Origin of the sequence: Micromonospora sp. NPDC047527 (genome assembly GCF_040643015.1) — a bacterium.
In the GTDB taxonomy this organism is placed as follows: Bacteria; Actinomycetota; Actinomycetes; order Mycobacteriales; family Micromonosporaceae; genus Micromonospora.
Window position 1 is genome coordinate 1,688,907 of the sequence record NZ_JBEYTK010000001.1, and the last position, 115,343, is coordinate 1,804,249.

Annotated in this window: 93 protein-coding genes and 2 pseudogenes (2 of these 95 cut by a window edge); 41 read left to right on the forward strand and 54 right to left on the reverse strand. The window is 71.7% G+C overall.

The window, feature by feature from the left end; genetic code table 11:
* The 4 genes from ABZ808_RS07510 to ABZ808_RS07525 all read right to left on the reverse strand — a co-directional run.
* On the reverse strand, positions 1–3,426 hold the 5' portion of the coding sequence (locus tag ABZ808_RS07510) for a GH92 family glycosyl hydrolase (RefSeq protein WP_357002235.1). The gene continues 2,199 nt to the left of window position 1, outside the view; 3,426 of the gene's 5,625 nt are visible here — the first part of the coding sequence; the start codon lies at positions 3,424–3,426; the stop codon falls past the left edge of the window.
* A 237-nt stretch (positions 3,427–3,663) separates the two neighbouring features.
* Positions 3,664–5,124: a GTP-binding protein gene (locus tag ABZ808_RS07515; protein ID WP_357002237.1), complete on the reverse strand. Its 1,461-nt coding sequence runs from the start codon at positions 5,122–5,124 to the stop codon at positions 3,664–3,666.
* Positions 5,121–6,971 carry a dynamin family protein gene (locus tag ABZ808_RS07520; protein ID WP_357002239.1) on the reverse strand — a complete coding sequence of 617 codons (1,851 nt, stop codon included), beginning with the start codon at positions 6,969–6,971 and terminating at the stop codon, positions 5,121–5,123. Before ABZ808_RS07520 ends, ABZ808_RS07515 begins: the two co-directional genes overlap by 4 nt.
* A gap of 97 nt (positions 6,972–7,068) precedes the next feature.
* Entirely contained in the window at positions 7,069–7,956 is an 888-nt protein-coding gene (locus tag ABZ808_RS07525; RefSeq protein ID WP_357002241.1) for an IniB N-terminal domain-containing protein, read from the reverse strand.
* Between the two features lie 298 nt (positions 7,957–8,254).
* Here ABZ808_RS07525 and ABZ808_RS07530 point away from each other — a divergent pair, with 298 nt between their 5' ends.
* The 9 genes from ABZ808_RS07530 to ABZ808_RS07570 all read left to right on the forward strand — a co-directional run bounded on the left by ABZ808_RS07530 (position 8,255) and on the right by ABZ808_RS07570 (position 18,256).
* Entirely contained in the window at positions 8,255–9,514 is a 1,260-nt protein-coding gene (locus ABZ808_RS07530) for an Hsp70 family protein (protein WP_357002243.1), read from the forward strand.
* A gap of 5 nt (positions 9,515–9,519) precedes the next feature.
* Positions 9,520–12,090, forward strand: a complete 2,571-nt coding sequence (locus ABZ808_RS07535; RefSeq protein WP_357002245.1) for a LuxR C-terminal-related transcriptional regulator — start codon at positions 9,520–9,522, stop codon at positions 12,088–12,090.
* A 43-nt stretch (positions 12,091–12,133) separates the two neighbouring features.
* Positions 12,134–14,209 carry a nitrate- and nitrite sensing domain-containing protein gene (locus ABZ808_RS07540; RefSeq protein ID WP_357002247.1) on the forward strand — a complete coding sequence of 692 codons (2,076 nt, stop codon included), beginning with the start codon at positions 12,134–12,136 and terminating at the stop codon, positions 14,207–14,209.
* A complete protein-coding gene (locus tag ABZ808_RS07545) occupies positions 14,206–14,655 on the forward strand; it encodes a roadblock/LC7 domain-containing protein (RefSeq protein ID WP_357002249.1) in 450 nt (149 codons plus the stop codon). The genes ABZ808_RS07540 and ABZ808_RS07545 overlap by 4 nt, the downstream gene beginning before the upstream one ends.
* The gene (locus ABZ808_RS07550) at positions 14,633–15,013 is read left to right on the forward strand and encodes a DUF742 domain-containing protein (protein WP_357002251.1); all 381 of its coding nucleotides are present in this window, start codon (positions 14,633–14,635) and stop codon (positions 15,011–15,013) included. The genes ABZ808_RS07545 and ABZ808_RS07550 overlap by 23 nt, the downstream gene beginning before the upstream one ends.
* Before the next feature lie 99 nt (positions 15,014–15,112).
* Entirely contained in the window at positions 15,113–15,814 is a 702-nt protein-coding gene (locus ABZ808_RS07555) for a cellulose binding domain-containing protein (RefSeq protein ID WP_357002253.1), read from the forward strand.
* A gap of 100 nt (positions 15,815–15,914) precedes the next feature.
* Positions 15,915–16,295: a YccF domain-containing protein gene (locus ABZ808_RS07560; protein WP_357002255.1), complete on the forward strand. Its 381-nt coding sequence runs from the start codon at positions 15,915–15,917 to the stop codon at positions 16,293–16,295.
* 179 nt (positions 16,296–16,474) lie between these two features.
* Positions 16,475–17,272, forward strand: a complete 798-nt coding sequence (locus ABZ808_RS07565) for an SAM-dependent methyltransferase (RefSeq protein ID WP_357002257.1) — start codon at positions 16,475–16,477, stop codon at positions 17,270–17,272.
* A 57-nt stretch (positions 17,273–17,329) separates the two neighbouring features.
* A complete protein-coding gene (locus ABZ808_RS07570; RefSeq protein ID WP_357002259.1) occupies positions 17,330–18,256 on the forward strand; it encodes an acetamidase/formamidase family protein in 927 nt (308 codons plus the stop codon).
* A 46-nt stretch (positions 18,257–18,302) separates the two neighbouring features.
* On the opposite strand, the gene pdxY is transcribed toward ABZ808_RS07570, so the two are convergent.
* The 8 genes from pdxY to ABZ808_RS07610 form a co-directional block, all read right to left on the reverse strand.
* Positions 18,303–19,154, reverse strand: coding sequence for a pyridoxal kinase PdxY (gene pdxY / locus ABZ808_RS07575; protein WP_357002261.1), 852 nt, complete (start codon positions 19,152–19,154; stop codon positions 18,303–18,305).
* Positions 19,155–19,246: 92 nt separating this feature from the next.
* Positions 19,247–21,097 (reverse strand): ABC transporter ATP-binding protein, encoded by a 1,851-nt coding sequence (locus ABZ808_RS07580; RefSeq protein WP_357002263.1) that lies wholly within the window; start codon positions 21,095–21,097, stop codon positions 19,247–19,249.
* 14 nt (positions 21,098–21,111) lie between these two features.
* Complete coding sequence (locus ABZ808_RS07585; protein ID WP_357002265.1) at positions 21,112–22,818, reverse strand: ABC transporter ATP-binding protein; 1,707 nt, start codon at positions 22,816–22,818, stop codon at positions 21,112–21,114.
* A 4-nt stretch (positions 22,819–22,822) separates the two neighbouring features.
* Positions 22,823–23,671 (reverse strand): ABC transporter ATP-binding protein, encoded by an 849-nt coding sequence (locus tag ABZ808_RS07590; RefSeq protein WP_357002267.1) that lies wholly within the window; start codon positions 23,669–23,671, stop codon positions 22,823–22,825.
* Complete coding sequence (locus ABZ808_RS07595; protein WP_357002269.1) at positions 23,668–24,702, reverse strand: iron chelate uptake ABC transporter family permease subunit; 1,035 nt, start codon at positions 24,700–24,702, stop codon at positions 23,668–23,670. The genes ABZ808_RS07590 and ABZ808_RS07595 overlap by 4 nt, the downstream gene beginning before the upstream one ends.
* A complete protein-coding gene (locus ABZ808_RS07600; protein ID WP_357002271.1) occupies positions 24,699–25,742 on the reverse strand; it encodes an iron ABC transporter permease in 1,044 nt (347 codons plus the stop codon). Before ABZ808_RS07600 ends, ABZ808_RS07595 begins: the two co-directional genes overlap by 4 nt.
* Positions 25,739–26,767: an iron-siderophore ABC transporter substrate-binding protein gene (locus ABZ808_RS07605; protein WP_357002273.1), complete on the reverse strand. Its 1,029-nt coding sequence runs from the start codon at positions 26,765–26,767 to the stop codon at positions 25,739–25,741. Before ABZ808_RS07605 ends, ABZ808_RS07600 begins: the two co-directional genes overlap by 4 nt.
* A gap of 206 nt (positions 26,768–26,973) precedes the next feature.
* Positions 26,974–27,756, reverse strand: a complete 783-nt coding sequence (locus tag ABZ808_RS07610; RefSeq protein ID WP_357002275.1) for a serine protease — start codon at positions 27,754–27,756, stop codon at positions 26,974–26,976.
* A 263-nt stretch (positions 27,757–28,019) separates the two neighbouring features.
* Between ABZ808_RS07610 and ABZ808_RS07615 the strand changes: the two genes are divergently transcribed.
* Entirely contained in the window at positions 28,020–29,000 is a 981-nt protein-coding gene (locus tag ABZ808_RS07615) for an ATP-binding cassette domain-containing protein (RefSeq protein ID WP_357002277.1), read from the forward strand.
* A complete protein-coding gene (locus ABZ808_RS07620; RefSeq protein WP_357002279.1) occupies positions 28,997–29,824 on the forward strand; it encodes an ABC transporter permease in 828 nt (275 codons plus the stop codon). The genes ABZ808_RS07615 and ABZ808_RS07620 overlap by 4 nt, the downstream gene beginning before the upstream one ends.
* Before the next feature lie 2 nt (positions 29,825–29,826).
* Here the strand turns inward: ABZ808_RS07620 and ABZ808_RS07625 are convergent, their stop codons facing one another.
* Positions 29,827–33,009 (reverse strand): BTAD domain-containing putative transcriptional regulator, encoded by a 3,183-nt coding sequence (locus tag ABZ808_RS07625; protein ID WP_357002281.1) that lies wholly within the window; start codon positions 33,007–33,009, stop codon positions 29,827–29,829.
* A gap of 106 nt (positions 33,010–33,115) precedes the next feature.
* Here ABZ808_RS07625 and ABZ808_RS07630 point away from each other — a divergent pair, with 106 nt between their 5' ends.
* The 3 genes from ABZ808_RS07630 (at position 33,116) to ABZ808_RS07640 (ending at position 36,166) form a co-directional block, all read left to right on the forward strand.
* On the forward strand, positions 33,116–34,015 hold the full coding sequence (locus ABZ808_RS07630) for a siderophore-interacting protein (protein WP_357002818.1): 900 nt from the start codon (positions 33,116–33,118) through the stop codon (positions 34,013–34,015).
* A gap of 183 nt (positions 34,016–34,198) precedes the next feature.
* Positions 34,199–35,653: an SDR family NAD(P)-dependent oxidoreductase gene (locus ABZ808_RS07635; RefSeq protein WP_357002283.1), complete on the forward strand. Its 1,455-nt coding sequence runs from the start codon at positions 34,199–34,201 to the stop codon at positions 35,651–35,653.
* Positions 35,654–35,689: 36 nt separating this feature from the next.
* Positions 35,690–36,166, forward strand: a complete 477-nt coding sequence (locus tag ABZ808_RS07640; protein WP_357002286.1) for a heme-degrading domain-containing protein — start codon at positions 35,690–35,692, stop codon at positions 36,164–36,166.
* A gap of 7 nt (positions 36,167–36,173) precedes the next feature.
* On the opposite strand, the gene ABZ808_RS07645 is transcribed toward ABZ808_RS07640, so the two are convergent.
* Complete coding sequence (locus ABZ808_RS07645) at positions 36,174–37,550, reverse strand: FAD-dependent oxidoreductase (protein ID WP_357002288.1); 1,377 nt, start codon at positions 37,548–37,550, stop codon at positions 36,174–36,176.
* A 231-nt stretch (positions 37,551–37,781) separates the two neighbouring features.
* Between ABZ808_RS07645 and ABZ808_RS07650 the strand changes: the two genes are divergently transcribed.
* From ABZ808_RS07650 to ABZ808_RS07660, 3 genes are all read left to right on the forward strand, one after another.
* The gene (locus tag ABZ808_RS07650; protein WP_357002290.1) at positions 37,782–39,167 is read left to right on the forward strand and encodes a serine hydrolase domain-containing protein; all 1,386 of its coding nucleotides are present in this window, start codon (positions 37,782–37,784) and stop codon (positions 39,165–39,167) included.
* A 142-nt stretch (positions 39,168–39,309) separates the two neighbouring features.
* Positions 39,310–40,638 carry an alpha/beta hydrolase gene (locus ABZ808_RS07655; protein ID WP_357002292.1) on the forward strand — a complete coding sequence of 443 codons (1,329 nt, stop codon included), beginning with the start codon at positions 39,310–39,312 and terminating at the stop codon, positions 40,636–40,638.
* 542 nt (positions 40,639–41,180) lie between these two features.
* A complete protein-coding gene (locus tag ABZ808_RS07660; protein WP_357002296.1) occupies positions 41,181–43,772 on the forward strand; it encodes a nuclear transport factor 2 family protein in 2,592 nt (863 codons plus the stop codon).
* Positions 43,773–43,846: 74 nt separating this feature from the next.
* Here the strand turns inward: ABZ808_RS07660 and ABZ808_RS07665 are convergent, their stop codons facing one another.
* From ABZ808_RS07665 to ABZ808_RS07695, 7 genes are read right to left on the reverse strand one after another with little or no spacing between them, the layout of a single operon-like run.
* Positions 43,847–45,274, reverse strand: coding sequence for an NAD-dependent succinate-semialdehyde dehydrogenase (locus ABZ808_RS07665; protein ID WP_357002299.1), 1,428 nt, complete (start codon positions 45,272–45,274; stop codon positions 43,847–43,849).
* Positions 45,271–46,509 (reverse strand): iron-containing alcohol dehydrogenase, encoded by a 1,239-nt coding sequence (locus tag ABZ808_RS07670; RefSeq protein WP_357002301.1) that lies wholly within the window; start codon positions 46,507–46,509, stop codon positions 45,271–45,273. The genes ABZ808_RS07665 and ABZ808_RS07670 overlap by 4 nt, the downstream gene beginning before the upstream one ends.
* Entirely contained in the window at positions 46,502–47,275 is a 774-nt protein-coding gene (locus tag ABZ808_RS07675) for an SDR family NAD(P)-dependent oxidoreductase (protein WP_357002303.1), read from the reverse strand. The genes ABZ808_RS07670 and ABZ808_RS07675 overlap by 8 nt, the downstream gene beginning before the upstream one ends.
* Positions 47,272–48,075, reverse strand: a complete 804-nt coding sequence (locus ABZ808_RS07680; protein ID WP_357002305.1) for an aldolase/citrate lyase family protein — start codon at positions 48,073–48,075, stop codon at positions 47,272–47,274. The genes ABZ808_RS07675 and ABZ808_RS07680 overlap by 4 nt, the downstream gene beginning before the upstream one ends.
* Entirely contained in the window at positions 48,072–48,983 is a 912-nt protein-coding gene (locus ABZ808_RS07685; protein ID WP_357002307.1) for a hypothetical protein, read from the reverse strand. The genes ABZ808_RS07680 and ABZ808_RS07685 overlap by 4 nt, the downstream gene beginning before the upstream one ends.
* Positions 48,980–49,921 carry a 3-keto-5-aminohexanoate cleavage protein gene (locus ABZ808_RS07690; protein ID WP_357002309.1) on the reverse strand — a complete coding sequence of 314 codons (942 nt, stop codon included), beginning with the start codon at positions 49,919–49,921 and terminating at the stop codon, positions 48,980–48,982. Before ABZ808_RS07690 ends, ABZ808_RS07685 begins: the two co-directional genes overlap by 4 nt.
* On the reverse strand, positions 49,921–50,835 hold the full coding sequence (locus tag ABZ808_RS07695) for a DUF6282 family protein (RefSeq protein ID WP_357002311.1): 915 nt from the start codon (positions 50,833–50,835) through the stop codon (positions 49,921–49,923). Before ABZ808_RS07695 ends, ABZ808_RS07690 begins: the two co-directional genes overlap by 1 nt.
* 239 nt (positions 50,836–51,074) lie before the next feature.
* On the opposite strand from ABZ808_RS07695, the gene ABZ808_RS07700 reads away from it, so the two are divergent.
* The 7 genes from ABZ808_RS07700 (at position 51,075) to ABZ808_RS07730 (ending at position 57,811) form a co-directional block, all read left to right on the forward strand.
* Positions 51,075–51,860 carry a helix-turn-helix domain-containing protein gene (locus ABZ808_RS07700; protein ID WP_357002313.1) on the forward strand — a complete coding sequence of 262 codons (786 nt, stop codon included), beginning with the start codon at positions 51,075–51,077 and terminating at the stop codon, positions 51,858–51,860.
* Between the two features lie 51 nt (positions 51,861–51,911).
* A complete protein-coding gene (locus ABZ808_RS07705) occupies positions 51,912–52,778 on the forward strand; it encodes an ABC transporter permease (protein WP_357002315.1) in 867 nt (288 codons plus the stop codon).
* Complete coding sequence (locus tag ABZ808_RS07710) at positions 52,775–53,644, forward strand: ABC transporter permease (RefSeq protein ID WP_357002317.1); 870 nt, start codon at positions 52,775–52,777, stop codon at positions 53,642–53,644. The genes ABZ808_RS07705 and ABZ808_RS07710 overlap by 4 nt, the downstream gene beginning before the upstream one ends.
* 8 nt (positions 53,645–53,652) lie before the next feature.
* Entirely contained in the window at positions 53,653–54,789 is a 1,137-nt protein-coding gene (locus ABZ808_RS07715) for an ABC transporter ATP-binding protein (RefSeq protein WP_357002319.1), read from the forward strand.
* A gap of 160 nt (positions 54,790–54,949) precedes the next feature.
* A complete protein-coding gene (locus ABZ808_RS07720; protein ID WP_357002321.1) occupies positions 54,950–56,020 on the forward strand; it encodes an extracellular solute-binding protein in 1,071 nt (356 codons plus the stop codon).
* 62 nt (positions 56,021–56,082) lie between these two features.
* Positions 56,083–56,847 carry a helix-turn-helix domain-containing protein gene (locus ABZ808_RS07725; protein WP_357002323.1) on the forward strand — a complete coding sequence of 255 codons (765 nt, stop codon included), beginning with the start codon at positions 56,083–56,085 and terminating at the stop codon, positions 56,845–56,847.
* Complete coding sequence (locus ABZ808_RS07730; RefSeq protein ID WP_357002325.1) at positions 56,834–57,811, forward strand: cyclase family protein; 978 nt, start codon at positions 56,834–56,836, stop codon at positions 57,809–57,811. Before ABZ808_RS07725 ends, ABZ808_RS07730 begins: the two co-directional genes overlap by 14 nt.
* A gap of 43 nt (positions 57,812–57,854) precedes the next feature.
* Here ABZ808_RS07730 and ABZ808_RS07735 read toward each other — a convergent pair whose 3' ends face one another.
* The 9 genes from ABZ808_RS07735 to ABZ808_RS07775 form a co-directional block, all read right to left on the reverse strand.
* Positions 57,855–58,295, reverse strand: a complete 441-nt coding sequence (locus ABZ808_RS07735; RefSeq protein WP_357002327.1) for a DUF4395 domain-containing protein — start codon at positions 58,293–58,295, stop codon at positions 57,855–57,857.
* A gap of 180 nt (positions 58,296–58,475) precedes the next feature.
* A complete protein-coding gene (locus tag ABZ808_RS07740; protein ID WP_357002328.1) occupies positions 58,476–58,940 on the reverse strand; it encodes a thioredoxin family protein in 465 nt (154 codons plus the stop codon).
* Between the two features lie 264 nt (positions 58,941–59,204).
* Complete coding sequence (locus tag ABZ808_RS07745; RefSeq protein WP_357002330.1) at positions 59,205–60,182, reverse strand: hypothetical protein; 978 nt, start codon at positions 60,180–60,182, stop codon at positions 59,205–59,207.
* A gap of 32 nt (positions 60,183–60,214) precedes the next feature.
* Entirely contained in the window at positions 60,215–61,741 is a 1,527-nt protein-coding gene (locus tag ABZ808_RS07750; protein ID WP_357002332.1) for a plastocyanin/azurin family copper-binding protein, read from the reverse strand.
* An 8-nt stretch (positions 61,742–61,749) separates the two neighbouring features.
* On the reverse strand, positions 61,750–65,685 hold the full coding sequence (locus ABZ808_RS07755) for a ThuA domain-containing protein (protein WP_357002334.1): 3,936 nt from the start codon (positions 65,683–65,685) through the stop codon (positions 61,750–61,752).
* A 24-nt stretch (positions 65,686–65,709) separates the two neighbouring features.
* The gene (locus ABZ808_RS07760) at positions 65,710–66,714 is read right to left on the reverse strand and encodes a multicopper oxidase domain-containing protein (RefSeq protein ID WP_357002336.1); all 1,005 of its coding nucleotides are present in this window, start codon (positions 66,712–66,714) and stop codon (positions 65,710–65,712) included.
* 514 nt (positions 66,715–67,228) lie between these two features.
* Complete coding sequence (locus ABZ808_RS07765; RefSeq protein WP_357002820.1) at positions 67,229–68,068, reverse strand: amino acid ABC transporter ATP-binding protein; 840 nt, start codon at positions 68,066–68,068, stop codon at positions 67,229–67,231.
* A 5-nt stretch (positions 68,069–68,073) separates the two neighbouring features.
* A complete protein-coding gene (locus ABZ808_RS07770) occupies positions 68,074–68,868 on the reverse strand; it encodes an amino acid ABC transporter permease (protein WP_357002338.1) in 795 nt (264 codons plus the stop codon).
* Between the two features lie 76 nt (positions 68,869–68,944).
* Positions 68,945–69,763, reverse strand: coding sequence for a basic amino acid ABC transporter substrate-binding protein (locus tag ABZ808_RS07775; protein WP_357002340.1), 819 nt, complete (start codon positions 69,761–69,763; stop codon positions 68,945–68,947).
* Positions 69,764–70,097: 334 nt separating this feature from the next.
* On the opposite strand from ABZ808_RS07775, the pseudogene ABZ808_RS07780 reads away from it, so the two are divergent.
* Positions 70,098–70,502, forward strand: a pseudogene (locus ABZ808_RS07780) (helix-turn-helix transcriptional regulator); the annotation flags it as partial.
* 107 nt (positions 70,503–70,609) lie between these two features.
* On the opposite strand, the gene ABZ808_RS07785 reads toward ABZ808_RS07780, so the two are convergent.
* From ABZ808_RS07785 to ABZ808_RS07800, 4 genes are read right to left on the reverse strand one after another with little or no spacing between them, the layout of a single operon-like run.
* Positions 70,610–71,512, reverse strand: coding sequence for a hypothetical protein (locus ABZ808_RS07785; RefSeq protein ID WP_357002342.1), 903 nt, complete (start codon positions 71,510–71,512; stop codon positions 70,610–70,612).
* 39 nt (positions 71,513–71,551) lie between these two features.
* On the reverse strand, positions 71,552–72,454 hold the full coding sequence (locus tag ABZ808_RS07790) for a pyridoxal-phosphate dependent enzyme (RefSeq protein WP_357002344.1): 903 nt from the start codon (positions 72,452–72,454) through the stop codon (positions 71,552–71,554).
* A 47-nt stretch (positions 72,455–72,501) separates the two neighbouring features.
* Positions 72,502–73,164 (reverse strand): response regulator transcription factor, encoded by a 663-nt coding sequence (locus ABZ808_RS07795; RefSeq protein ID WP_357002346.1) that lies wholly within the window; start codon positions 73,162–73,164, stop codon positions 72,502–72,504.
* Positions 73,161–74,279: a histidine kinase gene (locus ABZ808_RS07800; protein ID WP_357002348.1), complete on the reverse strand. Its 1,119-nt coding sequence runs from the start codon at positions 74,277–74,279 to the stop codon at positions 73,161–73,163. The genes ABZ808_RS07795 and ABZ808_RS07800 overlap by 4 nt, the downstream gene beginning before the upstream one ends.
* A 214-nt stretch (positions 74,280–74,493) precedes the next feature.
* Here ABZ808_RS07800 and ABZ808_RS07805 point away from each other — a divergent pair, with 214 nt between their 5' ends.
* Positions 74,494–74,937 (forward strand): DUF6223 family protein, encoded by a 444-nt coding sequence (locus ABZ808_RS07805; protein ID WP_357002350.1) that lies wholly within the window; start codon positions 74,494–74,496, stop codon positions 74,935–74,937.
* 21 nt (positions 74,938–74,958) lie between these two features.
* Here the strand turns inward: ABZ808_RS07805 and ABZ808_RS07810 are convergent, their stop codons facing one another.
* Positions 74,959–75,258, reverse strand: coding sequence for a MerR family transcriptional regulator (locus ABZ808_RS07810; RefSeq protein WP_357002353.1), 300 nt, complete (start codon positions 75,256–75,258; stop codon positions 74,959–74,961).
* Positions 75,259–75,928: 670 nt separating this feature from the next.
* Between ABZ808_RS07810 and ABZ808_RS07815 the strand changes: the two genes are divergently transcribed.
* Entirely contained in the window at positions 75,929–77,176 is a 1,248-nt protein-coding gene (locus ABZ808_RS07815) for a sensor domain-containing protein (protein WP_357002355.1), read from the forward strand.
* Positions 77,164–77,307: pseudogene (locus ABZ808_RS07820) on the forward strand (DNA-binding response regulator); the annotation flags it as partial. The gene ABZ808_RS07815 and the pseudogene ABZ808_RS07820, both read left to right, overlap by 13 nt.
* Positions 77,308–77,393: 86 nt before the next feature.
* Here ABZ808_RS07820 and ABZ808_RS07825 read toward each other — a convergent pair.
* The 6 genes from ABZ808_RS07825 to ABZ808_RS07850 form a co-directional block, all read right to left on the reverse strand.
* Positions 77,394–78,194, reverse strand: a complete 801-nt coding sequence (locus ABZ808_RS07825) for an ATP-binding cassette domain-containing protein (protein ID WP_357002357.1) — start codon at positions 78,192–78,194, stop codon at positions 77,394–77,396.
* Positions 78,191–79,435, reverse strand: a complete 1,245-nt coding sequence (locus ABZ808_RS07830) for an alanine racemase (RefSeq protein ID WP_357002359.1) — start codon at positions 79,433–79,435, stop codon at positions 78,191–78,193. The genes ABZ808_RS07825 and ABZ808_RS07830 overlap by 4 nt, the downstream gene beginning before the upstream one ends.
* A gap of 19 nt (positions 79,436–79,454) precedes the next feature.
* A complete protein-coding gene (locus tag ABZ808_RS07835; RefSeq protein WP_357002361.1) occupies positions 79,455–80,435 on the reverse strand; it encodes an ABC transporter permease in 981 nt (326 codons plus the stop codon).
* Positions 80,436–81,440 (reverse strand): ROK family protein, encoded by a 1,005-nt coding sequence (locus ABZ808_RS07840; protein WP_357002363.1) that lies wholly within the window; start codon positions 81,438–81,440, stop codon positions 80,436–80,438. It abuts the gene before it with no gap.
* Complete coding sequence (locus ABZ808_RS07845) at positions 81,440–82,432, reverse strand: aryldialkylphosphatase (protein ID WP_357002365.1); 993 nt, start codon at positions 82,430–82,432, stop codon at positions 81,440–81,442. Before ABZ808_RS07845 ends, ABZ808_RS07840 begins: the two co-directional genes overlap by 1 nt.
* A gap of 104 nt (positions 82,433–82,536) precedes the next feature.
* Positions 82,537–83,655: a substrate-binding domain-containing protein gene (locus tag ABZ808_RS07850; protein WP_357002368.1), complete on the reverse strand. Its 1,119-nt coding sequence runs from the start codon at positions 83,653–83,655 to the stop codon at positions 82,537–82,539.
* 431 nt (positions 83,656–84,086) lie between these two features.
* Here ABZ808_RS07850 and ABZ808_RS07855 point away from each other — a divergent pair, with 431 nt between their 5' ends.
* Positions 84,087–85,241 (forward strand): ROK family transcriptional regulator, encoded by a 1,155-nt coding sequence (locus ABZ808_RS07855; protein WP_357002822.1) that lies wholly within the window; start codon positions 84,087–84,089, stop codon positions 85,239–85,241.
* Between the two features lie 80 nt (positions 85,242–85,321).
* Here the strand turns inward: ABZ808_RS07855 and ABZ808_RS07860 are convergent, their stop codons facing one another.
* Positions 85,322–87,148 carry an alpha/beta hydrolase-fold protein gene (locus ABZ808_RS07860; protein WP_357002371.1) on the reverse strand — a complete coding sequence of 609 codons (1,827 nt, stop codon included), beginning with the start codon at positions 87,146–87,148 and terminating at the stop codon, positions 85,322–85,324.
* A 353-nt stretch (positions 87,149–87,501) separates the two neighbouring features.
* On the opposite strand from ABZ808_RS07860, the gene ABZ808_RS07865 reads away from it, so the two are divergent.
* The gene (locus tag ABZ808_RS07865) at positions 87,502–89,013 is read left to right on the forward strand and encodes a PLP-dependent aminotransferase family protein (RefSeq protein WP_357002374.1); all 1,512 of its coding nucleotides are present in this window, start codon (positions 87,502–87,504) and stop codon (positions 89,011–89,013) included.
* Positions 89,014–89,104: 91 nt separating this feature from the next.
* On the opposite strand, the gene ABZ808_RS07870 is transcribed toward ABZ808_RS07865, so the two are convergent.
* From ABZ808_RS07870 to ABZ808_RS07915, 10 genes are all read right to left on the reverse strand, one after another.
* Positions 89,105–89,929 (reverse strand): phenylalanine--tRNA ligase beta subunit-related protein, encoded by an 825-nt coding sequence (locus ABZ808_RS07870; protein WP_357002376.1) that lies wholly within the window; start codon positions 89,927–89,929, stop codon positions 89,105–89,107.
* A gap of 141 nt (positions 89,930–90,070) precedes the next feature.
* The gene (locus tag ABZ808_RS07875; RefSeq protein WP_357002378.1) at positions 90,071–90,787 is read right to left on the reverse strand and encodes a tyrosine-protein phosphatase; all 717 of its coding nucleotides are present in this window, start codon (positions 90,785–90,787) and stop codon (positions 90,071–90,073) included.
* Positions 90,784–91,860, reverse strand: a complete 1,077-nt coding sequence (locus ABZ808_RS07880) for an acyl-CoA dehydrogenase family protein (RefSeq protein ID WP_357002380.1) — start codon at positions 91,858–91,860, stop codon at positions 90,784–90,786. The genes ABZ808_RS07875 and ABZ808_RS07880 overlap by 4 nt, the downstream gene beginning before the upstream one ends.
* Positions 91,857–92,456 carry a nitroreductase family protein gene (locus ABZ808_RS07885; RefSeq protein WP_357002382.1) on the reverse strand — a complete coding sequence of 200 codons (600 nt, stop codon included), beginning with the start codon at positions 92,454–92,456 and terminating at the stop codon, positions 91,857–91,859. The genes ABZ808_RS07880 and ABZ808_RS07885 overlap by 4 nt, the downstream gene beginning before the upstream one ends.
* Positions 92,457–92,459: 3 nt before the next feature.
* A complete protein-coding gene (locus tag ABZ808_RS07890; protein ID WP_357002385.1) occupies positions 92,460–93,218 on the reverse strand; it encodes an ABC transporter ATP-binding protein in 759 nt (252 codons plus the stop codon).
* Entirely contained in the window at positions 93,215–94,219 is a 1,005-nt protein-coding gene (locus ABZ808_RS07895) for an ABC transporter ATP-binding protein (RefSeq protein WP_357002387.1), read from the reverse strand. Before ABZ808_RS07895 ends, ABZ808_RS07890 begins: the two co-directional genes overlap by 4 nt.
* Positions 94,216–95,751 carry an ABC transporter substrate-binding protein gene (locus ABZ808_RS07900; RefSeq protein ID WP_357002389.1) on the reverse strand — a complete coding sequence of 512 codons (1,536 nt, stop codon included), beginning with the start codon at positions 95,749–95,751 and terminating at the stop codon, positions 94,216–94,218. Before ABZ808_RS07900 ends, ABZ808_RS07895 begins: the two co-directional genes overlap by 4 nt.
* 54 nt (positions 95,752–95,805) lie before the next feature.
* Entirely contained in the window at positions 95,806–96,693 is an 888-nt protein-coding gene (locus ABZ808_RS07905) for an ABC transporter permease (protein ID WP_357002391.1), read from the reverse strand.
* Positions 96,690–97,883 (reverse strand): CoA transferase, encoded by a 1,194-nt coding sequence (locus ABZ808_RS07910; RefSeq protein WP_357002393.1) that lies wholly within the window; start codon positions 97,881–97,883, stop codon positions 96,690–96,692. Before ABZ808_RS07910 ends, ABZ808_RS07905 begins: the two co-directional genes overlap by 4 nt.
* The gene (locus ABZ808_RS07915) at positions 97,880–98,821 is read right to left on the reverse strand and encodes an ABC transporter permease (RefSeq protein WP_357002395.1); all 942 of its coding nucleotides are present in this window, start codon (positions 98,819–98,821) and stop codon (positions 97,880–97,882) included. Before ABZ808_RS07915 ends, ABZ808_RS07910 begins: the two co-directional genes overlap by 4 nt.
* A 204-nt stretch (positions 98,822–99,025) precedes the next feature.
* On the opposite strand from ABZ808_RS07915, the gene ABZ808_RS07920 reads away from it, so the two are divergent.
* Positions 99,026–99,673: a TetR/AcrR family transcriptional regulator gene (locus ABZ808_RS07920; protein WP_357002397.1), complete on the forward strand. Its 648-nt coding sequence runs from the start codon at positions 99,026–99,028 to the stop codon at positions 99,671–99,673.
* 1 nt (position 99,674) lies between these two features.
* On the opposite strand, the gene ABZ808_RS07925 is transcribed toward ABZ808_RS07920, so the two are convergent.
* Positions 99,675–102,440, reverse strand: coding sequence for an AMP-binding protein (locus ABZ808_RS07925; protein ID WP_357002399.1), 2,766 nt, complete (start codon positions 102,438–102,440; stop codon positions 99,675–99,677).
* A 4-nt stretch (positions 102,441–102,444) separates the two neighbouring features.
* Complete coding sequence (locus ABZ808_RS07930; RefSeq protein WP_357002401.1) at positions 102,445–103,608, reverse strand: acetyl-CoA C-acyltransferase; 1,164 nt, start codon at positions 103,606–103,608, stop codon at positions 102,445–102,447.
* A gap of 179 nt (positions 103,609–103,787) precedes the next feature.
* Between ABZ808_RS07930 and ABZ808_RS07935 the strand changes: the two genes are divergently transcribed.
* The 10 genes from ABZ808_RS07935 to ABZ808_RS07980 form a co-directional block, all read left to right on the forward strand.
* Complete coding sequence (locus ABZ808_RS07935) at positions 103,788–104,999, forward strand: acyl-CoA dehydrogenase family protein (protein ID WP_357002403.1); 1,212 nt, start codon at positions 103,788–103,790, stop codon at positions 104,997–104,999.
* 16 nt (positions 105,000–105,015) lie between these two features.
* Positions 105,016–108,294 carry a carboxyl transferase domain-containing protein gene (locus ABZ808_RS07940; RefSeq protein WP_357002405.1) on the forward strand — a complete coding sequence of 1,093 codons (3,279 nt, stop codon included), beginning with the start codon at positions 105,016–105,018 and terminating at the stop codon, positions 108,292–108,294.
* Between the two features lie 29 nt (positions 108,295–108,323).
* Positions 108,324–109,298: an NADPH:quinone oxidoreductase family protein gene (locus ABZ808_RS07945; RefSeq protein WP_357002408.1), complete on the forward strand. Its 975-nt coding sequence runs from the start codon at positions 108,324–108,326 to the stop codon at positions 109,296–109,298.
* A 10-nt stretch (positions 109,299–109,308) separates the two neighbouring features.
* Positions 109,309–110,097 (forward strand): SDR family oxidoreductase, encoded by a 789-nt coding sequence (locus tag ABZ808_RS07950; RefSeq protein ID WP_357002410.1) that lies wholly within the window; start codon positions 109,309–109,311, stop codon positions 110,095–110,097.
* Entirely contained in the window at positions 110,090–110,845 is a 756-nt protein-coding gene (locus ABZ808_RS07955; protein WP_357002412.1) for an SDR family oxidoreductase, read from the forward strand. The genes ABZ808_RS07950 and ABZ808_RS07955 overlap by 8 nt, the downstream gene beginning before the upstream one ends.
* Positions 110,842–111,294 carry a MaoC family dehydratase gene (locus ABZ808_RS07960; RefSeq protein WP_357002414.1) on the forward strand — a complete coding sequence of 151 codons (453 nt, stop codon included), beginning with the start codon at positions 110,842–110,844 and terminating at the stop codon, positions 111,292–111,294. Before ABZ808_RS07955 ends, ABZ808_RS07960 begins: the two co-directional genes overlap by 4 nt.
* Positions 111,295–111,344: 50 nt before the next feature.
* Positions 111,345–112,112, forward strand: a complete 768-nt coding sequence (locus ABZ808_RS07965) for an SDR family oxidoreductase (protein WP_357002416.1) — start codon at positions 111,345–111,347, stop codon at positions 112,110–112,112.
* Position 112,113: 1 nt separating this feature from the next.
* On the forward strand, positions 112,114–113,139 hold the full coding sequence (locus ABZ808_RS07970; RefSeq protein WP_357002418.1) for a phosphotransferase family protein: 1,026 nt from the start codon (positions 112,114–112,116) through the stop codon (positions 113,137–113,139).
* Between the two features lie 107 nt (positions 113,140–113,246).
* Positions 113,247–115,238 carry an acyl-CoA dehydrogenase gene (locus ABZ808_RS07975; protein ID WP_357002420.1) on the forward strand — a complete coding sequence of 664 codons (1,992 nt, stop codon included), beginning with the start codon at positions 113,247–113,249 and terminating at the stop codon, positions 115,236–115,238.
* Between the two features lie 86 nt (positions 115,239–115,324).
* On the forward strand, positions 115,325–115,343 hold the start of the coding sequence (locus ABZ808_RS07980) for a hypothetical protein (protein WP_357002422.1). The gene runs 446 nt beyond the window's last position; only the first 19 of its 465 coding nucleotides appear in the window; it begins with the start codon at positions 115,325–115,327; its stop codon lies off the right edge, out of view.

Consider the following 115,343-nt stretch of genomic DNA (forward strand, 5'->3'; position numbering starts at 1 on the left):
CGACGGCGGGGCGTCGTTCTTGCCGCTGCCCCACGACGACGGGTTGGCGCCCATCTGGAAGTCGATCGTGCCGCCCTTGGCGAGCGCGGTCACGTCCAGCGACAGCCCGCGTTGCTTCTTGCCGTTGACCTTCACGTCCTGCACGTAGACGTTGCGGGTGCTGTTGTTCGGCGCGTTGACCACGATGTCGCCGCTGGTGCGACGAACCGTCATCTTGGTGAACTGCGGCGAGCCGATGGTCCACTGGGTCGACCCGGCCTGCAGCGGGTAGATGCCCAGCGAGCTGAGGACGTACCACGCCGACATCTCGCCGTTGTCCTCGTCACCCAGGTATCCCTGGCCGATCTCGCTGCCCACGTAGAGGCGCCGCAGGATCTCGCGTACCGCCGACTGGGTCTTGGCCGGCGCGCCCGCGAAGTTGTACATGTACGGGATGTGGTGCGACGGCTGGTTGTTCATGCCGAGCTGACCCATCCGCACCGCCCGCGCCTCGACCATCTCGTGGATGATGCCGCCGTACCCACCGGGGCGGTCGGCGTTCTCCGGGGTGGCGAAGAACTCGTCGAGCTTGTCCCGCAGCGCCTTCTGACCGCCGTACAGGTTGGCCAGGCCCTGCCCGTCCTGCTGCGCGGTGAACGCGAAGTTCCACCCGTTGGTCTCGGTGTAGACGCCACCCCAGTCCAGCGGGTCACCGGCGAGGAAGTTGCCGGAGTCGTCGCGGCCCTGGAAGAGCTTGGTCTTCGGGTCGAACAGGTGCACGTAGTTGCGGGCACGCTCCAGGAAGTAGCGCGACTCCTCCTTGAGCCGGTCACGCTGCGACTTCGGCGTGGCCGGGTCCTTGGCGAGAGCTGCGGCCATGTTGCCGATGCCGTAGTCGTTGATGAACCCCTCCAGCGCCCACGACACCGACTCATGGGTGGAGGTCGGGGTGTAGCCGAGGAACAGGGAGGTCTCGATGCCCTTGCGGCCGACCGCGCTGCGTCCGGACGCGACGGTCGCGTCCTTGACCGCCGCGTCGTAGGCCGCCAGCGGGTCGGGCAGCTTGACCCCGCTGAGGTACGCCTGCGCCAGCGCCACGTTCGCGCTGGTGCCGGTCATCAGGTCGGCGTAGCCGGGGGACGACCAGCGGGCGATCCAGCCGCCGTCGCGGTAGTGCTGGACGAACCCGTCGGAGATCTTCGCGGCGACGTCCGGGTACAGCAGCGCGTAGGCGGGCCACACGGTGCGGTAGGTGTCCCAGAAGCCGTTGTTGACGTAGATCTGCCCGTCGACGATCTTCGCGCCGGTCCGGGTGGCGGTCGACGTGCCGGTCGGCGCCGACACCGGGCTCGCGTACTGCCAGCGCGGCTTGGCGGCGGTGCCGGTGTTCTCCGACTGCGAGTTCGGGTAGAGGTTGAGCCGGTACAGATTGGAGTACATGGTCACGAGCTGCGACTCGGTGGCGCCGCGCAGTTCAACCCGGCCGAGCCGGTCCTTCCACGCGGCGGTGGCGGCGGCGCGGATCTGGTCGAAGCTCCGGCCGGTCGCCTCCAGGTCGAGGTTGCGGCGGGCCTGGTCGACGGAGAGGAACGACGTCGCGAGACGCATCGTCACCTGGCGGTTCGCCGCGACGTCGAAGGTCGCCGAGGTCGCCGACGACGCCGTGGGCGCGCGGTCGAAGGCGCCGGACACGAACATGCGGCTGCGTCCGGCCGACAGGCCACTTCCGTTGTCGACCCAGCCGGTGAACGTGCCGTCCGTACCGATGGTGAAGGTGCCGTTGTGGAAGACGAGGCTTCCGGTCGTCGGCCCGGACGGGAAGGTGAACCGCATGATGCCGGCGTGGTCGGTGGGCGACATCTCCGCGACCAGGCCGTTCTCCAGCGCGACCCGGTAGAGGTCGGGCTGTGCGGTCTCGTCGGCGTGCCGGAAGGCGAGCGCCCGGCTGGCGGGTGCCCCGGTCAGCGGACCGTCGCCGGCCACCGGCATGACCGACATTTGGTTGCGGTCACCCATCCACGGGCTGGGCTCGTGGGAGATCGCGAGGCCCTGCAACGTGGGCAGGTTCGCCGCGTTGTTGGTCCGGTGGTAGTGGTACTCCCACGAGTCGGACGTCGCGTCGGTCACCGGCGTGAAGAAGTTGAAGCCGTTCGGCACGGCGGTGATCGGCAGGTTGTTGCCGCGCGAGAAACCGCTCGTCGAGTTGGTGCCCCGGCGGGTGTCGACGTAGTTGGTCAGCCGGGAGCCGTCGATCGGCGCCGGCGCGGCCGTCACCTCGATGTCGTCGAGCCAACCGGTGAACCGGGTGTCCCCGGTGGCCTGCGGGTTGTCGTAGGCGAGCAGGATGCGGTCGATGGTCTTGCCCCGGGCGACCGCGCCGATGTCGGCCCGCACCGCGTTCCACTGGTCGGCGAAGAGCGCCTTCGAGGTGCCCTGGCCGGCGGCCGTCAGCGGGTTGCCGTGCTGGTCGACGATCGCGCGACCACTCAGGTAACTGCCGTCAGTGAAGTGCAGGTCGAGGGCCGCGAAGGTGGACGGGTACTGGGCGTCCGAGCCGGTGAACTCGGGGAAGATCTTGTAGGACAGGCGGGTGTTCGGACCGACCGGGATGGCGACGTCGAACAGCTTGTTTGTCGCGTACGAGCGGCCGTCGTCCTCGGCGCCGCCCGCGTACCGCAGGGCGGCGAGCCCGGTGAAGCCGACGCCCGGCTTCGTGGTGTACCCGCCGGCCGGGCCGGTGCCCACGACGCTGACCATGGGCGGGGCCGGCGGCCGGACGTCCGAGCCGTCGCTGATGTCCCAGCCGGCGAGCTGCACGATGGTGGCGCCGGAGTTCGCGGAGATGGCCAGCCGGTAGTACGCGTAGGCGGTCGTGTTCGCGACGGCGTACGTCTTCGTGGCGAACCGCTTGGCGAAGCTCTGCCCCGCCTGCCGGTCGAGGTCGGTCCAGGTGTTGCCGTCGGTGGACCCCTGGAGGGTGAAGTCCCGGGGGTCGCGGGTCGGCTCGTCGTCGGCCGAGGTCAGCGCGTACCGCTTGACGACCGTCGGCTTGCTGAGCTGGTACGTCACCGAGCCGATCCGCGCGAACGCCAGCCACTTGGTCGCGGGGTCGCCGTCGGTGAGCTTCACGGCGGTCTCGTTCGGAGGGTTCTCGGCGCTCGCGGTCACCGCCGCGACCTGGCCGAGCAGGCTGCCGGGCAGCATCCGGCGGTTCGATCCGGTCAGGTTCGACTGGATCGGCTTGCCCTTCGCGTCGACCTCGACGGTGGTCGCGGCGGGCTGCGGGTCGGCCGACTCGAACGACGAACTGAAGGCGCCGGGCGGCGCGGCGCCGGGTGCGGCGCTGGCCAGGGGCGCGGCGACGACCAGCCCCACCGGCAGTAGGGCGACGGTTGTCGCCGCGACCAGCCGGAGGGACACGGTGCGCGCACGGGGGAGATACGGCATGGGGGCGGGGCCTTTCGACTCGAACTGGTCGAGCAGGTCGTACGTCTGGGTTGAGGGACTGTCGAGGGTGGTCGGTCCCGGCCTGACATCGTTGTCATCGGGCTCGACGACAAGCGACAGCAGGACCAGCGGATGGTGGCAGATGTTTCCGGCAGACCCTTGCCGTGTCAATGGGTTGACCGGAAGGAAACTTAACGAACCCGCCCCTTGTGGATGTCAGCGCCGCGTCCCGGCGCCTCACCGGCCGCCCGCGGCCAACTCGGCGAGCATCCCCTCGCAACTGCGGACGACCACCTCCGCGCCACGACGCTGGGCCAGCGGGAGCCCCGGGTCCTGGGCCCGGTCCCGCCACCGCCACTGCGCGTCGGAGGCGACCTCCCAGAGCCGCCGCACGGTCGCCTCGTGCTCCACACCGAGCCGGGCCGCCAGGCCAACCCCGTCGCCGCCGATCAGCCGTCGCGCCTCGGCGGCCAACTCGGCGTCGAACCCGAGGCGGCTGTTGCGCAGCGCCACCAGCAGGCGCAACTCCCGGAACTCGTGCGCGCCCGCCAGGATCTGCTCGATCGCGCCCACCAAGTCGTCGGCGCCCCGGACGGGCTCCGCCCGCAGCAGGGCCTCCACGGCGGACAGCGCGGAGCGCGCCTTGAGCGCGTCGCGCCGGTCGATGAAACAGCGGGTCACCGACTCGCGCAGCTCGGTGAGCCCACTGCGCCGGATCAGCTCGGCGGACAACGCCACCCGACTGTCGAACCCGCCACGGACCAGCGTCGTCGCCAGCCGGATCCCGAAGAGCCCGAACCGGTCCAGCAGCGCGGCACGCACCTCGGAGTCCAGGCGTACCGGAAGGCCGCCACCGACGAAGCGATCGGCGGAGAGCAGGTGGGCCTCCAGCTCCGCGCGGGGCACCCCGGCCAGCGTCGCGAGCGCGGCGAAGTCCGACTCGCTGAGCAGCCGGCCCGCCAGGCCGACCGATCCGCTGCACGCCACCACGGTCACGGCCACGGCACCCACCCGAGGATCACGCTGGTGCCGTCGGGCCAGTTGGCGGGCCGTGAGCAGCCCGTCGATCCGGCCACCGCCGACCTCGTCCGCCCGGGACAGCACCATGATCACATTCACCGGTGCGGCCTGCCCGACGGCACCGTCGCGGCCGGACTCCAGCACCCGCAGATCGCTGTCGCGGCCGTCGCGGGTCAGAAACAACACGGCGTCGGAATCCCGCAGGACCCGGTCCATCACCGGCACACGGCCCTGCTCGCCGGCACCGCTGAGCGCCGGGGTGTCGATAAGCGTGACCTGCCGCAGCGCCCGCGTCGGCCACCGCACCACGATGTCCCGCACCTCCCCGGCCCGCCAGCCGAGATCCACCCGCATCCCGGTCGCCGACTTGACCACCGCCAACTCCTGTGGAGGCTGGCCCGCCGGGTAGGCGGTGGCACCCGGGTGCGCGCCGTCCTCGTACCAGGTGACGATGCCGTCGGCGCCCTCGACCGGCGCGACCTCCTCCCCCATCAACGCGTTCAGCACCGTCGACTTGCCGGCCCGCCAGGGGCCAGCCACCGCGATGCGCAGGGGCTGCTCCAACCGCGCCACCTGGTGCCGCAACTGGTCGACGGCCCGAGGGTTGTGCTGGTACAGGTCGATGGCCTGGTGCAACAACCCCCACGCCGCCTCGTCCAGCCGCACGCCGACGGTCATGCCCGGGGCTCCAGCAACGCCGGGGTACGGGCGCCGGTCAGCTGTTGCGCCTGCTCGTGCAGCGCGGCAAGGCGGGTCATCCTCAGCCGGATCTCCCGTTGCCGCTGCTCCCGCAGGGCGGCATCGGTGTCGGCCTCCTGCTTCGCGCTGCGGAACGACTGGACGATCGCCTCCTGCAACTCCTCGGTCAGCCCCGTGAAGTGGTCCCGCAGCATCCGCTGCACCTGTCGGGCGGCATCCCGGCAGTCTCTGATCATCCGGACGAAGAAGTCGTCGACATGCCGCTGGATGGCCGTCTTGACGGTCGCCTGCCGACGGCGGAGCAGCTGCTTGCTCTCGTCGCGGATGCTCTTGCCGCCGAAGAGCGCGCCGATACCCACCGAGACCGGATTGATCATCGGCATTCCGGCCAGCGTGGTCGCCAGACCGAACATCAGCATGCCGCCGTAGGAGCCCTTCATGCCGGTGAGCAGCTTCTGGCCGGTGGTGAACCGGTCGATCCTCGGACGTTCCAGCTCCGGCAGCCGGTCGCCGAGATCGTCCGGCATGGTCATCGACCAGGGCGGCAGCACGTCGTAGCCGTACCGGGTGAAGTTGGCGGCCACCCGGCGGGCGACCCAGTCGCACCGCTGGATCAGCCACTCGTGGTTCGCCTCCGCAGCCTCGGTGAGGCTGCGCTCCAGCCAGTCCTGGAACGCGTCCCAGGCCACCAGCGGGTCGGACGCGTCGAACGCCTCGTCCACCGTGCGCAGGATCTGCCGGGTCCGGTCACGCAGGTCGTACTCGATGTCCGAGAGCAGGTCGGCCATCTCGTCGGTGAGGGTGTTCTGCCAGCGGGTGGTACAGCGACGCAGCTCGTCGACCTCGCGCTGCGCCGCGTGCAGCCGGGAGATCGGCCCGGACTGCTCCTCGGCCTCGTACGTCGCCAACTCGGCGCGCAGCGGCGCGGCCAACTGCTCCACCACCGTCCGGGCCACCGCCTGCACCGACGCCCGAGCCAACTGGTCGGCCTTGCCGGCCAGGTCCCGCCGCAGACGGGCGATCAGCGCCGGGAAGCCGGACTCGGCGTTCAGCGCCCGATCGTCGGCCGTGGCCGCGCGCAGCCGCAGCGTCGCCGAGACCGGGATCAGCGGCGCCGGCACACCCGCGTCGGCGAGGTGCTGCCGGTTGCGCTCGGCGACCGTACGCCAGCCCGCCACGAGGTCGGTCTTGCTCTGCACCACGACCACGTTCGGTTGCGACCGCATGACGTGCAGCAGCACGTTCAACTCGGCGACCGAGAGTTCGCGGGTCGAGTCGGAGACCAGCAGCACGGTGTCCGCGCGGGAGGCGGCGGCCACCTCCACGCCACCGCCGACCGTCGCGACCTCGTCGGTGCCGGGAGTGTCCACCAGCACCAGTCCGGCACCGAGCAGCGCGCGGGGCACACCCACCTCGACGTACGCCGGCCCGCCCCCCGGTCGACGACCGACCGTGCCGGACACGCCGGCCGCGACCTGGTCGAGCGGCAAGGGGGTCCGCTCGACCAGAGTCGCTGCGGTGTCGGCGGGCCGGCCCGGGGTCGGCGGCGGCGCCTGGACGACGGCGGCGGTCGCCGCCTCGGCGTGCCGCACCACGGTCGGCAGGACGGTGGTGCGACCGTCACCGACCGGGCAGGCCGGCGCGTTGATGATCGCGTTGACGAGCTGGCTCTTGCCCTGGTTCGGCTCGCCGAGGACGAGCACGCGCAGCGTCGGGTCGAGCAGTTGGGCCCGCTTCTGCCGCACCGTCTGGAGCAGGTCACCGCGATCGTGTGCGGCGCACGTCCGGGCGATCTCGTCCAGCACGTCCAACCAGATCCCCGCCATCACCGCACCAAGTGTGCGGATTTCGGCTCAATTATCAAGAGGGACCGGCCGGACCGCCCGAGGCGGGCCGGCCTCCCCCTCCCGCCGGGCGTCCCCGTCAGAGCAGACCGCCGGTGATGCCGCCCAGCAGCCCGTGGTCCGACGAGGCGGGCCCCCCGTCGTGCGCGTCGCCGGTCACCCCATGGGTGAGCCCACCGGTCACGTCACCGACCGTGCCGGTCACACCGGGGACGAGACCGTCCACCTGGTGCGTGACACCGCCCACCACCGACGGAACGTCCAGCGGCGGGACCACGCCGCTGCCGTGACCCAGGCCCAACCCGCCCAGCGTGTCGTCCACGCCGAGGGAGCCGACGAGGCCGCCGACCTGACCGTGTGCTCCGGAGAGGACACCGCCGGTCAGGTCGCCGCCGAGCAGGCTCGGATCGGTGCCGCCGAGCAGACCGGTCGGGTCGCCGACGGTGCCGGTGACGTCACCGAGCAGCGGGTCCGCGATGCCGTCCACCGGCTGCACCACGTCGGCGTCGAGGGTGTGCGCCACGTCGGCCACACCGGTGAGGTCGGTGTCGAGGCCGCTCGGTCCGACACCCAGGCCGATGCCCGGCAGCACGCTCACGCCGGCGGCCACGGTCGACGGGTCGGCGGCGAGCGCGCCCAGCACGCCGGCCTTGACGTCCACCCCGGTGGGCGAGCTGGTGAGGCTGATCTGCTGCGCCACGCTCTGCAGCTGACCGACCACGTCCGTGGTGTCGGTCACCAGTGGGTCGAAGCCGAGCTGCCCGACGGACGGGGCCAGCGGCGCGAGGCCCTGCCCCGGGGCGTAGTCGACGACGAGCGGGACCACGTCCTGCACGTCGGCGGCGGTGATGTCCGTGAGCCCGGCGGCGTGCAGCGCACCCTCCGGGTCGAGGTCGAAGGCCGACCGCGCGTCCGGGTTGGTCAGCAGGTCGAGCACGAAGTCGTGGAGGGTCTGGTGCGAGTCCATGTGCCGGTTTCTCCTCGGATTGGCATCGGCGACCGTCGTTCGTCGACAGTGACGCTAGGGCCGGGTTCACCCCCGGACATCGGGGCTCGACCCGCATCCGAACCCGCCACGCTAGGGTGTTCGCCGCCTCGTACGTTAGGGGGATTGGGGGAAACCGTCCCGGTCAGATTAGGGTCCCGACCAGGGAGCGATCTCTGGTACGAACGTAGGAGCCCGCGGGGTTCGCCGGGGGTGGGGCGCCGGGCAGCGCCGACGCCATCGCCACCGGCCGGACAGCTCACGGGGAGAGACGAGACGGATGCCGTACGTCCTGGGGATAGACATCGGAAGCACCAACACGGCTGCCGCCGTCGCACGACGCCACGGCGGCACCTGGACGCGCCCGGAGGCTGTCCCCCTCAACGGCGGCTCCCCTCTCGTGCCGTCGGTGCTGCACCTGGCGGCCGACGGCGCGCTGCACATCGGCGGGCCGGCCACCGACGACGGCAGCCGCACCACCCGGGACTTCGTCCGCCGCATCGGCGACGACGTGCCCCTGCTGCTCGGCGGCGAGGCGTGCGCGCCACAGACCCTCACGGCGGAGCTGGCCGCCTGGGTGGTGGAGCAGGTGCACGCCCAGGAGGGCTGCCCGGCTCAGGCGATCGTCCTCAGCCACCCGGCGGGCTGGCGCCCGTACCGGCGGGAGTTGCTGCACCGCGCGCTCGTCGACCTCGGCCTGCGCACCGTGACGCTGCTGCCCCGCACGGTCACGGTGGCCGAGAGCCACGCGGCCCGTGGGTTCGCCGGCGCCACCGCCGCCGTCTACGCGCTGGGCGGCGCCAGTTTCGAAGCGGCCCTGGTACGCCGCACCCCACGGGGCACCTTCGAGAGCTTCGGCACCTCGCAGGGTCTCGACCCGGTTGGCGGCGCCGACTTCGACGAACTGCTGGCCGGCCACGTACGGACCGTGCTGTCCCGCGAGCTGGCCGCCACCGCGCGCCGGGACCGCGACGCCGCCCTGCGCGGGCTGCTCGACGAGTGCGAGCGGGTCAAACGGGCGCTGACCGTCGATCTGGCCGCCGACGTGGTGCTGACCCTGCCCACCGGCCCGGCGCGGGTGCCAGTCACCCGGGCCCGGTTCGAGGCCATGATCCGACCGACCGTGCAGGCCACTGTCGACCTCCTGCTCCGCACCGTGCACGGCGCCGGCCGGGCGTCGACACGGCTCGACGGCGTCCTGCTGACCGGCGGTTCCGCCCGCATCCCGCTGGTCACCGAGCTGATCACGGCGGCCCTTCCGGTCCCCGTCGAGGTGGAGCCCGACGCCCAACTGACCGCCGCCACCGGGGCGGCGATGGCCGCCTGCCAGGTGGTGTCACCGCGCCCCCGCCCGCCGGCCAGGCTCGCCGACCCGGTGCCGGCCACCGGCCGGGCCACCCTCCCGGCGCCACGCCGCCCCCGACACGACACCGCCGTCCCGGGCGACCCGCCACCCCGCCCCCCGGTCCGGATCCTCCCCCTGGACCTGCCGAAGGCGTCCCGCCTGGCACTGACGCTCAGCCGGGGACGCGAAGGATGACCACAATGATCATGAATGACATCGGCGCGTCCACGCTGGTGCTGGGCCGAGGGCCGAAGGCCCTGCTGGACCGGGTCACCGAGGACCCGACCGGCCCGCTGACCGTCGGTCTGTCCGGTCCCGCCGGCCACGGCAAGACCGCACTGCTCACGGAGTTGGCGCGGACTTACCAGAGGGCCGGCGTGACCGTCCGGACGGGCGCCCCGGACCCGGGTGAACCGATCGACCCGGCCACGCTGCTGCTGGTGGACGACGCGCACCTGCTCGACGACGACCGGCTCGCGGCGCTGCTGCGACTGGCCGCCACCCGCGACCACCGGCTGGTGGTCGCCCACCGCCCGTGGCCCCGGTCGGCGGCCCTCACGGAGCTGGCCGACGCGCTCCGGCGCGACGGTCAGGCCGTGCTGCTCACCCCGTTCACCCGGGAGCAGACCGCCGCCCACCTCGCCACGGCGCCCGAGCTGGCCCGGCGCGCCGACCTGGTCGACTTCGTACACGCGCAGACCGGTGGCGTGCCCCGCGACGTCGAACGGCTCGCCCGCGGCCTGCGCGCGGCCCCGACGGACGCCCCGACCGAGGCACCCCGGTCCGTCATCGTCGAGTTCCTACCGGACCTGGAGGCCCAGCCCGCCGACATCCGCCGCCTGCTCCTCGCGCTCGCGGCGGGCGTGCCGCTGCCGGTGAGCCTGCTCGGCGCGCTGCTGGATCGGGAGCCGGAGGCGGTCGACGAGCTGATCGCCACGACCAGGGCGGCCGGGTTGATCGGCGCCGACGGCCGACTCGCGCCGATCGTCCGCCGGGCCGTCACCGCGCTCAGCCCCGCCACGGATCGCAACGCGGTGTGGCGCCGCCTCGGCGAGTTGCAGCTCGCGCGGGGCGGCGCGGTGCTGCCGCTGGTCCGCTCACTGCTCGGGCTGGGCATGGCCGGCGACTGTCCACCCTCGACCCTCGCCGCCGCCGCACAGGAGGCGCTGGCCGACGAGCCGGCCCTCGCCGCCGACCTGTTCGCCTCCGCCACCGTGGCCGGGCACCCCGCGAGCGCCCGACAGGCCCTCGCCACCGCGCTCGCCGGCAACCTCGACGACGCGCTACGCCTGGCGGACCGGCTGCTGGCCACGGCCGACCCGAGCGACCGCGCCGGGGCCGCTGCGGTGGCCGCGAGCGCCCTGGCGCACCGCGGCCAGGTCGGGCGCAGTGTGGAGCTGTTCACGTGGTCGGGCAGCGCCTCGGCGGTGGCGTTCGCCACCGTCGGCAAACTCGCCACCGGCGACCTGACCGCCGTCGCCGCGCCGCCGGTGGACGACCCGAGCGGCGCGCCACCCACCCTGCACGCCAGCGCCGCTCGACTGATGGCCGAGGGGGTACGGGAGAGCGTCGTCGGCACACCGACCGCCGCGCTCTCCGCGCTCGTACAGGCCGCCGCGCTGCTGGAGCCGGACGGGCGGGCGGCGCTGCTGCCGGACAGCCCCGCCGCGCTGGCCGCGCTGACCGCTGTGCACTGCGGCGAGTTGGACATCGCCGAGCGGGTGCTGCACCGGGCCCAGGCGGCCGGTGTCGGTGGCCCGCTGCTGGCGCGCCGGCACCGGCTGTTGCAGGCGTGGATCCTGATGGTCCGGGGCCAGACGCTCGCGGCGGCCGAACGCCTCGCCTCGGTGACCGCCGACGGACGACCGCTGGAGTCGCGGGACCTGCTCTTCGCCGCCGCGCTGCGGATGGGCATCGGCCGACGCACCAGCGACCTCGGCGCGCTCAAGCGCGGGTGGGGGCAGGCGCTGGAGGCGGTGGTTCGGCATCCCGTCGACCTGTTCACGCTGCTGCCGCTGGGCGAACTCGCCATCGCCGGCGCACGCCTCGGTGACCTGGCCCGGTTGGAGCCGTACCTGCGGGAGGGCTGGGCGCTGCTCGGCCGGCTCGACACCCCGGCACTGTGGAGCGTCCCGCTGCACTGGAGCGGGCTGCACGGCGCGATCCTGACCGACGAGCCGACGGCCGCCGACGACCACGTGGCCGCCCTGCTGGCCGTCGCAAACCACAGCCGTTACGCCGCCGTCGTCGCCGCGGCCGCCGAGAGTTGGGTCGAGGTGCTCCGGGGCGTCGTCGACCCGGTCCGGGTGCAGGCCGCCGCCCGGGGGCTGCACGACACCGGGCTGTGCTGGGACGGTGCCCGCCTCGCCGGGCAGGCCGCCATCCGCACCGCCGACCGGCGGGCGATGACCACCCTGCTGGAATGCGCCCGGGTGCTCCAGGGCCGGCCGCCCGGCGTCACCGGAGGGCCGCGACCGACACCCGGCGAGAGCACCACGCAGGTCGCCGACGCCATCGCCGGCCCCGCCCAGCAGGGGCTCAGCGACCGCGAGTACGAGGTGGCCGAGCTGGTGCTGGCCGGGCTGACCTACCGGGAGATCGGTGCTCGGCTCTTCATCTCGGCGAAGACCGTGGAGCATCACGTGGCCCGCATGCGCAACCGACTGAACTGCGCCAACCGGGCGGAGCTGCTCGCCCTGCTGCGAACCGTCGTCGCCGACCGGGCCAGCAACGCGGCCGGGCAGCCGTGGCCGCAGCGGTCGGCCCGATGAGCCGGCGGCACGACGGATGGCGGCTGACGGCGCGGAGCCGACCGTGACGCGACCCGAGGAGCGGCATCTGCGCGCGAGGCTTGTCGCGGTGGCGGCCGTGCTGGTCACCCTGTGGTCGTACGCGGCCTATCTGACCTGCCAGGACGCGGCCGACCTGCTGCGGGTGCGAGCCCTGGCCGACACCCTCGGCCAGCCCATCGACCGGCTGATCCTGGGCCTGCAGACCGAGCGCCGGTTGACCGTCGACACGATCGCCGGGGCCGCGCCCACGGCGACCGGGCTGGGTGGGGCACGCGAGGTCACCGACCGGGCGGCGGCCGACGTCCGCGCGTTCACGGCGGGCAGCGACCTGCGCCTGCTCAGCGCGGGAGCGGTCCGCGACCGGGCCGACGAGCTGGTCCGGCGGCTGAACGGCCTCGGCACCGTCCGGTCCCAGGTGGACGGCGACCGGCTCGACAGCGCCGGGGCGGTCGACCGGTACGACCAACTCGTCGACGCCGCCTTCGACGTGTACGGCCCGGAGTGGGGCGCGTACGAGAGCAGGCTGGCCGCCGACACCCGCGCGGTGATCGCGCTGGCCCGCGCCCGCGAGGTGCTCGCCCGGGAGGACACGCTGGTCAGCGCCGCCCTGGCCGGCGAGCGAATCACGGCCGAGCAGCGGCGGCGGCTGGTCGACGTGGTCACCATCGGCCGGTACACGCGGGCCGCGGCGGTGACCGGACTGCCCGCCGACGGCCGGGCGGCGCACCAGCGGCTCCTGGCCGGCCCCGCGTTCACGGGCGTGCTCGCCGTGGAGGACGCGCTGCTCGGGACGGACCGGGCCGACGCCCTGCGCGGCGTCAGCGCGGCGGACTGGCGGGCGGACGCGGACGCGGCCCTCGGCGCGCTGCACGCCCTGGTGACCACGACCGCCCGCGACAGTGTCGAGCGGGCCACGCCGGGCGCCGCGGTGCTCGTCGCGCGTACCGGCGCCGTGGTGGGGCTCGGGCTGATCGCCATCCTGGTGGTCCTGCTCGGCTGGGCCGGCGCCGTGCGCCGGCTGACCGACGCGCCGGCCCGCTCCGGCGCCGGCCAACCGGCCCGCGCGGACGCCCGGCAACCGGACGGCCCGGTCGCCGAGCAGCCGGCCCGCGTGGACGCCCGGCAACCGGCCGGCCCGGACGCCGGCCAACCGGCTCGCGTGGACGCCGACCTCGACCGGTGGGGGCCGCCGGGCGACGTGGCGTCGGCCGGCGCGGCCGTCACCCCGACGGTCGGCGAACCGGACCGGGACCGCGCCGGCCGGGAATTGCTCCTGCGGGTCACCCGACGCAACCAGGCCCTGCTCCGCGAGCAGCTCGACCTGCTGGACGGGATGCAACGGCGGGAGCGCCCCGACGACGAGACCGACGAGCTGTTCCGGCTCGACCACCTCGCCACCCGGATCCGCCGCAACGTGGAGAAGGTGATCGCGCTGGCCGGCGCGACGCCGGCACGTCGCTGGCGGCGTCCGGTGCCCCTGCTCGACGTCGCGCGCGGCGCGGTCGCCGAGGTGCCGGACTACCACCGGGTCCTGGTCGCGCCGCACTGGCCGTGGTCGCTCGCCGGCCCGGCCGTCACCGATGTCGTGCACCTGCTGGCCGAGCTGATCGAGAACGCCCTGGTCGTCTCGCCGACGGGCACGACCGTCCGCGTCGCCGGTGAGCACCGGCCGCAGGGCTGCGCGGTGATTATCGTCGATGACGGCCCGGGCCTCGACGCGGCAGCGATGACCGAGGCGAACCACCTGCTCGACAACCCGCCGCCGGACGGCCCGCCCGCCGGCGCGGCCGGGCTCTACACGGTCGCCCTGCTGGCCGCCCGCTGCGGCGCCCAGGTCGCGCTGCGGCCCAGCCAGCGCGGCGGGACGGCGGCGATCGTGCTCCTGCCACCGGAGCTGGTCACGGTGACCGGCGACGGGTCGGGCACGCCCGCTCCCGGTCCCGCGTCCCCGCCCGGCCGGAGTCGGTCCGGAGCGCCCGAGGCGGGCGGTCACGGCGGGTTGCCGATGCGGATCCGCCAACCCGGGCCCGAACCCGGCATCGCCGGCCCCGACACCGTAGAACTGCCGGTCGCGAGAGCAACGAGGAGACATCGATGACGCATGCAGTGGTGACCGGAGACAGCCTGACCGGCGCGCTGGACCGGCTGGTCGACCGGGTACGCGGCGCGGAGTTCGCTGTGGTGCTCTCCCCGGACGGGCTTCCGCTCGGCAGTTCCCGGCAGGTGGAGGCGAAGCTGGCCGAACAACTCTCGGGCGTGGTCGCCGGTCTGCTGGCGTTGGGGTCGGCCGCCACCCGGACGTGTGACGCGGGCGGGCTGCGTCAGATCGTGGTGCAGATGTCGCGGGCGTTCCTGTTCGTCGCCACCATCGGAAACGGGACGATCCTCACCGTCCGGATCGCCGGCGACGAGGTTGAGGTGGGCGACATGGCGTACGAGGTGGCGCTCTTCGTGGGGCAGGCCGAACGGCACCTGCCGGTCAGTCTGGAACCGGCCTCCTCGGCGATGAGCGGGGACACGGGTGCACACCGCCGACTCGGCTGACGAGGCGTGGTACGACGACGACGCCGGCCCGGTGGCCCGTCCGTACACGATGACCGGTGGGCGTACCGCACCCGAGCGCGGCCGGTTCGACCTGATCTCGCTGGTCGTCGCCCGGCGGGCGGTCACACCGCGCACACCGCTCTTCCCCGAACAGGCGCGGATCGTGCAACTGTGCCACGATCCAGTGTCGGTGGCCGAGGTCGGCGCCGAGTTGGACCTGCCCCTGGGGACGGTCCGGGTCCTCCTCGGTGACCTGCTCGCGGCAGGGCTGATCGAGACGCACGAACCGCCGGCGCTGTCGGAGCTGCCGTCGCAGGAACTGCTCGAGTCGATACTCGTCGGGCTGCGCGCCCTGTGACCGGTCGGGTGCCACCCGCGAGGTCGCGGGCGGGTGTCCGGTGACGAAGTGAAGGGGAGACAGGCAGTGCCGGCAACACCGCCCCAGCCACGGCGAACTGTGGCGATCATTCTGCTGGACCGGATCGTGGCCGTCGCCGCGGCCGTACGGCGGGTGTTCACCGGTCGTGGTGACGTCTCGCGGGCGACCTGGGTTGCCCTGATCGCGGCGGTCGGGGTGCTTGTCGCGACGGCGGTCTCCGTCATCGGCGTGCTGCGGACGCCGGAGGGGTTGGCTCCGGTGACGCTCAACCCGCCCCCGTCGGCCGATCAGGTGGGCACGCCGGCGGCCGGTACGCCCCGAGGGCAGGCGCAGCCGGCGGCGACCAGCCCGACGCCGTCGGCGCCGTCGACGGTCACGACGGCGCCGCCACCGGTCGAGCCGCCGTCCAGCGCGCCCGCGTCGAGCGCCTCGACGGCCCCGCCGACGCCGTCCGCCCTCGCCGCCGATTTCGCCATCGAGGACAACGCCCTGCTCAGCTATGGCGCCGCCGTGACGGTCCGCAATCCGGGCCCGGTGCCGTCGGCGCGGTGGACGCTGGCCATCACGCTGCCCCGGGAGTCGCTGCGGGTCAGCTCGGTCGAGGGCGCGCAGGTCACCCACGATGGTCCGGTGTGGACGTTCGTGCCGGACGGCGACACCGGCCAGGTGCCCGGCGGCGCGTCGGTGCGCGTGACGTTCCGGGTGAACGGCTCGACGGTCGGCGCCGCTCCCACGGCGTGCACGATCGACGGGGTCGCGTGCGGCGGGCTACCGGGCTGATCCAGCGCGGTACACCGGGCGTTCCGACGGCAGCTGCGGAGTCCCCGCCATCGGCCCGGGTGGCGGGGCTCCGGTTGCGAGCATCGCTCATGATTGGGGGGTGATTCGCTTCGTGCTCAACGTGCTCTGGCTCATCTTCGGTGGTGGCATCGTGCTGGCGTTCGGCTACGGCCTCGCCGCGCTGATCTGCTTCGTCCTCGTCGTCACCATCCCCTTCGGCGTCGCGTCGCTGCGCCTGGCCGTCTACTCGCTGTGGCCCTTCGGCCGCACCCTGGTGCCCAAGCCGGGCGCCGGCGTCGGCTCCGGGCTGGCGAACGTCCTGTGGGTGGTCCTGGCGGGCTGGTGGCTCGCCCTTTCCCACGTCCTCGCCGGCATCGCCCTCTGCGTCACGATCATCGGCATCCCGTTCGGCATCGCCAACTTCAAGCTCGTCCCGGCCGCCTTCTGGCCGCTGGGACGCGAGGTGGTCGACGCACCCTGACCGCCCGCGCCGCCACTGAGCGCCACCGCGTGACCGCGGCGCGCGGCATCGACGGACGCCACTTCCACACGGGCGGCCCGGCGTCCAGGAACGCCGTCGATAGTGGACAATCCGTGGTGCGGTCCCCGATCCGCCGCGGTGGTGACCGCCACCGATGCCCCACTCGATAGGAGCCTGGCATGGCCGGCCCGGATGCCGAACTCACCGCGAAGCTTCAGCCCGACGTGCCGCACGCGGCGCGGATCTGGAACTACTGGATGGGTGGCAAGGACAACTTCCAGTCGGACCGGGCGGCCGGCGACGCCGTGGCCGAGGTCTACCCGGAGATCGTCGTGATGGCGCAGCAGTCCCGCGGGTTCCTGGTGCGGGTCGTGCGCCACCTGGCCGCCGAGGCGGGCATCCGGCAGTTCCTGGACATCGGCACCGGCCTGCCCACCATGCAGAACACCCACGCGGTCGCCCAGGGCATCGCGCCCGAGTCGCGGATCGTCTACGTGGACAACGACCCGATGGTTCTCGTGCACGCCCGGGCACTGCTGGCCAGCACGACGTCGCAGGGCGTCACCACGTACGTACCCGCCGACTACCACGACCCGGAGAAGATCCTCGCCGAGGCCGCGCAGACGCTCGACTTCGACCAGCCGATCGCCGTGATGTACATGGGCGTGCTCGGCTACGAGCCGGATCTGGACGTGGTGCGCTCGATCATCGGGCGGACGATGGACGCGACCGCCTCCGGCAGCCACCTGGTCTTCTGGGACGGCACGAACACCAGCCCGGCGGTGGTCGCCGGCGCGCAGCGGCTGGCCGACAACGGCGGCGTCCCGTACATCCTGCGCAGCCCGGAGGATCTCGCCAGCTGCTTCGCGGGGCTGACGATGGTGGATCCCGGTCTGGTGCCGATCCCGTTGTGGCGTCCGGACGACGCCGACGCGAAGGGGATCGACGCCTACGGCGCGGTGGCCCGCAAGCCCTGACCGACGCCGACCCCCGGCGTCCTGTCGCATCCGAGCCACGGCACGTAGCCTGCTCGGATGCGGCACACCCTCACCCCCGGTGACGAAACCCTGCACGGTCACTTCCGCGCGGACGCCACGCCGGTGCTCACCGTCGACCCCGGCGACACCGTCACCTATCGCACCCTGGACTGCTGGTGGTCGGCCGGCCCGTACCCCGGCGGGCACAACCGGGACCGACCCCGGGTCCCGCAGCGCCAGCCTGACCACGGGCACGCGCTGATCGGCCCGGTCGCGGTCCGCGGCGCTCGCGCCGGTCAGACCCTTGAGGTACGCCTCGACGCGATCGTTCCCGGCGCCTGGGGAACGACGGTGGCCGGTGGTTGGCAGAGCGGCTTCAACCAGCGCTACGGCGTCGAGGAGGAGGGTGTGGTGCACGCCTGGGAGCTGGACCCGGCGTCGATGACCGGCCGCAACCAGTACGGCCACACGGTGGCGCTGCGCCCGTTCATGGGGGTACTCGGGATGCCGCCGGCCGAGCCGGGACGCCACTCGACGGTCCCGCCCCGAGCCTGCGGCGGCAACCTGGACTGCAAGGACCTGACCGCCGGCAGCACGCTGCTGCTGCCGATCCCGGTCGACGGTGCGCTGTTCTCGGTCGGGGACGGGCACGCCGCGCAGGGCGACGGGGAGGTCGGCGGCACGGCGATCGAGTGCCCGATGGACGAGGTGACGCTGACCCTCGACGTACGCGACGACTTTCCGGTGACCGGCCCGGTGGCCCGCACCGCGGACGCCTGGCTGACCCTCGGCGTCGGCGCGTCCCTCGACGACGCCACGTTCATGGCCCTCGACTCGATGCTGACCCTGATGCAGCGGCTGCACGGCCTCAGTCGCCCGGAGGCCGTGGCGCTGGCCAGCGTCCTGGTCGACGTACGGGTGACGCAGATCGTCAACGAAACCGTCGGCGCGCACGCGGTGCTGCGCCACGACGCCCTACGCTGACCGGCGCGGCGGGGTGGCCGGGACCAGGGCCGGAAGCGGGGTTTGGTCAGCGGAGTTGGCGGGCGGTGAACCGGGTCGGCGGCACGGCGATCGCCTCCTGCGCGGCGACCAGCTGGATCTCCCGGGTGCCCGCCGCGAGGGTCGCCTCAAGGACGGCGAAGATGGAGGCGATGGTGTGCTCCAGCGCCGTCGCGGGTGAACCGGTCGTCCACAGGTGCGCGAGGTACAGCGCCGCGGTGACATCGCCCCCGCCGTTCGGGTTGATCGGCAGCAGCGGGGTGGTCACCGCCCAGGCACCCTCGTCCGAGACGGCCACCACCTCCAGGGAGCCCTCCGGCACCTCGTCGTGCAGGACGCTGGTGACCAGGACGTGCCGGGGCCCGGTCGCGCGGACGACGTCGACCGCCTCCAGCACCTGCGCCAGCGAGTTCGTCGTGCGACCGGCCAGGAAGTCCAGCTCGAAGTGGTTCGGTGTGATGATGTCGGCGCGCGGCACGACGGTGTCGCGCAGGTACTCCGGGATGCCCGGCCGGACGAACATGCCGCGCCCGGCGTCGCCCATCACCGGGTCGCAGCAGTAGACCGCCTTCGGGTTGGCGGCCTTGACCCGGTCCACCGCCGCCAGGATCACCGCGCCCATCGCCGGGTCACCCTGGTAGCCCGACAGGACGGCGTCGGCGCTGCCGAGGACCTCCCGGTCCGCGATGCCGGCGATCACGTCGGCCACGTCCTCCGGTGCCAGCATCGGCCCGCGCCACGCGCCGTACCCGGTGTGGTTGGAGAAGTGGACTGTGAGGACCGGCCACACCTCGTGCCCGAGCCGTTGCAGGGGGAAGACGGCCGCCGAGTTGCCGACGTGACCGTAGGCGACCGACGACTGGATGGACAGGATCTTCACCGGCCCATCATGGCGGTTCCCGCCGGTGCCGCACGTCCGGCCCGCCGAATCTGTCGGATGACCCACTCCGGGCCGCTGGGCCCGACACCGGCCTACACGTCACTGGGGGCGTCGTGCTGGACGTACTCCTGGCTCTGGCGTTCCTTCGGGACCACGAGATCGGGCGTGCTCCAGGACCGCCACAGCTGGCTGTACCCTCCCCCGGCCTGCAGCAACTCGTCATGGGTGCCCTGCTCGGCGACGCGTCCGTGCTCCAGCACGACGACGCGGTCCGCGGTTGCCGCCTGGCTGAGGCGATGGGCGACGATCAGGGTGGTACGGCCCTCGGTGGCCGCCACGGCGGCACGGTCGAGGTCCCGCGCGCCCGCGCTGCCGGCCTCCGCGGTGGCCTCGTCGAGGATCGCGACGGAGGGGTCGGCGAGGACGAGGCGGGCGAGGGCGAGTTGCTGGGCCTGGGCGGCGGTGAGGTGCCGACCGCCCTCCCCCACGCCGGTGTCGAGGCCGTCCGGCAGGGTACGCAGCCAGGAGGTGGCGCCGACGAGGTCGAGCGCGGAGGTCATCTCGGCGTCGGTGGCGTCCGGGTCGGCGAGGCGCAGGTCGTCACGCAGCGGCCCGGCGAAGACGTGCACCTCCTGGCTGATCAGGGCGATCTCCCGGCGGACGCGGTGCTCACCCAGATGCGCCAGGGGCACGCCGCGCAGGCGTACCGAGCCGTCGGCGGGCGCGATGATGCCGGCGGTGATGCCGGCGAGCGTGCTCTTGCCCGCTCCGCTCGCTCCGACGAGGGCGACGCGTTCGCCGGGCGCGAGTCGCAGGGCGATGTCCCGCAGCACGACGGGTCCGTCGTCATAGTGGTGCCCGGCGATGATCACCTCCAGCGCCGCGGGCTCGGTCTCGGCCGCCACCTCGGACGCCTCGGACCGGGCGGGCTCGGAGCCGTCGGAGGCGGCGGGCAGTGACGTGACGCCGACGAGCCGGGCGAGGCTCGCCCCGGCCTGCAACACGGAGTCCGACTGGAGCAACAGCAGGCCGATCGGGTTGAACAGGCGGTGGAAGTAGAGCGCGGCGGTGGTGGCGGCACCCACCGTGGACAGGCCGTCGCGCACCAGCAGGAAGCCGACGAGCAGCACGGCGGCGAGCCCCACGAACTCCGACCGGTTGATCCGCAGCCCGAATCGCGTGTGCAGGTTGAAGATCTCCAGCGACAGGTCGCGGGCGGTGGCGGAGCGGTCGGCGATGCGGGCGACGTGGGCGTCCTCCATCCGGTACGCGCGCACGGTCGCCGCGCCGCGAAGCGCCCCGGCCATGGCCTGTGCCCGCTCGCCGGTCGCCACCCGCTCACGCGCGTAGTACGGCACCGACCGCTTCAGGTACCAGCGCAGCGCCACCGCGTACGCCGGGGCCGCGGCCAGCCCGGCGAGGCCGAGCCGCCAGTCGAGGACGAACAGCCCCGCCGCGGTCAGCACGATGGACAGCAGCGCGCCGAGAAAGGCCGGGCCGCTGGTGGTGATCACGTTCGTCACCACTGCCACGTCGTCGCCGGCCCGTGCGATCAGGTCCCCGGTGCCGGCCCGTTCCAGGGTGGCCGATGGCAGGTGCAGGGCGCGGTCGAGGACCCGCTCCCGCAGCCGCGCGAGCACGGTCTCGCCGAGGCGGGCGGCGACGGCGGCCCCGGCGGCGGTGAGCAGGCCGGCGAGCACCGCGGCGCCCGCGATCACACCCGCCCAGGCCACGATCCGTGCCGTGCCGGAACCGGCGATGACGTCGTCGACGAGCCGGCCGAGCACCCAGGGGGCGACGAGCCCGGTCGCGGACGCGGCGACCAGCAGCGTGACGGCGATGGCGCTGAGCCCGGGCAGCCGGGCGAACTCGGCGCGCAGAGCGGCCCAGGTCTGCCCGGAGGTGGCCGTCGGCAGCAGTCGCCGGGATTGCGTGTCGGTCATGGTCGGCTCGTCGGTCACCGCAGGACCTCCTCCCGGTAGCGGGCGTCGCTGGCCAGCAACTGCTCGTGCGGGCCCTCGGCGATGACCCGCCCACCGTCGATCACGGCCACCCGGTGGGTGACCCGCAGCAGGGCCGGACTGTTGGTGATCAGCAGCGTGCCCCGGCCGGCCGCCGTCCGGGCGCCGGCGAGCCCCTCGGCGAGCAGCACCTCGGTCACCGCGTCGACCGCCGTGGTGGGGTTGTGCAGCACCAGCACCGGCGGGTCGGCGACGAGCGCCCGGGCGAGCCCGATCCGCTGTCGTTGCCCGCCGGACAGGTTCGCCCCCCGCTCGGTGAGCACGCGGTCGATGCCGTGCGGGTGCGCGGCCAGCACGTCCTGCGCCGCCGCGGCCCGCACGGCGGCGTGCAGGACGGTCTCGTCGACGCTGGCGCCGGCGGCGAGGTTGGCGCGCAGTGTCCCCTCGAACAACGCCACGTCGTGCTGCTCGACCAGGACCGTGCCGCGTACGGCGTCGATGTCCAACTCCTCGGCGGGCACGCCGTCGACGTACACCGTGCCCTGGTACTCCTCGCGGGACACCCGGCCGGACAGCAACGCGACGAGCGCCTCGGCCTCGCTCGGGTCGTAGGCGAGCACGCCGAGGACCTCACCCGCGTTGACCTGCACGCAGACGCCGTCGAGCCCGGCGTACCCGACCTTGTCGAGGGTGAGCCGTGCCGGGCTCGGCGCGGGCTGCCCGGCGGTGCCCGGCCGGATCACCGGCGCGGCGCCGAGGATCCGGGCGACCCGTCCCGCCGACGCGCGTGCCATGGCGAACAACTGCACGCAGTAGCCGAGTGTCTGCACGGGTTCGGCGACGAACTGGGCCAACCCGACGACGGCGACCAGCTCACCGATGGTGAGCCGGCCCTGCAACGCGAGCCAGCCGGCGACGCCGGCGACCGCCGCGAGGAAGAGACCGTTGACCATGGTGGTGAGGCCGAGGTGCAGGCCCTTGGTGGTGGCCGCCCGCAGGGTGACGTCGAGGGCGTGGCGGCTGGACGCCGCGTACTGGCCGGCGGCGTGGTGCTGCGCGCCGATGCCGCGCAGCACCCGTAGACCGGTGACGAGGTCGACGGCGAGCGCGGTCGTCGCGGCGAGAGCCTCCTGCTGGGACGCGCTGCGCCGGGTGAGCAGCGGCGCCATCCGCTGCAGGACGACGACCACCAGGGGTACGCCGATGAGCACCCCGAGCCCGAGCGGAACGTCGACGACGAGCAGCGCGACAGCGGAGACGACGAGGGCGGTCACCGCCGCGGCGGAGAGCCCCGCGACCCGCACCACGAGCGCCGACAACTCGGCGTCGGAGGCGGTGACGGCCAGCAGGTCGCCGTCGCGCATGCCGGATCGGTGTCCGCGCGGGTCCAGGGCGCTCCGGGCGATCTCGACGCGGACGGCGTGCGCCTCCCTTTCCACGGCGGCGTAGGTCAGGCGGGCGCCGGATCGGTAGGCGTAGGCGAGAACGGTGAACAGCACGGCGAGACCGGCGAGCGAGAGCAGCAGCGCGGGCACGTCCCCGGTGGCGACCGCGCGGTCGATGATCACGCCGATGGCGACCGGGACGAGAGCCTCGGTGGCCTGGTGGGTGCAGAGCAGCGCGGTGCCGGCCAGCACCCGGCCGCGCTGACGGCGCAGGGCGCGGCGCAGCACCACACCACCGCCGTTGTCGTCGCCCGCCATGACGTCAGGACCCGGCGGACGGGGAGAGCGCGTCCGCCGACCGGTCGGCGGACGGGATGACGTGGTGGCGGCCGATCGGCAGCATGAGCGGCTTCTCCGACGTCGGATCGATGATGACCTGGCTTTCGAGACCGAACACGGCGCGGACGCACTCCTGAGTCAGGACCCGCGTCGGCTCTCCCGCGGCGTGCAGCTTACCGGCGGCCAGCGCGATGAGGTGATCCGCGTACCGGGCGGCGAGGTTGAGATCGTGCAGCACCATGACGATCGTCGTGCCGCGGGTCAGGTTGAGGTCGGTGAGCAGGTCAAGCACCTCGACCTGATGGCTGACGTCGAGGAACGTCGTCGGCTCGTCGAGCAGCAGCAGGTCCGTCTGCTGGGCCAGGGCCATGGCGATCCAGACCCGCTGCCGCTGGCCGCCGGAGAGCTCGTCGACCGAGCGGTCGGCGAGGTCCGCGGTCTGTGTCGCGTCCAGGGCCGCCGCCACGGCGGCGTCGTCCTGTTTGCTCCAGCGCGAGAGCACGCGCTGGTGCGGGTTGCGCCCGCGTCCGACCAGGTCGGCCACGGTGATCCCCTCGGGCGCCGTGGGTGACTGGGGAAGCAGGCCGAGGGTACGGGCCAACTGCTTGGCCGGCAGCCGGTGCACCTCCTTGCCGTCGAGCAGGACGTGGCCGGCGCGCGGCGCGAGAAGGCGCGACATCGACCGCAGCAGCGTCGACTTGCCGCACGCGTTGGCGCCGACGATCGCCGTGATCTTCCCCGGTGGCACGACGAGGTCGAGCGAGGAGATGACGACACGATCCTTGTAGCCGAGCATGAGACTCTCGACCGCGAGCGTATGAGTGGTGGTCACAGCGAGCCTCCCGCGCGGTTCGTCCGGATGAGCAGGTAGATGAGGTACGGGGCGCCGAGCACACCGGTGACGACACCCACCGGATAGCGCGTGTCGAAGGCGAACTGGCCGACGAAGTCCGCGACCAGCACCAGCAGAGCGCCGACCAGTGCGGACGGCACCAGCAACGACCCGGCCGGACCGATGAGCCGGGCGGCGATCGGCCCGGACAGGAAGGCCACGAAGGCGATCGGCCCGGTCGCCGCCGTGGCGAAGGCGATCAGGCCGACGGCCGCGACGATGACCAGGATCCGGGTGCGTTCGAGGCGGACCCCGAGCGCCGCCGCCGTGTCGTCACCCAGCTGCATCGTGGACAGGTTGCGGGCCTGGCTCAGCAGCACCGGCGCCAGGACGGCCACGGCGAGGGCCACCGGAGCGGCCTGCTTCCAGGTCGCGCCGTTGAGGCTGCCGGTGAGCCAGCGCAGGGCCTCCTGCAGGTCCCACTCGGCGGCCTGGGTCAGGACGTACGCGGTGAGGCTGTCGAGCATGGCGGCCATGCCGATGCCGATGAGGACGAGGCGGGTGCCGGCGACACCGTCCTTGAACGACAGCACGTAGATGACCAGCGCCACCGCCAGCCCGAGCACGATCGCGAAGGCGGACACCCCCGCCTCGCCGAGATTCAGCACCACGATCGCGAAGGCGGCCGCGGCGCTCGCGCCGGAGCTGATGCCGATCATGTCGGGGCTGGCGAGCGGGTTGCGCAGCATCGTCTGGAAGGTGACGCCGCCGAGCCCGAAGCAGGCGCCGGCCAGGATCGCGAGGACCGCCCTCGGCAGGCGGAGCGTGCCCACCGTGAAGGAGGCCCCGGGGACGTCCTCGCCGGCGATCACCGCCAGGACGTCGGCCGGCGGGTAGAAGGTGCGCCCCGCCATCAGCGAGCCGGCGAACGCCGCGACGACGAGCACGGCGAGGATGGCGAGGACGCCACGCCGTCGACGCGTACGGCGGACCCGGCCCTGGGTGACGGCCTGGAGAGTCGCAGTGCTCACAGCTCGCGCACCTTCTGCCGCCGGACGATGTAGATGAAGAACGGGGCGCCGATCAGCGCCGTCACGATGCCCACGTCGATCTCGGCCGGGCGGGCCACCACCCGGCCGACGACGTCCGCGGCGGTCAGCAGCGACGCGCCCAGCAGCGCGGAGAACGGCAGCAGCCACCGGTGGTCGAGCCCGATGAGCAGGCGGCACACGTGCGGCACGACGAGGCCGACGAAGCCGATGGGTCCGGCGACCGCCGTGGCGGCGCCACAGAGCAGCACCGAACCGGCGCCCGCGACGCCGCGCACCACGGCGACCCGCTCGCCGAGCCCTGCCGCGAGGTCGTCGCCGAGGGCGAGCGAGTTCAGGGCCCGGCCCGACAGGAGGCAGACCACGAGACCCACGGCCAGAAACGGCAGGGCATGCCGGATGCTGTCGTAGGTGGCGCCGCCGACCCCGCCGATCTGCCACGAGCGGAAGTTGCCGGCGACGTCGTTGCGGGGCAGCACGAAGGCGCTGATCAACGAGGCCAGCGCGGCGGAGGTGGCGGCGCCCGCGAGCGCGAGTTTGAGCGGCGTCGCGCCACCGCGGCCGAGGGAGCCGACGGCGTACACGAAGACCGCCGCGAGAGCGGCACCGAGGATCGCCACCCACAGGTAGCTGGTCGGCGCGGAGAGGCCGAACATGACCATTCCGGTGACCACGGCGAGCGACGCCCCCATGTTCACGCCCAGGATTCCGGGATCAGCCAGCGGGTTGCGGGTCACGCCCTGCATCACCGCGCCGGCAAGGCCGAGCGCCGCGCCGACGAGCACGGCGAGCAGGGTGCGCGGGATCCGTTTGGTGACGGCGGCCTGCTCCATGGTGTCGTCCGCGCCCTGGAACGCGGCGAGGATGTCGGACAGGCCGACGCTGCGGGAACCCAGCGCGACCGACGCCGCCATCAGCGCCAGCAGCACCGCGACGGCGACGAGAAACCACAGCAGGCGTACCCGTGCCGGACGCCGCACCACGGCGGCGTCCGGCACGGCACGCGTGTCCAGCGTGGTCATGACACCTGATCGGCAGCCTTGGCGAGCATCGCGACGTAGTCGTCGAGCACGAACGGGATGGCCAGCGGGGTCGGGTTCGCGGCGGTGCCGAGCGGGGTGGCGCCGGAGAGCATGACCACCGAGCCGCGCTTGATCGCGGGGATCTTCGACAGCAGCGGGTCGGCCTGCGCGGCGGCGAGGAGCTTGTCGTCACCGTAGGCGACGATGACGTCCACGTCGTTGAAGACCTGGATCTGCTCGGCGCTCTGGGTCAGGCTGAACTTGTCGGTGCCGGCGGAGAGCGTGGCGATGCTGGCCGGCACCTTCAGCCCGAGGTCGGCGAAGAACTGGGCCCGGGTGTCGTGCGTCGTGTAGAAACCGATCTTGCTCAGGTCGGTCGGGTCGATGTGCGTCATGAACATCGCCGACTTCCCGGCCAACTGCGGGTGCTTCGCGGCGGCGTCGGTCATCTGCTTCTCGAAGTCGGCGATCAGCGCGTCGCCCTCCTTGGCGAGGCCGAGCGCCTGGCTCTCCAGCTTGATGGTGTCGCGCCACGCCGTGGCCCAGGGCGCCTCGGGGTAGGCGACGACCGGGGCGATCTTGCTGAGGGTGTCGTAATCCTGTGCCGTCAGGCCCGAGTACGCGGCGAGGATGACGTCCGGCCGGGTGTCCGCGACGGCCTCGAAGTTGATGCCGTCGTTCTCGTCGAACAGCACCGGCGGGGTCCCGCCGAGGGTCTTGAGCTTCTCGGCGACCCACGGCAGGATGCCGTCGCCGTCGTCGTCGCCGAAGTTGGCCTTCGCCATGCCCACCGGGACGATGCCGAGGGCGAGCGGCACCTCGTGGTTGGCCCAGGCCACGGTCGCGACCCGCTTCGGCTGCTCCTTGATCGTCGTGGTGCCGAGCGCGTGCTTGATCGTGACCGGGAACGTGGCGGAACCGCTGGCGGCGGAGGCGTCCTCCGGCTCGGTCGAGTCGCCACAGGCGGCCAGCGCCAAGGTCGCGGCCAGGGCGACGAACCCGGCCAGGAAACGGTGTGAGCGCATGCCTCTAAACTCCATCGTTTGGTTAGGGGAGGCTAACCTAACATAACGATGTGAGTCGTTCTCGCAACCCGGGGTCACCGGCCGATTTTGCCGGAAGAGCCGGCAAGCAGGGCACGCGCCGGCGGGCGGCCCGGACAGTCGTCCGGGCCGCCCGTGGGACCAGCGTCGAGGGGGCCGCTGACCCGTCGATCAGGTCACTGTCGCGGTCAGCCGCCGAGGCTCGCCGCGGCGGAGGCGATCGACGAGGCGAAGTAGCTCACCTGCGTGTAGACGCCCGGGTAGTTGGGTCGGGCGCAGCCGTTGCCCCAACTGACGATGCCGACCTGGATCCAGGCGTTGGCGGCGTCGCGGCGGAACATCGGGCCACCGGAGTCTCCCTGGCAGGTGTCCACCCCGCCGCTGGCATAGCCGGCGCAGATCTCCTGGGCGGCGATGACCTGACCGCGGTAGTAGGAGTTGCAGGTGGAGTCGCTGACGAACGGGACGGTCGCCTTGAGCAGGTACCGCTGCTGCGCGCCGCCCTCCCGCGCGGCGCCCCAGCCGGCGACGGTGAAGGTGCCGCTGTCGTACGCGGTGGTGGTGGCGATCTTCAGCGTGCTCAGCCCGGTGACGGGCGTGGCGAGCCGGATCAGCGCCCAGTCCCGGCCGTTGCCGTTGTAGCCGGGCGCCCGGTAGACGTAGTTCGACCGGACCGTGATCCGACTGGACGACTGGAGGTCGACCGTGCCGAGCGTCGCGGTGATGCTGGTGTTGGTGCCGGTGGCGCCCACGCAGTGTGCGGCGGTGAGCACCAACTGAGGGCTGTACAGGGCGCCGCCGCAGCCCATCGAGAGTCGCACCATGAACGGGAACTCGCCCTGGGCGGCGCGGCTGCCGCCGACGACGTTCGGCGTGATCGGGCTGTCGGCCGCGGCCGGGGCGGCGAGGGTGAGGCTGGCCGCGGCCAGCGCGGCGGCCAACAGGCCGGTGAGGGTACGCCAGCGAACCATGATTCCTCCGCATCAGGACATTCGAGATAGCGGTCATCATATTGAGGTTCATGGATCTTCTGCGTCATCTTCTCTTGGTCGTACCCCGGCGTTATGGCCGCCCCGGGCATCGCGGTCGGGTCGGCCACGACGGCCATCCCGCCGGCTGCCGGGGGCCACCTGAGATCGCCGCGACCCGGGTTCCCGGCGGTGTCGGTGTCGGTGTCAGGCCGTGTCGGTGGCGTGTCGGCGGGGTGTCAGGCGACCCGCGCACGCTGTGCGGCATGACAGTTGACCTGGTGATCGAGGCCGAGGGCCTCGTCAAGACCTTCGGGAAGACGAGGGCGCTACAGGGCGTGAACCTCGCCGTCCCCCGCGGCACGGTGCTGGGGGTGCTCGGCCCCAACGGCGCCGGCAAGACCACCGCCGTCCGCATTCTCTCCACGCTCCTGACCCCGGACGCCGGAACCGCCCGGATCGGCGGCTTCGACGTGGTCCGCGACGCCGAGCGGGTCCGGCAGAGCATCGGCCTCACCGGCCAGTACGCCTCGGTCGACGAGGACCTGACCGGGCGGCAGAACCTGGAGTTGTTCGGCACGTTGCTGGAGTTGGGGCGCACCGGCGCCCGACGGCGGGCCGCCGAACTGCTCGACTGGTTCGACCTGACCGACGCCGCGAACCGGCAGGCCAAGACGTACTCCGGTGGTATGCGGCGGCGGCTGGACCTGGCCGCCAGCCTGGTCGGCTCCCCCGACGTGATCTTCCTGGACGAGCCGACGACCGGCCTCGACCCGGCCAAGCGCGAGGACATGTGGGGCGTGGTCCGGTCGCTGGTGTCGAACGGCTCGACCGTGCTGCTCACCACGCAGTACCTGGAGGAGGCCGACGCGCTCGCCGACGCGATCACGGTGATCGACCACGGGCGGGTCATCGCGCACAACACACCAGAGGGGCTCAAGCGGGTGGTGGGCGGCCAGACGCTGGAGGTCCGGCCGAGCGACCCCGCGCAGCTGCCCCGGATCGCGGCGATCCTGTCCGAGGTCGGCTCCGGCGCGCAGGCCGACGAGATCCGCAAGGGCGTCCTGGCGGTGCCGGTCACCGACGACGCGGCCCTGACCGAGAGCGTCGCGCGATTCGCCACCGCCGGCATCGCGGTCACCGAACTCTCCCTGCACCTGCCGAGCCTCGACGAGGTGTTCCTCACCCTCACCGGGCGTACGGCATCCGACGACGACACCACCAACCGCACGGAGGTCGCGGCATGAGCACCCTTGTCGACACCGCACCCACGGCAGGGCCGGCGTTCTCGGCGGCCGTGCCGCGACCACGCCCGTTCCGGCTCCTCCGGCACTCCCTTGCGCTGACCAAGCGGAGCCTCATCAAGACCTGGCGTACGCCCGAGGCGCTCGTCGACGTCACGGTGCAGCCGGTGCTGTTCCTGCTCATCTTCGTCTACATCTTCGGCGGCGCGGTCGCCGGCTCCACCCACGACTACCTGCAGTTCCTGCTGCCCGGCATCCTGGCGCAGACCATCGCCACCGGCGCCATCGCGATCGGCGTCAACCTCAACACCGACATCGCCAAGGGCGTCTTCGACCGGTTCCGGTCGCTGCCGATCCCCCGCTCCGCGCCGTTGGTGGGCGCGGTCCTGGGCGACGTCGTCCGGTACGTGATCGTCACGGTCTCGACCCTCGGAATCGGCTACCTGATGGGCTTCCGGATCGACACCGACGTGTTCCGGGCGGTCGCCGGGTGTCTGCTCGCGGTGCTGTTCGCGCTCTGCCTGAGCTGGCTGCCGGTCTACGTGTCGATGAAGGTACGCACCCCGGGCGCCGTGCAGGGCCTGATGTTCGCCCTGATCATGCCGTTGAGCTTCGCGTCCAACGTGTTCGTCGACGCCGACACCCTGCCGGGCTGGATGCGGGCGTTCGTCGACGTCAACCCGATGACCCACCTGGTGGCGTCGGTACGCGGCCTGTTCCTCGGCACCCCGCTCGGCTCGCACGTGTGGTGGACGCTCGCCTGGTGCGCCGCCTTCGTGGCGATGTTCATGCCGCTGGCGCTGCGGGCGTACCGCAGGAAGATCTGACCTCAGGCGAGCAGGTCGCCCATCAGCTCGCGGATCCGGCCGGTGGCCACGGCCACCGGCCGCTCCCGCCACACGGCCAGCAACGGCTCACGCTGCTCCTCGTCCCCGAGGGTGGCGATGAGCCGTTCGCCGTACCCGGGTGGGAAGAACGACTCGACGTGGCTGCCGATCCGCGTGGCGAGCGCGGCCAGTTCGCGGGCGACGCCCACGTCACCCCGGTACGCCGCGAGTTCGGCGCCGCCCAGCGCCCACGCCCCGAACACCGGCAGGTCGCGCGAGGCCAGCGCGTCGTCGCGGGCGAGCGCCAGCAGGGCGACCGCCCGGGAGTCGACGTCACCGGCCGACTCCGGTCGCACCTCGGCGATCCGCAGGTGCAGACCGGCCAACCCGACCCGGAGCATGACACGCGGCTGCGGCGGCGGCCCGACCCACTCGGCGAGTGTCCGGTTCACCTCGTCGGCGTGCGCGAGCGCCTCGTCGTAGCGGGCCTGCTGCCAGGCGAGATGCGCCAGGCCGAGACGCGCCTGCGCGATGTCGCCCTGCTCGGCCTGGCCCGATGTCGCGGTCTCGCGCAACCGCCGCGTCGCCTCCGGATCCCCGCCGAGGGCAAGGTGCATGTCCAGCCGCACCCGGATCGACCGCGCGTCCTGCGTGGCGCCGACGAGTTCCATGTGCCGGACGCTGCGCGCCAGCCATTCGGCCGACCGGGCCTCCCCGGCCGGGATCAGGAACTGCCCGACGGCCCCGGCCGCCATCGCCATACCCCAGTGGTCACCGACGGCCTCGAAGCGGAGGTACGCCTGCTCGGCGTCGACCATCGACGCCTGCGGCATGCCGCCGTTCTCCCGTACCGCCGCGCGGGCGAACAGGCCGAGCCCCTGCACGTACGGGTCCGAGTGCGCGACCAACTGGGTCGCGCTCGTCAGGCTCTTGTCCAGATCGGACTCGTCGAAGCCGGGCAACGCCGTCGCGAGCGCGGTCAGCCGGGACGACATCTCGGGGGACCGCTCGGCCAGGAGTCGCCGCAGGGCCCGGCGGCTCAACCCGGCGAGGCGCAGCTCGCCACTGATGCCGGCGTTCAGGCCGATCACGAGGCACATCCAGGCGAGGCGGTCGGCGTCGGGCAGTGGTCGGCCTGCGACCCGGCCCGACTGGATCGCCGAGTGCCGCCGCCGCTGCGGATCGTCGACGTGCAGCAGACCCCGCGCCCACCCGACGACCTCAAGGTGCAGGCCGCGCACCGTCCAGAGGTGCAGCAACGCGGTCGCGACGTCGACCGCCGCCGGCTCGTCGTCGTGCCCGAGCGCCCAGCGCAGGCCCGCCATCAGGTTGTCCTGCTCGGTGGCGCAGCCGTCGAGCGCCTCGACCTGGCCGGGGCCGATGAACCGCTCGCCGAGGGCGACGGCCCGCTCCCGGGCCCAGTCGACCAGGCCGACCATGGCCCGGTCCCGCTCGCCGGCCGCGTCGAGGCGGGCTTCGCCGTACTCGCGGACCGTTTCGAGCATCCGGTAGCGGGGCGGGCTCTCGCCCTCGACCAGGGTCAGCAGGGACTGTTCGACGAGCGTCGCCAGGCCGCGTCGGACGTCGGCGCTCTGTGCGACGGCGGCGGCGAGGTCCGCGGTGAACGGCGCGGGGATGACCGCGAGCCGCTGGAGCAGCGCCTGGTCGTCGGGGGCGAGCAGTTCGCGGCTCCAGTCGACCATCGCCCACAGGCTGGCGTGGCGTTCGGGCAGGCCCCGCAGGGCGTCGTCGAGCAGCGCGAACCGGTCGGTCAGCCCCGCGAGCACATCGTCGATCGGCATGTGGCGCAGTCGCGCGGCGGCCAGTTCGAGCGCCAGCGGCAGGTTGTCGAGCCGATGGCACAGCGCGAGCGCCCGCTCGGTGTCCCAGGTCGGCACGGCGCCGCCGGCCCGCGCCCGGGACTCGATCAGCCCGAGCGCGTCGGCGTCGGGCAGGACGGACAGTCGGTGGACCGTCTCGCCAGCCAGGCCCAGCGGGGCCCGGCTCGTCGCGAGCACCGCGACCTCCGGCGAGGTGACGGCCAGCAGATCCGCGACGACGGTGGCCGCCGCACCGAGGACGTGCTCGCAGTTGTCCAGCACGATCAGCCCGTCGACGTCCGGCGCCAGTGCGCGCAGCCGCTCCTGCGGGCTGAGCACCCGCCGTTCGAGGCCCAGGGTGCCGCCGCCGGTGGTCGAGGTGTCCGCGCCACCGAGCACGGCGAGCACCGTGGGCAGCACCTCGTGGGGCGAGCGGAGGCCGGCGAGTTCGACCACCCGTACCGGCTGCCCGGCCGCCGCCGCGCGCCGTGCCACCTCGGCGGCGAGCCGGGTCTTGCCGGCGCCGCCGGTCGCCACCACCGTCACCAGGGCCGCCTCGGTGAGGGCGGCGCGCACGGCCTCGACGTCCCGCTCCCGACCGACGAGGGCGGTCACCGGGCGCCGCCACGCGGCGGGCAGGGTGACCCGTGCCGGCTGCCGGTGCGGCGTCGCGGCAGCCGGCGCGGTGAGTTCGCCGCGCAGCAACTCCAGGTGAACCTGTGCGATCACCGGTGACGGGTCGGTGCCGTACCGGTCGGCCAGATCGTCGCGGAGCCGCTCGACCACCTCCAGCGCCTCGGCCTCGCGCCCCTGTGCGGCGAGCACCCGCACGAGCAGGGCGGCGGACGGCTCGTGCGGGGGCGTACGCGCGACGAGCCGACGCAGGTCGACCTCGTCGAACGGCCCCGCGCCGGCGAGTGCCGTCTGGGCGCGCAGCGCGGCGATGTCCGCGAACAGGTGTGCGTCCTCGGCGCTGACGAGTTCGGGCACCTCGGGGAAGAGGGCGCGGGCCTCGTCGGCAAAGGCGCGGGCGGCGCGGACGTCACCGCCCCGCAGCGCGGCATGCGCCTGGTCGGCGAGCGTTCGCGCCCGCACCGCGTCGACGGTGACCTCCTCGGCGGGCAGCCGGTAGCCGCCCGGCACCGCGAGCACGGGCAGCCCGAGGCGGCGTACTCGGGACACGAGCGCCTGGACCGCGCCGGTGGCGTCGTCGGGTGGCGTGCCGTCCCAGACGGCCTCCACGAGCAGGCTGCTGGAGACCGCCCGGCCCCGCGCGTCGACGAGCGCGCGGACCACCGCCGCGAGCCGTTCACCCCGGACCGGCCGGCCGTCGACCGCGAGCGCGCCGAGGATCGTGATCTGCACGGACACAGCATCCCTCACCCGTTCGAGGGGCGGGGCGGGGCCAGGTCAGGGAAGGGCTTGACAGTTCATCATCAAGTTAGGTTAGCCTCTCCTCATGCCAGGCACTCTGACCCAGACCCTGCCCGTTGCGCCGTGGCGCGCGTTTGCCGTCACCGTGCGCGCGGTACGCCGGCTCAGCCCGTCCTTCACCCGGGTGACCTTCACCGGGGCGGACCTCGACCGCTTCGCCGACAACGGTAACGACCAGCGAATCAAGCTGGTGCTGCCGCTGCCCGGCCAGCGTGGGGTGCACCTGCCGCAGGGGCCGGACTGGTACGCGGACTGGCGAGCCCTACCCGAGCACCAGCGCAACCCCATACGCACCTACACCGTGCGGGCGGTCCGGTCGCACCTGGCCGAAGTCGACGTCGACCTGGTGCTGCACGGCGACAGCGGGCCGGCGACGCGCTGGGCCCGACGGGTGAGCGTCGGTGACGAGATCGCCCTCGTCGGGCCGAACGCCGGCTACGACGGTGACCACGGCGGCGTCGAGTTCCGGCCGGCGGGGACGGGATGCCTGCTGCTGGCCGGCGACGAGACGGCCGTGCCGGCGATCAGCGCCATCTGCGAGCGGCTCGCGCCCCACACCCGGGGCGTCGTCCTGCTGGAGGTGCCGGACGCCGACGACGTGCTGCCACTGACGACTCCGCCCCGCGTCGAGGTCCGCTGGCTGCCCCGGGGTGCGGGTGGGCACGGCAGCCGACTGGTGCCCGCCGTCGCCGCCGCGGCGGAGGAACTGCTGGCCGTCGGCACGGCCGGGACCGCCCAGCCGGTCGTGGACGTGGACGTGGACACCGAGATCCTGTGGGAGGTGCCCACCGAGGTGCCGACGACGCCGCTGTACGCGTGGTTGGCCGGAGAGGCCGGGGTCATCCGTGCCCTGCGCCGGCACCTGGTCGCCGAGCGGGGTGTGGACCGGCGGGCGGTGGCCTTCATGGGCTACTGGCGACTCGGCCGCGCCGCCTGAGGCCGCCGCTCGTATCCGCAACCGCCCTGCCGGATGTTTCGGCATCGCCCCCCGGCCGCGTGCTCTCCGGGCGGTAGCGGAGCGCCGGGTGCGTCCGACGGCGGGTGGTGCGTACAGTTTCGGGTCGGTAGTTGGGGTGGGGCCGGCTGACCCGGCACCGGAAACGGGACGAGACACAGACGCATGACGGCGGACACACAACCGGAAAACGGTCAGCACGCGATCGACCGAAGCCGACTGGAGACCTGTCTCAGCGTCTTTGCGGCGTTGGAGGCGCTGCCTCCGGATCACCCCGACGTGGTGCGGGTGCAGCGGGCCACCGCCCGGCTCTACAAGGTGATCAAGCAGCGGCGACGTGAGGAGCGGCGCGACGCCATCCTGGCCGCCGACCGGGCCGTGACCGAGGCCACCGCCACCGGCGCCCCCGGCCGGATCGACGACGAGACCCAGGGCATCCCGCTGGCCTCGCCCACCTCCGGCACCACGGCGGGCGTCCTGCACAACCCGCGCGGCTGCTACGTCTGCAAGCAGCGCTACCGCGAGGTGGACGCCTTCTACCACCAGCTCTGCCCGTCCTGTGCCGCGCTCAACCGAGAGCGCCGGGACGCCCGCACCGACCTGACCGGCCGCCGCGCGCTGCTCACCGGCGGCCGGGCGAAGATCGGCATGTACATCGCGCTGCGGCTGCTGCGCGACGGCGCGCACACGACGGTGACCACGCGGTTCCCGCACGACGCGGTCCGCCGGTTCGCGGCGATGCCGGACAGCGCGGACTGGCTGCACCGCCTGCGGATCGTCGGGATCGACCTGCGCGACCCCGCTCAGGTGATCGCCCTGGCCGACTCGGTCAGCGAGCAGGGCCCCCTCGACATCCTGATCAACAACGCGGCGCAGACGGTCCGCCGCTCACCCGGGGCGTACGCGCAGCTCGTCGCCGCCGAGGCCGCGGCCCTGCCGGACGGTCCCCTGCCGGAGCTGATCACGTTCGCCAAGCCGGCCGGTGGTCCGGCCGGGAGCCTGACCGTAGGCCCGGAGTCGACCGCGCTCAGCCCGCACGCGCTCACCGCGTTGGCGTTGACCAGTGGCTCCGCCTCACCGGAGCGGATCGCGGCGTCCACCGCCATCGACGCCGGCGGCCTGGTGCCGGACCTCGACTCGGTCAACAGCTGGGTGCAGCGGGTGGACGAGGTCGACCCGGTCGAGCTGCTCGAGGTGCAGTTGTGCAACGTGACCGCGCCGTTCGTGCTGGTCAGCCGCTTGCGGCCGGCGATGGCCGCGGCGACGGCCCGCCGCAAGTACATCGTCAACGTCTCGGCGATGGAGGGCCAGTTCGGGCGCGGTTACAAGGGCCCTGGGCACCCGCACACCAACATGGCCAAGGCGGCGCTGAACATGCTGACCCGCACCAGCGCCGAGGAGATGCTGACCGACGGCATCCTGATGACCAGCGTCGACACCGGCTGGATCACCGACGAGCGGCCCCACCCGACCAAGATGCGGCTGGCTGACGAGGGGTTCCACGCCCCGCTGGACCTGGTCGACGGCGCGGCCCGGGTGTACGACCCGATCGTGCGCGGCGAGCAGGGCGAGGACCTGTACGGCTGCTTCCTGAAGGACTACGCGCCCTGCGCCTGGTGACCGACGTCCCCACCCATACGACGAGGAGAAGACCACATGGCATCTGACCAGGACCCGTGGCCGACGCTGGACGAGCTGCTGCGCGAGGAGTCGGAGCTGGAGCTCGCGGGCCTGTCCGAGACCGACGCGTACGAGCTGGGTATGCGTGCCGTCGCCGCCGCGAGTGAGCAGCGGCTGCCGGTAGCGGTCGGTGTGTGGCGTGCCGGGCGTCAGCTGTTCCACTGCGGCCTGCCCGGCTCGACCCAGGACAACGACGCGTGGCTGCGCCGCAAGGGACGCGTGGTGATGCGGTTCGAGCACTCGTCGCTGTACATGGCCCGGCTGTGCCGGGACCGGGACGTGACGCTGACGCAGAAGTACGGCCTGCCGGCCGCCCGGTACGCCGCGGCCGGGGGCGCGGTGCCGTTGCGGGTGCGGGGAACCGGCGTCGTCGGCTGGATGGGGATCTCCGGGCTCCCGCAACTGGACGACCACCGCTTCGTCGTCGACATCCTCCGCGAGACCCCGCGCTAGCCGACGGTCAGCGCGCACGCCGGTTCGCGCGGACCGCGCCCAGGATCACCCCCGGGGTGACCAGCGAGAACGGGTGCTCCTGCATGGAGACGACCCCGTTGAACCGACGCGCGATGGCCACGTCCGTGATGGTCGCCTCGATGATCTGCCGGCTGGCCCAGCTGGAGATCCGGTATCCGCGCGGGTAGGGCCCGTCGACGTGCGGCAGCGCCAGGTCGGCGGAAGTCGACGTCGACCAGGCGGCGTCGACCACGACCTTCTGCAGGTCGAGAAAGCGGCGGGCGGGCACGGTCAGGTCCGGGTTCGCCCGCAGGTACGTCGACAGGCAGGCGGCGTGCAGGGCCGCCGCCGTCATTCCCTGCCCGTAGACCGGGTTGAACGAGGCGACGGCGTCACCGACGCTGACGAGCCGCGCCGGAAACCTCCGCAGCGCGTGGAAGTCCCGCCGCCGGCTGTCGGCGTGACGGTAGGTCTGCACGTCGCCGAGCATCTCGTTGGCGGTGATCTCGCCGAACTCCGGCGGGAACTGCTCCCGCAGCCGGCGGACGAAGTCCTGGGCGGTGCCTCCCGGTCGGTCGTCGCCGTAACCGGCCATCATGGCCATCCACCGACCATCCTCGATGGCGAAGAACGCGGCGCCGGCCACGTCCGTCATCGTCTGCGGGGTGTGCAGCGCCAGGACGACCTTCGACGCGGGATTCTCCTCGGTACGGCGGAACAGGGCGGTCGCGTAGTTGAGGTGCACGGGCATCCGCCGCGTGACGGGCCGTTCCCAGCCGGCCCGCTCCAGCCAGTCGGAGAGCCGGCTCGACCGCCCCATGGCGTCCACCACCAGGTCACCACACTCGACGCCGGGCACCCCGTCGACCTCGCAACGGATGCCGGTGACCGCGTCGCCGTCGAAGACCAGGCCCGTGGCACGGGCGGTGACCGTCTTGACGTTGGGCAGTCGAAGAACCTGCTGACGGATCAGCCCCTCCAACAGGGGCCGGCTGCCCGCCAGGCTGTCGGCGTCGTCCGGGACGAGCACCTTCAGGCGGCCGTCGAGGTAGCTCCGCCGGGAGGCGGGGGGCGCCTCGACCGCGCCCTGGGCCACCGCCCGCGCACGGAACCCGGGAAACAGGCGTTCGAACTGGAAGAGACCGCCGGGCAGCAGCGCGTGCAGCTGCGTCCCCTGCGGCACGCCGGGCCGCGCGCCGCTCACCTGCGGGTCGTCCCGGTCCACGATGACCACGCTCTCCGCGTGGTCGGACAGGACCCGGGCGGCCAGCAGGCCGGCGACACTGCCGCCGAGCACCACCGCCTTACCCAGGACCGGAGATGGCTGGTCGGGCGGTCGCACGGCGTTCAGCGCGGCAAAGACCCGAACCGGGGAGAGGGACATCTTGCTCTCCAAGGGGTACGTGGTGTGCCCTCCCCGTGTCTGCCAGCGAACGGTGCGTGGACAGGCCGGTGGACGGTCGTTCGGCGTGAAGCCCGTCGATCGTCGCACAACCGCCGAAGGCCCACTGACCGTGTCCACAAGGCGACATCCGGCGAGCCGATCGGGCGCGTGCGGTCGACGCTCGGGCACGTCGATTGGATTGCGCCCGGTCCAACTGTCACGATCTCCGGCATGCCCGTCGCTCGTCGTACTCTGCTCGGGGTCGGCCTGGCCGCCGCGACCTCCGCCCTCGCCGGCTGCGGCGACAACGGCGCGCCAGCCCCCGGTTCGGCCGATCCCAGCGACGCGGTGACCTCGACCGACGCCGCCGGGAACAGGGTGGGGTTCGGCTCGCGCGGAAACACGACGCCGCCGTCCGGCTCACCGAGCGCCACCGCGTCCCCGAGCGGTGGTGCCGCGCCAGCCGGCCAGGCCCGGTACGCGCAGGACGTGACCGCGCTGCTCCGCAAGCACCTGCCCGCCACACCGCAGACCGTCCAGCACAAGGGCTTCCCCGGTGCCGTCGCTGTCGTCCTGGTCGACGGGAAGACGACGGTGCACACCGCCGTCGGGGAGGCGCTGCGCTACGGGGCGGGCCCGAAGCTGCTCGCGGCGGGCCAACGCGTCGCGATGCGCCCCGACTCCATCTTCGACCTCGCCTCGGTCACGAAGGTGTACACGGCCATCCTGCTGCTCCAGCAGGTCGACAAGGGGCGTGTCGACCTGACCGCCCCGGTCCGCGACTACCTGCCCGCCTTCACCGGTGCGGGCAAGGACCGGATCACCGTCGAGATGCTGCTCACCCACACCAGCGGCCTCCCCGTCGGCGCGAAGGTCACCGGCCTTCCCGACAACGCGGCACGGTGGAACGCCGTGCTCGGCACGGGGCTGGTCTCCGGCGCCGTGCCCGGGGACACGTTCCGCTATTCCAGCGTCGGGCTCATGGTCGCCGGCAAGATCGTCGAGAAGGTCACCGGTCAGCGGCTCGACCAGGCGCTCAAGAGCAACCTCACCGGCCCGCTCGGCCTGCGCGACACCGGCTTCAACCCCAGTACCTGGCTGTCGAGCAGCGCGAAGGCCAGTCGCCTCGTCGCCACCGACGCCCGCTCGTCCCGGGGGCTGCTCCGGGGCACCGTCCACGACGACGTCGCCAACCACCTCGGCGGCGTCGCCGGTCACGCGGGCATCTTCGCCACCGCCACCGACCTCGCGGCCATCGGTCAGATGCTCCTCAACGGGGGCACTCACCAGGGCAGACGGATCCTCGCCGCGGCGACCGTGCGGCGGATGCTCACCAACCTCAACGCCGGCAAACCGGCCGTCGACCCCGAACGGCCCAACCGCACCGCCGCGCACGGCCTCGGGGTCGTCCTCAACCAGAGCTGGTTCATGGGCAGGCTCGCCTCCACCCGGACCTTCGGCCATACCGGCTTCGCCGGCCCGTCGCTCCTGGTCGACCCCCACCGCAAACTCGTCCTCGCCCTGCTCACCAACCGCGCGCACCCCAACTGGAGCTGGGCGAACCCCGATCCGGTCCGCGCCGCCGTCGGCGACCTGCTCGCCAAAGAGGTCAACTAACCACAGCGCCAGTGCACCATCGATCCGCACCGGCCCCCGGATTTCGGCAGGACGGGCCGGAAGCTGTGGACCGCCACGCCTCACCCTGACACGATGCTTGCGCTAGTAGTGCAAATACTTCGTCGCTCAAGGTGGAGGATCGATGCACACGTCTCGCCGGAGACTGCTCTCCCTGACGGCCGGGGTCGCCCTCGCGGTCGGCCTGTCCGTCGCACCCGTGCCACGCCCCGCCGAAGCCGCCGCCCCACCGGCGTACCGGCCGGTGATCTTCGTACACGGCAGCGCCGGGTCGGCCTCGCAGTTCCAGTCCCAGGCCAGGCGTCTCGCCAGCAACGGCTACCCGATCGACATCATCGAGGCCCACGAGTACGACTCACCGAACATCGCGACGATCCTGCCCCAGGTGTACGCGGGGCTCGACGCGAGGATCTCCCGCCTGCTGGCGGCGACCGGCGCGGATCGGGTCGATCTGCTCGCGCACTCCCTGGGCACCTTCGTCATGCAGGGCTATCTCACCAGCTCACCGACGCGCGCAGCCCGGGTCGCGCACTACGTCAACCTGGACGGGCGCACCGCGACCTCCCCGCCGGGCGGCGTGCCGACCCTCGCCATCTGGGGTGAGGGCGATCCGGCCCGCGCCATCGTGGGCGCGACAAACGTGCACCTGCCGGACCAGTCCCACACCCAGACCGTGTCGTCGCCGGAGTCGTTCGGCGAGATCTTCCGATTCCTCCAGGGCCGCGCGCCGCACACGACGCGGATCGTGCCGCAGATCCTCGGCACCGCCCGGGTCTCCGGCCGCGCGGTCCTCTTCCCGAGCAACGTCGGCGTCACCGACGCGACCCTTGAGGTCTACCCGGTCAGCCACCTGACCGGTGGTCGGCTCTCGTCCCGGCCCGCGCATCGGGTGCCGCTGGCGGGCGACGGCTCGTTCGGCCCCTTCCCGGTGCTCGCCACGGCCCGCTACGAGTTCGCGATCGTGCGCTCCGGCGCCCCGACGCACCACTTCTACTTCCAGCCGTTCCTCCGCTCGGACTCGTTCGTACGCCTGGCGACGAGCGTGCCGGGGGAAGGCCTCGGCGCGCTGGTCGACACCAGTGACCGACACACGGCGCTGACCATCCAACGCCAGAAGGAGTGGTGGGGCGACCAGGGCGATGCCGGCGACAACCTCTGGATCAACGGCCGGGATGTCCTGAACCCGGCGAACGCGCCGCGCGCCAAGAGGACGATCGCCATCTTCGCGTTCGACGACGGCAGCGACGGCGTGACCGACCTGACCGCACCGTTGCCGGAGTTCTTCAGCCAGACCTTCATCACCGGCATGGACCTGTTCATCCCTGCGGCGCCGGCACACCTCGGCGTCGTACGTGTCACCGTCGGTCAACGCGGTGGCGGGTACGACGTGGTCAACGTGCCCAACTGGCGGTCGAGCGCCCACCGCGTGACGGTAAACGTCGACGACTTCTGACCGCCCGCCGAGCGGCCCGGCCACCTGACCTCGTGACGGTGGCCGGGCCGTCGCGCGTTGAGGGTTGATCCTGGCCGGCACCCTCGTGCGGCCTGCGACACCAGCTGGTCGGCATCCGCGCGGGCGTGTCCCCATGTCGACGCCGGAGTGTTCCGTTCTGCCGGCGAGACCGGCGGGGCCGGCGGCGCTGTTCGGGCGCGCACAACACCGCCCACGCCCTTCTCGACGTCGGCCGGCCCAGCCGCCGGTTCACGCTCGCCCGAACGCGATGACCGCGCTCCGGACATCGATCATCGCCGAGCGGTCGGCGGCCAGCCGTTTCGCCACCCGATCCGCCTGAACAGCCCTCCACGATGGCCGAACCGCCGAAAGTGCGGCATCGCGCGCCCTGAATGTTCGTCCATTGAAATGCGTCTAGCGCATGGCGAACATTTCGGCTAGGTTTCGCGACATCGCCTCCCCGCCGAGGACGGCGATGTGAATGTGCCCGACACCCTCACCCGAGGGGTCCGCGAACCGACGGCAACGGATTGGGTGTGAGCATGAGACGTGTGACCGGTTTGGCTACGGCGCTACTCCTGATAGCCGGTGTGGGCATCAACCCACCGGCAGCATTGGCACAACCCGCACGCACGGCCACGAACGCGGCCGTGTCGACGACGACGATCAACACGTTGGCCCGAGATGTCCAACGGGTCGAGTCCCTGCGCGAGGTCAAGGACGTCCAGCGCACCTACACCCACCTGGCCCAGTTCGGGCGGTGGGCCGAGATGTCCCAACTCTTCGCCACCGATGGCACGTTGCAGTGGGGCGACCAGACCACCGCCGGACGCGACGCGATCGCGGCGTGGCTCGAGGCCGACGCCGGTGCCATGAACGGCATCCGGCCAGGCTCGCTGCACACCGTGGTCATCGACCAGCCACTGGTGAACCTCTCGGCCGACGGCACCACCGCCAAGGGCCGCTGGTCGGGCCTGCGCTTCCTGGGTGACGGCCAGGGCGAGGCGCGGATCGAGGGCGGCATCTACGAGAACGAGTACGTCCTCAAGGACGGCCGCTGGCAGATCGAGCTTCTTCGCTACTACCCGCAGTACGCCGGCGCGTACGCCACCGGCTGGCGAAACGTCGGTGGGGCCCTGCCGATCGTTCCCTACCACTTCACCCCCGACCAGGCCGGCGTACCCATTCCGCCGCCCTCGGGCGCCGCTCCGGCCACGACGGCGACCGCCGCCGAGCTGGCGGCCAGGATCAGCCGACTCAACGACGAGGACGCGGTCCGCAACCTCCAACACTCCTACGGCTACTACGTCGACCGCCGCATGTGGTCCGACGTGGTCGATCTCTTCGCCCCGAACGGCAAGGTCCAGATCGACGGCGTGGGCGTCTACAACGGCAGCGCCGGCGTTCGCCAGGCGATGGAGCGGATGGGGCCGGAGAACCTCTCCCAGGGCATCCTCAACGAGCGACCGCTGTTCGACACGATCGTCGAGGTCAACCCCAACGGGCAGGAGGCCATCGCCCGCGGCATCGAGTTCGCCATGGTGGGCGATGCCAACACCCGCGCGGCCTCGTGGGAGTTCTCCGTCTTCCGCAACTCGTTCGTCAAGGACGGCGGGCTGTGGAAGCTCAAGGACATGACGATCACTCCCCTGATCGTCGCCACCTACGCCGAGGGTTGGGGCAATGGCGGCGTCGCCGCGCCAGCCACCGTCGTACCGGCGTTCCTCGACGTCGCCGGGCGTAGCGCGAAGCCGGCGGGTACCGCGGCGTCGAACACCGACCTCGTCGACCTCAAGCGTCGGCTCGACCGGTCGCAGGCGTTCGACGGCGCCGAGAACGTCTCGATGGCCTACACCGCCTACCTCGACGATCTGCGGATCGTGGAGATGTCGCAGATCCACGCGGCGAACGGCCACAAGCTCTCGCCGTTCGCGGGGTACTTCAGCGGGCCCGAGCGCATCGCGCAGGCTGGGCTCACCGTCTACGGGAGCAACCCGTCGACGATGCGGAACAGTCTGTCCATGCACTGGCGTCCGCAGCCGGTGGTCATCGTGTCGGAGGACGGCCGGTCGGCGAGCCTGCGTGCGCGGCTGCTCCAGCCCCGCACGTCGATCAACAACCCGGGCACCTTCAACGGCGCCATGTACAACGACGAGTTCGTGCTGGAGAACGGCATCTGGCGGGTGTGGAGCCTGACCATCGACGAGTTCTACTGGCAGTCGGTCAACTGGGCCGGCGGCTGGGCGGCCGCGAACCCGCGCAACCCCGCCCTGGCGGACCCGGCGCCGAGCACTCTGGTGACCAGGTACCGGCCGGATGTCCTGCTCAGCGAGATGGGCGTACGCGGGGAAGGGTTCCAGGGCGGCACCGGCAAGTTCATCACCTGGCCGGCGATCGTGCCCATGTGGTTCCACTACCGCAACCCGGTGAGTGGGCGGCAGCCGGCGCACTACTGGCCCGACTGCGCTCCGTGTGAGGTCCGGCCCGACTGGCGGATGACGGCGCACGGCTACCAGAAGCCGCCGACCGGGCCGCAGATCGACGGATGGGACCTGGACGCGCCGGCGCTCAACAAGGTCGCGCCCAGCGTCAGCGGCTCCGCCCTGTGGGGGCAGCGCCTCACCGCCTCCCCGGGCACCTGGAACGTCAGCGGGCTGTCGTTCGCCTACCAGTGGCTGCGCGACGGCGAGCCGATCAGCGGCGCGAGCACGGCCACCTACACCGTGCAGCACGCCGACATCGGGCACGAGGTGCGGGTGCGGGTCACCGCGACCGCCAATGGACGTCCAGCGGCGACCGCCACGAGCGGCCCGGTGAACTCCGCCTACCCGGCGTGGGACTCCCGAACGATCTACACCGGCGGTGAGTACGTCACCCACGGCGGCGCCGTGCACGTGGCGCAGTGGTGGACGCAGAACCAGGCGCCGGGAGCCTCACCGTGGGGCTCGTGGATGCAGGTCGGCGCTCCGGCGACATGCGCGACAGGCACCCACCTGAGCTGGACCACGTCGTGGGTCTACACCGGTGGCGAGACCGTCGCCCACGGCGGCAAGCTCTGGAAGGCCCAGTGGTGGACGCGCAACCAACTGCCCGGCACCCCGAACGGGCCGTGGCAGCAGGTCGGCACCTGCTGATCTGATCCCGTCAAGACGAAACCGCACCGGGTTGGCCGAAGCTCCAGCCAACCCGGTGCGGTTTCGCACTGTTGTCACGCGGTCAGTGCGATGTACTTCTCCTCAAGGAACTCCAGGATCCCCTCGGAGCCGCCCTCCCGGCCGAGGCCACTCTGCTTGACTCCCCCGAACGGGGCAGCCGGATCGCTGACGACGCCCCGGTTGACCGCCACCATTCCGGCTTCGAGACGGCGGGCGACGGCGACGGCCTCCCGCTCCTCGCCGAAGACGTACGCCATGAGGCCGTAGACGGTGTCGTTCGCCATCCGGACGGCCTCGTCGACGTCGTCGAAGCGGACCACTGCGGTCACCGGCCCGAAGATCTCCGTGGCGGTGATCGTCGAGCCGTGGGTGACGTCGGTGAGCAACGTCGCGTCGTAGAACGCGCCGTCGGGCGACGACTGGCCACCGCGCACCAGCGTCGCCCCCTGCGACACGGCGGTCCGCACGAGGGCCGCGACCTTGTCCCGCTCGTGCACAGAGACCAGAGCGCCGAGGTCGTTGCGGCGGTCGAGCCCACGCCCCACCGAGATGGTGGCGAGCGCGGCGTCCATCCGCGCCACGAACTCGTCGTGTACGGAGCTGTGCACGTAGAAGCGATTGGCCGCGGTACAGGCCGAGCCGCCGTTGCGCATCTTCGCCAGCAGGGCACCCGCGACAGTCGACTCCAGATCGGCGCCGGGCAGCACGATGACCGGCGCGTTCCCGCCGAGCTCCATCGAGGCGCTCACCACACTGTCGGCGCAGGCGTGCAGCAGTTCGCGGCCGACCTCGGTCGAGCCGGTGAACGACAGCTTCCGGACCTCGGGGCGGTCGATCATCCGCTTCACGAGTGGGCCGGTCGGGACCGGGGTGACCAGGTTGACGACGCCGCGTGGCACCCCGGCCCGGCGCAGAACCTCGACGATGTACGCCGCGGTCAGGGGTGTCTCCCGAGCGGGCTTGAGAATCGTGGTGCAGCCCGCAGCCAGGGCGGGGCCGAGCTTGCGGGTGGCCATCGCGGCGGGAAAGTTCCACGGGGTGATGAGCAGCGAGACACCGATCGGCTGCCGGTCCACGATGATCCGCTTGTCGCCGCCGGGCGAGAGCCGGTAGTCGCCCGGCACCCGCACGGCCTCCTCCGCGAACCAGCGGAAGAACTCCTTCGCGTAGTTGGCCTCCCCGATCGCGTCCGCCCAGGACTTGCCGTTCTCGCGCACCATCAGCTCGGCGAAGACGTCGACCTCGGCGGTGAGGATCTCGTAGGCGGCGCGGAGCAGCTCGCCCCGCTCGCGCGGAGCGGTCGCCGCCCAGGCGTCCTGCGCGGCGGCCGCCGCGTCGACGGCGTCCATGCAGTCCTGTTCGGAGGCGACCGCGAAGCGGGCGATCGTCGACAGGTCGGCGGGGTCGATGACGTCGAAACGCTCACCGCCCGAGCCGGCCCGCCACTGCCCGTCGATGAACAGGTCCGTGTGCAGGGTCATTGGACACTCCGATCCGCCAGGGCTCCCGCGTGGGCTCGTTCGAGGATGTCGAGCAGCAGGTCGCGCGACGGCGCGACCGGGGATATCGCGATCAGGCGTGTCGACCCCAGCGCCAGGTCGACGAGGCCCGGCAGGTGCGCACGCTCGACGCCGATCTCGGCGAGGCTGGCGGGTACGCCGATCTCGCGGTTGATCCGCGCGATTCGGGCGATGGTCCGCTCGGCCGAGGCCGCGCCGGACGGGATCCCCTCGATCGCGGCGCCCAGCGTCGCGATCCGCTCGGCGACGTCCGCCTCGGCGCGCAGCGCGTCGAGGACGTACGGGAGCATCAGGCCCGTGCCGAGGCCGTGGGGGGTCTTGGTGAGCGCGCCGATCGGATACTGCAGGGCGTGACACAGGTGGGTGCCGGTCGAGCCGAAGGCGATCCCCCCGAGGAGCGCGCCCATGGCGACCTCCTGGCGCGCCCGCCGATCGGTGGGTTCCCGCACCGCGATCGGCAGCCACGGGCCGAGGTGCCCCGCGGCCCGCAGCGCGATGGCCTCGGTGAGGGCGTTGCGACCGGTGAACACCGGCAGTTGGGCGGACCAGTCGAGGTCGAAGGGCCGCGCCGTGTACGACTCGACCGCGTGCACGAGCGCGTCGATGCCGGAGTACGCGGTCACCGTCGCGGGCGTCCCGATGGTGAACTCCGGGTCGACGATGGCCGCGACCGGCACCAGGAAGGGGCTGGAGATGCCCACCTTGAGCTCTCTGGTCGGGTCCGAGACGACCGCGACGGGTGTCACCTCCGAGCCGGTCCCGGCGGTCGTCGGCACCGCCACGACCGGGACCACCGGGCCGGGCACGAGGTTCTCGCCGTAGTACCGGCTGAGCGGGCCGTCGTGGGCGCAGAGCAGCGCGATCAGCTTGGCCGCGTCGAGCGCGCTGCCCCCGCCGATCGCCAGGATGACGTCCGCGCCGTACGCCCGGGCCGTCGCGCCGGCGGCGTCCAGGGTGTCGACGGGCAACTCCGGTGTGATGTCGGAGTAGACGCGCACGTCGAGCCCGGCCGCGGTCAGGGCGCCGATCGTCTCGTCGAAGAACGGGGTCCGCACGAGGAAGGGATCGACGACGGCGAGCACCCGCCGGCCGTGCACGCCGACGGTCTCCGGCAGTTGGGTCCGGGCTCCGTACCCGAAGTGCACCCGCGGCGGGAGCCGGAGGGTCCCGACGACGTCTGTTCCCGGGTCAGGCACTGAAACCGCCGTCGACGGGCAGCACGACGCCGCTGAGGTGACTGGCCCGGTCGCTGAGCAGGAACGCGGCCGTGACGCCGACCTCGGTGCCTGTTCCCACCTTGCGCAGCGGTGTCGCGGCGACCCGCGCCTCCACACCACCGGGGATGGCCAACCGGGTCTTCGCGAGCATGGGAGTCTCGGTGGGGCCGGGCGCGATCACGTTCACCCTGATGCCGAGCGGACCGAAGTCGTGCGCGGCGGTGCGGGTCAGACCGATGACGGCGTGCTTGGTGGCCTGGTAGCCGCCCATGCCGGAGCTGCCGCGCAGGCCGCCGATGCTGCTGACGTTGACGATCGAACCCGCGCCCTGTCGCCGCATCACCCGCACCTCCTCGCGGATGCACAGCCACGTGCCCTTCACGTTGACCGCCAGGATCCGGTCGAAGTCCGACTCGGAGACCTCGTCCAGGCGGCCGGACTGCGTCATCGCCGCGTTGTTGAAGGCGCCGTCGAGCCGGCCGAAGCGCTCGACCGTGGCGTCGACGAACCGGGCCACGTCCCGCGCGTCCGACACGTCGCCTGTCGCGTACGCGACGTCGTGCCCCGCCGAGGTGAGCTCGGCGGCGATCACGGCCAGCGGTTCCTCGGTGCGCGCCACGAGCATCAGCGCCGCGCCATCGGCCGCCAGGACACGCGCGGTGTCGGCGCCGATCCCCGCGCTCGCGCCGACCACGAGGACGACCTTGCCGCTCAGCGGCGGTCGGATCGTTGGTGCGTCAGTCATGGACCCTCCAATTCGTATGTCACGGTCCTGGCCGCGTCGACGGCTGCCTTCGCGGCGGCGCCGAACAAACTCGCGTCGTTACTCAAGGCCGTGAACCGGAAACCCGCGTCCACGGCCGCACGGACGGACTCCACAGTGGCTCCGCCCGCGTTGCCCACCGGAACTCCCGCCACGCGCCCGTGCGCGACAGCCACCGCGATCAGGGCGGCGATGTCCGGGTCGGACTCCGTCTTGCCCTCGCTCACCGAGAGATCCGCGGCGCCGACGAGCAGCGCGTCGACACCCTCGACCGCGGCGATCGCACCGGCGTTGCGGACACCGACGGCGCTCTCGATCTGCGCGATGAGCACGACCTCCTGCTGGCCGTACCGGAGGTAGTCCGCACGGGAGCGGGCACCCCACGCGCCGGCCCGGCTCGTCGAGCCGACCCCCCGCGACCCGAGCGGCGGGAAGCGTACGAGCGACACAGCCGCTCGGGCCTGCTCGACCGTGTCGACGTGCGGCATCATGATTCCCTCGGCGCCGGCGTCGAGCATTCGCTGCACGACACCCGCGTCGGCCGCCGGCACCCGGACGAGGGGTGCGACACCCAGATAGAGCGCGGTGCCGATGAGCTGGTACGCCGACTCCAGGGTGATCGGCGAGTGTTCCAGGTCGATGATGGCGAAGTCGAAGCCGGCCAGCGCGACCAACTCCATGATCTCCATCGCCGGGATCTTGACCCAGGTGCCGAGGGCTGGCGCGTGGACGTCGGCGAGGGCCTCCCGGAATCGGCTCGACTGCCCCGACAGACCGGTCACTTCATCGGGTAGTCGTCGGCGTTCAACACCCACCCGGAGGCCGAGAAGTCCTCACGCGGCGGGGAGAAGATGTCGATGAGCTGCTGGTGCGGGCCGATCCCCTGGGTCGTGTGCACCGTCGGCGGCGGGATGACGCAGATCGACGGGGTGGCGATCTGGCGGCTCTCGTCGGGCCGCCAGCGCGTCGAGTCGGGACCCCACGGGTAGCGGATGTGGTGCATGAAGCTGCCCTTGACCGCGAGCGAGACCTGCTCGAAATCGTCGTGGTGGTGCGGCGACAACTTGTGGACGTCGCGGGGCTTCGGCTCCTCGGCGAGGAAGTTGACCATGAGGTTGGTGGTGCGGAAGATCCGCCCGAACCGGCCCTCGGCGATCGGCGTGTCCGCCAACCGGTAGACGCGCAGCGCGAACCCGCCGACCGGGTCGGGCCACGGCTGAAGTGGGGTCACCCGCTCGTCGGGTTCGGCGTAGGCCGCCGCGTTGATTGCGCTCGCGCTCAGGTCCTCCGCGCGGGTGGAGAACAGCCGGATGAGGATGCCGTCGCCGTCGACACGGATCTCGCTGTCGCCCGGCGGCACGACCACGAACGCCTCCTCGGAGACGGATGCCGTGCTGCCGGCGGCGGACACCGTGACGGGAGCGCTGGACGAGTACATGAGGACGGCGTACTCGTCCGGTTGCGCGGTGCGGACGAACACGTCGCCCGCCCTGGCCTCGGTGTAGGCGATCACCACGTTGGCGGCGCGGGCGATCCAGGTTCTGCTTCCGTTCGGCCCGACCATGGACGGGGCGAACGTGAGGAACTCGATCCACTGCGCGGGCCGGATGGGCGTGGAGACGTCCACCGCCCGGGTGGGGGCCGAGGTCGTCAGTCGCGACCGGATGTCGTCTGCGGCGTACGTACTCATGTGCGTGCGCTCCCTTCGGAGGTCTCGATGCCGCGCAGCGCGAGCATGGCGCGGGCATCGGCTGGCGTGGCGATCTCCTTGCCGAGATCCTCGATCACGTCGCGGATCTTGCGGACCTGCTGCGCGTTGCTCTCCGCGAGCCGTCCCTTGCCGATCCAGAGGCTGTCCTCAAGACCCACCCGCACGTGCCCGCCGAGCCAGGCGCTGTGCGTGCCGAACTGCATCTGGTCGCGCCCCGCGGCGAACGCGGAGAACGAGTAGTCGTCGCCGAACAGCTTGTCGGCGATACGCACCATGTGTTCGAGGTTCTCGTGGTCGGCGCCGATGCCCCCCAGGATGCCGAAGACACCCTGGATCAGCAGCGGCGGCGTCGCCAGGCCCCGGTCGACGAAGTGGGCGAGCGAGTACAGGTGACCGATGTCGTAGCACTCGTACTCGAACCGGGTTCCGTTGGCGCCGAGCGTGCGCAGCGTGTGCTCGATGCGGTCGAACGAGTTGATGAACGGCTGGGAGTAGGTGTTCAGCACGTAGGGCTTCTCCCACGTGTACCTCCACTCGGTCACCCTGTCGGCGATCCCGGAGTACACGAAGTTCATCGATCCCATGTTCATCGAGGCGAGTTCGGGGCGGAACCGGACGGCCGCCGCGAGCCGCTGCTCCATCGTCATCGCCGACGAACCGCCGGTGGTGATGTTGATGACGGCGTCGGTGCGCTCGGTGATGCGCGGAATGATCTGCTCGAAGATCTCGGGTTCGAAGGCAGGTCGTCCGTCCGGATGCCGAGCGTGGATGTGGACGATGGCCGAGCCGGCCTCCACCGCCTCGACGGCGGCCTGCGCCACGTCCGCCGCGGACAGCGGCAGGTAGGGGCTCTGCGAGGGTACGTTGACCGAGCCTGTCACCGCCGTCGTGATGATGACCTTCTCAGCCGTACGCATCAGTTGGTCTCCTCGAGACCGAGCAGGTAGGCGGTGTTGCGGCAGATCATCTGGCGGATGGCGTCGGCGGAGATGCCGTGGTCGAGCAACTGCTGGACGATCAGGATGTAGGCGTCCACCGGCAGCGGGTTGCCCTGCTGGCCGAGGTCCGAGTCGAGCACCGTGCGCTCCGGGCCGATCTTGTTGATCCAGTCGACGAGTCGCTGGATCGGCCAGCGGGGAGCGGGCACCTGCGGGTGGTACATCGAGAGTTCGTGCTCGACGAACGCGCCGTAGCCGAGCATCGCCTCGATGTCGGGTTCGGAGACGTCGACGATGAAGTCGGGGTGGTGCAGCAGGATGCGCTTGACCCCGTTCGCGCTGGCCGTCTTGAAGTAGGCCTTCATCGACTCGCCGTCGAGGTGGCCCCCGGTCAGCAGGATGCCGGCGTCGGCGACCAGGCGGGTGACGAGGTCCGCCTCCTCCGACACGTCACCGGCGGCGTTGAAGATCGACACCTCCGACTCGTAGAGGTTGCCGGTGGCGCTCGGGAAACCGTCGTCGTGGCTGTGGGCGCGGATGTGCTGGCCCGCCGACACGGTCGGCCCCCACACACAGCGGCCACCCATGTTGATCGCCACCGCCACCGCCGAGGGGTTGACGCCACCGACCTCGGAGTTGAGCGCGACTCCGCCGTACATGGGGGTGGGTGCGCTCGCCAGTGGCGTTCGCATGGCGAGCAGATCCATCACGGTGTTGTGGTGGTGGGACTTGCACAGAATGGCGCGCATGTTGATCCGGGCCGCGTCGTAGGACGCCTCCACGTGGTCGAACCGCCGGGGGAAGGGGCTCGGGCCGGAGTGGCAGTGGAGGTCGACGGCGCCGTCCAGCACCTTCAGTAGCGCGGGCGTCGGCGTGAGCGTCTCCTCGGACATCCGAGTACCTCCTTGGGTCGGTGGTGCGTGTTCGGAATGCGTAATGAAAGTTCAATATACGGATCACGTTCATGTGTGTCCACAGCGTCAAGCGCCTGCGGAGGCTCGGCGGCAGCCGTTTGGTGTTCACAATACGAAGCCGAGGGTTGCCCTATGAACTTTCGGCTGCTCTACTTGCACGACACAGACCGGACACATGCACGACACGGGCCCGAAGTGGCTCTCGGAGGCGGTGTGAGATGAGAGGTGAGCGGCACGGACATCGCGCACGCCGCGCCGGCAGTCAGGGTGCCGCGGCCGCTCCAGCGCGGGCAGCCACAATCCAGTCGATCGATCGCGCCGCCAGCGTGCTCGCGCTCCTCGACCAGGACACGTCCAGCCTCACGCCAGCGCTCGTGGCGGATCGGCTCGGCCTGAACCGGACGACCGCACACCGGTATCTGCAGTCGTTGCAGAGCGCCGGCTTCCTCAGCGCCTCATTCGGGCCGGGACCGCTGCTCGACCAACTCTCCGCGCTGGTGTCGGTACGCCAGCAGATCCTCACCCTCGCGCCAGCGGTCATGCGTCAGCTCTCGGAAGCGACGGGACTCACCACGGTACTGAGCTTCCTGGGCCGCTCGGGGGCGGTGGTGACCCTCGTCGAGGAGGCCAACCAGGGCACCATCCTGCTCACCGTGCGCATCGGCACGGTGCTCGAACACCGGGCGGCGCAGACCCGTGTCCTGCTGGCGTTCCAGTCCGATCCGGCCGCGGTGGCCCGCGCACACGAGCGGCTCACCCCGGCGGAGGCCGCCGTGGAGCAGCACGCGCTGGTCGGCGTACGGCGACACCGAATCGCCTGGGCGGATCTGGATCGCGAGGGTTTCGCATCGGTCGCGGTGCCGATCTTCGCCACCCGCAACGTCCAGGCCGCCATGGCGCTGCTCGGCACGACCGCGATGCTGCGCCCCGCGGACCAGTCGAACGAGCGCGTTCACGCGCTCGAACAGGCGGCGCAGACCCTGGGCTCGCTGGTCGCGAGCTGACCCATGCATGACAGGCGAGCCCGACATGACGGGCGGAAGGCGGATGTGAAGATGCCAGGTACCGCGAAACGGCGCACCCCGAGCCCTCAGTGGCTCCTGCTGGTGCCGGCGTTCGCACTGATCACCGTGATCCTGCTCGTCCCGCTCGGCCAGAGCCTGGTCCGCAGTGCCGGAAGTCCCGACTGGACGCTCCAGCACTACCAGACGCTCTTCACCGACGGGGTGACGCTGCGGGTGCTCGCCCGCACCGCGATGACGGCGGCCATGGTCACCGTCATCGCCTTTCTGCTCGGCTACCCGTACGCGTACCTGATGACCCGGGTCGGGCCGCGCCTGCGCGGCGTCCTCCTGGTGATCGTCCTGATCCCGTTCTGGACCTCGGTGATGGCCCGCAACTTCGCGTGGATCATCATCTTGCAGCGCAACGGGCCCGTGCACTCGTTCCTGGAGCAGTTCGGCCTGGACATCGTGCTCTACGGCACGGTCGGCGGGGTGACCATCGCGATGAGCCAGGTGCTGCTCCCGTTCATGGTGCTGCCACTGTTCAGCGCGCTCAGCGGCATCGACCGGCGACTGCTGCTGGCGGCGCGCGGTCTCGGCTCCCATCCGCTCGCGGCCTTCTGGAAGGTGTACTGGCCGCTGTCGCGGGGCGGTGTCGTGGCCGGGCTGATCCTCGTCTTCACGCTGAGCCTCGGCTTCTACGTCACGCCGGCCCTGCTGGGCTCACCGCAGCAGTCGCTCGTCGCGCAACTGCTCGGCCAGCGCACGACCCAGCTCCTCGACTTCGCCGGGGCCAGCGCGCTGGGAATGCTCGTGCTCGTCGTCACCCTCGTGCTCGTGGCCTGGGCGAACCGCCTCGGGGGCACGATCTCGGCTATCGGCGTCGTCGCCGCCACTCGTACGAAGGACCAGCCATGACCCGCGCGTTGAGTGACATCGAGACGGAGGCGGGCGAGCCGCCGGCGCCTCGCCCGCGCCGCACCCGTCGAAGCACGCGTGGGGTGGACCCGATCCCGTGGTGGCTGTTCGTCATCGTGTTCCTCGTCGGGCTGTACTTCATCCTCCCCACCCTGATCGTCATCCCGATGAGCTTCAGCTCCGCGACGACGTTCCAGTTCCCGCCGAAGGGCTTCTCGCTCAAGCTGTACGAGAACTTCTTCACCAACCCGGTGTGGCTGACCTCGCTGCGCAACTCGGTGCTGGTGGCCGTGCTCTCGGCCACGCTCGCGACAGTGGTCGGGACCGCCGCCGCACTGGGCCTGCACAACCTGACCGGGCGGCTGGCGCGTTTCGCGCGGACCGTCCTGATGATCTCGATCGTCACGCCGGCGATCGTCATAGCGGTGGCGGTCTACATCTCCTTCCTCAAGTGGCAACTCGTCGGGACCATCACCGGCTATGTGCTCGCGCACGCCGCGATCGCCGTGCCGTTCGTGCTGGTGTCGGTGACCAGCGCTCTCGGTGGGTTCGACCCGAAGCTGCTGCGCGCGTCCGCGTCGCTGGGCGCCCCGCCGCACCGGACCTTCCTGCGGGTGACGATGCCGCTGATCAGCCGGGGAATCATCACGGGCGCCATCTTCGCCTTCGTGACATCGTTCGACGAGGTCGTGATCGCCCTCTTCCTGCGCTCGCCGCTCTTTCAGACGCTGCCCGTGCAGATGTACAACAGCGTCACCGTCGAGATCGACCCGACGATCGCCGCGTCATCCAGCCTCGTGGTCACCGCGGTCACCATCATCTGCCTCGTCCTGCAGTTCGTGGGCAACCGAGGAAAGACCCGATAGGAGTTCGCATGCCTGCAACGCCGTCCCCCACTGTCGCGCACGCGCCCGCGTCCATCCCACCGCGGGCCGGTACGCAGATCCGCCTCAACGGTGTGACCAAGGACTACGGCCTGGCTATCCCCGCCGTGGCGGACGTCTCGCTCACCATCGAACCGGGCGAGTTCATGACGCTGCTCGGACCGAGTGGCTCCGGCAAGACCACGACGCTCAACCTCATCGCGGGATTCGAGACGCTCACCGCGGGGACGATCTCGTTCAACGGGGCCGACGTCAGCGCTCTGCCCCCGCACAAGCGCAACCTGGGGATGCTCTTCCAGAACTACGCGCTCTTTCCGCACATGACGATCGCGCAGAACGTCGCCTACCCGCTGCGCGAACGCCGGGTGCCCCGGGCCGAGATCGCGCGCAAGGTCGCCGAGGTGCTCGAACTCGTCCAGCTGACCGGCCGGGACGACAACTATCCGGCCCAGTTGTCGGGGGGTCAGCAGCAGCGGGTCGCGCTCGCCCGCGCCATCGTCTTCGGCCCGACCGCGCTGCTCCTCGACGAGCCGCTGGGGGCGCTCGATCGCAACCTGCGGTCCTCGTTGCAGATGGAGATCCAGCGGATCCACCGCGAGGTGGGCTCGACCTTCGTGTTCGTCACCCACGACCAGGAGGAGGCGATGAACCTGTCGGACCGCATCGCCCTCTTCAACGACGGCCACATCGAGCAGGTGGGCACGCCCGAATCGCTCTACGAGGCCCCGGAAACTCTCTTCACCGCGCGCTTCCTCGGCGACTCGAACGTCTTCGAGCTGTCGCAGGGCGTGGGCGACACCGCGGTGTGGGAGAGCAACGTCTGGGCGCTCGATCCCCGCACCGTGTCGGCGCGGGCGAGTGCCGGCGGGCGGGTCGCGCTGGTGGTACGGCCGGAGGACGTCCGCGTTGTCACCGATGCCGGCGCGGTGCCGGCCGGGGCGAACTCGGTGACCGCCACCATCCGGGACGTCGGCTACATGGGCTCCTACCGCACCGCCGTCCTCTCGCTCGGCCGGGGCGGGACTGTCGGACGCGCGAGGTTCGACGCGGCGCAGACGGACCTGAGCGTCGGCCAGTCGGTCGTCGCCTGGTGGCGTGTCGAGAAGCAGCGCGTCGTAGCCGCCTGATCGTTCACTAGGCGAACAGCGATCGACGTATTCCAAACATCTCGCCTGAACGGCCCTTGCAAACCCGCGCTCGCCCCGCCTAGCGTTCATATTACGAAGTCAAGACCCACACTTTGAACAATCACGGCTGACGAACGAACCTATACCGAAGGAAGTGACGATGGTGACCAGAACTAGTCGCGGCCTCGCGGCCATCAGCGCGATCACCGCCGTGGCCCTGCTGGCCGCCTGTGGCGGCGAGACGGCCGCCACGACGGACCCCAATGGGCCGGTGAAGCTGACCTTCGTCGCCTACGGCGGCGTCGGCCAGGAGGCGATGATCGAGCACTACCAGAAGCCCTACACCGCTGCGAACCCCAACGTCACGTTCGTCAACTCGTCACCCCCGGACGTCTCCCAGGTCAAGGCCCAGGTGCAGAGCAACTCCGTGCTGTGGGACGTGGTCGCGGTCGCCCCCGCGGCCGCCACCCAGAACTGCGGGACGCTCTTCGAGAAGCTGGACTTCTCCGCGGTCGACAAGAAGGACCTCGTCGAGGGGACCATCGGCGAGTGCTACATCGGCAACTTCATCAACGCGTCGCCGTTCGCGTACCGCACCGACGCGTTCCCGGACGCCGCCACGGCGCCGAAGACGATCGAGGACTTCTTCGACGTCCAGAAGTTCCCGGGCCGGCGCGGCATCCTCACCAACATCCAGAACGGCATCCTCGAATATCCGCTGCTCGCCGACGGCGTGGCCCCGAAGGACCTCTACCCGCTCGACGTCGACCGCGCGCTCAAGAAGCTCGACACCATCCGCAAGGTCACGACGTTCGCCCCGAACGTCGGTGCCCTGCAACAGGCGGTCGGCTCGAAGCAGGTCGACATGTTCCTGCTGGCCGACTCGCGACTCGTGCCACTGATGGAGGACGGCACGGACGTCACCGTCGTCTGGGACGTGACAGTCACCTCCATCAACGCCTTCGCCGTCCCGAAGGGTTCGTCGAACGTCGAGGCCGCACAACGGTTCCTGCCGCAGGTCGTGACCCCAGAAGCGGTCGCCGGCATCTCCGAGGCCCTCGGCACCGCGCCGGTGAACAAGGCCGCCAAGTCGAACCTGTCGCCGAACGCGAAAAAGGTCGAGGTCTATGGCCCCGCCAACACCGGCGAGACCGTCCTGCAGGACGTCGACTGGTACGCTGCCAACTTCAATGAGGTGACCACGAAGCTCACCAACTGGTTGGCGGGATGAAGCCGCTCCCCCACGGCTCACACTGAACCCTGAACGTTCCCCCTGTGAACTACGATTCAGCGATGGTGAACTTTGATCCGACCGATGCATCGAGTTCCGACATCCGGGCCGTTGCACGTGTCGGCCAGATCCTCGCGCTGTTCGGCCCTCGGGTCCTCGAGCTCACAGCGGCGGACGTTGCCGAACGCACCGGACTGAACCGCACCACGGCCTACCGGTACTGCGCGTCCATGGTGGCCGCCGGCATCCTCGAACGAGGTACCCGTCGAGGGACGTTCGCGCTCGGCGGGCTGATGCTGGAGTTGGGAATTCAGGCTCTGGGACGCCAGCGCATCGTCGAGATCGCCGGCCCCCACCTGCGGAAGCTGCGCACCGCCGTCCGCATGACGGCGGTGCTCAGCATCCGCGGCGCACAGGAGCCGGTGGTCGCCCTCGTCGAGGAGGACACGAGTCGGATGGTCGTGGTGACGGTGCACGCCGGCTCGAAGCTCGACATGACCGCAGCCCAGACCCACCTGTTCCTCGCGTACGCCGACCCGTCCGCGCTGGACGCCGCCGCCGCGGGAATGTCGGCGGTCGACCGCGCCCGGCTGGAGTCCGAGATCTACTCCGCCCGCCGGCAGGGGTTCAGCATCGCCCGGCACAGCGGCGGCCTGTTCGCCATGGCGGCGCCGGTCTTCGACGAGCAGGGAATGTGCGCCACCGTGGCAATCCTCGGGGCCGGGGAACTCGACCTGGCCACCGCACTCGAGCAACTCCTGGCAACCGCCACCGCGCTCAGCGACGAACTGAAGGCTCCAGGTGAAGGGCCACATGCCGACCTATGACGAACTCTCCTCCGCCGACCCACCCCACTCAAGTTGGGACGTCTTCGGCCGTGACGACGAACTGGGCACCATCAACCTCCTGACGCCGGAGCGCGTCGCGGCGGCCGCGCGACTGGTCCGCAGCGGCCGGAGGTTCAACCTCGACTACCCCGTCAACGCGTTCGACCCGTACCCCACCGGCACCCGTCCCGCCACCGCGCACCACGTGTTCGCCAACAACGAGTTCCACCGCGACGACTGGCTCGACTCGTTCTACCTCCAGTCGACGTCCCAGGTGGACGCGCTGCGCCACATCGGCCACCCGCGACACGGTTTCTACAACGGGCTCGCGGCCACCGACAACACGAGTGACTCGACCCGGCTGGGCATCCACAACTGGGCCGAGTCGGGCATCGCGGGACGGGGCGTGCTGCTGGACGTACCGCGCTTCTTCGCCGCGCACCGCCGCGAGTACGACTGCGAGACGACCGTCGTCCTCGACGCGCCCACCCTGGACGCCATCGCGGCGGACCAGGGCGTCCAGTGGCAGGGCGGTGACATCCTGCTGCTGCGCACCGGCTGGGCCGAGAACTACGTGTCGAAGTCGCGCCCGCAGCGCATCGAGTTCAACACCCGCAACAGGTCCCCCGGGCTGGCCCAACGCGAACAGACGCTGCGGTGGCTGTGGGACCACGAGATCGCGCTCGTCGCGAGTGACACGCCCGCCGTCGAGGCCGATCCCGTCATCGACTCGGATTTCCGGATGGCCGACGAACGCGCACCCGAGCGCGGAGTGAACCACAGCGGCATGCTGCACCGACCGTTGATCGCCCTGCTCGGCATGGCCATGGGCGAGCTGTGGAAGCTCGACCAGCTCGCCGCGAGCTGCGCGCAGGACGGCCGCTACGACTTCTTCCTGACCTGCAAGCCACTCAACATCCCGGGTGGGGTCGGCTCCCCGCCCAACGCGCTCGCCATCAAGTGAGTCGGCGACGGCGGGCGAAGCCGTGGGGTGACCTGCTCGGCGGTCAGGAGAGCCCGACCGGCACCCGGGCCGCCATCGGCCGACCTGCCAGGCGGCGCAGAGCGAGGTAGCCGACGCAGCCGAGGCAGAGGTCGAAGGCCGCGTTGAGGAACGCGGCGGCCAGTGCCGCACCGGTCGCGGCGAGACCGAGCGCCGGCACGCCGGCCAGGAACCCGATCGCCGCGACCACCACGAAGACCAGCCCGACGAGCTGCGCGAAGCGCACCGGGGCCGCCGGTTCGAGCTCGGTGGGCGCAGCGATCCGGGGTGCGACGACGGCGCGGTACAGCAGACCGTACAGGCCGAAGCGGGGATTGGCCGCCGTCACCGCGAAGATCACCGCCTGGACGGTCAGCAGCAGGGTCGAGCCGGTGATGAGGGCGACGGCGAGGACGGCGGTGGTGATGGCCGCGGCGAACCGGGGCGCACGAGGGTCGAGCAGCATGGGTGGGTTCCGTTCGGCGAGGACGCCGGGGCACGCGAGGGTGGGCCCGGCGGAGGCGAGAGGCGGCTCAGGCGGAAGGGAACGCCGGACAGAGACTCGCCGACAGCCGACCGTGGTCCACGATCCGCCGACGGATCAACGCGGTGCGCGTCAACGCGGTGCCGGTGGACACGGTGCCGGTCATCGCGCGGCTCCGCTGAGCAGCGGCCGGAGCCCGGCCATCAACTCGTCGCGGCCCGGCACCCCGGACACGCGCTGAACGATGCGGCCCTCGGCGTCCACCACCAGAACCGTCGGCGTACGCCAGATCGCGAGCTCGCGGACCTCGTCGAGGTGCCGCTCGGCGTCGATCTCCACGACGTGGACCCCGTCGACGCGGCCCTCGACCTCGGTCAGGAGGCGGCGGGTGGCCCGGCATGGGGCGCAGAACGCGGACGAGAACTGCATCAGGGTGACCGCCCCGGGGCGCGCCCCGAGCGCGGCGAGCACCGGCGACGCGGGATCGGGGCCAGAGTCGGCGAGCTGGCCTTCGCGGGCGACCGGGCGGATCCGGCCGTCGCGCCGGCGCCACCACCAGCCGAGGGCTGTCGCGAGGGTGAGCACGCCAACGACCACCATCAGGCCGGTCAGGTTGGTGTGCTGCACCGCCCAAGCCTGCCACAGTCCGAGGGCGGTCAGCCTCCGCCGTGTGGATGACCACACCACGTCGACCTGCCCACCGCCGGGAGCCGCCGACCAGCACCGGAAGTCGCCGACAAACGCTGGGGGTCGCCGCAAACGCCGGGAGCCGCCGACCAACGCTGGGGGTCGCCGGCCAACGCCGGGAGCCGCCGACCAACCCCGGGAGCCCGCCGACGAGCGCCGGGCCGGACGCCTGATGACGTCCGGCCCGGCGTGACCACCCGGCGTCTACAGCCGGGCGGCGCCCGCCTCGCTGGCCTCCCGCTCGGCCGAGGTACGCCGAACCTCCGCCCGCTGCTCGCCGGCTTCCTCGCGGTCCGGGTTCGCCACCCGGGCGGCTCGGTTGGTGGTCGCGGTCGCCTGGTCACCGGTCACGCCGCCACGGATCCGGTTGTTCTCGGCCACCTGGGCCGCCGGGTTGTTGGACGTCACCGTCAACTGGCCGTTGATGATGTTGTCGTCGACGGTGACGCCACCGGTGGTGCTGGTGATGCTGACGTCCCCGCCCCAGTAGCCGCCGGAGGCGCAGCTGTCGAGGCCGCCGTTCGGGCCGAGTTGCACACCGCCCAGGTTGCCGGCGAAGGTGGCCCGGCCCCGGACCGCACTGCCGCACACCACACTGCCGGTGGCGCTGTTCAGCACCGACAGCGTGCCGTCGACGAACGAGTCGTGCACGTCGGTGTAGTAGGTGCCGGTGCTGCTGAGGTTGCGCTGCACCTGGGTTCCACGGTCGAGCCGGACCTCACCGGCGCTCGCGTTGACATGCCCGGCGATCGTCGACCCCTCCACGAACAGGAAGCTGTCGATGGTCGCGGAACCCTTCGGTCGTACGGTCACGGTGCCGGTCTGGGCGTCGGAGAGGAAGACGCCGTACCCGCCGGCGGCCAGCACCACTGGGCCGTCGACGGTCGTGTCGGTGGCGTCGAGGTAGCCGTCGGCGGCGACGCGTACCTCACCGCTGACGCGGCCACCGGTGACCACCAGGTTGCCGCCGGCCGCGACGGTGACGTTGCCGGTGATCGTGGTGCCGGTCAGCGAGCAGGACTTGCCGGCCGGCACGAGCAGGTCGTTGGGGACGGTCACCGCGCCGCCGGTGCCGACGCAGTGGGTGACCAGGTCGGCGTGCGCGGTGGGCGCCACCGCGAACACCGAGGCGGCGACGACGGCGCTGACGGTGGCCAGCTTGACGACGGTACGTCTGGGCATCGTTGTACTCCCTGTCGGTGAGGTTCGGGGACTCATGCGCCGACGTCCGATCGGGCCGCGGCCCGGACGATGGCGCCCTGCTGCCGCCGGTCGAGCGTGCCGCCGGTCACGAGCGCGGCGGTGACCGCTTCGACGTGCCGGACGAACTGGGCGTGGCCGGGGTAGTCGGCGTGTTCGTCGATCAGATCGTTGATGGTGCAGCCGTCGCCGGTGTCGACGTTGGCCACCCCGGTGTCGTCGCCGTCGATGATCACCGTGGCCCGGGTGTCGGACTCGGGGCAGGCGTCGGTGCCGTCGGCCACCACGGTGAACGTCGTCGACTGCTCGGTGGAGGTGTTTCCGGCGGTGTCGGTCGCCCGGTACCGCACGGTGTGTGCGCCGGGGGCACGGACGACGACCGGGCTGGTGTACGCGGTCCAGGCCCCGGTGCCGAGCGCGTACTCGACCTTTGCCACGCCCGATTCGTCGTCGCTGGCGGTGACGGTGACTGTCGCGCCGCCGACGTACGCGCCGTCGTCGTTCTGGTCGCCGGCCACCGTGGCGGAGACCGTGGGTGGCGTGGTGTCCTCGGCTGGCGGCTCGACGACGGTGAAGTGCGCCATCTGCTCGGCCGACGTGTTGCCGGCTACGTCGGTCGCCCGGTAGTGCAGCATGTGCATCCCCACCGCGTTCACCACGATCGGATTCGCGTACGTGGTGAAGGCGCCCCCGTCCAGCGAGTACTCGATGCTCGCGACACCGGACTCCGCGTCGGTGGCGGTGAGCGTGGCGGTGGCCGTACCGATGTAGTTGCCGTCGCCGTCGCGGTCGCCGGACAGCGCGGCCGTGACCACCGGCGCGGTGGTGTCCTCCTCGGTCGGCTCGACGATCCGGAACGACACCGAGCCGACCGCACTGGTGTTGCCGGCCTGGTCGGTGGCGCGGAACTGCACCGCGTGGTCGCCGATCGCGGTGACGCGCACCGGCTGCGTGTACGGGTGGAAGCTGGTGTCGTCGACCTGGTATTCGATCGTGTCCACCCCCGAGTCGGCGTCGGTGGCCGTCACGGTCACCGTCGCCGCACCGAGGTAGCTGCCGGCCTGGTCGCGGTCGCCCGACACGGCGGCGGTGACCGTCGGCGGCGTGGTGTCGCCGCCACCTCCCCCGTCGGTGACCACCAGTTCACCGACCATCTGGCCGTGGCCCGGAATGGAGCAGAAGTAGCGGTAGCGGCCCGGGGTCAGCGTCACGGTCGCCTGGTGTCGCCCGTCGTTGGCGTCGAACGGGCTGGCCAGGATGTTCAGCGTGACGTCGTGGTTGTAGCCGTCGGTGGTGGTGTCGAAGGTCAGGGTGTGCGGCATCCCGGTGGTGTTGCCGGTGGCCGCGCTGTTCTCCCAGATGATCGTCGTCTGGCCGGCCGCCGCCTGGGCGGGCGCGGACTTGTAGCGGGTGATGTCGTCGTCGGCGGTCCAGGTCAGCACCTGTTCCGCGGCGCGTGGCGCGGCGGTGGCGGGCGTCGCGGCCCACGGGATCACCGTGAGCAGGAGCGCCGCCAGCGCGGCCGTCAGTCGTCGGGGCATCGTCTCTCCTAGAGTTCGCGCACGCGGATATTGCGGAACTCGGTCAGGTCGTTGTCACCGTGGTTCTGCAGGCCGATGAAGCCGCGCAGGAACTGCCGCAGATCGGTCGGTGGGTCGCCGGCGCGGGAGGACTGTTTGCCCGGCGTGTTGTCGAACTCGTTGATCACCACACCGTTGCGGATCATGGTGTAGTGCTGGCCGACCGCGCGGATCTCGTAGTCGTTCCACTGGTTCTTCGGGGTGACGCCGGCCTGGGCCAGCGGCACGGGGTCGAAGTTGTAGACCGAGCCGGTCTTCTGCGGCTCACCGGTCTCACCGTCATAGATCTGGATCTCGTGTCCGCAGTAGATCGCCATCCACGCCGGCGAGGTCCGGGCCGATCCGACAGTGCCGCAGCTGCCCGGCGGGCGCTGCTCCAGGGGGGTCCGCAGGTCGGGGAACCGGATGAAGACGCCGGTGTTGGCCCGACCCGCGCCGGGCGCGATGTCGCGGAACTGCACCTTCAGGGAGAAGTCGCCGAGTTCCTTGGTGTGCCAGAGCATGCCCAGGCCACCGCTGGAGCGCAGCGCCCCGTCCGGCTGGATGCCGAACGACCCGGTCGGCGCCTGTTGCCACCCGCGGAGCGACTCCGCGGTGCCGTCGTAGAGTGGCTCGTACCCGGTGTGTCCGTCCCGACCGATCTCCGACGCGGCGGCCAGGCGGGTGAGGGTGCCGGACTCGCGGGCATTGAGCAGCTCGTCGTCCTGAAGCGCGCGGGTCACGGCTGTCACGTGTCGGACGAAGCTGTTGTGGTCGGCCCAGGTGCTCTCGTCGTCGATCAGGTCGTTGATGGTGCAGCCCTGCCCGACCGTGCGGTTGGGCACCTTGCTGTCGGTGTCGTCGAGCCACACGGTTTGCCGACCGTCCGGCACCGCGCAGCCCACCGTGACCGTGGACTGCACCGTCGCCGTCTCACCGTCGGCGTACGTGACGGTCAGTTTGGCGGTGTAGGTGCCGACCTTGGCGTACGTGTGCCGGGGGTTCGCCTCGGTCGACGTGGTGCCGTCGCCGAACTCCCAGCGGTGGCTGACGCCGCCGGAGCGGGAGCCGTCGAAGGCGATGGTCAGGGGCTTGTTCTGCACGGCGACCGAGTTGGCCGTCGGTGCCGGAGTGGGCGCGCCACCGGTGTAGGTGATCCGGATCAGCTTCTGGTTGGGGTGCAGGCTGAAGAACCCGCCTCCGTAGTCCAGCAGGTAGAGCGCGCCGTCCGGGCCGAACGTGGCGTCCATCCAGCTCTGTAGACGGGTGTCGCCGTTGCCGCTGGGAATGATGGCCCGCAGCGTCTCGGCGTACACCGGCGGGGTTGCCTGCGGCACGCCGGCGGGGTCGACGGTGACGGCGACCCGGTTGTTGGCGTTCGACTGGTCGCCGATGAACCACTTCTCGTCCCAGTACTCCGGCCAGGCCACGCCGCTGTTGGTGTCGACGCGGTCGCGGTGGTAGGTCGGGCCGGACATGATGGCCTGCCCGCCGCCGCGCAGGTAGGGCTGGGTGTAGGTGGCGTCGGCCGCGACGTAGGTCGGCAGGCCACTGCCGTCTGTCCTCTTCGGGAAGACCGGTCCCCCGCCGTCGGGCGAATACCAGATCATGTTGTCCCGGGCCGCCGGGATGTCCACCAGACCGGTGTTGCGGGGAGACTCGTTCTTCAGGTTGTCGCAGTCGTACCAGCCGGTCAGCACTGTCGCGTCGGTGTTGCTGCGGTCCCGGTACGGCTGCCGGTTGCCCATGCAGTACGGCCAACCGTGGTTGCCGGCCGAGGTGATGATGGTGGCGGTCTCGTACTTGGCCGGGCCGAGGGTGGGGCTGGGCGACGAGGCGTCCGGGCCGACCCAGCCGGCCGTCAGCCACTGGTGCTCCGGGTCGACCTGCAGTCGGGCGATGTTGCGCACGCCCATCACGTAGATCTCCGGACGGGTCTTCTCGGTGCCCGGTGGGAACAGGTTGCCCTCCGGGATGGTGTACGTGCCGTCCGCCTCCGGGTGAATCCGGATGATCTTGCCGGCGAGGTCGTTGGTGTTACCCGACGTACGACGGGCGTCCTGGAACGAGATCCCCTGGTACTCCTGGGTCCAGTTGTTGCCGGAGTAGCCCTGCGACCCCTCGGAGGAGTTGTTGTCGCCGGAGCCCACGTAGAGGTTGCCCTTGGCGTCGAACGCCATGCCGCCACCGGCGTGGCAGCAGCTGTGGATCTGCACCGGGAACTCCAGCAGATCCTTGCGGGTGCCCTGGTCGATGGTCTGCGCCTCGCGGTCGTAGGTGAACCGCGAGATGGTGCGCTGCCCGACCCGCTTCACCCGGTCGATCGAGTCGTGCGGCATCCAGTAGACGTAGAGCCAGTCGTTCTCGGCGAACTTCGGGTCGGGCACGATGCCGAGCAGACCCTCCTCGTTCTTCACCAACTCGGAGCCACTGCCCCGGTTGCCCATCACCTCCAGGGTGGTGAGCAGCTTGGCCTGCTTGGTGCGCGGGTCCCACGAGTGGATGGTGCCGCAGCCCTTACCGACGTTCGGGTTGTTCCAGTCCGCGATCGGGCCACTCGGGCAGGCCGCCTTGCCGACGTAGAAGACCGTGCCGTCGGGGGCGGTGGTCAGCCCGTGCGGCTCACCGATCTGGTCCAGCTGACCGGTCTGGTTGGCCGCGGTGAGTCGCTCCACCTTGTAGTTCGACGCGATCGTGGCCTGGCAGTCGCCGCGGACGCGGCCGGTGGTCCAGTTGAGGGCGCCGGTCAGGTGCGCGCGGAACGCCTCCTCGCCGTAGCTGCCCTCGGTGTGGCCCATGCCGGTGTAGAACGACCGGCCTCCGTCGTAGTCCCGGCACCAGGACACCGGGTGGAACGGGCCGTTGGCGCCCGGTCCCGGGTTGTAGTGCCGCTCCTCGACCTGGGCGAGGGTGTGCACGGTGCCGATCGGGTTCGGGTCCCAGTTGTCCCAACGGTCCGACCGGGTGATCGTCATCGGCAGGGACTCGGTGGCCGGGTGCTGGCGGTCCAGGATGTTGACCACCGCCTGGTTCACCGGTGGGATCTGCGGCGCGCTGGTGTCGCCGGTGAAGAGCCGCAGGTCGGCGAGCTGGATCAACGGCTCCCCGCTGTTCGCGGTGATGTTCAGCCGGAAGTGCGTGAACTCCCGCGGGGTGGTGATGTCGAAGCGGCGGGTCTGGAACCGCTCCGGGAAGACCTGACCGGTGCGCCGGTCCAGGTCGGTCCAGCTCTGGCCGTCCGCCGAGCCCTGGAGCGTCCAGTCCTTCGGGTCGCGGCCGGTGAAGTCGTTGGCCGACGTCAGCGCGTACCCGGTGATGCGCTTGGGCGCGCTCAGCTCGTAGGCCACCCAGGCCGTCGGGGTGCGGACCAGCCACTTGGTGTTGGAGTCGCCGTCGGTCAGCTTCTCCTTGGTCTCGGTCGGTGGGTTCTCGCCGCTGGCGGTCACCCGGGCGACCGGCTCGGCCACCGGGATGGCACCCGCCGGGCGGGTGCCGATCAGGCCGGTGAACCAGGCCGAGTCGACCTGCGCGCGGGCGGCGTCGGCGATGCCGACGAAGCCGCCGCCGGCCTTCATGTAGCTCTGTAGCGCCGACTCCTGGTCGCGGTTGAGCGCGGCGCCCGTCGCGGAGAGAAAGACCACGCTGCGGTACGCGGACAGCCCGGCCGCAGTGAAGACGCTCGGGTCGGTGGTGGTGATGACATCGATGTCATGACCGGCGCCAAGTTGCCGGATGGTGTCCGCGGCGCGTGCCACCGGGTCCTGCTGCTCGGCCACCGGCCCGTGGAACACGAGGACCGCGGTCTTCGGTGACTGCGCCGCCTGCGGTGCCGCCGCCGTTCGCGGTGCGGCTGCCGCCGTCGTCGCCGGGATCAGTGTCACGATGGCCGCTACCGCGGCGAGTGCTCGTCGAATGTGTCTGGTCATGCCCGTCCCCACTCTCGGTTTCGGTCAGCTGCCATGCGTGTGGGTGTGGCCCTGGAACCGGTGGATCGCCTCCTCGGCGCCCGGCGGCATGCTGCCGTCGGCGTTGCGCACCAGGAAGATGCCGGCCATGCCGCCGTCGGAGTGGGACTGCACGTGGCAGTGGTACATCCACGCGCCGGGCCCGACGCCCTCTCCGGCGAGGACCTGGAAGCCGAAGGAGCTGCCCGGGTTGAGGTCCTTGTTGTCGATCACGAGGCTCGGATCGGCCGGGCCTTCCAGCATGCCGGTGCGGTTGTCCGCCCAGCGGTGGGCATGCAGGTGGAAGGTGTGGAACAGGTTTCCGTGCCCGATGGCGATCCACTCCACCCGCTGGCCCAGGTTCGCCTCGAACATGGGCGTGGCCGGCGCCATCCTGTTGTTGATCGTCATGTCGTGGAACACGGCGGTGAACTGCTTGTCCGGCAGGATGTCGCCGCGCCGCCGGACGATCAGCGCCCCGTACAGGCCCTTCGCCACCCCGGCGGTGCCGTGGTCGGTGCCCATGGCGTGATCGTGGTAGTGCCAGTAGCCGGCGCTGCCCGGCATGAACCGCCGGCCCGTCGCGGCGAACATCTCCCGCGAGCGCCAGACGTACGTGCGCGTCTCACCCGGGTTGTTGAACGAGGCGTTGAGCGGGCTGCCGTCCGAGTCGGTGCTGTAGTCCACCCCGTGTGGATGGATGGACAACCGCTGGTTGGTGGTGTTGACCAGCGTGATCTCCAGGGTGTCACCCTCGTAGATCTCCAGCACCGGCCCCGGCACGGTGGCCTGACCGGGTGCCAGCCCGTACCCGAACAGGTTGCCGGGCAACTGCTCGGCGTAGATGGTGACCTTCTTCGTGACGCCGGAGGCGGCCTGTGCGGGGCTACCTCCGAACGCGGTGCCGATCGCTGGCGCGGACGCGCCCAGCGCCCCGGCGGCCAGCGCCCCGGTGGCGATCAGCGATCGGCGGGACAGTTGGCGGTGGGAGCCAACGGCATGATCGTCCATGGGTCTCCGTTCCCGACCGGGCGAAGACGCGACGAGGGCAGGGTGCAGCAACCGCCGAGCACAGGGCGGAGGCACGACTGAGGTGAGGCTCGTCGCGGGCTTTGCTCGGAAGACTCAGAACTTTCGGTGGATGACAGCAACTTATGTAATCCATCGACGAAAGTACAGGGTCTGATTGCAAAAAGATTACCTTGACATCACGGCAACCATCGATTGACAGAAACCTGCGACGCAGGCCGGGGCACGCCTCAGCCCGTCACGCCGCGCGTGATCCGCTCAACATCGCCGATGTGGCGGCATCCCGAAGGCGCGGCACACCACTTCGGCGATGTGGCGGCATCCCGAGCGCGCGATACCCCCACATCGGCGATGTGGGGGATCCGGAGCGCGCGATACCCCCACATCGGCGATGTCGTGTCGATCATGGGGGCGACGGCCGAGCGGCCCGACCGGGGTCCGGCCGAGGGCGGTCCGGGGCGGCCCGGCGTGGGCGTCAGAGGTTCCGGCGTGGGCGTCAGAGGTTGTGGCGGTTGTCGGCCGGGAGGCTGGGAGCCGCGGGCGGCTCGGGCGACTGGGCGGGCTGGCCAAGCTGCGCGACGTGGGTCGGGTCGAGGACCCGGGAGAGGAACGCGCGGGTCCGTTCGTGCTTCGGCGCGCCGAGCACCTCGTGCGGCGGGCCCTGCTCGACCACCACACCGCCGTCCATGAAGACGACCCGGTCGGCGACGTCGCGGGCGAACGCCATCTCGTGGGTGACCACCATCATCGTCATGCCGTCCTCGGCCAGCTTGCGCATGACGGTGAGCACGTCGCCGACCAGTTCCGGGTCGAGCGCGGAGGTCGGCTCGTCGAAGAGCATCAGCTTGGGCTCCATCGACAACGACCGGGCGATCGCCGCCCGCTGCTGCTGCCCGCCCGAGAGCTGCGCCGGGAACGCGTCGGCCTTGTCGGTCAGCCCGACCCGCTCCAGGTTGGCCCGCGCGATCCGCTCGGCCTCGGCGCGACCGCGCCGCAGCACCCGCCGCTGCGCGATGGTGAGGTTGTTCAGCACGGTCAGGTGCGGGAACAGGTTGAACGACTGGAACACCATGCCGATGCCACGGCGTACCGCGTCGATCTCGACATCCGGGTCGGTCATCTCGACGCCGTTCACCCAGATCTTGCCGGCGGTCGGCTCCTCCAGGAGGTCGACGCAGCGCAGCAGCGTCGACTTGCCGGACCCGGACGGCCCGATGACGCAGACCACCTCACCCTGGCCGACCTCGAAGTCGATGCCCTTGAGCACTTCCAGTGGCCCGAAGGATTTGTGCAGGTCGCGGATCTCGACGGCGGGGCGGGGCGGCGTGGTCATCATGCGGGTCACCGGGCCTTGGCGTAGCGGAGTTCGAGGCGTCGTACCACCTGGGACAGGGGCAGGGTGATGACCAGGTAGGCGAGACCGGCCACCAGCAGCGGAGTGGCGTTCACCCGGTCGTTCAGCATGTCCCGGCCGAACTTGGTGATCTCGATGGTCTGTGCCGTCACGCCCAGCACGTAGGCCAGCGACGAGTCCTTGGTGAGCAGGATGAGTTCGTTGGTCAGCGGCGGGATGACGATCCGGAACGCCTGCGGGATGACGATCGTTCGCATGGCGGTGAAGTGCGACATGCCGAGGGTGCGGGCCGCCTCCATCTGCCCCTTCGGCACTGCCTGGATGCCGGCCCGGATGGTCTCGGCCATGTAGGCCGCCGCGGTCAGACCGAGGCCGATCGCGATCGAACCGAACACGCCTCCCGGAATCTCGCGCTCCGGAAAGGCGATCGGGATGCCGTACCCGACGAGGAAGAGCACCAGCAGCGCCGGCAGACCCCGGAACAGCTCGATGTACGCCGTCGCCACCCAGCGGTACGGCGCCACCCGGGACAGCCGCATCAGCGCGAGGATGGTGCCGAACACGAGGCCGAAGGCGAACGCGCCAAGCGTGTAGAGGACGGTGTTTCGCAGCGCGACGGTGATGATCGTCGGGAACATCGACTCGATGATGTCGACGCGGAAGAACGCGTCCTTCAGCCTGCCCCAGTCGGCGGCGTAGGCCACCGCGGCGATGATGGCGATGAAGACCAGGTACTGGAGCCCGAGGGACAACCGCTCCCGCTGGCGGCGTCGCAGCTTCACGTTCGCTCGTTGCCTTCCCGGAGGTTATCGACGAGGAGGGCGCGCGGGACGCGCACCCTCCTGCACTGCGCTTCGATCAGGCGCTCGGACGCTTGCCGATCCACTTCTCGTAGACGGTGTCGTACGTGCCGTCCTGCTTGGCCTTGGCCAGCGTCTCGTTGATCTTCTTGAGCAGCTCCGGGTTGCTGTCCTTCTTCACCGAGAACCCGTACTGCTCGCCGGTGTCGAACTCGGCGGCCACCTCGAACCCACCCGGGTTCTTCTTCAGGTACTCGGTCCAGACCGGCAGGTCGTTGATGGCGGCCTCGACCTGACCGTTGGCGACGGCCTGCTGCAGGGCGGCGAGATCCTCGAACTCGACGAGCTGCAGGCCCTTCTCCTTCTCGAACTTGCGGGCGTAGTCCCGGCCCGTGGTGGACGCCTGGACGCCGAGCTTGCGGTCCTTGAGGTCGTCGAGCGACTTGTACGGCTTCCCGGTCTTGACCAGCAGCGCCTGAGTGGCGTCGAAGTACGGGTCGGAGAAGTTCATCACCTTCTGCCGTTCCTCGGTGATGGTCATGCCGGCGGCCGCCGCGTCGCACTTGCCGGTGTTCAGGTCCTGGCCGGACTTGATCCCCTCGAACGGGGTGTCGACGATCGTCTGCTCGACGCCCAGCTCCTTGGCGACGAGGTCCATCACCTCGACGTCGAACCCGGTCACCTTGCCGCTGGCGTCCTTCGACTGGAACGGCGGGTACGGCAGGTGGGTGCAGACGGTCAGCTTGCCGGCCTGGACCAGCTTGACCCCGCTCGCCTGGACCTCGCTGTCGTCCTTCTTGGCGCAGCCCGCGCTCAGGGCGAGGGCGGTGATCGCCACGACGAGGCCGGCCTGCCGGACTGCGCTCTGGAACCTCACGACGGTGTCCCTCCGGTTCGGCTGCCCCTGTGACAGGCAGCCAGGTTGGTGCGAAGACGAGTTTCGACACGGGGACGGTACTCGCCTCGACGAGGCGTATCCAAGATCACACCGGACGGGTGAGGCAACCGTCACAGCAGCGGGCCCGGCACCCGGACGGCGGCGCCCCGGGGTACGTCGGCCATCGGCGATCAGCGGTTGAGTAACCGCCCAACCTCGAACGAGTAAGGGAGTGGGGCCGGACGACACGGCACGACGCCATCAGCTGCGAGAAGATCACATCAGGGCCGAGCGCCGCACGCGGAGCACCACAGGACCGAGGGGGGCACCTCCGATGTCGGACACTACTCCCACGACGCCCCAGATGGCGTTCGCGCAGTTCGTTCGCCAGGCCGTCGAGGACGCGCGGGATCAACGCGGTTGGACGGTGGGCGACATCGCGCGACACACCGGCATCAGCCGCTCGACGCTGTTCCGCTGGCTCGCCGGCGACTGGCAGCGCTATCCGGAGCTGGCGAAGGTACGCAGCCTGTGCGCCACGCTCGGGCTCTCCATCGCCGCCGCGATCCGGCCGCTCGCGATGGCGGGCACCGCCGCCCCAGCCAGCCCTCCGGCGGCGCTCAGGCAGGTCGAGGCGGACATGGGCAGCATCCGCGAACGGCTGCTGGACGAGTCCGTCCCCGCCGCGGACAAGCGCCAGATCCGCGCCCTGCTGCACCGCCTGGCCCGCCGAGACGTACCGCTGAACGCTCGGCCGTCATCGGCGGCGCAGGTCGTCCGCCGCAACGCCCCGCCCCAGCCTCGGGTGTCACGTCTGTAACCTCCGGGTGCCGCGGGCCGCACGGGTCAGTGGGCGGTGCCGCCCGCCCGAGCGGGGCCGGCCCCGGAGGGCCGGTGACCGATGCGGGGCGCCCGCACCACCGAGTTGTTGCCCGACGCCGGGCGGAAGTCCCGTGCCGCCGAGGCCACCATCTCGTCCGGATCACGCTCCAGTGCCTGGCGGATGTGCGGCGGGACGACCTCGGAGGTCGCCATCGCCAGTCGGACCTGCACCGAACGGTCGTCGACGAGGCGTTCCAGATCCGCCTCGTCGAGTTCCACCGAGCGGACCAGCGCGGCACGGACGTCGACCACCGGGTCCGTGGCCAGTGCGCTGCGCTGCGCGGCGGTGGTCCGCCGGTTGCGAGCGAGCCCCTTGCGGACGCGTCCGGTGCGGTCGGCCATCAGCGCGGTGATGACGTCCGGGTCGTGGGTGTGGGTGGCGAGTCGCTCCCGCACCTCGGGTGAGACGTCGTCGACCAGCCGGGCCGCCAGGTCGGGCTCCAACTCGCGGCTCTCGGCGAGGAGGCCACGAAGCTCCTTGTCGGGTGCCTCGGCCATGGCCCGGCGTACCGACTCGTCGCACGCCGGGTTGCCGGCCACTGCCCAGCGGACCCACCGGTCCGCGTCCTTGACGAGACGCAGGAGGTTGCCGACCGACGTCGACGGGTTCCTCGCCACCGCCTCCCGGACATGACGATCATGGTCCCGGGCCAGTGGTCGCAGGGCCTGCGCGGGCGCGTCGCTCCGACCGGCGACCGCCTTGCGGACCACGGGCGACGGGTCGGACGCCAGGTCGATGAGGGTCATCTGTGACGTCGCCGGGTCCTGCGCCACGCCGAGGCGCGCATCACCACCGGTCGCACCGGGGGCGCTACCGCCCGGCTCGTTGTGCCGGTCGGATCCGCCGACGTGCTGCTGCTTGCCCATGCGCGCAATCATGGCACGAGCCGATCGGGGCACCGTCGCTCAGTGATCCTCGCCGCTGAACAGCCCAGGATGACCGAAGAGCCCCGGCAGACCGCCGGTGTGCAGAAAGACCACCCTGCCGCCGCGCGGGAAGCTGCCGGCCAGCAGCGCCGCCATCGCCCGGCCCGTGTACGTCGGATCCAGGAAGACCCCCTCCGCCCGGGCGGTCGTCGCCAGCGCCGCCCGCACCCCGTCGGTGAGGGTGGCGTAACCCGCACCCACCTGCGAGCCGTCGATCCGCAGCGCTGCCGGCTCGACCTCGCCGGCGAGCAGGCCGGCGACTGTCGCCCGAGGGTCGGGCAGGGCACCGACGTCCACCCCGACCACCCGCTCTGCGCCCAGTTCGCGTACGAGCCCGGCCATCGTCCCGCCCGAGCCGAGCGCCACCACGACCTCCGCCCCGTCGATGTCCGGCAGCTGGGCGCGCAGCTCCCGGCCGCAGTCCACGTACCCCTGGACCGATGCGGGTGAGGTGCCACCGAAGGGGATGGCCCACGCCGACCGCCGCTGCGCCTCGACCGCCAACACCTCGGCGAGCGGGCTGTCGCCGGCCCAGACGATGTCGGCACCCGCCAGTTCGTCGAGCAGCAGGTTCCCCCGCCGGTCGGTCGGGGGCGAGCCGGCGAGCACCAGCACGCAGGCCAGGCCGAGCCGCGCGGCCGCCGCGGCGGTCAGCCGTGCGTGGTTGCTCTGCGGCGCGCCCGGCGTGATCACCGTGGTGGCGCCGGCGGCGACCGCCTCGGCGCAGGTGTAGCGCAGCTTGCGGACCTTGTTGCCGCCGCCGCCGAGCCCGCCGAGGTCGTCACGCTTGAACCACAGCTCGTCCAGCCCCAGCCGGGCCGCGAGCCGGGGCGCGGCCTCCAGCGGAGTCGGCCACGTGCCGAGGGAAACAGGTGCGATCATGCCGACAGCTAATCACCGCGCCGGCCCTCGGGGGACGCCCCCCGCCCTCAGCGCGGACGCGGGGCCACCAGGCCGCACTCGTACGCGATGACGACGAGTTGGGCGCGGTCCCGCGCGTGCAGCTTGGCCATGGCCCGGTTGACGTGTGTCTTCGCGGTTAGCGGGCTGATCACCATGCGGTCGGCGATCTCGTCGTTGGAGAGGCCCCGCGCGACGAGGGCGACGGTTTCCCGTTCCCGGTTGGTCAGCCCGGCCAGACCGGCGTGGGCACGCAGGTGGAGCGGCTCGGTGACGTACCTGTCGATGAGCCTGCGGGTGATCGACGGTGCGAGCAGCGCGTCGCCGCGTGCGGCGACGCGGACGGCGTGCAGGAAGTCCTCCGGCTCGATGTCCTTGACGAGGAACCCTGCGGCACCGGCGCGCAGCGCGTGGAAGACATGTTCGTCCAGGCCGTAGTTGGTCAGGATGACGACGTGCACCCCGACCAGGGCCGGGTCCGCGGCGATGAGCCGGGTCGCCTCGATGCCGTCCATGACCGGCATCTGGATGTCGACGAGCGCGATGTCGGGCAGGTGCTCCCTGGCCAGGGCCAGGCCCTGCCGGCCGTCGGCGGCCTCGCCCACCACCTCGATGTCGTCCTCGACGTCGAGGAGCGCGCGGAAGCCGCTGCGCAGGAGCGGCTGGTCGTCGACCAGCAGGACGCGGATCACGAGGTCGGCCCGACCGGGAGTTCGGCGTGGACGGTGAAGCCGCCTTCGTCACGGGGTTCGGCGCGGAGCCGACCGCCGAGGGCGGTGACCCGTTCGCGCATTCCGAGCAGCCCCACGCCGGGCGTCGGCGTCGTGCCGACCGTGGCCGTGCCGTCGTCGTCGACGCGGATGGCGAGAGCGTCCGGACGGTAGTCGACGCGGACCGACGCCGTCGCGGCAGCGGCGTGCCGGGCGATGTTGGTGAGGGACTCCTGAACGATCCGGTAGGCGGTCCGGTCCACCGCGGCCGGTACGTCGTGTCGCTGCCCCTCGATCGTCAACGTCGCGTCCAGGCCGGCCATCCGGGCCCGCTCCACCAGCTCCGAGAGGTGGTCGAGCCCGCGCTGCGGGTTGCCGCCATCCTCGCGCAGCGCCTCCAGGGTCGCCCGCAGCTCACGGCTCGCCTCACGGCCGGCCTCCCGGATGGCGAGCAGCGCCTCCGGCACCGCCTCACCCCGCCTGCGGGCCAGGTGGACGGCCACCTCGGCCTGCACTTTGATGATCGAGATCTGGTGGGTGAGCGAGTCGTGCAGCTCCCGCGCGATGTGCAGCCGCTCTTCGTCGGCGCGGCGGCGCGCGGCCTGCTCCCGGGTGCGTTCGGCTTCGTCGGCCCGCCGCTCGGCCTGCCGCAGCGCCTCGCCCGCGGCGGCGGCGGCGACCAGCCACGCGAGCTCAAGCGCGCCCCTGGCCCGCGTGAGTGCCTCGCCCACCGGCAGGTGGTGCGGTGGGGCCAGGGCCGCGAGCGGCAGGGCGACCAGCATCAGCACGGCCGCGACGATCGTGACGGCGCGATGCCCGGCCCGTACGGCGGCGTACACCGCGAACAGGAAGGCGACGGTGGGCACATCGAACCCGACCGCCTGGTAACCCACCCCGCACATCCCGCTGACCGCCAGGACGGCGACGGGAGCGTGACGGCGCGCGGCCAGAGCCAGACCGCTGGCTGCCAGCAGCGCGAGACCGAGCAGGTCCAGGGAGATGCGGGAGCGGTCCTCGGAGAGCCCGGCGGCCAGCAGCGCCGCCGCCACGCACACGGCGATTCCGATGTCCCGGACGCCTGGCCGTCCCGTGCTCATGCCGGAACGGTAGCCCCGGGCACGTCACCCGCGACTCCCCCTGGCGGACGAGCCACCACTACCGCGCCTGCGGTAGCGCGTGCGGCGCCCGCCCCGTCCGCAGCAGCCGGGTACGCCCTCGGCGGCAGCCGAAAGCGCGTCCGGCTGCCGGACGACCGGCGGCCTGCCCGGCGACAGGATCAGACCACAACGCCGTACGACGAAGGAGTGGAACATGAACGCGCCAAGGAACCCGAAGTCCGCCCGGCTGGTGGTCGCCGCCGTCGCGTCCGCGCTGTCCGGCGTGGTCGTGCTCGCCGCTCCGGTGGCCGCGTACGCGTCGGACCAGCAGGCCGCCGCCAGCGTCACCACCATGAGCGGCGGGCGCGTCGGCGCCTCCGTGGCAGCGGTGCTGGGCCTGGCCGGCGTCATCGTCGGCGCGCTGTCACTGGCCCGTCCCGGAAGTCGCCTCGGCACCGGCAACGGCCGGCTCGGTGCCACCATGGCCCTGGCGGCGGGGCTGATCGGCATGGCGCTCGGTGCCCTGGTGGTGGTCACCTCGGACAGCGGGATCGGCACCGGCAACGGGCGAGGCGGGGCCTACGTCGCCCTGGTGGTGGGCGTGCTCGCCCTGGGCCTCGGTGTTCTCGCGCTCAACCGCTCCCGGCGCACCGGCTGACGTGCCAGGCGCCGGGTGTGGTCATGGGCGGGCCTGGTTCTGCCGCAGGGCCTCCTCGAGCTGGTCCTCCAGGATGATGATGCGGCAGGCGGCTTCCAGCGCCGTGCCCTGGTCGACCATCTCCCTGGCCCTCGCGGCCAGCCGCAGTTGATAGCGGGAGTAGCGGCGGTGCCCGCCGGCCGAGCGTTGCGGGTCGATCAGCTTCGCCTCGTCCAACCTGCGTAGGAACTCCTGGGTGGTGCCGACGATCTCGGCGGCACGGCCGATCGTGTACGCGGGGAAGTCCTCGTCGCCGAACATGTCCTCGGGTCCTTGGCCCATCTGACCTCCATGTCGAGGGCCCCGGCGCTGATGCGCCGGGGCCCAGGGTTATGGGTTTGAACACCATCTACCGACGAGAACGTCGGCTTGTCCTTTCCGCACCAGCCTGCTGTGCAGGCAACGGGTGCGAGGATCGCATAAGCGTGACCGGAGACCACCTCTCGTTCGATGGAAACTGCGGTGTCCGCCCGGCCCGAACAGCGGCCGGTAGCGGGCGATCCAACGGTGTGGAACCCTCCCTTTCCTCTGCTTCCATTGCCTGAACTGCTCGCCCGCGTGGAGGCCCCACGCAACTTCGTGGCCCCACACGTCGGCGACGAACTGTCAGCTGGAGCCCTGAACGTGCCTCGGCCCCACCTGCGACGCCCCGTCACATCGACCGGAGCTTGCCTATCCGCACTGCCGTGCGGGCGAAAGCGGCGATGTGCGCCGGCTCTCAGCCCGCTGCCCGTCTCGTGCGACGAGCCCGTCCGCGTCTTTACGTTCCTCTGCTGTCAACGAGAGATACCTTAACCGACCCTGCCGAGAATATCTACGACAACGGGCACAAGTTTTTTTTCTTCCTGTTGCGCGCTGCGGCGGGTGGTGACGTCGCACCGGCAGCAGCGCTATCACGGCCGCGCCGTCGCCCGGTCCGGACCGGTGTCCTATGGTCTGGCGGGGAGGTGCGGTGGCGATCGAGGACTGGGCCGGTGGCAGGCGTTTCCACGCCGGCCGGCGTTACCTGAACGACCGGATACGTCTCGCGGTCGATGCCCTGGAACACCTCGTCGGCGGGCTGAGCACGTCACTCCTGGCGCTCGGTGGGCTTGCCCATGTCATCGGCATCGGATTCCTCCTCCCGTCGCCCACCCTGCGGATGGTGCGGGCGGTCGCCAACCGTGAACGGGACCGCCTGTCCCGCTGGGGTCCGAGGGTCATCGATCCCGGGCCGGTGCCGGCCGGACTGCGCGTGGCGTTGCGGGACTACGCCGTGCGGCGGGAGTTGGGCTGGCTGGCGGTACACGCCTTCGCCGGCTTCCTGATCGGCCTGCTCGCCCTCGTCATCGCCCTGTACGCGCTGCAGGGCGTCACGTTCCCATTGTGGTTCTGGCTGCTGCCGCCCGGCTCCACCGGGCCAGGGTTGCTGACCTGGCGGATCGACGGGTTCCTGGACGCGCTCGGGGCGGGAGTTCTGGGCATCGGCTGGCTGGCCGTCGGCCTGGCCGTCGGGCCGGGAATGGCCCGCCTCCAGGCGTGGCCCGGCCGTCGTCTGCTGGCGCCACCCCCCGGCGCCGACCTGTCGCTGCGGGTGGCGCAACTGACCGCCACCCGCGCTGCCGCGCTGGACGCCCACGCCGCGGAGCTGCGCCGCATCGAACGGTCACTGCACGACGGGACACAGAACCGGCTGGTGGCGGTCAACGTGCTGATCGGCGCGGCCCGTCGGGCGCTGACCCGGGATCCGGACTCGGCGGCGGCCGTTCTGGAGCGTGCCCAGGACGCCGCCGAGCAGGCGCTGGCCGAGTTGCGTACCGTCGTGCGCGGCATCCTGCCGCCGGTGCTGGCCGACCGTGGCCTGGCCGACGCTCTCGGCGGCCTGGCCGCCGGCAGCGCCGTGCCGTGCCGGCTCGACATCGACGTGCCCGGCCGGTGCGCAGCCTCCGTCGAGGCCACCGCCTACTTCGTCGTAGCCGAGGCGCTGACCAACGTGAACAAGCACAGCGGCGCCACGTCCGTCACCGTCACGGCCCGGCGGGAGAGCGCACAGATCCTGCTGCGGGTGAGCGACGACGGCCACGGTGGCGCCGCTGAGCGCGACGGTTCCGGGATCGCCGGCATCCGCCGGCGGGTCGAGGCGTACGACGGACGGTTCTCGCTGATCAGCCCGCCCGGCGGGCCGACGACGATACAGGTGGAGCTGCCATGCGGATCGTGATCGCCGAAGACGATCCCCTGCTGCGCGAAGGGCTGGCCCTACTGCTGCGGGCCGAGTCGCTCGACGTGGTCGCCACCACCGACTCGCCGGGCCCGTTCCTGGCAGCCGTCTGCTCGTACGCCCCGGACGTCGCCCACTTCCTGTCCACGGCGCACTGATCGCCGGCCTGGCCGGCTGCTGTTGGTGACGCCCCGGCTTCACCAACAGCAGCCGGGGCTCAGGGCCGCTCGACCTCCGCGGACGCACCGGTGATCATCGAGACGATCTCGTTGCGGCTGGTCTCCTCGATGTTGCGCACTCCGACCTGGCGCCCTCGGCGCAGCACGGCCACCCGGTCGGCGATCCGGAAGACCTGGTCGAGGTTGTGGCTGACGATCAGCACGGCGGCGCCCCGTTCCCGCAACTTCATGATCAGTTGCTCCACCTTGGCGGTCTCGGCCACCCCGAGCGCGGCGGTCGGCTCGTCCATCAGCACCAGGCCGCTGGCCCAGTGGGTGGCACGGCAGATCGCCACCGCCTGCCGCTGCCCACCGGAGAGGTCCCTGATCGTCGCCTTCGCGCTGGGGATGCGGACGTCCAGGGCATCCACCAGCTCCTGGGTCTCCCGCGCCATCCGGCGCCGGTCCAGCAGCCGCAGCGGGCCGCGGACCAACTCCCGTCCGAGGAACATGTTCATGTAGACCGGCTGTGAGTCGGCCAGGGCGAGGTCCTGGTAGACCACCTCGACACCCTGCTTGCGGGCATCGGAGGCGTCCCGGAACGACACCGGCCGGCCGTGCATCCGCAGTTCGCCCTCGGTCGGCTGGTACACCCCAGAAATGATCTTCACGAGGGTGGACTTGCCGGCGCCGTTGTCGCCGACCAGTGCGGTGATCTGGCCGGCGGCCAACTCCAGGTCGAAGCGCTCGATCGCGACGACCCCGCCGAACTGCTTACGGATGTCGCGCAACTGCAACGGCGGTGCGCCGGTTGCGGCCTCGCCACCGGCCGGGACGGTGTTCCGGGTGACCGTGCTCATGATTGCCTCCCTGTGCCAGCCGAGTGGGTGCTCGCGTCGGTGTCGTCGATCCGGATCGGCGTCGAACCGTCGGCGGCGTAGACGCCGGTCACGGCCGGGGCACCGGACCGGACGCCGGTCACGCCCGCGGTCAGTGCCCGGGTGACGAAGACCTGCGGCCGGAATCCGAACAGGACCGTGTCGCCGGGCGCGACGGACGGCACGGCGGAGACGTCGGCCATCGCGTAGTAGTCGATCGCCTCCGGTGCGGGCATCTCCACGTCGACCAGGTGCGCGTCGTCGAGACCGCCGCCCCGGGGCACGATCAGGGCGCGGGTGCCGCCCAGACCGAGCACGGGGTCGACGTAGAGCCCGCCACCGAAGACGTAGGCCCGGCCGCCCCACAGGTGGGACACCTCGCTGACGTAGAGCACCGCCGGCTCCTCGACCAGGTCGGTGACCGCGTGCCAGGGCGTCGTGCCGGTCAGCCCGTGACCGGGCTCGACCTGGGTGGCGCCAGCCTCGGCGAGCATGCCCAGGATCGCGGCGGACGTCGTACCCGGGGCGTTGATCTCGACGTGCGACCGCCCGGCGGCGCGCAGCGCGGCGGCGGCGGTCCGCAGGGTGTCGAGGTTGGGCGTCGGCACCACCCGACCGGCGGCCGGGTCGAACAGTTGGGTCGGGAAGCTGGTGACACCCGCGAACCGCGCACCGGCGAGGGCGTCGAGCCGGTCGGCGACCGCGACGATCTCGTCGGCCGGGTAGCCGCCCTCGTGACCCCGGTAGAAGCGGTCGCCGGGGGCGCTGACCCGGGCGAGCAGCGCCTGCTCCCGGCCGGTCGCGGCGTTCGCGGCCGCCGCCTCGCCGGCCTTGGTGTCGTCGAACACCGTCCAGTGCTTCGGGGCGAGCGCGGCGGCGGTGGCCGCCTCGTGCCGGGGAATCTGCACCAGGTGACCGAGGTGACCGATGCCGAGCCCGCCGCGCCGGTCGGCGAGCGCGCACTGCAGGTCGACGCCGACCGCCTCGGTGATGCCGGCGTCGCGGACCGTCCGGCAGAAGTCGGGATTCCGCCCGACCTGCTTGGTCATCGCGTAGGCGGTCAGCCCGAGCCGGTCGGCCTCGCGCCGGATGGCGACGGCGTTGGTCGCCACGGTGTCCAGGTCCAGCGCGTAGCAGTTGGCCGGCAGGTCGCCCTTCTGGTGCAGGTCCGCGGCAGCGGTCAGGAGGCCCGGGTTGCGGCGTCGCAGCAGATCCAGAAACATGCGTGTGCTTCCTTCCGGGTCAGCTGCGCCGCTCGCGCAGCGAGAGGGAGACGGCCACGAGGATGATCGCGCCGCGCGCCATCATCTGCTGGGACACGGACAGCCCGGCCAGGATCAGGCCGTTGTTGAGCATGCCCATCAGCAGGCTGCCCAGCAGCGCCCCGACGATGGAGCCCTTGCCGCCGAACAGGCTGGTCCCGCCGACGATCACGGCGGCGATCACGGACATCAGGTCGGCCTCGCCGAGGGTGTACCGGGCGCCCTGGAGGCGGCCGGCGTACAGCAGGCCGGCCATGGCGGCGCACATCGCGCTGCCCATCATCACCATGATCTTGACGCGGACCACCTTGATGCCGCTGACCCGGGCCGCGGCGACGTTGTCGCCGATCGCGAGGGTGTGCGCCCCGTACCGAGTCTGCCGCAGCACGATGTAGCCGACGACCGCGGCCGCCACCGACCAGAGCACCAGGCCGGGGATGCCGAGGATCTCGCCCTGGCCGAAGAGCGAGAGGAACGCCTCGTTGCTGACCGGCACCGACTGCAGGCCGGTGACCTCGCGGGCCAGGCCGGCCACCGCGCCCATCGTGGCGAGGGTGACCAGGAAGGAGGGCAGCCGCACGAGGGTGACGAAGACACCGTTGACCAGGCCGACCGCCGCACCGGCGAGCAGTCCGGCAGCCGCGCCGAGCAGCATGCTGTCGGTCTCCCGCAGCGTCACCGCGCCGACCAGCGCGGAGAGCGCGACGACCGAGCCGATCGACAGGTCGATCTCACCGGCCGCCAGCACGAAGACCAGCCCGACGGCCATGACCGTGATCGGCGCGGTCTGGATGACGATGTTGGTGAGGTTGCTGGTGGTCAGGAAGCCGTTGCTGCCCTGCGTGATGGCGAAGAACAGGAACACGACGGCGAAGCCGATGTAGACCACATAGTCACGCCAGTTGAACCTGCTCCAGGTCGGCCCGCTTCTGGCCTTGACCGCCGCATCGGTCTGGGTCATCTATCGTCCCTCCGCTGATTCGAAAGAGGCGTTCCTGCCGGGCTGGGCCGCGACGAGCCGCGCCGGCGCATCGGGGTGGACGCCGGCCTCTTGGCGGGCGACCGCGACGGCACCAAGTACGCCGGCCCGGTCGCCGAGCTGGCTGGTCTTGATCTCCGGGGCATCCGCGCTCAGCGCGGCGACCCAGCGCCGGACCGGCTCGACCAACTCGGTCCGGGAGCCGATCCCGCCGCCGAGGACGACCGCCTCCGGGTCGAGGACGGCGGTGACCGCGACGATGGCCAACGCGATGAAGCGGGCCTCCTCGTCGATGGCCGTCCGGGCCCCCTGATCGCCGGCAGCGGCGCGGGCGAAGACGTCGGGCACGCTGGCCTGCTCGCCGCTCACCGCTCGATAGCGGGCGGCCAGGGCGGCACCGGCGACGGCCTGCTCCAGCGCGCCGTGGATCTGGTTGGCCGGGTCGAACGGGTCGGTGCCCAGCGGCAGGTAGGAGATCTCCCCCGCCGCGCCACGGGCGCCGCGGACCAGTTCCCCGTTCAACACGATGCCCATGCCGATCCCGGTGCCGACGGCCACGAACACGAAGTGCCGGTGGGTACGTCCGCTGCCCAGCCACCGCTCCCCGGCGGCCGCCATGTTGACGTCGTTGTCCAGCACCACCGGGTGTCCCAGACGGCTGGTCAGCTCGGTCCGGATGTCGAAGGCCCCGAGTTCGGAGACGTTCGGGGAGAGGTCGACGGTGCCGGTCGCCGGGTCCGGGGCGCCGGGCAGGCCGATCGCGCTGACCCGGATGTCGGACCACCGCACACCGGACCGGAGAGCCAGGTCGCGGAGCAGCGTGTCGATCTGCGCGGCGACCGCCACCCCGCCACGGGGGTCGGTGGCCTGCACGTCCTCGGCCACGATGTGACCGGCGAGATCCGCGAGCGCGGCCCGGAGCTTGGTGCCGCCGAGGTCCACACCGGCGACGTACCCGGCCGGGACGGACGGCGAATGCGCGGCCATCAGCCGACCGTCAGGAGTCGGGCCGGGTTGGCCACCAGCATCTGGTCGAGCGCCTCCGGCGGCACGCCGCGCCGGGCGAGACCCGGCACGATCTCCTGGCCCAGGTACGAGTACCCGAGGCGACCGTGCGTGCCCGGGTTCAGGTACGCCTCGGCGCCGGTCAGGTCCATCGAGAGCAGGATCCGGTCGGCGTAGCCGTCCCGAACCAACCCGGCGAGCATGTCCAGCCGGGCGTGGTCGGGCCGGTGGTACGCCCGTTTGCCGAACTCGCCCTCCGGCGGGTCCTCGGGCAGCGGGGCGAGCACGAAGTCCCAGAACTGCTTGCCGAGCGTGTCGAATGCGATGTTGACGCCGGTCGCCAGCACCGCCCGCAGGTAGTCCGGGTCGGGGTTGATGTCCAGATGGCCGATGACGACCCGGGAGAGGTCGGCCTTCTCCTCGCGGAGGATCTCGACCTGCTCCAGCGCCATCGTGCCGTGCGTGGTGTGGGTGTTGACCGACAGGCCGGTGGCGACGTGGGCGCGGGCGGCGGCCCGCAGGCACTTCTCCTCGTGCGGGGTGATCTCGTTCAGCCCGGTGGCCTGCTCGCCGAAGATGCCGACCTTGACGCCGGTGTCCCCCACGCCGATGGTGGCGTCGGCGACGAACCGCTCCCGCATCTCGTCCACGCTGGCCTTCAGGGCCCAGCCCGGCGAGTACGGCTCCAGGTAGATCGCCGACCCGGCGACGACGTGCAGGCCGGTGCGTTGGGCCACCTCGCGCAGCAGGGTGACGTCGTGACCCACCACTTCGTACGGGGACAGGTCCACGATCGTGCCGAAGCCCAGTTCCGGCAGGCCCCGTACCGCGACGACGGCGAGGTCCGCGCGGTCGTCGCCGGCACCGCCGGACAGCCACGGCCCGGGCACCAGCGCGCCGAGGTGCTCGTGACTCAGCACCCGGCCGAGCGACTCGGGGGACACCGGCCCGAGGACTGTCTGGACGTACCCCATCTGGCTTTTCCTTCCATCGCTTCGCCGGGGCCGAGGCCCGTGTGGCGTGGCCCAGGTGAGGTCCGGGGTCTCTCTGGAGAGGCCCCGGACCTCGTTGCCTGCTGTCAGTTGCCGCGCACCTCGGCCGGGGGCTCCTGGCCGTAGTCGTCGCGCCAGGCCTCGGCGATGTTCTCCTTGGTGGCGGCCATCGGCGATCCGACGACCAGCTCCGGGGCCTTCTTGTCGAGCAGCCCGTAGGCGGCGACGATGCCCAGGCTCTGGCCGAGCCGGGTGGAGCCGTTGGCGACGACGCCGACGATGTTGCCGCCCTTGACCAGGTCGGCGGCGAGGTTCGCCTCCAGGTCGTTGGTGACGATCTTGACGTCGGTACGTCCCTGCTGCCGGGTCGCGGCGAGCACGCCCTCGGCGGCGGTGGCCCAGGCGACGTAGACGCCGTTCAGGTCGGAGTGGCGGGTCAGCATCGCGGTGGCGATGTCCTCGGTCCGCGCCGGGTCGGAGAAGCCGGTCTCCTCGACGATCTTGATGTCCGGGTAGAGGAAGTTCAGCCAGTCCTTGAACGCCTTGTCCCGCTGGTTGGTGAACCAGAAGTCGGCGTCGTGGTAGATGTAGCCGACCTTGCCCTTGCCGCCGAGCGCCTTGCCGAGCATCTCCGCGTTGGCCTTGCCGAACGCGGTCAGGTCGGCGGTGACGATCCCGACGATCTGCTCCCCGGCCTTGTAACCCTTCGGCGGGGTGGTCATCACGACGAGCTTGACGCCGGCGTCCACGGCGGGCTTGAAGGCCGCGGCCGCCGCGGTGGGGTCGACCGCGATGGTGACGATCAGGTCGGGCTTGAGCGCCAGCACGGTCTGCACGTTGTTGGCCTGCCGGGCCGCGTCGAACTCGGCGCTGGTGCTGGCGAGCACCTTGATGCCGAGTTGGTCGAACTCCTTGCGGACCCCGGACTCCACCGCCTTGGTCAGCGCGGAACCCTCGTGCCAGACGAAGGCGGCCGAGAAGTTGCCGTCCTTGACCTTCTGCTGCTCCTCGGGGGTCAGCGACAGCTGGTCGGCGGCGGTGGGCGTCTCCCCGCCGGGGCCGACGAACGACAGGCTCGGTTCGGTGCGGGGGCCGCTCGACGCGCCGCCGTCGTCGCCGGACGTCTCGTTCGAGCAGGCGCTGACCATGAGCGCCAGGGCGCAGATTGCGCCCAGGACGGCCCCACGTCTACGGGTGAGATTCATAGCTCTTCCCTCCACAGGCAACGGGCCCGGAACCGGTGGCTCCGGACTGAGACGGGGTTCCGACGCGACCAGCACGGCACGTGACAAGGGACCCGTGCCGTCACCCCGGGATCCGGTGCGTACCGGTGGGGCGGCGGCCTCTATTTCCGTTCAGGGTGAAAGTATTACCGCGCTGGTCAGGCCCGTCAAGAGGGTTGATCGGAGATTCCACCCACTCACTTCGACCCGAAAATCCGATTCTGGTGAGGCGGCGTGGTGGCACCGGTGACAGATTCGGTGCGGGCCAACCACCAAGCGGCAGAAGCAACTCACCGATCCGACACGCGATCGGTGGTTGCCCCGACAGCACCCTGCCCTTAACATTCGGACGGAAAAGAAATAGGGGGGTGGACGTGGAAGCACAAGCGCCCCGGCGCGCGAACCGGTCGACCGTGCTGGCTCACGTCCTGACACACGGGCCGGTGACCCGCACCGCCATCGGCCAGGAGACCGACCTCTCCCCCGCCACCGTCTCGCGCATCGTCGAGGTGCTGCTCGACGAAGGGCTGCTGACCGAGACCGATGGCACCCCGACCACCACCCGGGGCCGGCGGGCGACCCGCGTGGCGATCGCCGCCGGACGGGGCGTGGTCTGCGGGGTCGACGTCGGCGGTTCCAACGTCCGGTTGGTGGTGGCCGACCTCGCCGCCACGCCGCTGGTCGGCCGCACCGTCCCCACACCGGCCGACTATGACGCCCCCCGGCTGGCCCGCTGGCTGGCCGACCTGATCCGGCAGACCGTCGGCGACAACCTGGCCCGGCTCGACTGCGTGGCGGTGGGGCTGCCCGGAGCCGTCCGGCAGCACGACCGCACGGTGTGCAACGCGCCGAACCTTCCTCAGGTCGAGGACCCGGACTTCCTCCGACTGTTGGAGAAGCGGCTGGCGGTCGGGGTCGAAGTGGACAACGACTCCAACTACGCGCTCCTCGGCGAGCTGCGCTTCGGCGCCGCCCGCGACGCGCAGACCGCGGTGATGTTCACCATCGGGGCCGGGCTCGGTGCCGGCGTCGCCATCGAGCGGCGGCTGTTCCGGGGCCGCAGCGGGATGGTCGGCGAGTTCGGGCACCTGCCGGCCGGCCCGCTGGGCGGCGCACTCGAACAGATCATCAGCGGGCACGGCATCCTCGCCCGCGCCCGCGATCTCGGCCTACCGTTCGACAACGCGGCCGACGTGTTCCACTCCACCGACTCCCGCCTGGTCCCGGTCAAGCAGTACGTCGAGCAGGCGCTGCTGATCATCCTCACCGCCGCGGTGGTCGCCTACGAGCCCGAGGTGATCGTCCTCGGCGGCGGCATCTCCCACGCCCTCAAGCCCGACCTCGGTCGACTGGGCAGTCGGCTGCGGGAGATCGTGCCCGCCACGGCGGCAGCCGTGCAGAGCGCGGAACTCGGGGACCTCTCCGGCGCGTTGGGTGCCGTGGTGGCGGCGTTGCACAGCGCGTACGGCCGACTCGGGCTCGCCGAGGCCGACCTCGCCCACGTGCCCCAGTCGGACGCCCTCGCCGGCTGCGACCTGGGCGCGTTGTCCGCCACAGTGATCGCGTAATCCGTCCGCCGCCCTTCTGCCCGACGGCGCCGCTCGTGGGGGGCCGACGACCTGAGGTCGTCGGCTCCCACGCCTGCTGACTACCGAACCCGCAGCTGCTGATGGACCGCTGCGGCGGGAGCGTAGGTCGGGTCACCGGAGTAGGCGACGTGGACCGGGTACCCCCCTGCTGACAGCCCGGCGGTCGGCAGTTCGATGACGGCCACGCCGTCGGTCAGCGCAACCACCCGCGTGCTGCCGCCGAAGGTGACGGCCACCTCACCGGTCACCTTCGGCGCCTTCTTGTGCTGGGTCTGCGCCCGCACATCGACGTTCAGCGTGAACGTTGCACCCCGGACGATCGACGCGGGGGCGGCCTTCGCCTTGACCACGACCCGTGCCGTGCCCGGGGCCGTCATGGTGACCTGGGCTGAGCCTGCCTTGGTCGGGTCGACCACCGACGTCGCCACGACAGTGAGCGCCGAGGCGGTCTCGTCAGCGGCCACCGAGAGCAGACCATCCGCGGAGATGGTCGTTGCCGCTGAGGTCGCTCCCGTGACCGACCACGTCACCGCGGGGCTCACACCATCGTTGGTCGTCACCTGGGCGTTGAACTGCCTGACCCAGTTCCAGCCCCGCGTCAACGTCTCGGTCGGGGGCGTCACCGACACGGAGTCGACCCCCGACCACAGGTGGTCCCGGGCGAAGATCGTGAACAGTTGGCCCGCCGTCATCCCGTCGTGCGCGCCGGGGACCTGGGTCGTCTCGGCGGCGAACCCGCGTGCCCGGAAGTTGTTCGCGATGGCGTTCTGGGCGTTGAGGTTGCCCTCGAAGACACCGTTGCCGAGGAACACGAAGAGGCCGTCATCCCCGACCGCGCCCGCGATGTTGTCGTAGTCCTGCGCGGTGAGGGACGGATTGCCGGAGAAGTGTCCATAGAAACCGAACGTGGTCGGGTAGTTCCTGATAACCACGCCACCCGTCATCCCGCCGTAGGAGAACCCGCCGTAGGCGCGCCCCGAACGCTCGGTCGAGACGTTGTAGCTCGCTTCGACGAGCGGAAGGATCGTCTGGACCAGGTTGTTCGCGGCGTTCGTCTGGTTGTACGAGGCGAACCCGAGGCTGGTGCCCGTGAAGTGGTTCCCCATGGTGACCGCCACCGTCGGCTCGATCTCGCCCTTCGCCGTCATGTTGTCCAGGATGTTCGGGACATTCGCGGGGACCATGAAGTCGGTCTCGTCACCGAAGATGCCGTGGGCGAGATACGCGACCTTGTACGGTTCGGCGCGGTTGGCATCGTAGTTGGGCGGCAGGTAGACGCCGAGGTAATGGCCACTGTCGCCCAGGATCGTGGTGTAGGGGACGTACTGGACGGTGCCCCGTCGCGAGCGGTCCGCCATCGGCAGCTCGTACTCCGCACGCTCCTTCAGCACCGGGTCGTTCTGCTTCCTGGCGTACGGCACGTACACGGCATCGAGGACGTCGTTGTTCCTGACGCGGAACGAGGACTCGCCCGGGGGGCGAGGGTTCGTCGAGGCGGGATCCCAGATGCGCTTGTTGACCCAACCCTGAGTCGGGTCCCAGACCCGGTACCAGTAGCTGAGGCTTCCGGCGTGCAGCGGGACCGAGACCGACCAGTATCCCGACGAGTCTCTGGTCATGTCCCTGAGGAACTCGGTGCCTCCAGAGTGGTAGCGCCCCGGCTGCCACGCTTCCGGCTGATACCGCGTGTTGCCGGTGTTGACGTCGAGCAGAGTCAGGTCCCCGGCAAGGCGGACCTGCGTGGCGTTGGGATTGTGGTAGACGAACTTCGCGGTGTATCCGGTCGGTGAAGCGGGATCCGCCTTGACGGTCGCGCCCTGCACAATCGCGGGTCCGGCTGCGGCGGCAGCCGGCGCCGAGACGATGGCGCCCGCACCGAGTGACACGAACGCGAGCATCGAGATCGCACGCCTGAGCCGGCGCCTTCCGATCGCCTTCCTCAACTGAGCACACTCCTTTGTAGTCTCAAATCGCGGCCTTGAGCTGGGAAAAGCTCACTCCTGGGCCGCGCGGGTTCCCTCAACCATGACGTGACCCGCGCCGATGCTCCGGTGGACCTGTATTCAGCTAAATCGAATTAGCACAGGTAGTGTGGCGGGGCGCTCCTAACGGTGTCAAGGGATCCCGGGGCCGTCGCGGCCTCGGGTTACTCCTGGTCACGGCATCGACGAAGTCACCCCCGACACGCCGACCCCTGGCTAGACTCAGGGACCGGCGTCGATCGGGGGAGCATGCGCAGGTGAGTTCGTCCCAGCTCCTCGTCACGCTGGACCGCGACAGCCCGGTCCCGTTGCAGCAGCAGCTCTACGACCAGATCAGCAGATCCGTGCGCGCCGGTCGGCTGCGCCCCGGCGACCCGCTGCCGCCCAGCCGCGAACTGGCACACCAACTCCGGGTCTCCCGGACGGTGGTGACCCGGGCGTACGAACTGCTGCGGGCCAACGGGGTGCTCACCTCACGGCGCGGATCCGGCACGCGGGTCAGCGGCGCCCTGCCCGACGCGCCGCCACCCGCCCAGCGCGGCACCCGCGCGCACCTCTGGCCCGAGCCGCCGCTGCCCACCGACGCCGGCAGTCCGCTGTGGAAACCCTGGGAACCGGCACCGATGCACCGGCCGGACGGGACGTACGACTTCCGGCACGGCACCCCGGCGCTGGCCAGCTTCCCGATCACCCGGTGGCGGCAGTCGCTCGCCGAGGCGGTGAGCCGGGCCGACGCGGTGGCGCTGGGCTACGGCCCGGCCGAGGGCTCCCCGTCGTTGCGTACCGAGATCACCGCGCTGCTGCGCCGTAGCCGGGCACTCGACGCCACCCGCGAGAACACGGTGGTGACCAGCGGCGCCACCCAGGCCATGGACATCCTGGTGCGGCTGCTCGTCGGCCCCGGCGACGTGGTGGTCATCGAGGACCCGAGCCACACCGTGCTGCGCCAGATCTTCGGCTATTCGCGGGCCGCGGTGGTGCCGGTCGCTGTCGACGAGGAGGGCCTGCTGGTCGACGAGATCGACTGCCGGGTCCGCGAGCACGGCCTCGACCCCGCCCGGGTACGCCTGGTCTACGTCACCCCGTCGCACCAGTTCCCGACCGGGTTCATCATGTCCGACCGGCGGCGACGGGCGCTTCTGCGCTGGGCCCGCGAACACGCCGCGACGGTGCTGGAGGACGACTACCACAACGAGTTCACCTTCGCCGAGGAGCGACTCCCGTCGCTGGCCGCCGATCCGCAGGACGCGGACGTGGCCTACGTCGGCAGCTTCAGCAAGACCCTCTTCCCCTCACTGCGCATCGGGTACGCGGTGCTGCCGCCACACCTCGTCCGGTCGTTCCTCGGCGTCAAGTGGATCACCGATCGGCTGAGCCCTACCCTGACCCAGGAGGCGCTGGCCGAGTTCATCTCCTCCGGCGCGTACGCCCGGCACATCGGCCGGATGGACCGCCTCTACCGGCAGCGACGCGCCCGGCTGCTGGAGGCGCTCCACGAGCACTTCGGCGCGGGGGTGGAGATCTCCGGTACGGCGGCCGGGCTGCACGTGCTGGTGACCCTGGGCGGCGCGCCCGACGCCGACGAGGCGGAGATCGTGCGCGCCGCCGCCGCGCGGGGCGTCCGGGTCTACCCGGCCTCGGGTTACTTCGTCACCCGGCCACCGACCGAACCAACCTTCCTGATCGGGTACGCGGCACTGCCGACCGCCCGGATCACCGAGGGTGTGGCGCTGCTGGCCGCCGCGGTGCGGGACGTGACGGCTCGGTGAAGCGGGGCCGGTTCGGTGGCGGCGATCACGCTGCGGAACTGGGCCGCGTACCGGCCGGCCGCCGGCCGGTAGATCACCAGGATCGCGCGGTTCACGGGCGGCTCCCACGGTGGGTGCCGGCGGGGCTGAGCGGCCCGCCGCCGGTGGACGGGCCGGCGGTGCGCAGGACCACGCTGGTCGTCGTGCCGTCGAGCACCGCCTCCTGCCGCGCGTCGTCCTCCTGCCGCGCGCCGTCGGCCAGCTCGTCGAGGACGGCCGCGAGCCGGGCCAGCGCGTCCGTCACCTCCGCCCGGCCGCCGGGGTGCGCCGACTCGACGGTGAGCAGCAGCCGGTGCCGGCCCAGATCGGTGCGGACCAGGTGGCCCTGCCGCCAGTTCCAGCGCCGCGAGTGGGCCCGCCCGTCGGCGTCCCCGTAGACGACCTCGCCCGGCTCGGGCTGCTCGGGCGCGTCGGGCGCGCCGAGCGGCAGGTACGTCTCGGTGCCGTCGGCCGGCCGGACGACGAGGTCGGCGAAGCCGTCGACCGCGCACGAGGCCACCGGCAGCGCCGCGCCGAGCGAGACCGCGTTGCAGAGATCGACCAGGGCGTTGATCCGGGGCAGCCGATCCCCCTTGGCCACCCGGCGGGCGATCGACTCGGCGGCGCACGGGAACCTGTTCGGGTTCACCCCCACCGCCCGGTACGCGTCCCGCCACGCGGCGATGCCCGGCAGCCCCGCCACCCCGGCCTTGTCCAGGCCCGCCGCGTGCAGCGCGTCCTCGGCGGCCGTCAGCAGCGCCGACACGGCGGGAGGCGCCGGCGCGACCTCGACGGCCGGTATGGCGAGCACGCCGAGCACGTAGTCCGGCACCGCGGTCAGCACCCGGTCGTCGATGCGTACGGTGAGGGTGGCCGCACCGTCGCTGAGCTGGGTCATCGTGATCCTCGTGGAGTTCGGGTCCTGTGGTCGGACCGACCGTACGCAGCGGTGCGGCCACCGGGTGTGGCCAATCCGGGGTGATCCGGTGAGGCCAATCCCCATCACGTAGCCGTCGTCGGGTGACCGCTCGGTGCCGGCCTACTCCACCAGGGTGGCCTTCAGGGCCTTGAGGTCGTCGGCGCCGAAGCCCCGCGCCGCCAGCCAGGTGGCGACGCCGCCGTGCCGCTCCTGCACCAGCGTCAGGAAGTGCTCCATGGTGGCCGGCTCGGCGGTGTGCGCCTCCTCGGGGAGGCTCGCGATCCGCTTCTCCCAGGCCGGTAGGACCCGCGTCTGGTTCCGGATGGCGACCAGGTGTTCCCGGGTACGCGCGTAGTCCTCGACCACGTTGCGCGGGTGCACTCCGAGCGCGGCGAGCAGCACGGCGACGACGACGCCGGTGCGGTCCTTGCCCGCTGTGCAGTGCACGAGCAGCGGGTGGTCGCGGGCGTCCACCGCGTGCCGTACCGCCGTGATGATCGTCGGGGCGGACACCACGAGCATGTCGGCGTAGTGCTCGGCCAGGCGCACACTGGGGTCCGGATGGATCGGCCGCAGGCTCGATCGGCCGAACGGCAGATGCATGATCCGCAGCCCGTCGGTGAGCCGGTCCCGTTCGCTGGTCTCGGCGATCTCCCGGCGGCCCCGCAGGTCGATCCTGATGCGGATGCCTGTCGTCTCGCGGAAGGTCTGCGCCTGGTCCGGGTCGAGGAACACCGGGGTGGCGCTGCGGTAGATCGCGCCGGGGCGCACCCGCCCACCCTCGACGGTCGGCAGGCCACCGAGATCCCGGAAGTTCAGCGGCGCGTGGACGCTCATCGGACGGCGAGCAGGTGGTCGATGAGTTCCTCCCGCTGCGTGGCCGGCCCGTCGAACAGCAACTCGCTGCTCTTGGCCCGCTTGAAGTAGAGGCCGATCGGATGCTCCCAGGTGAAGCCGATGCCGCCGTGCACCTGCACGGCCGTGGCGGTGACCCGGAAGTACGCCTCGGAACAGAACGACCGCACGGTCCGGGCCTGGACGGCGAAGGCGTCGTCGGCGAGGGTGTCGTCCACCGCGAGGACGAGCGACCGCATCGATTCCACGTCGAGCAGGCGCTCGGCACACAGGTGTTTGATCGCCTGGAAACCTCCCACCGGGCGGCCGAACTGCTCCCGGGTCAACGCGTGCTCGACCATCAGCTCCAACGCGCGGGCCGCGCCGCCGGTCTGCTCCGCGGCCAGCGCGACCATCGCCTGGTCCCGCACCCGGTCCACCACCGCGCCCGCCTGCCCCGGCCGGCCGAGCCGCCGTGCCCGGACGGAGCTGAACCGCACCACCGCCTGCCGGCGGGTCGGGTCCAGCACGGGGGACGGTTCCACGGTCACCCCCACCTCGGCCGGGTCCACCGCCAGCACGTCGACGCCGTCCACGGTCCGGGCAACCACCAGCAGGAGTACCGCCGCCTCGGCGTCGACGACGTGCGTCGCCGTGCCGTCGACCAGCCACGTGCCGTCCTGACCGGCCCGGCCCCGCAGGTCGCCCCGCAGGGAGACGGCCGTTCGCAGCGACCCGTCGGCGATCCGTGGCAACCAGTCCGAGCAGGCCAGCTCGTCGCCGAGCCGCAGCAGCAGTTCGGCCCCGAGGGCCACGGTGGCGAAGTACGGGCCGCCATACAGGACGCGACCGAGTTCCTCGAACACGAGCCGCAGTTCCGCGCCGCCGAACCCCTGCCCGCCGTACGTCTCGGGAATGGCCACGCCGGGCAGCCCGAGCTCGACCGCCATCCGTTGCCAGATGGCGGGATCGAAGCCGACCGGGTCCTCCATCAGCCGCCGTACCTCGGACTCCGGTGACGCCTTCGCCAGGAAGCCGCGCAGCGACCGGCGGAAGTCGGCCTGGTCGTCGCTCACCGGGTCGCCTCCCAGGTGTCCCAATAGACGACGGACTCCACCGGACGTCGGCGGGCCTCGCCCCAGCGGCCGGTCGGGACGCCGATCGGGATCAGCGCCCAGGCGATCGCGTCCGGTGGCAGTCCGAGCACCTCGCGCACCTCGTCGGCGGCGTGGCGGTGGGTGGTGGTCAGGGTCGTGCCCAGGCCCAGCGCCCGCGCCGCCAGCATCAGGTTCTGCACCGCCGGGTACACCGACGACGGCTCGTCCACGGTCGTCACCGGAACGATCAGAGCTGGCGCCTCGCCCATGTGCTCGGCCAGATGGTCCGCCGAGCGCAGCATCCGGGCCTGCTGCTCGGCCGCCTCGGGGTCGTCGGGCACGCGGTCGTCGTACCGCCGGCGGACCGGTGCCCAGCAGGCCCGGTAGATCTCGCCGAGTCGGGCGCGCCGCTCGGCGTCGGTGACCACCACCCACCGCAGCCACTGCGCGTTTCCGCCGGACGGCGCGCAGTGGGCCGCGCGCAGAATGGTCCACAGTTGTTCATCGGTGACCGGTGCGGTCGGGTCCAGCCGCCGCATCGCGCGCGTCGTCCGGATCACCTCGAAGACGTCCATCGGTCAGGCTCCTTCGGCAGCGTTCATCAGGCGGCGTTCCAGGCTGGGGGTCGCCGAGATCAGGGCGCGGGTGTAGTCCGACTCGGGCCGGGTGAGCACCTGCTCGGTCGGCCCGTGTTCCATCACGGTGCCGTTGCTCAGCACCAGGACCCGGTCGGCCAGGTGGCTGACGACGGCGATGTCGTGCGAGATGAAGACCATCGCGATGCCGAGTTCCTCCCGGACCCGGTTGAGCAGGTTGAGAACGGTGGCGCGTACCGACACATCGAGCGAGGACACCGCCTCGTCGCAGACCAGCACCGTCGGCTTGGCCGCCAGCGCTCGGGCGATCGAGACGCGTTGTCGTTGGCCGCCGGAGAGCTGTGTCGGGCGGCGGTCCGCGTCGGCTTCAGTGAGACCGACGTATCGGACGTACTCCATCGACGGCTCGCGGAACCGGCGCGACAACCGCCGGTTCACGGCGGAAACCTCGGCCATCGAACGCCAGACCGGCAGCCGGGGGTTCAACGCCCCGGCCGACTCCTGGACGATCATCTGCACCGATCGCGGCCCGCCAGCGAGGTGCTCGACGGTGCCCTCGGTCGGCGGCAGGAAGCCGGCGATGATCCGGCCCAGCGTGGACTTGCCCGAGCCGGACTCGCCGACGACGCCGAGCACCTCACCGCGCGTCAACTCCAGGCTGACGTCGGAGAGCACCCGGTGGGCCTTCGCGCCCGAGCCGTAGTCCTTGGACACCTTCGAGACCCGCAGGACCGCGCTCACCGGAGCGCCTCCGTCCGGCTGGCGCACCCGGCGGGGGCGGCCACGCCGAGCGGGTGCCGGCACCGCACCAGGCTCTCCTCGACGGTCCACAGTTCGGGGTGCTCCCGGCAGTCGTCGGCGGCCCGGTGGCACCGGGCGGCGTAGTTGCACCCGCCGCCGGTCCAGCCGCCCGGCCGGTCGGCGGTGATTTCCGGGAAGGTCCGCAGCCGGTTGCCCCCGAGCCGCGGCACGCAGTCGAGCAGCGCCTGCGAGTAGGGGTGTCGCGGCCGGCTCAGCATCGCGTCCACCGCGCCGACCTCCTTCACCTCGCCCCGGTAGAGCACCATCACCCGGTCGCTCACGTCGCCGAGGACACCCAGGTCGTGGCTGATGAAGACGGCGCTCAGCCCACGCGAGGCGACCAGTTCCCGGATCAGGACGAGGATGTCCTTCTGCAACGAGACGTCCAGCGCCGTGGTGGGCTCGTCGGCGAGGACCACGTCGGCCTCGCAGCTGAGCGCCATCGCGATCATCACCCGCTGGCACATGCCGCCGGAGAGTTCGTGCGGGTAGCTGTTCATGACCCGGTCGGGGTCGAGCCGGACGTCGCGCAGCGCCACCACCGCGCGTGACCCGGCCTCGGTCCGGCTGGCGGGCAGGTGGGCACGGATCACCCGGACGATCTGGTCACCCACCCGGCGCATCGGGTGCAGCGCCGAGACGCTCTCCTGGAAGATCATCGCGATCCTCCGGCCACGGATCGCGCGGAGCGGGCGGCCCCGGAGCCCGACCAGTTCCTGGTCGCCGAGGCGGATGCTTCCGGTCACCTCGGCGTCCGGCGGCAGCAGGCCCAGCGCGGCGAGGGCGATGGAGGACTTACCGCTGCCGGACTCCCCCGCCACACCGAGGACCTCACCGCGTCCGACCGTGAACGAGACGTTCCGCACCGCGGGCTCGGGGCTCCCCGCGAACCTGATGCTCAGGTCGCGGATCTCCAGGGCCGCCTGCTCCGCGCCTGTCACTTGCGGGCCACCGTCGACATGTCCGGCCGACCGCTGGCGTTCGGCTCGTAGCCGGCCACCTGGTCGGACAGCCCGACGATCATCGGCACGGTGAACAGCGGCGCGAACGGCGCGACCTCAACCACCTTCTTGGCGAGGTCGGTCGCCGCGGCCTTGCGCGGCGCGAAGTCGAACGTGGTCAGCAGCTTGTCCTGCAACTGCGCGGTGCCGAAGTCGGTCTTGCCGGCGTTGTAGAAGGAGTCCGGGTTGAGCAACCGGCCGTAGGTGATGGCCGGGTCGGCGTGGCCGGTCCAGCCGGACAGGAAGCAGGGCGCCTGGTCCTTGGCCCAGAAGGCCTCGGTGGCCGCGGCGGCGGTCTCGGACTGGATGGTGACGTCGATGCCGATCTTCTTCAGCGAGTCGATGATGATCGGGCCGCTGGTCTCGTAGTTGAGGCCCGGGAAGGTCAGGCACTTCATGGCCACCCGCTTGCCCCCGGTGGCCTGCGCGACGAGCGACTTGGCCTTCGCCTCGTCGTAGGCGTAGGTGGGTGTGATCGACGCGTCGTGGTACGGGTGCGTCGGCGGCAGCGCCGTCCAGGTCACCTCGGCGGCCTCACCGCTTGCCGCCTTCCGGATGACCTCGCGATCGAGCGCGTAGTTGATCGCCTGCCGGATCTCCACCTTGTCGGTCGGCGCCAGCTTGGCGTTGAAGTTGATCATCGTCTCGGAGTACGCGGGACCGACCACCACCTCCTTGCCCGGCACCGTCTTCAGCTTCTCCACGCTCAGCGGCGGCACCGAGATCGCCACGTCGACGACATTGCTCTGGAAGGCCGTCACCATGGCCTGCGGGTCCTTGAACACCTGCCAGTTGAGCGTGGGCGCCTTGCCCTTGTCACCCCAGTACGCATCGTTGCGCTTGTAGTTGACGGCAGCGCCGGTCTGCAGGCTCTCCAGCGTGTACTTCCCGGCTCCGACCGGACGGGCGGCGAAGTCCTTGCCCTCCTTCTCGACCGCGGTCGGTGAGACGATCATCCCGGCCCGGTCACTCAACGCCGTCGGGATCGAGGAGTCCGGCTTGCTCAACGCGAGCACCACGGTGTTCGCACCCTCGGCGGTGATCGCGGAGACGCTGGCGATGTCCTGGCCGTTGGCGGACGCCTTGAACCGGTCCATGCTCGCCTTCACGGCGGCGGCGTCCATCGTCGTTCCGTCGGAGAACGTGACGCCGTCGCGCAGTTCGAGGGTGATCTTGGAGCCGTCGTCCGCGACCTTCCACGAGGTGGCCAGGCCGGGCCCCAGCTCGCCGGTCTTGGGGTCACCGACCAGCAGCCGGTCGTAGACCAGGTTGAGGTGCGGATAGTCGTACCCCGAGGAGCTCACCGTCGGGTCCAGCGAGGTCGGGAAGTTGACCGTGCCGATCTTCAACGGTGCGGCGGCGGACGAGTCGGTTCCCGACTCGCCGGACCCGCAGGCGGACGCGGACGCGAGGACAAGGATGCCGACGGCGAGGGCGGTGATTGGTAGGCGGCGTGGGCCGAAGATGGTCATAGTTGCTCCTCATCGAGGGAATTGGTGAGAAGGATGGGCCGGATGGTGGGACGCTCATCCGATCCGTAGGCGGTCGCGCAGGCCGTCTCCGAACTGGCTGATCGCGAACGCGGTTGCGGTGATCAGCAGGCCGGGGGCGACGGTGAGCAACGGGTTGACGTAGAAGTCGGCGTAGGCGCGGGCCAGGTCCGGCCCCCAACTGGGTGCCGGCGGCTGCACGCCCAGGCCGAGGAATCCGAGAGCGGCCTCGATGATCAGTGCGGTGCTGGCCAGGCCGCAGAGCTGGACGACCACCGGCCCCATCGCGTTGGGCAGCACATGCCGCAGAGCGATCCGCCAGCCGCGCACGCCGAGTGAGCGGGCCACCAGCACGAACTCCGCCTGCCGCAGCGCCAGCACCTGGGCGCGCAGCAGCCGGGCGACGATCGGCGCGAAGACGACGCCGACCGAGAGCATCGCGGTGAGCAGGCTGGGGCCGAGCGCGCCGGTGATCGCGATGGCGAGCACGATGCCCGGGAAGGAGATCACGGCGTCGGCGAGCCGCATCAACACCTCGTCGACCGGCCCGCCGACATAGCCGGCGACCAGGCCCCAGAGGCTGCCGAAGATGCCGGCCACGCCGACGGTGATGGCGATTCCGCGAAAGCTGGAGGCCGACCCGTGCATCAGTCGGGACAGCACGTCGCGGCCGTTCGCGTCGGTGCCGAGCCAGTGCGCGCCGGACGGCCCGGCGTACGGGTTCGAGGGGTCGATGGCCAGCGGGTCGTACGGCGCCAGCCAGGGCGCGAGCAGACCGGCCAGCAGCACCAGCAGGACGACCGCGCCGCCGAGCCAGAAGGCGACGGCACGCGAGCCGCCAGCCGGTCGGGGCCGACGGGCGGCCGACCCCGGGCGGAACCGGGGCGGCGTGACCGTGGTGCTCGGGTCCATCGACGTGGTCATCGGTGTGCCTCCTGCGATCGGGCTACCGGTGCGGGCAGCCCACGGTCGGCCGGGTCCTGCTGCTGGCGCGGGGCGAGCCCGAGCTCGGTCAGGAGTTCCGCGGTGTGCTCTCCGGTCCGCGGCACGGTGAGCGCGCCGGGGCGGTCGGTGAGGCCGACCCGCACCGGGCGGCCGGGCACCCGCACCGGGCGGCCGTCGGGACCGTCCACGGTCAGCACCATGGCCGCGTCGGCCATCGCCGCGACCGCCTCCCCGACCGAGCGCATCGGTCCCGCCGCGACGCCCGCGGCGTGCATCGCGCCAAGCACCTCGGCGACGCTGCGACCGGAGGTCCAGTCACTGACCACCTGTTCCAGGCGGTCACGCGCCGGCCCGGTGGACTCGTCGTAGCTGACGTCGGTGCCGCCCAGAACGGCCCAGAACCGCTGCCAGGCGGCGTCGCCCAGTGGGGCCAGGAAGACCTGCCCGTCGCGCGCCGGAAAGACGGTCGCGAACGCGGTCTGGACCTGGTTGCCCCAGCGCCCACGGGGGACGCCGGCGGCTGCCAGGCCGACCTCGTGGGCCAGCATGGCGGTGTACGAGTCGAGCATGCTCACGTCGACGAAGGTTCCGACGCCCGTGCTCTCGCGCTCGCGCAGAGCCATCAGCACGGCGATTGTCGCGTGGTAGGCGGCCACATGGTCGGCCACGAAGGCCCCGACGAACGTCGGCTCGCCGCCGGGATGCCCGGTGAGGTCGGCGATCCCGCCCATCGCCTGGATCACGCCGTCGTACGCGCCCCGGGGTGCGTCGGGCGTCCCGGAGCCGAACCCGGTGACGTGCACCATCACCAGCCGTGGGTTACGGGCCCGCAGCACGTCGTAGGACCAGCCCAGTCGCTGCGGCACGTCGGCGCCGTAGTTGGTCACCACCACGTCGGCGGTGTCGCAGAGCCGGAGCAGCGCCTCCCGGTCGTGCGGGGTCTTCAGGTCCAGGCAGACGCTGCGCTTGCCCCGGTTGTGCGAGGCGAAGTAGACGCTGCGACCGTCCACGACCGGCAGGGCGTTGCGGGACATCTCCCCCGCCGGCGGCTCGACCTTGACGACGTCCGCACCGTGGTCGGCGAGCATCTGCGCGCAGTGCGGGCCGGCGATCGCGTGGCCGAGTTCGATCACCCGGATGCCGGCCAGCGCGCCGGTTGCCGCGCTCACGCCGCCACCCGCCGGTCGAGCCGGGCCAGCACGAGGTCGGCGACGAAGTTGAGGACGAGCACCAGCAGTGCCATCAGCAGCACGGCGCCCTGCAACGTCGCGTAGTCCCGGTTGTCGACCGACTGCACGACCAGGCTGCCCAGCCCGGGGATCGCGAACACGTTCTCGACCACCACGGAGGCCCCCACCAGAGTGGCCACCAACAGCGGCAGCAGGGTCACCACGGCGGGCGCCGCCGAGCGTAACGCGTCGCCGAGGTACACCTGCCGGGGCGAGAGGCCCATCGCCCAGGCCGTCCGGATGTGCGCGCTGTCCAGCGCCTGGCCGACCGCGCTGCGTACGTGCCGGCAGACCAGCGCGCCGGTGGCGAAGGAGAGCACCAGCACCGGGAGCACGATCGAGCGGATCGTCTGCACCCAGTCGTCGCCGAGCGGCGTGTAGCCGACAGCCGGCAGCAGTGCCAGGTCGAGGCCGATGAAGCCGGCCGCGATCGTCGCCAGCCAGAAGTCCGGAACGGCGAGGCCGATGCCGGACACCGCGAGCACCGAACGGCCGTCCAGGTGGCGACGCCGGGCCGCCGCCCACAGCCCGGCCCCGCCGCCGATCACCAGGGCCAGCACGAGCGCCGAGACCACCACCAACACGGTCGGTTCGAGACGGCGGGCGAGCAGCGTGTCCACCGGTTCCCGGCTGAAGTAGGAGGTGCCGAGGTCGCCGCGCACCAGGCTGCCGATCCAGGACGTGTACTGCTCGACGAGCGGCCGGTCCAGCCCGAGCTGCCGGTTGATCTCGTCAATCGACTCCTGGGTGGATCCCGCGCCCGCGATCGCCTCGGCGGGGCCGCCCGGCACGATCTGCTGCAGCCCGAACACCATCAGGGTGATCAGCAGCAGGGTGGGCACGAAGGTGGCCAGTCTGCGAATCAGGAAGGCGCGCATCCCGTCACCTCTCTCGCCATCGGACCGGGAGACCCGACACGCGGGTCCACCAGGGGAAGCTATATTGACGCTGACGTCGGGGTCAGAATCGTTGAGAGGACGTTAAGACGAGGCAGGACCGATGTCCAGGATTTTCTATGATTCGGTTCACACGGCCGGTCGACCCCGGCCGACCGGGCGACACGAGATCGAATGGGGCGACGAGTGACCAACAGGACCACCACGCCGGCGAGTCCGGACGGTGCGGCGACGCAGTCGAAGCGCTATCTGGAGCGTCGCGCCAAGCTGGTGGAGGGTGCCCACCGGGTCTTCGAGCGGGACGGGTTCATCGATGCCCGGATCACCGACATCGCGAAGGAGGTCGGCCTGGCGCACGGCTCGTTCTACACGTACTTCTCCTCCAAGGAAGAGATCTTCCGGGTCGTCGCCGAGCAGATCCAGGCCGAGATGTTCGACGGCCACCGCAGCGGGTCGGCCGACCTCACGCCGTATCAGCGGATCGAGGCAGCGAACCGCCGCTACCTGGAGTCCTACCGCCGGCACAGCCGGATCATGGCAATCATCGAGCAGGTGTCGACGTTCAACGACGACATCCACGCGATCCGCGAGTCCCGGGCGCAGCAGACCATGGGCCGGACCGAACGGTCGATCCGCAGGCTCCAGGCCGAGGGCTTCGCCGACCCGGACCTCGACCCGCACCTGAGCGCCGTCGCCCTCACCTCGATGCTCAGCCGGTTCGCGTACCTGTGGATGGGCGCCGACGCCGGCCCGGACTACGAGTTCGACCTCGACGCCGCGGTCGACGGCCTGACCCGGTTGTGGGCCAACGCGATCGGGCTCAAGAGAGACTGACTCAGGGCGGGCCGGCCGGCCGCACCTCCTTCGGCATCCCGAGCAGGCGCTCGGCCACCACGTTGCGCAGCACCTGCGTGGTGCCGGCGTAGATGGTCCCGGGTCGGGCGTTGTAGAAGATGTCGACCCACGAGGCCGAGCTGATCGGCGCCCCGGCCGCGTCCGGGCCGCCGTAGCCCAACTCCAGCACGCGCCCGGTCGGCGTGGTGGCCTCCGGCCCGAGGATCTCCAGGGCGAGCTCGGTCACCGCCTGATGGTGCGCGCTCCACTGCAACTTGAACAGGGCGGCGTCCCCTGCCGCGTCGACCCCGGTGAGCCCGCCGCCGGCCAGCCGCCGGCCGAGCGCGTCCATCACCTCGATCCGGACGTACGCGGCGGCCAGGCCGTCGCGGACCCAGGCCCGCTCCAGCATGCCGTTCTCGCGTGCGGTGCGGACCAGCCGCTCCCACTCCGCGCGGTAGCGGATGGCCTGGGTGGTGGCGGACTGCCCGCGCTCGTGGCCGAGCAGCGCCATGGCCACCGCCCAGCCCGCACCGACCGCACCGACCACGTCGGCGGCCACCGCGTCGGTGAGGAACACCTCGTTGAAGTGGGAGGCGCCGGAGAGTTGCCGGATCGGGCGGACCTCGACGCCCGGCTGGTCCAGTGGCACGAGCAGGAAGGTCAGGCCACGGTGCCGATCGGCGCGGGTCCCGGTGCGGGCCAGCACGAAGATCCAGGACGCCAGGTGCGCGTTCGAGGTCCAGATCTTCTGCCCGGTGAGCCGCCAGCGCCCGTCGGACCCGAGCACCGCGCGGGTCTGTACCGCGGCAAGGTCGGACCCGGCGCCCGGCTCGGAGAAGCCCTGGCACCACACGTCGGTGCCGTCGAGGATCCGGGGCAGGTAGTGGGCCTGCTGTTCGGGCGTTCCGAGCGCGAGCAGCGTGTTGCCGAGCATGTCGATGCCGAACGGGTCGTTACCGCTGCCGCTCGGCACCGCGGCTCGGGCGAACTCCTCCTGGAGCACCACCTGCTGGTCCGGGGTCAGACCGAGCCCGCCGTGCTCGACCGGCCAGCCCGGGGCGAGCAGGCGGTGCCGGGCCAGAACCGTGCGCCAGCGCGCGATCCAGGGGTGGAGTTCGTCGCTCCCGAGCGCCCCGAGGCCGCTCCAGCCCGGCGGGAGCTCCCGTTGCAGCAACGCGCGTACGGAGGCTCGGAACTCCGGTAGCCCGACGCCGGCTTCCAGGCCGCGCACGGGCAGGTACCGCTCCCGCAGGCGGTTCTTGGCAAGCTTGCCGGTGGGCAGCCGCGGCAGGGCCTCCACCACGAACACCGAACGCGGAATCTTGTGCCGGGCCAGCCGCCCGGCCAGGTACGCGAGCAACCCGGCCACGAGTTCGTCGTGGTCGGTCGTCGGATCGACCGGCTGGACCACCGCCACGACCTGTTCACCCAGCTCCTCGTCCGGGACGCCGAACACCGCGACGTCGACCACCGGCTCATAACCGATCACCGCGTTCTCGATCTCCTGCGGCGAGACGTTCACGCCTCCGGAGATGATCAGATAGTCCCGCCGGTCGGTGAGGTAGAGGTAGCCCGCGTCGTCGAGGTGCCCGATGTCGCCGAGCGTGGACCACTCCGGGCGTACCGGGTGCCGGGCCGCCGAGTTGTCGGCCCCACCGACGTACTCGAACTCGGACCGGCCGCCCTCGGATTCGAAGTACACCAGTCCGTCCTGTCCGGACGGCAGCTCGTCGCCCTCGGGGCCGCAGATGTGCACGCGGCAGCCGGCGATGGCGCGGCCCACCGACCCGGGGTGCGCCAGCCACTCCGGCGAGTCGATGAAGGTGGTGCCGTTGTCCTCGCTGCCGGCGTAGTACTCCAGCAGGATCGGCCCCAGCCAGTCGATCATCTGGCGCTTGACGTCGACGGCGCACGGTCCGGCACCGTGGATCATGACGGACAGCGAGTCGAGCACGGCCGTCCGGCGCCGGTCGGCGGGCACCCGCAGCAGGCGGACGAACATCGTGGGCACCATCAGCGCGTGCGTGATGCCGTACCGCTCGATCGCGGCCAGCGCGGCGTCCGCATCGAACCTGCGCATCAGCACGACGGTGCCGCCCGCCGCCGTGACGGTGCTGGAGAACGAGAGCGGCGCGGCGTGGTACAGCGGGGCCGGAGTCAGGAAGACCGAGTCGTCGGTGAACTTCCACAACTCCCTCAGCCAGCGCAGGAAATGCGGGTGCCCCTCCTGCACGGTGCGGCCGGACAGCTTGCGACGGACCCCCTTGGGCCGCCCGGTGCTGCCGGAGCTGTAGACCATCGCGACGCCCAGCGGCTCGTGCTCCAGCGGCTCGGCGGACGACCTGGCGAGCGTCTCGGCGTAGTCGTCGAAGCCCTCCAGCGGGCCACCGACCGCCAGCCGCAGCACCGTCCCCGCAGCGGCGGCGAGGGCCCCCGCGGCAGGCGCCGCCGCGTCCACCACCAGGGCCTTGGCCTCGCAGCTGTCGACGATCCAGGACGCCTCCTCGGCGGTCAGCGACGTGCCGACCGGGGTGAGGAAGAGCCCGGAGCGCATCGCCGCCCAGTACACCTCCAGGAAGCTGAGGTGGTTCGCCATCATCAGGGCGACGTGGTCGCCCGGACGCAGGCCGGCGTCCCACATCGCCCGGGCCAGCCGGCGGGAGGCGTCGTCCAACTGACCATAGGTGAGGGTCTCACCGGTCTCGGCGATCACGACGGCCGGTCGATCCGGCCACCGCAGCGCGTGAGCCGTGGGGTACGTCATCGCGTCACGCCATCCGCTCGACAGCCATGGCCATCCCCTGCCCGCCGCCGACGCACATCGTCTCGACGCCGACCGTACCGCCGGTGGCCTCGAGCCCGTTGAGCAGCGTGGTCATGATCCGGGCACCGGTCATGCCGAAGGGGTGACCCAGGGCGATCGCGCCGCCGTGCGGGTTGAGCTGGTCCTCCACCGAGATCTTCAGGGCGTCCACGACCGCCAGCACCTGCGCCGCGAACGCCTCGTTGAGCTCCAGCACGTCGACGTCCCGGACGGTCAGCCCGGTGCGGTCGAGCAGCCGGCGCACCGCCTCGATCGGGCCGACTCCCATGATCTCCGGTTCCAGGCCGGTGATCGCGCAGCCCAGGATCCGCGCCATGGGCTCGATCCCCAGGTCGCGGGCACGCTCGGCGGACATCACCACGACGGCCGCCGCGCCGTCGTTGAGCGGGCAGGAGTTGCCGGGCGTGACCCGCCCGTCCACCTTGAACGGGGTGGGAAGTCCGGCCAGCACGTCGAGGTCGACGTTGGCGCGCGGGCAGTCGTCCTGCTCCACGAACGTGCCGTCGGCCAGCGTGTACGGGCTGATCTCCCGGGCGAAGAAGCCGCGGTCGCGGGCGGCGACAGCGCGGTCCTGGGAGAGTTTGGCGTACTCGTCCATCCGGGCGCGGGAGATGTCGAACCGCTCGGCCACGTTCTCCGCCGTACGCCCCATCGTGATGTACGCGTCCGGCAGGAGGTCGACGCCGAAGCGGGGGTTCATGGCCGCGTCGTCGATGTGCGCGCTGGAGGTCCGGGAGACGCTCTCGACGCCGCCCGCGACGTACACGTCGCCCTCGCCGGCCATGATCGCGTTGGCCGCGATCCGGATCGCGTCCAGCGAGGAGGCGCACCCCCGGCTGACGGTGGTGCCGGTGACGGTGTCGGGCAGCCCGGCCAGCAGCGCGGCCAGTCGACCGATGTTCAGGCCCTGCTCCCCCGCCGGGTTCGCGGTGCCGACGATCACGTCGCTGATCTGGTCGGGGGTGACCGCGGGGACCTTCTCCAGGACCTGCGCGATGGCGAATCCGGCCAGGTCGTCCGGCCGTGCCTGACGGAGCGACCCCTTGTGGGCACGACCGACCGGCGTCCGTGCGGTGGCCACGATGACTGCTTCCCGGGCTGGCGCCACGTCGTCTCCATTCGTCGCGAAAAGGCCCGCGAACGGACCTGTCCGATTTCTTGACGCCGACGTCGACGTCGGATCTAATTTGAGCACCGGGACCGGGCCGACGCAACCATCCGGATCGTCGGAGACCCGGACTCACCTCCGCTTCCGACCGGTCCGCTCGACGACGCTTGGAGCTCCCCGTGGACTTCGCCTACTCGCCCACCTCCGCCGCCCTGCGAGAAACCCTGCTGACGTTCATGGACGAGTGCGTCTATCCGGCCGAGCCGGTGTACCGGCAACAGCTCGCCGACAGCGGCGACCCGCACTTCTTCCCTCCGGTGATGGAGGAGCTGAAGCGCGAGGCGCGCACCCGCGGCCTCTGGAACCTGTTCCTGCCGCACAAGACCCAGTGGACCGAGGGCCTGTCGAACCTCGACTACGCGCCGCTGGCCGAGATCCTGGGCCGCTCGCACATCGCCTCGCAGGCGCTGAACTGCTCGGCCCCGGACACCGGGAACATGGAACTGCTCACCATGTTCGGCACCGAGGAGCAGCAGAAGCAGTGGCTCCAGCCGCTGCTGGAGGGCGAGATCCGTTCCTGCTTCGCGATGACCGAACCGGCAGTGGCCAGCTCCGACGCCCGCAACATCCAGTGCTCGATCGTCCGCGACGGCGACGAGTACGTCATCAACGGCCACAAGTGGTGGATCTCCGGGGCCGGCGACGCCCGGTGCAAGCTCGCCATCGTGATGGGCAAGACCGACCCCGACGGCCCCACCTACCGGCAGCAGAGCATGGTCCTCGTGCCGCTGGACACCCCCGGCGTCACCCTCGTCCGCAGCCTCACCGTCATGGGCTACCAGGATCAGGAGGGGCACTGCGAGATCACGTTCGAAAACGTCCGGGTGCCGGTGACGAACCTGCTGGGCGAGGAGGGCGGCGGCTTCGCGATCGCCCAGGCGCGGCTCGGGCCGGGCCGGATCCACCACTGCATGCGCTCGATCGGGGCGGCCGAGCGCGCCCTGGAGCTGCTCTGCCAGCGGGTGACGTCCCGGGTGGCGTTCGGCGGCCCGCTCTCCGAGCAGGGCCAGATCCAGCGGTGGATCGCCGACGCGCGGATCGAGATCGACCAGGCGCGGCTCTACACGCTCTACACCGCCTGGCTGATGGACACCCAGGGCAACAAGGCCGCGCGGACCCAGATCTCCGGGATCAAGGTCATCGCTCCCAACGTCGCGCTCCGCGTGCTCGACCACGCCATCCAGGCGTTCGGCGCCGCCGGCCTCGGACCGGACACCCCACTGCCCAGCATGTACGCCCACCAGCGCACGCTGCGCTTCGCCGACGGCCCGGACGAGGTGCACCGGCGCTCGATCGCCCGCGCGGAGCTGCAGGCGCAGACATCCGCCTGACCGGGACGATGACGGCGTGGGCGACAACGCAGAGGAGCTGACCGTGGGGATCTACCCGGATCGCGTGCTGGTGGCCAACCGGGGCGAGGTGGCCGTCCGTGTGCTTCGGACGCTCGCCGACCTCGCCGTGCCGTCGGTGGCGGTGTACGCCGCCGACGACGACCGCTGCCTGCACGTACGCCGGGCGGACCAGGCGGTGCCGCTGCCCGGCGCCGGAGTCGGGGCGTACCTCGATCAGAACGCGCTGATCGAGGCCGCCCACGCTGCCGGAGCCACGGCCCTGCACCCCGGCTGGGGGTTCCTGAGCGAGAACGCCGAGTTCGCGCGCCGCTGCGCCGAGGCCGGGTTGGTGTTCGTCGGCCCGGCACCGCAGGTGCTGCGGGTGCTGGGCGACAAGACCGCGGCCCGCGCGGCGGCGGAGTCGGCCGGTATCCCCGTGGTGCCGGCGACCGGGCCGGCCACGCCGGACGAAGCGGCGACGTTCCTGGCCGGCGCGCCGGAGGGCATCATGCTCAAGGCCGTGGCCGGGGGCGGCGGACGCGGAATGCGGCCGGTCACCGACCCGGCCGATCTGGCCGCCGCGTTCGAGCGCTGCCGGTCCGAGGCGCTCGGCGCGTTCGGCGACGGCACCCTCTACGCCGAGCGGTTGCTCACCGGCCGCCGGCACATCGAGGTGCAGATCGTCGGTGACGGGACCGGCGCGGCCGTCGCCCTCGGTGACCGGGACTGCAGCCTGCAACGACGCCGGCAGAAGGTGGTGGAGCTCGCCCCGGCGCCCGGGCTGACCCCGGAGCTGCGCGACGCGTTGCGCAGTGCGGCGGTACGCCTGGCCGGCGGTCTGCGCTACCGCGGGGTCGGCACGGTCGAGTTCCTGGTCGGCAAGGACGACTTCGTCTTCCTGGAGGCCAATCCGCGGTTGCAGGTGGAGCACACGGTCACCGAGCAGGTGTTCGGCGTCGACCTGGTGGAGATCCAGCTACGCCTGGCCGCCGGGGCGGATCTGGCCGCGATCGGTCTTGCCGGCCCCGCGCCGGAGCCGGCCGGAACGGCGATCCAGCTGCGGGTGACCACCGAGACGGCCCGCCCGGACGGCGGCAGCCTGCCCGCCACCGGCGTACTCACCGCCTTCGACCCGCCCGCCGGCCGGGGCGTACGCACCGACACCCACGGCTACGCCGGCTACCGGGTCGGCACCGGGTACGACTCGCTGCTGGCCAAGGTGGTCGTCCACGAACCCGGCGGCGACCCGGCCGTGCTGCGGCGCAAGGCGTCCCGGGCGCTCGCGGAGTTCCGCGTCGAGGGCGTGGACACGAACATCGGCGTACTCGGGCGGCTTCTGCGACGGGCTGAGGTGACCGACGGGACCGCCACCACCGCCTTCCTCGACGAGCACGCCGCCGACCTGACCGCCGCGCCGGATGGCGAGCCGCTGTGGTTCCCGGGCGTCGACGCCGACCCGGCCGTCGCACCCGAGCCGGAGCGGGACGAGGACGGGATCGCGGTCCGGGCGCCGATGGAGGCCACGGTCATCGCGGTCCCGGCGGTCGAGGGCGACCAGGTGACCGCGACGTCCGTCCTGGTCGTACTCGAGGCGATGAAGATGGAGCACCAGGTCGAGGCCGGCGTGAGCGGCGTGGTGGACCGACTGCTGGTCACCGTCGGCCAGACCGTGCACCCCGGCACGGTGCTCGCCTCGCTGCTGGCCGGCGAGGTCGCGGCGACGGCGGTGGACACCATCACCGAGGCCGACCCGGACCTGATCCGCCCCGACCTGCGGCGCGTCCTGGACCGGCAGCACAAGACCCGCGACGAGGCGCGGCCGGACGCCGTGGCGAAGCGGCACGACCGCGGGCACCGCACCGCCCGGGAGAACCTCGCCGACCTCTGCGACCCGGGCAGCTTCGCCGAGTACGGCTCGCTGGTCCTCGCCGGTCAGCGGGCCCGGCGCAGCCTCGACGACCTGATCGACCGGACCCCCGCCGACGGTCTGGTGGCCGGCGTCGGCCAGATCAACCGCGCCGGCTGCGTGGTGATGGCCTACGACTACACCGTGCTGGCCGGCACCCAGGGCTACAACGGGCACCGCAAGAAGGACCGGCTCTTCGAACTGGCCGAACGCAACCGCTGGCCGGTCGTCATGTTCGCCGAGGGTGGGGGCGGTCGTCCGGGCGACACCGAGAACCCGGGCGTGGCCAACCTGGACACCCGCGCGTTCGCCCTGCTCGCCCGGCTCAGCGGGCTGGTGCCGACGGTGTCGGTGGTGACCGGCAAGTGCTTCGCCGGCAACGCCGCCCTTGTCGCGTGCAGCGACTTCATCGTGGCCACCCCGGACGCCAACATCGGGATGGCCGGGCCGGCGATGATCGAGGGTGGCGGCCTCGGCGTGTACCGCCCGGAGGAGATCGGGCCGACCTCGGTACACGCCGTCAACGGCGTGGTCGACCTGGTGGTCCCCGACGACGCGGCGGCCGTGCACGCCACCCGCCGATACCTCTCCTACTTCCAGGGCCGGCTCGACACCTGGGAGGAGCCGGACCAGCGCGCGTTGCGCCACGCGGTGCCGGAGAACCGACGGCGGACGTACGACGTCCGCACCGTGATCGACACGCTGGCCGACCGGGACTCGGTGCTGGAACTCCGACGCGAGCACGGCGTCGGGATGATCACCGCGCTGATCCGGATAGCGGGCCGCGCGGTGGGGCTCATCGCCAACAACCCGCGCCACCTCGGCGGCGCCATCGACGCCGAGGGCGGCAGCAAGGCCGCCCGGTTCATGGAACTCTGCGACGCGTTCGACCTGCCGATCGTCTCGCTCTGCGACACGCCGGGTTTCATGGTCGGCCCGGCGGCCGAGGAGACCGCGCAGGTGCGGCACTTCGGTCGGATGTTCCTGGCCGGCGCCAGCCTGACCGTGCCGATGGTCACGGTGGTGCTGCGCAAGGGGTACGGGCTGGGCGCGCAGGCAATGGCCCGCGGCGGCTTCTACGAGCCGGAGCTGACACTGTCGTGGCCCACTGGCGAGTTCGGCGGAATGGGCCTGGAGGGCGCGGTACGGCTCGGCTACCGCAAGGAGTTGGACGCGGTCGCCGACCCGGACGAGCGCGAGACGCTCTACCAGCGGCTGGTGGCGCAGATGTACGAACGAGGCAGCGCACTGAACATCGCCAGCGTGTTCGAAGTGGACGACGTGATCGACCCGGCGCAGACCCGGGACCGGATCACCGGTGTGCTGGACGCGGCACCGCCGCCGGCGCCCCGGGCCGGGAAGAAGCGGCCCCTGGTCCCCGCATGGTGACCGGGCCGGCAGGACAAGGAGGAGGCCGAATGAAGGCGTGGCAGGTGACCCGGCTGGGCGAGCCCGCGGACGTCCTGGAGTGGACCGACGTGCCGCCGCCCCCGGCGCCCGACGGCGCACTTCGGGTCGCGGTCGAGGCGGTGGCCCTGAACTTCCCCGACGTGCTGCTGTGCCGGGGCGAGTACCAGGACAAGCCAGAACTCCCGTTCACGCCCGGCGCGGAGGTGTGCGGGCGCATCGTGGACGGGCCGAGGGCCGGCGAACGGGTGCTGGCCGCACCCGAACTGCCGTACGGCGGGCTCGCCGAACAGGTGGTCGTCGCGCCGCACCGGGTGTTCGCCATCCCGGACGACCTGCCCGCCGAGAAGGCGGCGTCCATGCTGATCACCTACCAGACCGGCTACGTCGGCCTGCACACCCGAGCCCGGCTGGAGCCCGGCGAGTGGCTGCTGGTGCACGCCGGCGCCGGCGGCGTCGGGTCGGCGGCGATCCAGATCGGCAAGGCGGCGGGCGCCCGGGTGATCGCCACGGCGGGCGGGCCGGACAAGGTGCGGGTGTGCCGGGACCTCGGCGCGGACGTGGTCGTCGACTACCTGTCCGAGGACTTCGTGCCGGTGGTCAAGGAGGTCACGGGCGGGGCCGGCGCCGACGTCATCTACGACTCGGTCGGCGGCGACGTCTTCGACAAGAGCCGCAGGTGCGTCGCCTTCGAGGGCCGGATCGTCGTGGTCGGCTTCGCGGGCGGCCGGATCGCCCAGGCGCCCACCAACCACGCCCTGATCAAGAACTACAGCGTGGTCGGCCTGTACTGGGGGCTGTACCACGTCAAGAACCCGGCCGTGATCGCCAGCACCCACGAGCGGCTGGTCGAGCTGTGGCACCAGGGGCTCGTCGATCCCCTGGTCAGTGAGGTGCTCCCGATGAGCGCCGCCCCGTCCGCCCTGGCCAATCTCGGCGACCGCCGCACCGTCGGCAAGGTCGTGCTGGTCAACAACCCCAACTGAGGACGTACGCATGAGTGAACAGGATCTGGTCCGCGACCGGTGCGTGGTGGTCACCGGCGGCGGCAACGGTATCGGCCGGGCGATCGCCCGAAAGATGGCGGCCCAGGGCGCCCGCGTCGTCGTCGGCGACCTGGACCCCGCCGCGGCCGAACGGGTCGCGGCCGAGGTCGGCGGCGTGGCGGTGGGCGGCGACGTGTCGACCGACGAGGGCGTGGCGCGGTTGCTGAGCGCCGCCGGCCGGGTCGACGTCTTTTTCGCCAACGCCGGGGTCGGTGTCGGGAAGGGCATCGACACACCCGACGCCGACTGGCACACCGCCATCGAGGTAAACGTCATGGCCCACGTCCGCGCGGCACGCGCGCTGATCCCCGGCTGGCTGGAATCGGGCGGCGGCCGGTTCGTGGTGACCGCCTCGGCGGCGGGGCTGCTCACCATGCTGGGCAGCGCGCCGTACTCGGTGTCGAAGCACGCGGCCGTCTCGTTCGCCGAGTGGCTCTCGGTCACCTACGGGCATCGCGGCATCACCGTGCAGGCGCTCTGCCCGCAGGGGGTGAGGACGAAGATGCTCGACGACTCGGGCGAGTTCCGGGACCTGCTGAGCCACGACGTCGCGCTGGAGCCCGAGCAGGTCGCCGAGGTGGTCTGGGAGGCGTTGCACGATGACCGGTTCCTGATCCTCCCGCACCCCGAGGTGCAGCGATACTACGAAAACCGCGCGGCCCGGACCGACGCCTGGCTGACCGGCATGCGCAAGCTCCAGAAGCGCTTCGACGACACGGCGGCGGTGCACCATGGCTGAGCGCAAGGTAGCCGTCGTCACCGGGGCGGCACGCGGAATCGGGGCGGCTGTGGCCAGCCGGCTCGGCGCGGACGGCTACGCCGTGGCCGTCTGGGACCTGGACGCCGACGGATGCGACACGATGGTGGCCGACCTGGGCGAGCGGGGAGTCCCCGCGTACGCGGTGGTCGCGGACGTGTCCGACGAGGCGGCCGTCGAGGCCGGTGTCGAGCAGATCGCGCAGCGGCTGGGCCCACCGGTGGCGCTGGTCAACAACGCCGGCGTCCTGCGCGACAACCTGCTGTTCAAGATGTCCTCCGCCGACTGGGACACGGTTCTCGGGGTGCACGTCCGGGGCGCCTTCCTGATGAGCCGGGCGGTCCAGGCGCACATGGTCCGGCAGCGGTGGGGGCGGATCGTCTCGTTGTCCAGCACCTCGGCGTACGGCAACCGGGGTCAGGCGAACTACTCGGCGGCGAAGGCGGCGTTGCAGGGCCTGACCAAGACGCTCGCCATCGAGCTCGGCCCGTTCGGGATCACCGCGAACGCGGTGGCGCCGGGCTTCGTGCAGACCGAGATGACAGCGGCGACCGCACGCCGGATCGGCCGCCCGTTCGACGAGTTGATCGCCGAGGCGGCGGCCGGGATCCCGGTCCGCCGGGTGGGGCAGCCGCAGGACATCGCCGAGGCGGTCTCGTTCTTCCTGGGGGAACGGGCCGGCTACATCAGCGGCCAGGTGCTCGACGTGGCGGGCGGGCCGCAGCGATGAGGGTCTTCACCGGCATCGAGGAGTTGCGCGCGGCGGTCGGCGAGCACCTGGGCCACAGCGACTGGCACCTCGTCACGCAGCGGCAGGTCGACACGTTCGCCGAGGCCACCGGCGACCACCAGTGGATCCACGTGGACCCGGAGCGGGCAGCCGGCGGGCCGTTCGGCGCGACCATCGCGCACGGCTTCCTCACCCTGTCGCTGATCCCCACGCTGGCCGCGCAGGTGTACCGGGTGGACGGGATGAGCATGGGCGTGAACTACGGCTCGGACCGGCTGCGGTTCCCCGCCCCGGTGCCCGTCGGCTCGCGGATCCGTGCCGGGGTGACCCTCACCGGGGTGCACGAGGCCCGGCGCGGTTTCCAGGTCACCTCGGACATCCAGATCGACCTGGAGGCGGGCGGGCCGCCGGCATGTGTGGTCGCCGCCATCTCACTGCTCGTCCCCTGACCCGAACTCATCGATCCCTGACCCGGAACTCAGAAACAGGAGCGAATCGCGTGCAGGATTCTTTCGAGGGCCGAACCGCCGTGGTCACCGGCGCGTCGCGCGGGATCGGTCTCGCCGTCGCCCGGGAGTGGCACGACCGTGGCGGGAACGTGGTGCTCACCGCCCGTACCGCCGAGGCCGCCGAGGCAGCCGCCGCCACGCTCGGCGAACGGGCGCTCGGGTTCGGCGCGCACGTCACCAGAGAGGACCGGGCCCAGGCCTGCCTGGAGGCCACCCTGGAGCACTTCGGACGCATCGACGTGCTGGTGAACAACGCCGGGACGAACCCGGCGTTCGGACCGGTCGTCGAGCAGGACCACGGGCGCTTCGCGAAGCTGATGGACGTCAACCTGTGGGGTCCGCTGTTGTGGACCTCGCTGGCCTGGCGGCTGTGGATGCGCGACAACGGCGGCGCGATCGTCAACGTGGCGTCGCTGGGCGGCATGGCGGTGAGCCCCGATCTCGGCCTCTACCACGTCTCCAAGGCGGCGCTGATCCACCTGACCCGGCAACTGGCCCTGGAACTCGCGCCGGGGGTACGGGTCAACGCCGTCGCGCCGGGCGTGGTGCGGACCCGGCTGGCCGAGGCGCTGTGGAAGGAGAACGAGGCCGACGTGAACGCCGTGACCCCGCTCGGGCGGATCGGCGAACCCGTCGACGTGGCGGAGCTGGTGGTCTTTCTGGCCTCCCGCTCGGCGTCCTGGATCACCGGGGAAACCGTCCTCGTCGATGGTGGGCAACTGCTCACCGGCTCCGCCGTCGACCCGGTCGGCGCCTGAGATGGCCCTGGATGTCACCGCGCTCGGGCACTGGCTGCGACAGTCGGGGCAGGACGTGGTCGAGCCCCTGACCGCCAACCGGATCGGCCTCGGCCAGTCCAACCTCACCTATCTGCTGACCGATGCGGCGGGCTGGCGCGGGGTGGCCCGTCGCCCGCCGCTCGGGCACCTCCTCGCCTCGGCGCACGACGTCGCCCGCGAGCACCGCATCCTGGCCGCGCTGGGCCGGACCGGCGTGCCGGTCCCCGGCGTCCTGGGCCTGTGCCGCGACGACCGGGTGGCGGACGTTCCGGTGCTGATCGTCGAGCACGTCGACGGTCTCGTGGTGGACCGGTTGGAAACCGCCGAGGCGATGACGCCCGACCTGCGTCGCGCCGTCGGCCTCGAACTGGGCCGGGTGCTCGCCGACCTGCACGCCGTCGACCCGGCCGAGGTGGGCCTGCACGATCTGGCCAGCCATTCCCCGTACGCGCCCCGGCAGTTGAAACGGTGGTCCCGACAGTGGGCCGACAGCCGTACCCGTGAACTGCCCGAGTTGGAGAAGCTGACCGCCCTGCTGCGGGACCGGGTCCCCGAGCCCGGTGACCTGGTGCTCGTGCACGGCGACTTCCACCTGGTCAACCTGATCGTGGACCCGTCGTCGGGTGCCGTCCGCGCGGTGCTGGACTGGGAACTCTCCACTCTCGGCGACCCGTTGGCCGACCTCGGCAGCCTGCTCGCCTACTGGCAGGAGCCGGGCGACCCGCCGCTGGGCCTGTTCAACGCCTCCCGCCTACCCGGCTTCCCGTCCCGAGCCGAGGTGACCGCCGCCTACGCCGAGCGGTCCGGCCGTGACCTGGCCGCGCTCCCCTTCTGGCACGTGCTCGGCCTGTGGAAGGTGGCCATCATCCTGGAGGGCGTGTACCGCCGTGCGCTCGACGAACCGGCGAACGCCGCGCAACCGGGCTCCCTCCCGGACCGTGACGTCGTCGACCGTCTCGTCTCCCAGGCCTGGTCCGTCGCGTACGAGACGGGCTTGGCCGATTAGGGTGTCCCGTCTCACCGCGGTCTCTCCGGGTGGTGGGCGGTAGCGGCCCGGTAGTCTTGATTGGGACCGGACTGTACCTATATGTCCCACGCACCGGAGGGGTGACCATGCCCGATCACGTGTCCGACCGCATCGACCTCGCCCGCCTGCAGGAAATGCTCGACGGACCGTGGGCCAAGGTGCGCAACGCGCACCGGGACCACCTCGACGAGCGCTTCCTTCCGGTGTACGGCGAGACCGGCGACCAGGCACGTGAGCGGATCACCCGGCTGCTCACCGAACTCCCCGTCGAGCTGGGCATGGCGTCGGCCTTCCCCACCGAGTACGGCGGCAGCTCCGACGTCGGCGGCTCGATCGTCGCCAGCGAGATGCTGGCGCAGGTCGACCTGTCGCTGATGGTCAAGGCGGGCGTGCAGTGGGGTCTGTTCGGCGGCGCGGTCCAGGCCCTCGGCACCCAGCGGCACCACGACGCCTATCTACGGGACATCATCTCGGGCACGATCTTCGGCTGCTTCGCGATGACCGAGACCGGCCACGGCTCCGACGTCCAGCAGCTGCGCACCACCTGCACGTACGACCCGCAGACGCAGACCTTCGACCTGCACACCCCGCACGAGGCGGCCCGGAAGGACTACATCGGCAACGCGGCCCGGGACGGGCGGATGGCGGTGGTCTTCGCGCAGCTGATCACCGACGGGCAGCGGCACGGCGTCCACGCGTGGCTGGTCCCGATCCGCGACGAGCGGGGCAACCCGCTGTCCGGCGTGACAATCGGCGACGCCGGGCCCAAGGCCGGCCTGCTCGGCGTGGACAACGGCCGGCTCAGCTTCGACCACGTGCGAGTGCCACGGGACATGCTGTTGGACCGCTACGGTCAGGTCGCCGCGGACGGCGCCTACTCCAGCCCGATCGAGAACGACTCCCGGCGCTTCTTCACGATGCTCGGCACCCTGGTCCGGGGCCGGGTGAGCGTGGGCGGCGCCGCGGCGGCGGCCACCAAGTCGGCGCTGACCATCGCGGTGCGCTACGGCGACATCCGCCGCCAGTTCGACACGCCCGACGCCGACCGGGAGGTGCTGCTCAACGACTACCTGGCCCACCAGCGCAAGCTGCTGCCCGCCCTGGCCACCACGTACGCGCTGCACTTCGCCCAGGCCGAGCTGGTCGCCGCGCTGAGCGAGGTGCAGGGCGGCGGCGGACCGGTCGACGAGCACCGGCAACGGGAGTTGGAGTCCCGGGCCGCCGGCCTGAAGGCCGCACAGACCTGGCACGCGACCCGCACCATCCAGACGTGTCGCGAGGCGTGTGGCGGTGCCGGCTACCTGGCCGAGAACCGGCTACCCAGCCTCAAGGCCGACACCGACGTGTTCACCACGTTCGAGGGTGACAACACGGTGCTGCTGCAACTGGTCGCCAAGGGGCTGCTCACCGGCTACCGCGACGAGTTCGGCTCGTTGGACGGCTGGGGGCGTGCCTCCTTCGTCGCCGAGCAGGTCCGCGAGATGGTGCTGGAGCGCACCGCCGCGCGGTCGCTCATCGAGCGGCTGATCAGCGCCGTGCCCGGTCGCGACGACGAGGTCGCCGTCACCGACCGCGGCTGGCAGCTCAAGGTCTTCGAGGACCGCGAGAAGCACCTCCTCGACGGCGCGGTCCGCCGCCTGCGCAACGGCGCGGCCACGAAGAAGGACCGTCCCTTCGACATCTTCAACGACGTTCAGGACCACGTCCTCGCCGTCGCCGCCGCGCACATCGACCGGGTCACCCTGGAGGCGTTCGTCGCCGGTATCGCAGACACCGCGGACCCGGCGGTCCAGGCGCTGCTCTCCCGGGTCTGTGACCTGTACGCGCTCAGCGTCATCGAGGCCAACAAGGGATGGCTCCTGGAGCACGGCCGTCTCACCCCGGCCCGCGCCAAGGCGATCACCGGCGTGGTGAACGGTCTGCTCAAGGAGCTACGCCCGCACATGCGGACACTCGTGGACGGTTTCGCCATCCCGGACACGTGGCTGCACTGCGCCGTCCTGCGCGAGGAACCCCACCGGCAGGAGGCCATGGCCGCCCATGACGCCGCCGGTGACCCGCAGGCGGTCCGGGCGTAGGAGCGCCGTCGCCGCGTTGCCGCAACCTTTGCGGGCCGGAGGGCGTGTTGTGGGAAATCACCGCTCCTGCTGGCACCGGAGGAATGATGACCCCGACCGCGCTCC

Bases quoted from the DNA above. Each gene is read 5' to 3' on its own strand.
- ABZ808_RS07515 (WP_357002237.1), bottom strand. From the start codon at position 5,124: ATGACCGTCGGCGTGCGGCTGGACGAGGCGGCGTGGGGGTTGTTGCAC.
- ABZ808_RS07520 (WP_357002239.1), bottom strand. From the start codon at position 6,971: ATGGCGGGGATCTGGTTGGACGTGCTGGACGAGATCGCCCGGACGTGC.
- ABZ808_RS07525 (WP_357002241.1), bottom strand. From the start codon at position 7,956: ATGGACTCGCACCAGACCCTCCACGACTTCGTGCTCGACCTGCTGACC.
- ABZ808_RS07530 (WP_357002243.1), top strand. From the start codon at position 8,255: ATGCCGTACGTCCTGGGGATAGACATCGGAAGCACCAACACGGCTGCC.
- ABZ808_RS07535 (WP_357002245.1), top strand. From the start codon at position 9,520: ATGATCATGAATGACATCGGCGCGTCCACGCTGGTGCTGGGCCGAGGG.
- ABZ808_RS07545 (WP_357002249.1), top strand. From the start codon at position 14,206: ATGACGCATGCAGTGGTGACCGGAGACAGCCTGACCGGCGCGCTGGAC.
- ABZ808_RS07565 (WP_357002257.1), top strand. From the start codon at position 16,475: ATGGCCGGCCCGGATGCCGAACTCACCGCGAAGCTTCAGCCCGACGTG.
- ABZ808_RS07570 (WP_357002259.1), top strand. From the start codon at position 17,330: ATGCGGCACACCCTCACCCCCGGTGACGAAACCCTGCACGGTCACTTC.
- ABZ808_RS07580 (WP_357002263.1), bottom strand. From the start codon at position 21,097: ATGACCGACACGCAATCCCGGCGACTGCTGCCGACGGCCACCTCCGGG.
- ABZ808_RS07585 (WP_357002265.1), bottom strand. From the start codon at position 22,818: ATGGCGGGCGACGACAACGGCGGTGGTGTGGTGCTGCGCCGCGCCCTG.
- ABZ808_RS07600 (WP_357002271.1), bottom strand. From the start codon at position 25,742: ATGACCACGCTGGACACGCGTGCCGTGCCGGACGCCGCCGTGGTGCGG.
- ABZ808_RS07605 (WP_357002273.1), bottom strand. From the start codon at position 26,767: ATGCGCTCACACCGTTTCCTGGCCGGGTTCGTCGCCCTGGCCGCGACC.
- ABZ808_RS07610 (WP_357002275.1), bottom strand. From the start codon at position 27,756: ATGGTTCGCTGGCGTACCCTCACCGGCCTGTTGGCCGCCGCGCTGGCC.
- ABZ808_RS07615 (WP_357002277.1), top strand. From the start codon at position 28,020: ATGACAGTTGACCTGGTGATCGAGGCCGAGGGCCTCGTCAAGACCTTC.
- ABZ808_RS07620 (WP_357002279.1), top strand. From the start codon at position 28,997: ATGAGCACCCTTGTCGACACCGCACCCACGGCAGGGCCGGCGTTCTCG.
- ABZ808_RS07635 (WP_357002283.1), top strand. From the start codon at position 34,199: ATGACGGCGGACACACAACCGGAAAACGGTCAGCACGCGATCGACCGA.
- ABZ808_RS07640 (WP_357002286.1), top strand. From the start codon at position 35,690: ATGGCATCTGACCAGGACCCGTGGCCGACGCTGGACGAGCTGCTGCGC.
- ABZ808_RS07645 (WP_357002288.1), bottom strand. From the start codon at position 37,550: ATGTCCCTCTCCCCGGTTCGGGTCTTTGCCGCGCTGAACGCCGTGCGA.
- ABZ808_RS07650 (WP_357002290.1), top strand. From the start codon at position 37,782: ATGCCCGTCGCTCGTCGTACTCTGCTCGGGGTCGGCCTGGCCGCCGCG.
- ABZ808_RS07655 (WP_357002292.1), top strand. From the start codon at position 39,310: ATGCACACGTCTCGCCGGAGACTGCTCTCCCTGACGGCCGGGGTCGCC.
- ABZ808_RS07660 (WP_357002296.1), top strand. From the start codon at position 41,181: ATGAGACGTGTGACCGGTTTGGCTACGGCGCTACTCCTGATAGCCGGT.
- ABZ808_RS07665 (WP_357002299.1), bottom strand. From the start codon at position 45,274: ATGACCCTGCACACGGACCTGTTCATCGACGGGCAGTGGCGGGCCGGC.
- ABZ808_RS07675 (WP_357002303.1), bottom strand. From the start codon at position 47,275: ATGACTGACGCACCAACGATCCGACCGCCGCTGAGCGGCAAGGTCGTC.
- ABZ808_RS07685 (WP_357002307.1), bottom strand. From the start codon at position 48,983: ATGAGTACGTACGCCGCAGACGACATCCGGTCGCGACTGACGACCTCG.
- ABZ808_RS07690 (WP_357002309.1), bottom strand. From the start codon at position 49,921: ATGCGTACGGCTGAGAAGGTCATCATCACGACGGCGGTGACAGGCTCG.
- ABZ808_RS07695 (WP_357002311.1), bottom strand. From the start codon at position 50,835: ATGTCCGAGGAGACGCTCACGCCGACGCCCGCGCTACTGAAGGTGCTG.
- ABZ808_RS07700 (WP_357002313.1), top strand. From the start codon at position 51,075: ATGAGAGGTGAGCGGCACGGACATCGCGCACGCCGCGCCGGCAGTCAG.
- ABZ808_RS07705 (WP_357002315.1), top strand. From the start codon at position 51,912: ATGCCAGGTACCGCGAAACGGCGCACCCCGAGCCCTCAGTGGCTCCTG.
- ABZ808_RS07710 (WP_357002317.1), top strand. From the start codon at position 52,775: ATGACCCGCGCGTTGAGTGACATCGAGACGGAGGCGGGCGAGCCGCCG.
- ABZ808_RS07715 (WP_357002319.1), top strand. From the start codon at position 53,653: ATGCCTGCAACGCCGTCCCCCACTGTCGCGCACGCGCCCGCGTCCATC.
- ABZ808_RS07720 (WP_357002321.1), top strand. From the start codon at position 54,950: ATGGTGACCAGAACTAGTCGCGGCCTCGCGGCCATCAGCGCGATCACC.
- ABZ808_RS07725 (WP_357002323.1), top strand. From the start codon at position 56,083: ATGGTGAACTTTGATCCGACCGATGCATCGAGTTCCGACATCCGGGCC.
- ABZ808_RS07730 (WP_357002325.1), top strand. From the start codon at position 56,834: ATGCCGACCTATGACGAACTCTCCTCCGCCGACCCACCCCACTCAAGT.
- ABZ808_RS07735 (WP_357002327.1), bottom strand. From the start codon at position 58,295: ATGCTGCTCGACCCTCGTGCGCCCCGGTTCGCCGCGGCCATCACCACC.
- ABZ808_RS07745 (WP_357002330.1), bottom strand. From the start codon at position 60,182: ATGCCCAGACGTACCGTCGTCAAGCTGGCCACCGTCAGCGCCGTCGTC.
- ABZ808_RS07750 (WP_357002332.1), bottom strand. From the start codon at position 61,741: ATGCCCCGACGACTGACGGCCGCGCTGGCGGCGCTCCTGCTCACGGTG.
- ABZ808_RS07755 (WP_357002334.1), bottom strand. From the start codon at position 65,685: ATGACCAGACACATTCGACGAGCACTCGCCGCGGTAGCGGCCATCGTG.
- ABZ808_RS07760 (WP_357002336.1), bottom strand. From the start codon at position 66,714: ATGGACGATCATGCCGTTGGCTCCCACCGCCAACTGTCCCGCCGATCG.
- ABZ808_RS07765 (WP_357002820.1), bottom strand. From the start codon at position 68,068: ATGATGACCACGCCGCCCCGCCCCGCCGTCGAGATCCGCGACCTGCAC.
- ABZ808_RS07785 (WP_357002342.1), bottom strand. From the start codon at position 71,512: ATGGGCAAGCAGCAGCACGTCGGCGGATCCGACCGGCACAACGAGCCG.
- ABZ808_RS07790 (WP_357002344.1), bottom strand. From the start codon at position 72,454: ATGATCGCACCTGTTTCCCTCGGCACGTGGCCGACTCCGCTGGAGGCC.
- ABZ808_RS07800 (WP_357002348.1), bottom strand. From the start codon at position 74,279: ATGAGCACGGGACGGCCAGGCGTCCGGGACATCGGAATCGCCGTGTGC.
- ABZ808_RS07805 (WP_357002350.1), top strand. From the start codon at position 74,494: ATGAACGCGCCAAGGAACCCGAAGTCCGCCCGGCTGGTGGTCGCCGCC.
- ABZ808_RS07810 (WP_357002353.1), bottom strand. From the start codon at position 75,258: ATGGGCCAAGGACCCGAGGACATGTTCGGCGACGAGGACTTCCCCGCG.
- ABZ808_RS07825 (WP_357002357.1), bottom strand. From the start codon at position 78,194: ATGAGCACGGTCACCCGGAACACCGTCCCGGCCGGTGGCGAGGCCGCA.
- ABZ808_RS07830 (WP_357002359.1), bottom strand. From the start codon at position 79,435: ATGTTTCTGGATCTGCTGCGACGCCGCAACCCGGGCCTCCTGACCGCT.
- ABZ808_RS07835 (WP_357002361.1), bottom strand. From the start codon at position 80,435: ATGACCCAGACCGATGCGGCGGTCAAGGCCAGAAGCGGGCCGACCTGG.
- ABZ808_RS07840 (WP_357002363.1), bottom strand. From the start codon at position 81,440: ATGGCCGCGCATTCGCCGTCCGTCCCGGCCGGGTACGTCGCCGGTGTG.
- ABZ808_RS07845 (WP_357002365.1), bottom strand. From the start codon at position 82,432: ATGGGGTACGTCCAGACAGTCCTCGGGCCGGTGTCCCCCGAGTCGCTC.
- ABZ808_RS07850 (WP_357002368.1), bottom strand. From the start codon at position 83,655: ATGAATCTCACCCGTAGACGTGGGGCCGTCCTGGGCGCAATCTGCGCC.
- ABZ808_RS07870 (WP_357002376.1), bottom strand. From the start codon at position 89,929: ATGACCCAGCTCAGCGACGGTGCGGCCACCCTCACCGTACGCATCGAC.
- ABZ808_RS07875 (WP_357002378.1), bottom strand. From the start codon at position 90,787: ATGAGCGTCCACGCGCCGCTGAACTTCCGGGATCTCGGTGGCCTGCCG.
- ABZ808_RS07885 (WP_357002382.1), bottom strand. From the start codon at position 92,456: ATGGACGTCTTCGAGGTGATCCGGACGACGCGCGCGATGCGGCGGCTG.
- ABZ808_RS07900 (WP_357002389.1), bottom strand. From the start codon at position 95,751: ATGACCATCTTCGGCCCACGCCGCCTACCAATCACCGCCCTCGCCGTC.
- ABZ808_RS07905 (WP_357002391.1), bottom strand. From the start codon at position 96,693: ATGACCACGTCGATGGACCCGAGCACCACGGTCACGCCGCCCCGGTTC.
- ABZ808_RS07915 (WP_357002395.1), bottom strand. From the start codon at position 98,821: ATGCGCGCCTTCCTGATTCGCAGACTGGCCACCTTCGTGCCCACCCTG.
- ABZ808_RS07925 (WP_357002399.1), bottom strand. From the start codon at position 102,440: ATGACGTACCCCACGGCTCACGCGCTGCGGTGGCCGGATCGACCGGCC.
- ABZ808_RS07945 (WP_357002408.1), top strand. From the start codon at position 108,324: ATGAAGGCGTGGCAGGTGACCCGGCTGGGCGAGCCCGCGGACGTCCTG.
- ABZ808_RS07950 (WP_357002410.1), top strand. From the start codon at position 109,309: ATGAGTGAACAGGATCTGGTCCGCGACCGGTGCGTGGTGGTCACCGGC.
- ABZ808_RS07955 (WP_357002412.1), top strand. From the start codon at position 110,090: ATGGCTGAGCGCAAGGTAGCCGTCGTCACCGGGGCGGCACGCGGAATC.
- ABZ808_RS07960 (WP_357002414.1), top strand. From the start codon at position 110,842: ATGAGGGTCTTCACCGGCATCGAGGAGTTGCGCGCGGCGGTCGGCGAG.
- ABZ808_RS07970 (WP_357002418.1), top strand. From the start codon at position 112,114: ATGGCCCTGGATGTCACCGCGCTCGGGCACTGGCTGCGACAGTCGGGG.
- ABZ808_RS07975 (WP_357002420.1), top strand. From the start codon at position 113,247: ATGCCCGATCACGTGTCCGACCGCATCGACCTCGCCCGCCTGCAGGAA.